Annotated in this window: 80 protein-coding genes, 3 pseudogenes and 1 riboswitch (2 of these 84 running past the window's edge); of the genes and pseudogenes, 58 read left to right on the forward strand and 25 right to left on the reverse strand. The window is 71.3% G+C overall.

What is annotated here, in order from left to right:
• The 3 genes from ABD817_RS19905 to ABD817_RS19915 form a co-directional block, all read left to right on the forward strand.
• A protein-coding gene (locus tag ABD817_RS19905; RefSeq protein ID WP_344919516.1) for a glutamate--cysteine ligase crosses the window boundary here: on the forward strand, window positions 1-2373 show its 3' portion. Its footprint begins 165 nt before the window's first position; the window shows 2373 of its 2538 coding nt (coding positions 166-2538); its start codon lies beyond the left edge, outside the window; its stop codon occupies window positions 2371-2373.
• Window positions 2374-2449: 76 nt separating this feature from the next.
• Window positions 2450-4237 carry an N-acetylglutaminylglutamine amidotransferase gene (locus ABD817_RS19910; RefSeq protein WP_344919517.1) on the forward strand — a complete coding sequence of 596 codons (1788 nt, stop codon included), beginning with the start codon at window positions 2450-2452 and terminating at the stop codon, window positions 4235-4237.
• Entirely contained in the window at window positions 4237-6216 is a 1980-nt protein-coding gene (locus tag ABD817_RS19915; protein ID WP_344919519.1) for a S9 family peptidase, read from the forward strand. Before ABD817_RS19910 ends, ABD817_RS19915 begins: the two co-directional genes overlap by 1 nt.
• A gap of 28 nt (window positions 6217-6244) precedes the next feature.
• Here ABD817_RS19915 and ABD817_RS19920 read toward each other — a convergent pair whose 3' ends face one another.
• The gene (locus ABD817_RS19920) at window positions 6245-7030 is read right to left on the reverse strand and encodes an NAD-dependent epimerase/dehydratase family protein (protein WP_344919520.1); all 786 of its coding nucleotides are present in this window, start codon (window positions 7028-7030) and stop codon (window positions 6245-6247) included.
• Window position 7031: 1 nt separating this feature from the next.
• On the reverse strand, window positions 7032-7808 hold the full coding sequence (locus ABD817_RS19925; RefSeq protein WP_344919521.1) for an IclR family transcriptional regulator: 777 nt from the start codon (window positions 7806-7808) through the stop codon (window positions 7032-7034).
• 120 nt (window positions 7809-7928) lie between these two features.
• On the opposite strand from ABD817_RS19925, the gene ABD817_RS19930 reads away from it, so the two are divergent.
• From ABD817_RS19930 to ABD817_RS19975, 11 genes and pseudogenes are all read left to right on the forward strand, one after another.
• A complete protein-coding gene (locus ABD817_RS19930) occupies window positions 7929-9227 on the forward strand; it encodes an ABC transporter substrate-binding protein (protein WP_344919522.1) in 1299 nt (432 codons plus the stop codon).
• Complete coding sequence (locus ABD817_RS19935) at window positions 9227-10159, forward strand: carbohydrate ABC transporter permease (protein ID WP_344919523.1); 933 nt, start codon at window positions 9227-9229, stop codon at window positions 10157-10159. The genes ABD817_RS19930 and ABD817_RS19935 overlap by 1 nt, the downstream gene beginning before the upstream one ends.
• Window positions 10159-11019 carry a carbohydrate ABC transporter permease gene (locus ABD817_RS19940; protein WP_344919524.1) on the forward strand — a complete coding sequence of 287 codons (861 nt, stop codon included), beginning with the start codon at window positions 10159-10161 and terminating at the stop codon, window positions 11017-11019. Before ABD817_RS19935 ends, ABD817_RS19940 begins: the two co-directional genes overlap by 1 nt.
• A 5-nt stretch (window positions 11020-11024) precedes the next feature.
• Window positions 11025-11921, forward strand: a complete 897-nt coding sequence (locus tag ABD817_RS19945) for a 5-dehydro-4-deoxyglucarate dehydratase (RefSeq protein ID WP_344919525.1) — start codon at window positions 11025-11027, stop codon at window positions 11919-11921.
• Window positions 11922-11923: 2 nt separating this feature from the next.
• On the forward strand, window positions 11924-13183 hold the full coding sequence (locus ABD817_RS19950) for a glucarate dehydratase family protein (protein ID WP_344919820.1): 1260 nt from the start codon (window positions 11924-11926) through the stop codon (window positions 13181-13183).
• Window positions 13180-14328, forward strand: coding sequence for an alpha-amylase family protein (locus ABD817_RS19955; RefSeq protein WP_344919526.1), 1149 nt, complete (start codon window positions 13180-13182; stop codon window positions 14326-14328). Before ABD817_RS19950 ends, ABD817_RS19955 begins: the two co-directional genes overlap by 4 nt.
• A gap of 2559 nt (window positions 14329-16887) precedes the next feature.
• Window positions 16888-17580: pseudogene (locus ABD817_RS39620) on the forward strand (discoidin domain-containing protein); the annotation flags it as partial.
• 63 nt (window positions 17581-17643) lie between these two features.
• Window positions 17644-18861, forward strand: coding sequence for a cellulase family glycosylhydrolase (locus ABD817_RS39625; RefSeq protein ID WP_425583394.1), 1218 nt, complete (start codon window positions 17644-17646; stop codon window positions 18859-18861).
• A 164-nt stretch (window positions 18862-19025) separates the two neighbouring features.
• The gene (locus ABD817_RS19965; protein WP_425583391.1) at window positions 19026-20771 is read left to right on the forward strand and encodes a discoidin domain-containing protein; all 1746 of its coding nucleotides are present in this window, start codon (window positions 19026-19028) and stop codon (window positions 20769-20771) included.
• A gap of 288 nt (window positions 20772-21059) precedes the next feature.
• Window positions 21060-21863 carry an SAM-dependent methyltransferase gene (locus ABD817_RS19970; RefSeq protein ID WP_344919528.1) on the forward strand — a complete coding sequence of 268 codons (804 nt, stop codon included), beginning with the start codon at window positions 21060-21062 and terminating at the stop codon, window positions 21861-21863.
• Window positions 21864-22515: 652 nt separating this feature from the next.
• The gene (locus ABD817_RS19975) at window positions 22516-23439 is read left to right on the forward strand and encodes a hypothetical protein (RefSeq protein ID WP_344919529.1); all 924 of its coding nucleotides are present in this window, start codon (window positions 22516-22518) and stop codon (window positions 23437-23439) included.
• 88 nt (window positions 23440-23527) lie between these two features.
• Here the strand turns inward: ABD817_RS19975 and ABD817_RS19980 are convergent, their stop codons facing one another.
• A complete protein-coding gene (locus ABD817_RS19980; protein ID WP_344919530.1) occupies window positions 23528-25132 on the reverse strand; it encodes a phospholipase D family protein in 1605 nt (534 codons plus the stop codon).
• A gap of 430 nt (window positions 25133-25562) precedes the next feature.
• On the opposite strand from ABD817_RS19980, the gene ABD817_RS19985 reads away from it, so the two are divergent.
• The 5 genes from ABD817_RS19985 to ABD817_RS20005 all read left to right on the forward strand — a co-directional run bounded on the left by ABD817_RS19985 (window position 25563) and on the right by ABD817_RS20005 (window position 37933).
• Entirely contained in the window at window positions 25563-28421 is a 2859-nt protein-coding gene (locus tag ABD817_RS19985) for a carbohydrate-binding protein (protein ID WP_344919531.1), read from the forward strand.
• A gap of 66 nt (window positions 28422-28487) precedes the next feature.
• On the forward strand, window positions 28488-29651 hold the full coding sequence (locus tag ABD817_RS19990) for a ThuA domain-containing protein (RefSeq protein ID WP_344919532.1): 1164 nt from the start codon (window positions 28488-28490) through the stop codon (window positions 29649-29651).
• 199 nt (window positions 29652-29850) lie between these two features.
• A riboswitch (S-adenosyl-L-homocysteine riboswitch) is annotated at window positions 29851-29926 on the forward strand.
• A gap of 14 nt (window positions 29927-29940) precedes the next feature.
• The gene (gene metH / locus ABD817_RS19995) at window positions 29941-33639 is read left to right on the forward strand and encodes a methionine synthase (RefSeq protein ID WP_344919533.1); all 3699 of its coding nucleotides are present in this window, start codon (window positions 29941-29943) and stop codon (window positions 33637-33639) included.
• Window positions 33640-34111: 472 nt separating this feature from the next.
• Window positions 34112-36415, forward strand: coding sequence for a polysaccharide lyase 8 family protein (locus ABD817_RS20000; RefSeq protein WP_344919534.1), 2304 nt, complete (start codon window positions 34112-34114; stop codon window positions 36413-36415).
• A gap of 396 nt (window positions 36416-36811) precedes the next feature.
• Window positions 36812-37933, forward strand: a complete 1122-nt coding sequence (locus ABD817_RS20005; RefSeq protein ID WP_344919535.1) for a lytic polysaccharide monooxygenase auxiliary activity family 9 protein — start codon at window positions 36812-36814, stop codon at window positions 37931-37933.
• A 168-nt stretch (window positions 37934-38101) separates the two neighbouring features.
• On the opposite strand, the gene ABD817_RS20010 is transcribed toward ABD817_RS20005, so the two are convergent.
• Window positions 38102-39634 (reverse strand): alpha/beta fold hydrolase, encoded by a 1533-nt coding sequence (locus ABD817_RS20010; protein ID WP_344919536.1) that lies wholly within the window; start codon window positions 39632-39634, stop codon window positions 38102-38104.
• Window positions 39635-39905: 271 nt separating this feature from the next.
• On the opposite strand from ABD817_RS20010, the gene ABD817_RS20015 reads away from it, so the two are divergent.
• Together ABD817_RS20015 and ABD817_RS20020 are read left to right on the forward strand one after the other, a co-directional pair.
• Window positions 39906-41171, forward strand: a complete 1266-nt coding sequence (locus tag ABD817_RS20015) for a sensor histidine kinase (RefSeq protein ID WP_344919537.1) — start codon at window positions 39906-39908, stop codon at window positions 41169-41171.
• Between the two features lie 11 nt (window positions 41172-41182).
• A complete protein-coding gene (locus tag ABD817_RS20020) occupies window positions 41183-41827 on the forward strand; it encodes a response regulator transcription factor (protein ID WP_344919538.1) in 645 nt (214 codons plus the stop codon).
• 15 nt (window positions 41828-41842) lie between these two features.
• Here ABD817_RS20020 and ABD817_RS20025 read toward each other — a convergent pair whose 3' ends face one another.
• The 3 genes from ABD817_RS20025 to ABD817_RS20035 all read right to left on the reverse strand — a co-directional run bounded on the left by ABD817_RS20025 (window position 41843) and on the right by ABD817_RS20035 (window position 44024).
• Window positions 41843-42415, reverse strand: a complete 573-nt coding sequence (locus ABD817_RS20025; protein ID WP_344919539.1) for a peroxiredoxin — start codon at window positions 42413-42415, stop codon at window positions 41843-41845.
• A gap of 122 nt (window positions 42416-42537) precedes the next feature.
• Complete coding sequence (locus tag ABD817_RS20030; protein WP_344919540.1) at window positions 42538-43188, reverse strand: 4'-phosphopantetheinyl transferase family protein; 651 nt, start codon at window positions 43186-43188, stop codon at window positions 42538-42540.
• Window positions 43185-44024, reverse strand: a complete 840-nt coding sequence (locus ABD817_RS20035; protein WP_344919541.1) for a metallophosphoesterase family protein — start codon at window positions 44022-44024, stop codon at window positions 43185-43187. The genes ABD817_RS20030 and ABD817_RS20035 overlap by 4 nt, the downstream gene beginning before the upstream one ends.
• Window positions 44025-44388: 364 nt before the next feature.
• On the opposite strand from ABD817_RS20035, the gene ABD817_RS20040 reads away from it, so the two are divergent.
• From ABD817_RS20040 to plsX, 6 genes are all read left to right on the forward strand, one after another.
• Complete coding sequence (locus tag ABD817_RS20040; protein ID WP_344919542.1) at window positions 44389-45480, forward strand: M4 family metallopeptidase; 1092 nt, start codon at window positions 44389-44391, stop codon at window positions 45478-45480.
• Window positions 45481-45583: 103 nt separating this feature from the next.
• Window positions 45584-45904: a protealysin inhibitor emfourin gene (locus ABD817_RS20045; RefSeq protein ID WP_344919544.1), complete on the forward strand. Its 321-nt coding sequence runs from the start codon at window positions 45584-45586 to the stop codon at window positions 45902-45904.
• Window positions 45905-46191: 287 nt separating this feature from the next.
• Entirely contained in the window at window positions 46192-47916 is a 1725-nt protein-coding gene (locus ABD817_RS20050; RefSeq protein ID WP_344919545.1) for a S8 family serine peptidase, read from the forward strand.
• Window positions 47917-48456: 540 nt separating this feature from the next.
• Window positions 48457-49917: a phytoene desaturase family protein gene (crtI, locus tag ABD817_RS20055; protein ID WP_344919546.1), complete on the forward strand. Its 1461-nt coding sequence runs from the start codon at window positions 48457-48459 to the stop codon at window positions 49915-49917.
• On the forward strand, window positions 49914-50813 hold the full coding sequence (locus ABD817_RS20060; RefSeq protein WP_344919547.1) for a phytoene/squalene synthase family protein: 900 nt from the start codon (window positions 49914-49916) through the stop codon (window positions 50811-50813). Before crtI ends, ABD817_RS20060 begins: the two co-directional genes overlap by 4 nt.
• A gap of 166 nt (window positions 50814-50979) precedes the next feature.
• Window positions 50980-51951: a phosphate acyltransferase PlsX gene (plsX, locus tag ABD817_RS20065; RefSeq protein ID WP_344919548.1), complete on the forward strand. Its 972-nt coding sequence runs from the start codon at window positions 50980-50982 to the stop codon at window positions 51949-51951.
• 305 nt (window positions 51952-52256) lie between these two features.
• Here plsX and ABD817_RS20070 read toward each other — a convergent pair whose 3' ends face one another.
• The gene (locus ABD817_RS20070) at window positions 52257-52901 is read right to left on the reverse strand and encodes a spheroidene monooxygenase (protein WP_344919549.1); all 645 of its coding nucleotides are present in this window, start codon (window positions 52899-52901) and stop codon (window positions 52257-52259) included.
• Window positions 52902-52941: 40 nt separating this feature from the next.
• Here ABD817_RS20070 and ABD817_RS20075 point away from each other — a divergent pair, with 40 nt between their 5' ends.
• Window positions 52942-53538, forward strand: a complete 597-nt coding sequence (locus tag ABD817_RS20075; protein WP_344919550.1) for a glycerol-3-phosphate acyltransferase — start codon at window positions 52942-52944, stop codon at window positions 53536-53538.
• Here the strand turns inward: ABD817_RS20075 and ABD817_RS20080 are convergent.
• From ABD817_RS20080 to ABD817_RS20095, 4 genes are all read right to left on the reverse strand, one after another.
• Window positions 53489-54679: a glycosyltransferase family 2 protein gene (locus ABD817_RS20080; RefSeq protein ID WP_344919551.1), complete on the reverse strand. Its 1191-nt coding sequence runs from the start codon at window positions 54677-54679 to the stop codon at window positions 53489-53491. The two genes, ABD817_RS20075 and ABD817_RS20080, sit on opposite strands and share 50 nt — an antisense overlap.
• Entirely contained in the window at window positions 54676-56145 is a 1470-nt protein-coding gene (locus ABD817_RS20085; protein WP_344919552.1) for a phytoene desaturase family protein, read from the reverse strand. Before ABD817_RS20085 ends, ABD817_RS20080 begins: the two co-directional genes overlap by 4 nt.
• A gap of 88 nt (window positions 56146-56233) precedes the next feature.
• A complete protein-coding gene (locus ABD817_RS20090; protein ID WP_344919553.1) occupies window positions 56234-56989 on the reverse strand; it encodes a carotenoid biosynthesis protein in 756 nt (251 codons plus the stop codon).
• A gap of 252 nt (window positions 56990-57241) precedes the next feature.
• Complete coding sequence (locus tag ABD817_RS20095) at window positions 57242-58693, reverse strand: hypothetical protein (RefSeq protein ID WP_344919554.1); 1452 nt, start codon at window positions 58691-58693, stop codon at window positions 57242-57244.
• A 542-nt stretch (window positions 58694-59235) separates the two neighbouring features.
• On the opposite strand from ABD817_RS20095, the gene ABD817_RS20100 reads away from it, so the two are divergent.
• The 4 genes from ABD817_RS20100 (at window position 59236) to ABD817_RS20115 (ending at window position 64066) form a co-directional block, all read left to right on the forward strand.
• On the forward strand, window positions 59236-59979 hold the full coding sequence (locus ABD817_RS20100) for a sulfite exporter TauE/SafE family protein (protein WP_344919555.1): 744 nt from the start codon (window positions 59236-59238) through the stop codon (window positions 59977-59979).
• Between the two features lie 217 nt (window positions 59980-60196).
• The gene (locus tag ABD817_RS20105; protein ID WP_344919556.1) at window positions 60197-60544 is read left to right on the forward strand and encodes a bifunctional 3-phenylpropionate/cinnamic acid dioxygenase ferredoxin subunit; all 348 of its coding nucleotides are present in this window, start codon (window positions 60197-60199) and stop codon (window positions 60542-60544) included.
• Between the two features lie 33 nt (window positions 60545-60577).
• On the forward strand, window positions 60578-61708 hold the full coding sequence (locus tag ABD817_RS20110; protein ID WP_344919557.1) for an aromatic ring-hydroxylating oxygenase subunit alpha: 1131 nt from the start codon (window positions 60578-60580) through the stop codon (window positions 61706-61708).
• 51 nt (window positions 61709-61759) lie between these two features.
• Entirely contained in the window at window positions 61760-64066 is a 2307-nt protein-coding gene (locus ABD817_RS20115) for an FdhF/YdeP family oxidoreductase (protein ID WP_344919558.1), read from the forward strand.
• Here the strand turns inward: ABD817_RS20115 and ABD817_RS20120 are convergent.
• On the reverse strand, window positions 63949-64266 hold the full coding sequence (locus ABD817_RS20120) for a DUF397 domain-containing protein (RefSeq protein WP_344919822.1): 318 nt from the start codon (window positions 64264-64266) through the stop codon (window positions 63949-63951). The genes ABD817_RS20115 and ABD817_RS20120 overlap by 118 nt on opposite strands.
• A 17-nt stretch (window positions 64267-64283) precedes the next feature.
• Between ABD817_RS20120 and ABD817_RS20125 the strand changes: the two genes are divergently transcribed.
• The 4 genes from ABD817_RS20125 to ABD817_RS20140 all read left to right on the forward strand — a co-directional run bounded on the left by ABD817_RS20125 (window position 64284) and on the right by ABD817_RS20140 (window position 66695).
• Window positions 64284-65249, forward strand: coding sequence for a helix-turn-helix domain-containing protein (locus ABD817_RS20125; protein ID WP_344919559.1), 966 nt, complete (start codon window positions 64284-64286; stop codon window positions 65247-65249).
• Window positions 65250-65253: 4 nt separating this feature from the next.
• Window positions 65254-65688, forward strand: coding sequence for an SgcJ/EcaC family oxidoreductase (locus tag ABD817_RS20130; protein ID WP_344919560.1), 435 nt, complete (start codon window positions 65254-65256; stop codon window positions 65686-65688).
• Between the two features lie 137 nt (window positions 65689-65825).
• Window positions 65826-66017: a hypothetical protein gene (locus tag ABD817_RS20135; protein ID WP_344919561.1), complete on the forward strand. Its 192-nt coding sequence runs from the start codon at window positions 65826-65828 to the stop codon at window positions 66015-66017.
• Window positions 66018-66131: 114 nt separating this feature from the next.
• Window positions 66132-66695 carry a nuclear transport factor 2 family protein gene (locus ABD817_RS20140; RefSeq protein WP_344919562.1) on the forward strand — a complete coding sequence of 188 codons (564 nt, stop codon included), beginning with the start codon at window positions 66132-66134 and terminating at the stop codon, window positions 66693-66695.
• A gap of 437 nt (window positions 66696-67132) precedes the next feature.
• On the opposite strand, the gene ABD817_RS20145 is transcribed toward ABD817_RS20140, so the two are convergent.
• Window positions 67133-67732 (reverse strand): TetR/AcrR family transcriptional regulator, encoded by a 600-nt coding sequence (locus tag ABD817_RS20145; RefSeq protein WP_344919563.1) that lies wholly within the window; start codon window positions 67730-67732, stop codon window positions 67133-67135.
• Window positions 67733-67818: 86 nt separating this feature from the next.
• Between ABD817_RS20145 and ABD817_RS20150 the strand changes: the two genes are divergently transcribed.
• Window positions 67819-68832 carry a saccharopine dehydrogenase family protein gene (locus ABD817_RS20150; RefSeq protein ID WP_344919564.1) on the forward strand — a complete coding sequence of 338 codons (1014 nt, stop codon included), beginning with the start codon at window positions 67819-67821 and terminating at the stop codon, window positions 68830-68832.
• A gap of 238 nt (window positions 68833-69070) precedes the next feature.
• Here the strand turns inward: ABD817_RS20150 and ABD817_RS20155 are convergent, their stop codons facing one another.
• On the reverse strand, window positions 69071-69928 hold the full coding sequence (locus ABD817_RS20155; protein ID WP_344919565.1) for a hypothetical protein: 858 nt from the start codon (window positions 69926-69928) through the stop codon (window positions 69071-69073).
• Between the two features lie 831 nt (window positions 69929-70759).
• Window positions 70760-71560 (reverse strand): IclR family transcriptional regulator, encoded by an 801-nt coding sequence (locus tag ABD817_RS20160; protein WP_344919566.1) that lies wholly within the window; start codon window positions 71558-71560, stop codon window positions 70760-70762.
• Window positions 71561-71691: 131 nt separating this feature from the next.
• On the opposite strand from ABD817_RS20160, the gene betA reads away from it, so the two are divergent.
• The 11 genes and pseudogenes from betA to ABD817_RS39630 all read left to right on the forward strand — a co-directional run.
• Complete coding sequence (gene betA / locus ABD817_RS20165) at window positions 71692-73332, forward strand: choline dehydrogenase (protein WP_344919567.1); 1641 nt, start codon at window positions 71692-71694, stop codon at window positions 73330-73332.
• 162 nt (window positions 73333-73494) lie between these two features.
• Window positions 73495-74223, forward strand: coding sequence for a VOC family protein (locus ABD817_RS20170; RefSeq protein WP_344919568.1), 729 nt, complete (start codon window positions 73495-73497; stop codon window positions 74221-74223).
• A 214-nt stretch (window positions 74224-74437) separates the two neighbouring features.
• Complete coding sequence (locus ABD817_RS20175; RefSeq protein WP_344919569.1) at window positions 74438-74635, forward strand: hypothetical protein; 198 nt, start codon at window positions 74438-74440, stop codon at window positions 74633-74635.
• Between the two features lie 45 nt (window positions 74636-74680).
• The gene (locus tag ABD817_RS20180; RefSeq protein ID WP_344919570.1) at window positions 74681-75925 is read left to right on the forward strand and encodes a quaternary amine ABC transporter ATP-binding protein; all 1245 of its coding nucleotides are present in this window, start codon (window positions 74681-74683) and stop codon (window positions 75923-75925) included.
• Window positions 75922-77928: an ABC transporter permease subunit gene (locus ABD817_RS20185; RefSeq protein WP_344919571.1), complete on the forward strand. Its 2007-nt coding sequence runs from the start codon at window positions 75922-75924 to the stop codon at window positions 77926-77928. The genes ABD817_RS20180 and ABD817_RS20185 overlap by 4 nt, the downstream gene beginning before the upstream one ends.
• A gap of 58 nt (window positions 77929-77986) precedes the next feature.
• The gene (locus ABD817_RS20190) at window positions 77987-78979 is read left to right on the forward strand and encodes an ABC transporter substrate-binding protein (protein ID WP_344919572.1); all 993 of its coding nucleotides are present in this window, start codon (window positions 77987-77989) and stop codon (window positions 78977-78979) included.
• A 126-nt stretch (window positions 78980-79105) separates the two neighbouring features.
• The gene (locus ABD817_RS20195; protein ID WP_344919573.1) at window positions 79106-81532 is read left to right on the forward strand and encodes a GcvT family protein; all 2427 of its coding nucleotides are present in this window, start codon (window positions 79106-79108) and stop codon (window positions 81530-81532) included.
• A gap of 87 nt (window positions 81533-81619) precedes the next feature.
• Complete coding sequence (locus tag ABD817_RS20200) at window positions 81620-82840, forward strand: sarcosine oxidase subunit beta family protein (RefSeq protein ID WP_344919574.1); 1221 nt, start codon at window positions 81620-81622, stop codon at window positions 82838-82840.
• 13 nt (window positions 82841-82853) lie between these two features.
• The gene (locus ABD817_RS20205; RefSeq protein WP_344919575.1) at window positions 82854-83132 is read left to right on the forward strand and encodes a sarcosine oxidase subunit delta; all 279 of its coding nucleotides are present in this window, start codon (window positions 82854-82856) and stop codon (window positions 83130-83132) included.
• Window positions 83129-86260: pseudogene (locus ABD817_RS20210) on the forward strand (2Fe-2S iron-sulfur cluster-binding protein); the annotation flags it as partial. The gene ABD817_RS20205 and the pseudogene ABD817_RS20210, both read left to right, overlap by 4 nt.
• A gap of 345 nt (window positions 86261-86605) precedes the next feature.
• Window positions 86606-86974: pseudogene (locus ABD817_RS39630) on the forward strand (sarcosine oxidase subunit gamma); the annotation flags it as partial.
• A gap of 69 nt (window positions 86975-87043) precedes the next feature.
• Here the strand turns inward: ABD817_RS39630 and ABD817_RS20215 are convergent.
• From ABD817_RS20215 to ABD817_RS20225, 3 genes are all read right to left on the reverse strand, one after another.
• On the reverse strand, window positions 87044-87808 hold the full coding sequence (locus tag ABD817_RS20215; protein ID WP_344919577.1) for a trypsin-like serine protease: 765 nt from the start codon (window positions 87806-87808) through the stop codon (window positions 87044-87046).
• Between the two features lie 393 nt (window positions 87809-88201).
• Complete coding sequence (locus ABD817_RS20220; protein ID WP_344919578.1) at window positions 88202-94432, reverse strand: RHS repeat-associated core domain-containing protein; 6231 nt, start codon at window positions 94430-94432, stop codon at window positions 88202-88204.
• 27 nt (window positions 94433-94459) lie between these two features.
• The gene (locus ABD817_RS20225; protein ID WP_344919579.1) at window positions 94460-97720 is read right to left on the reverse strand and encodes a LamG-like jellyroll fold domain-containing protein; all 3261 of its coding nucleotides are present in this window, start codon (window positions 97718-97720) and stop codon (window positions 94460-94462) included.
• Window positions 97721-98451: 731 nt separating this feature from the next.
• Here ABD817_RS20225 and ABD817_RS20230 point away from each other — a divergent pair.
• The 4 genes from ABD817_RS20230 (at window position 98452) to ABD817_RS20245 (ending at window position 102060) form a co-directional block, all read left to right on the forward strand.
• A complete protein-coding gene (locus ABD817_RS20230) occupies window positions 98452-99465 on the forward strand; it encodes a sensor histidine kinase (protein WP_344919580.1) in 1014 nt (337 codons plus the stop codon).
• Window positions 99462-100601, forward strand: coding sequence for a sensor histidine kinase (locus tag ABD817_RS20235; protein WP_344919581.1), 1140 nt, complete (start codon window positions 99462-99464; stop codon window positions 100599-100601). The genes ABD817_RS20230 and ABD817_RS20235 overlap by 4 nt, the downstream gene beginning before the upstream one ends.
• Window positions 100598-101203, forward strand: a complete 606-nt coding sequence (locus tag ABD817_RS20240; protein ID WP_344919583.1) for a response regulator transcription factor — start codon at window positions 100598-100600, stop codon at window positions 101201-101203. Before ABD817_RS20235 ends, ABD817_RS20240 begins: the two co-directional genes overlap by 4 nt.
• A 260-nt stretch (window positions 101204-101463) precedes the next feature.
• Window positions 101464-102060, forward strand: coding sequence for a hypothetical protein (locus ABD817_RS20245; RefSeq protein WP_344919584.1), 597 nt, complete (start codon window positions 101464-101466; stop codon window positions 102058-102060).
• Window positions 102061-102390: 330 nt separating this feature from the next.
• Here ABD817_RS20245 and ABD817_RS20250 read toward each other — a convergent pair whose 3' ends face one another.
• The 3 genes from ABD817_RS20250 to ABD817_RS20260 are packed head-to-tail and all read right to left on the reverse strand — an operon-like array spanning window position 102391 to window position 104298.
• Window positions 102391-102774: a TIGR03618 family F420-dependent PPOX class oxidoreductase gene (locus ABD817_RS20250; RefSeq protein ID WP_344919585.1), complete on the reverse strand. Its 384-nt coding sequence runs from the start codon at window positions 102772-102774 to the stop codon at window positions 102391-102393.
• Between the two features lie 13 nt (window positions 102775-102787).
• A complete protein-coding gene (locus ABD817_RS20255) occupies window positions 102788-103708 on the reverse strand; it encodes an NAD-dependent epimerase/dehydratase family protein (protein WP_344919586.1) in 921 nt (306 codons plus the stop codon).
• Window positions 103705-104298, reverse strand: a complete 594-nt coding sequence (locus tag ABD817_RS20260) for a dihydrofolate reductase family protein (RefSeq protein WP_344919587.1) — start codon at window positions 104296-104298, stop codon at window positions 103705-103707. Before ABD817_RS20260 ends, ABD817_RS20255 begins: the two co-directional genes overlap by 4 nt.
• A gap of 317 nt (window positions 104299-104615) precedes the next feature.
• Here ABD817_RS20260 and ABD817_RS20265 point away from each other — a divergent pair, with 317 nt between their 5' ends.
• The 5 genes from ABD817_RS20265 (at window position 104616) to ABD817_RS20285 (ending at window position 111294) form a co-directional block, all read left to right on the forward strand.
• Window positions 104616-104954 carry a hypothetical protein gene (locus ABD817_RS20265; RefSeq protein ID WP_344919588.1) on the forward strand — a complete coding sequence of 113 codons (339 nt, stop codon included), beginning with the start codon at window positions 104616-104618 and terminating at the stop codon, window positions 104952-104954.
• A gap of 25 nt (window positions 104955-104979) precedes the next feature.
• On the forward strand, window positions 104980-105345 hold the full coding sequence (locus ABD817_RS20270) for a sulfatase-like hydrolase/transferase (RefSeq protein ID WP_344919589.1): 366 nt from the start codon (window positions 104980-104982) through the stop codon (window positions 105343-105345).
• Window positions 105346-105717: 372 nt separating this feature from the next.
• Window positions 105718-106437 carry a hypothetical protein gene (locus ABD817_RS20275; RefSeq protein ID WP_344919590.1) on the forward strand — a complete coding sequence of 240 codons (720 nt, stop codon included), beginning with the start codon at window positions 105718-105720 and terminating at the stop codon, window positions 106435-106437.
• A gap of 577 nt (window positions 106438-107014) precedes the next feature.
• Window positions 107015-109105, forward strand: a complete 2091-nt coding sequence (gene ligA, locus ABD817_RS20280) for an NAD-dependent DNA ligase LigA (RefSeq protein WP_344919591.1) — start codon at window positions 107015-107017, stop codon at window positions 109103-109105.
• A 101-nt stretch (window positions 109106-109206) separates the two neighbouring features.
• Entirely contained in the window at window positions 109207-111294 is a 2088-nt protein-coding gene (locus ABD817_RS20285; RefSeq protein WP_344919592.1) for a DUF4132 domain-containing protein, read from the forward strand.
• 76 nt (window positions 111295-111370) lie between these two features.
• On the opposite strand, the gene ABD817_RS20290 is transcribed toward ABD817_RS20285, so the two are convergent.
• Entirely contained in the window at window positions 111371-112546 is a 1176-nt protein-coding gene (locus ABD817_RS20290; protein ID WP_344919593.1) for a F420-dependent hydroxymycolic acid dehydrogenase, read from the reverse strand.
• A 317-nt stretch (window positions 112547-112863) separates the two neighbouring features.
• Window positions 112864-113022: a hypothetical protein gene (locus tag ABD817_RS20295; RefSeq protein ID WP_344919594.1), complete on the reverse strand. Its 159-nt coding sequence runs from the start codon at window positions 113020-113022 to the stop codon at window positions 112864-112866.
• Window positions 113023-113264: 242 nt separating this feature from the next.
• Here ABD817_RS20295 and ABD817_RS20300 point away from each other — a divergent pair, with 242 nt between their 5' ends.
• Complete coding sequence (locus ABD817_RS20300; RefSeq protein WP_344919595.1) at window positions 113265-114113, forward strand: LLM class flavin-dependent oxidoreductase; 849 nt, start codon at window positions 113265-113267, stop codon at window positions 114111-114113.
• Window positions 114114-114253: 140 nt separating this feature from the next.
• Here ABD817_RS20300 and ABD817_RS20305 read toward each other — a convergent pair whose 3' ends face one another.
• Window positions 114254-115343: the 3' portion of a ThuA domain-containing protein gene (locus tag ABD817_RS20305; RefSeq protein WP_344919596.1), read on the reverse strand. Its footprint extends 674 nt past the window's final position; 1090 of the gene's 1764 nt are visible here — the last part of the coding sequence; its start codon lies off the right edge, out of view; its stop codon occupies window positions 114254-114256.

The following is a 115343-nucleotide window of genomic DNA, read 5'->3' on the forward strand; positions in this document are numbered from 1 at the left end:
AGGCCCTTCATGCACCTGGAGGACCTCGGGCACGACCTGACCGCGCTGCGCCGCACGGTGATCCAGGCGGCGGACGGCCTCGGCCTGGGAATCGTGGCGGCGGGCAGCGTGCCGCTGGTGGATCTGGAGGCGCTGAAGATCTCCCCCGATCCCCGCTACGAGCAGATGCTCGCCGACTACCAGCTGCTCACCCGCGAGCAGCTGATCTGCGGGACGCAGTTCCACGCCGACGTCGAGGACCGCGACCTGGCCGTGGCCGTCGCCCACCGCCTCGCCCCCTGGATCCCCCCGCTGCTCGCCCTCAGCTCCAGCTCGCCGTACTGGCTGGGCTCCGACACCGGGTACGCCAGCTACCGCCCGCTGCTGTGGCAGCGCTGGCCCACCGCCGGTCCCGTGCCCAGGTTCGAGTCGGCCGCCGAGTACGACCAGGTGGTGCGGGACCTCGTCGCCTCCGGGGTGATCACCGACCCCGGCATGATCTACTTCGACATCCGGCCCTCGGCGCACCTGCCCACCATCGAGCTGCGGGTCTGCGACGCCTGCCCCCGGGTGGGCGACATCGTGCTGATCGCCGGGCTGTTCAGGGCGCTGGTGGCCAGGGAGCTGGAGGCGGCGCAGAACGGTCCCGAGCGCACGGTCCGGCTGGAGATGGTCCGCGCCGCGTCGTGGCGGGCCTCGCGCTCCGGGCTGGAGGGCGATCTCGTCGACCCGCTCGACGGCACCCCGGCACCGGCCGCCGAGGTGATCCGGCGGATGGTGAACGGCCTGCGCCCGCAGCTGGAGCAGTACGGCGACTGGGATCTCGTCGCCTCCCTGGCCCGGGAGTCGCTGGCCAGGGGGAGCTCCGCGGCCCGCCAGCGCGAGGCCTACGCCCGTAGCGGCCGGCTGGCCGACGTGGTCGACCTCGTCATCGCCGAGACGCGGTCCGAGGAGTGGGAGACCGCCTTCGGCGGGCCGATGCCGAGGATGCACACCAATCTCCTCGACGGCTACCGGGCCCCCGGTGACGAGGCGATCATCGAGGGCACGGTGCGCGAGTCCTACCAGCCGGTGCTGCGGGTCCTCGACCGCCTGGGCGTCGAGGGACTGCGCGACCGGGAGGAGAGGCGCGACGCCTACCAGCGCAGCAACGGCATGACCTTCCAGGTCGAGGGGGGCGACGAGAGCCGGATCTACCCGTTCGACCTGGTCCCCCGGCTGGTCCAGGCCGGGGAGTGGGCCGGGATCCAGCGGGCCCTGCCGCAGCGGGTGCGCGCGCTGGAGGCGTTCCTGCACGACGTCTACGACGGGCGCGAGATCATCCGGGACGGCACCATCCCCGCGTGGGTGGTCGACGAGTCCCCCGGCTACCGCAAGCCGGGCCGCAGGGTGCCGCAGGGCACCGTGCGCTGCGCCGTGGCCGGGCTGGACCTGGTCCGCGACAACGTCGGCCGCTGGGCGGTCCTCGAGGACAACCTGCGGGTGCCCTCGGGCCTCGGGTACTCCGTGACCAACCGGCGGCTGATCAACGAGCTGATGCCGGAACTCGCCCCCGGCGAGGGGATCGCCGACCCGGGGGAGGGCCTGCGGATACTGCGGGAGGCGCTGCTCGCGGCGGGCTCCGGCGACCCGTCGGCCCTCGCCGTGGTCTCGGCGGGCCCCGAGGACTCCGCCTACTACGAGCACAGGATGCTCGCCGAGGAGCTGGGGGTGCCCCTGGCCGTACCGGCCGACCTGTCGTTCAAGAACGGCTACCTGGAGATCGAGGGGCGCAGGATCGAGGTGCTCTACCGCAGGATCGACGAGAGCGTGCTGCTCGACGGCCACCTCGGGCTGGAGATCATGGACGCCGTCGAGCGTTCCGCGCTCGTCCTGGCCAACGCGCCGGGCAACGGCGTCGCCGACGACAAGTGCCTGTACCGGTACGTGCCGCGCCTCATCGAGTACTACCTGGGTGAGCGGCCCCTCATCGACAACGTCACCACCTACCTGTGCCGCGACGCCGAGGACCGCGAGCAGGTGCTCGACCGGCTGGCCGAGCTGGTCGTCAAGCCGGTGGACGGATTCGGCGGGCAGGGCGTGGTCGTCGGCCCCGACGCCTCCGCCGAGGAGCTCGACCAGGTCAGGAAGACGATCCTCGCCGCGCCCGAGGGCTGGGTCGCCCAGGAGACGATCCGGCTCTCGACGCACCCGACCTTCGACGGGCAGCGGCTGAGCCCGCGCGTGGTCGACCTGCGGGCCTTCGTCTGCTTCGGCGAGACGGCGACGGTGCCGCCGACGGCGCTGACCCGCGTCGCCCCGGAGGGCAGCATGATCGTCAACTCCTCCCAGGGGGGTGGTTCCAAGGACACCTGGCTGCAGACGGGGAGTGCCGAGGCGCGGTCCGAGCGGTGAGCTCCGGCGCGAGCCCGGCAGGTGAGACGTGTGCGATGGATGACCGGAGCGGTGAGCCGGTCACCGGGGGGTTTGTATGTGTGGTCTGAGCGGTGAGCTCCGGTTCGACGGCCGCCCGGCGGACGTCGCCGCCGTGGCCCGGATGAACGACGTGATGCGCGACAGGGGGCCCGACGGGGCGGGCCTGTGGTCGCTGGGGCCGGTCGCCCTCGGCCACCGGCGCCTGAGGATCATCGATCTGTCGGACCGGGGCGCCCAGCCGATGGTGGACAGCGACCTGGGCCTGACGGGCGTCTTCAACGGCTGCCTGTACAACTACCGGGAGCTGCGCCGGGAGCTGGAGGGCCTGGGCTACCGCTTCTTCTCCACCTCCGACACCGAGGTGCTGGTGAAGTCCTTCCACCGCTGGGGGACCGGCTGCGTCGACCGCTTCAAGGGCATGTTCGCCTTCGCGGTCGCCGAGCGCGACAGCGGCAGGCTCATCCTCGGCCGCGACCGGCTGGGGATCAAGCCGCTGTACCTCTCCCGGGACGCCGGGCGGCTGCGCTTCGCCTCGTCGCTGCCCGCGCTGCTCGCCGGGGGAGGGGTGGACACCGGCATCGACCGGGTGGCCCTGCACCACTACATGACCTTCCACTCGGTGGTGCCCGCCGAGCGCACCATCCTCGCCGGGGTGCGCAAGCTCCCCCCGGCCACCGTACGCACCGTCGAGCCCGACGGCACCGTCACCGACCACCGCTACTGGGAGCCGCTCCACACCCGGTCGGCCCTGCCCGAGTACGCCGGGCTGACCCCGGACGAGTGGTGCGAGGCCGTGCTCGACCGGCTGCGGACGGCCGTGCGCAGGCGTATGGTCGCGGACGTGCCCGTGGGCGTGCTGCTCTCCGGGGGCCTGGACTCCAGCCTGATCGTCGCGCTGCTGGCCGAGGAGGGGCAGGCGGGCCTGTCGACCTTCAGTATCGGGTTCCCCTCGGCCGGAGGGGAGCGGGGGGACGAGTTCGCCTACTCCGACCTGGTCGCCAGGGAGTTCGGCACCGACCACCACCGCATCCCCGTCGACGACACCCGCATGCTGCCCGCCCTGGAGAACGCGGTGTCGGCCATGAGCGAGCCGATGGTCAGCCACGACTGCGTCGCCTTCCACCTGCTGTCGGAGGAGGTGTCCGGGCACGTCAAGGTCGTCCAGTCCGGCCAGGGCGCCGACGAGGTGTTCGCCGGCTACAGCTGGTACCCACCGCTCGCGGGCGTGTCGCGCGAGGAGGCCGCGGCCACGTACGAGAGGGAGTTCTTCGACCGCTCGCACGGGACGCTGGCCGCGATCCTGTCACCCGAGTACATGCTGGACGAGGACGTCAGCGGCGAGTTCGTCCGGCGCCACCTCGCGCGGCCCGGCGCCGACACCGCGCTCGACGCGGCGCTGCGCCTGGACACGAACGTCATGCTCGTCGACGACCCGGTCAAGCGCGTGGACAACATGACCATGGCCTTCGGGCTGGAGGCGAGGACACCGTTCCTCGACCACGAACTGGTCGAGCTGGCGGCGGCCTGCCCGCCCGAGCTCAAGCTCGCCTCCGGCGGCAAGGGCGTCCTGAAGGACGCCGCCCGCAAGCTGCTGCCCGCCGCGATCGTCGACCGGCCCAAGGGATACTTTCCGGTCCCCGCCATCAGGCACATCCACGGCCCGTTCCTGGAGCTCGTCAGGGACGCGCTCACCGGCCGGGCCGCGAGGTCGCGCGGCCTGTTCGACCAGCCGTACGTCGACAAGCTGCTCGCGGCACCGGACGAACACCGCACTACCCTGGGGGCCAACGCGTTGTGGCAACTCGGACTCCTGGAGCTGTGGTTGCAGGCACAAGGAGTTTGATGACCGAAATTCTCGGCGCCCGTTCCCGCCCCTCGACGGGCACGGGCCTGACCGCCTGGAGCTGCCGGGCGCCCGCGCTGGCACCCGACCTGAGCGCCGTCGCCTACGTCGGCGACCGGGACGGCTCGCCACGCGTCTGGATCCAGCCCCTCGGCAGGGACCTGGAGACGTGGCTGCCGGGGGAGAGCTCGCAGGAGCCGCCGGAGGAGGATCCGGAGGCCCGGCCGGTCGACACGGGATCCGAGCCCGTCGCCGACGTGAGCTGGTCCCCCGACGCCCGGCGGCTCGCCGTCCTCGTCGTGCCGGGAGGCGGGGAGCACACGCAGGTCTGGACGGTCAGGCCCGACGGCGGCGACCTGCGCCCGCTGTCCGCGCCCGAGGGAGGGTCGGCGTCGTTCGTGCGCTGGACCGGTCAGGGGGAGGTCCTCCTCGTCGCGGAGGTCTCCTCGTCGGGCCGTACGGACGCGGTGCTGATCGACGCGGCCTCCGGCAGCCGGGAGGTCATCGCGGGCGGGGCGCTCATGCACCCGGCCGCGGTCAGCCGCGACCACCGGCGGATGCTGCTGCGGCGCGGCCCGCGCGGCGTGCGCCGGATGTACGTGGCCGACCTTCCCGCCCTTCCCGGCGATCCTCCCGCCCCTCCCGCGGGGGTCCGCGTCGACCTCCCTCCCGGTGATCTCGCCGACGTCCCGCCCGGCCTGCCCACGAACCTTCCCGACGAGGCGGCGGGTGACCTGCCGGGTCATGGGGAGCGGCCGCTGCTGGCCGGGCTGACCGGCACCACCGACTACGGCATCCTCTCTCCCGACGGGACGACCGCCTACCTGCTGTCCGACGTCGGCCGCGACCGGGCCGCTCTCGTCGCGGTGGGCGAGGACGGGGCGGGGACCGTGCTGGCCGAGCGCGCCGACGCCGAACTGGACCAGTTCGCGCTGAGCGCCGACGGCCGCCTCGCCGTCCTGGTGTGGAACGACTCCGGCCGCTCGGAGCTGGAGGTGATCGACCCGGCCACCGGCGAGACGCGCCCGCTCCCGCCCCTGCCCGCCGAGGTGGTGTCCTCGATCAGGGTGTCCCTGGACGGCAGCCTCGCCGTCCTGGCGGCCGAGGGGCCCGGCCACCCCTCCCACGTGCTGCTCTGCGACCTGGCGACCGGCGGCTACCGGCGGATCGCCGGATCGGGACGGATCCCCGACGCGGCCGGCGCGGAGCTGGTGCGCTTCCAGGCGGGCGACGGCATGGATCTGACCGGCTGGCTCTACCGGGTCCCGGACGCCCGGGGCCCGGCACCCTTCGTCGTCTACCTGCACGGCGGCCCGGAGAGCCAGGAGAGGCCCACCTTCAACCCGCTGTTCCAGAACCTGCTGGCCGCCGGGATCGGGGTGCTCGCGCCGAACATCCGCGGCTCGTCGGGGTTCGGGCGGGCCTTCCGCAACGCCGACAACCACGCCCTGCGCTTCGACGCGATCAACGACGTCGCCGACTGCGCCCTGGAGCTGACGCGGGCGGGCCTCGCCGACCCGGCCAGGATCGCCTGCATGGGACGCTCGTACGGCGGCTACCTGACGCTGGCCGCCCTCGTCACCCACCCGCGCCTCTTCCGCGCCGGGGTCGACGTCTGCGGCATGGCCGACTTCGAGACCTTCTACGAGCGGACCGAGCCGTGGATCGCCGCGGCGGCCGTCAGCGAGTACGGCCACCCCGTCGCCGACCGCGACCTGCTGCGGGCCCTGTCGCCCCTGCACTCCTTCGACCGGCTGGCCGCCCCGCTGCTCGTCGTGCACGGTGCCCGCGACACCAACGTCCCCCTGTACGAGGCCGAGCAGGTGCTCCAGGCGGCGCGGGCCCGCGAGGTGCCCTGTGAGCTCCTGCTGTTCGAGGACGAGGGACACGAGATCCGGCAGATCGCCAACCGGGTGACCTTCGTCAAGAACGTCGTCGAATGGCTCAGCTGGCACCTGGCGGTCCCCGACCCGGCGTGACGTCTCTTCTCGCGGATCACGGCGGGTGTCACCAGGAGACGCCGAGGTCCCGGACGCAGAACGCGCCTCCCACCAGGTGCTGGACCGGGTCGGTGAGGTCGGGCTCGCCGAACTCGGCCAGCAGGCGCGGGGCGTGGAGCTCGGCGTCGTCGCGCGGGGCGTAGCCGAGGGCGCGGGCCGCGTCGAGCGACCACCAGCGGCGGGTGTTCGCCGAGACGCCCCACACGAGGTGGAAGCCCCGGGCGGTGAGGGACGCCTCGACCAGCCGGGCGCAGTCGTCGTGTGACAGCCAGGTCGACAGCGCCCGGACGTCGCGGGGCCGCTCGGAGCACGAGCCCAGCCGGATCGCCACGACGTTCATCGCGAACCGGTCGTGGTAGAGACGGCCGAGCGCCTCCATCGCGGCCTTGCTGAAGCCGTAGTAGGTGTCCGGCCTGGGGGAGAGGTCGTCGGGGGCGTCCGGGCGGGGGTGGAACCCGGCCGCGTGGTGGCTGCCGACGAGCACGACCTGCCGGACGTTCTCCCGGCGGGCCGCCTCCAGGAGCACCTGCGTGCCGTGGACGTTGACGCGCAGGATGTCCGCCCACGGATGCTCGCGGCTCAGGCCGCCCAGGTGGACGACCGCCTCGACGCCGTTCATCGCCTCGGCCATCGCGCTCTCGTCGGTCAGGTCGGCGAGGATCGTCTCCTCGCCGGACCGACCGGCCGCGACCGGGAGGACGTCGGCGAGCCGCAGCACCCGGCCGGGCCGGGCGAGCCGTGGCCGGAGCGCGGTCGCCACCGCGCCGGCCGCGCCGGTGAGGAGGATCCGCACGTCAGAGCGCCTCCTGCCGGAAGAGCTGGACGATCTGGCGGGCCGCCTCGCTGAGCACCGTCACGATCTGCGCGTGGTGTGCCTCGTCGAGCCGTACCAGCGGGACGGACGCGCTGATCGCGTCGGTCACCGGCGAGGCGTAGGGGAGCGGCACCGCGACGCAGCCCAGGCCGGGGGTGTTCTGCTCCCTCTCGTCCGCGTAGCCGCGCGACCGGGCGCTCTCCAGCTCCCGCAGCAGGTCCGGGCGGCTGGTCACGGTGTGCTTGGTCAGCGGCGCGAGGACGTCGGGGATGTGCCGCTCGCCGTCGTCGCGCATGGACAGGACCGCGCGGCCCAGCGCGGTCGCCCAGGCGGGCTGACGGCGGCCCACGCGGGAGGTGAACCGCAGGTGGTGCAGGGATTCGCGGCTGGCGAGGTACACCACGTCGGACCCGTCGAGGCGGGCCAGGTGGACGGTCTCGTTGATGTCGGCGCGGACCTGTTCGAGCACCACCGCCGCCGCCCGGACGACGGGATCGCGGTCGAGGTAGGAGGTGCCGACCAGCAGCGCCCGTACCCCGATGGAGTACGTCATGCCGTGCCGGTCGGTCTCGACCCAGCCTCTGCCGATCAGGGTCCGCAGCAGCATGTAGAGGCTCGACTTCGGATAGCTGAGATCCCGCTGGAGCTCGGTGAGCGTGACCGGCCGGTCCGCTCGGGCCAGTGCTTCGAGCAGCTCGATCGTCCGATCGGCTGATTTGACGGGACGTTTCTCGGCCGGATGCTCACCTGTTGACAACCCACACCCCTCACCGGTTCGGCTTCATACACCTATTGACAGCGTTGTGAGTGATTTTTACAGTTGCGGCACGTTGTTCACAACCTAAACCATGGTTTACATATGTGAATGGAGTGGTAGATGCCCGCCCCCCGACGCATCGTCGCCGGGCTCACCCTGCTCCTGTTCGCCACCACGGCGTGCGGATCAGAGTCGAAGTCCGAGGCCGCCAGCCTGGAGTTGTGGACCAGATCCACGCCGGCCTCCGCGGAGGTCTACAAGAAGGTCATCGCGGCCTACACCGCGAAGACCGGGGTGAAGGTCACCTACGTCCCGATCTACGAGAACTTCGAGAACAAGATCCAGGAAGCCGCCGCCGCCAGGGACCTGCCCGACGTCGTCATCAACGACGTCAGCCTGCTCGGCACCGGCCTCTCCCAGGGCCTGATCACCCCGGTCGACCGGGCCGCCGTCGCGGGCGCCGCCGACACCCTGGACCGGGCCTGGAACCAGGCCAGGGCCGCCGACGGCAAGTACTACGGCATCCCGTTCTCCACCCAGGCCGTGGCCACGTTCATCCGCAAGGACTGGCGGGAGAAACTCGGCAGGGACGTCCCCACGACCTGGGCCGAGCTCGACGCCCTCGCCAGGGCGTTCCAGAACGACGACCCCGACGGCAACGGCAAGGACGACACCTACGGCATGCTCGTCCCCGCCTCCACCGAACGCGGCTACACCGCCTGGTGGGCCTCCTCCTACCTGTGGCAGGGCGGCGGCGACTTCCTCACCGAGTCCGGCGGCAAATTCACCCCCGCCATCGACCAGCCCAAGTCGGTCGAGGCGGTGAAGTGGATGCGGAACCTGTTCTGCGAGGACAAGGTCGTGGTCCCCGGCGCCCTCACCCTCATCACCGACGACGCCCACCCCTTCTTCGAGACCGGCAAGGCGGGCATCTACCTCACCGGCCCCTGGATGATGGGCCGCTTCGACAAGAGCCTCGGCAAGGACAGGTACGAGGTCATCCCCTCCCCGGCCGGTCCCGCCGGGCAGGGCGTCCTGGGCGAGGGCGAGAACATCTACCTCATGGCGGGCTCGAAGCTGGGGCAGCAGCAGAAGCAGCTCGCCGAATTCCTCATCAGCCCCGAGGGCCAGCGGATCGGCATGAACACCGACCAGCCGAACCCGGTGGTCCGCCTCCCGGTCAACACGACCGTCGACGTCGTCGCCGAGCGCAAGGACGAGCGATGGGCGACGATCAAGGAGATCTACCGGGACAACGGGCGGCTGTTCCCGCAGGTGCCGAACTGGACGCCACTGCGCCAACAGGCGTCGGAGACCCTCAACTCGATCTTCGCCAACTGCGGCGCCGACGTCCAGGCCGAACTCACCCGGCTGGCGGGCTCGTTCAGGACCGAGCTGGCCAAGCAGAAGGCCGGCTGATGACGCTGACCACGTCCCGCCCCCGGGCCGCCTCCCGCGGCCCGGGGGCCTCCCCGCGCCGCCGCCGCGGACCCGGTCCCCAGCTCCTGCCCTGGCTGTTCCTCGCCCCCGCGCTGATCATCTTCCTGTACTTCAAGTACATCCCGATGACCAAGGGGGTCTGGCTCAGCTTCTTCAAGGTCCAGCCGTTCCTCGGCGACGAGTGGGTCGGCCTGGACAACTACCGCCAGGTCTTCACCGACGAGAGCTTCCGCACGGCGATCGGCCACACCCTCTACCTGGCCGTGGTGCAGACGGGCGGCGCGATGCTCATCGGGTTCTGCCTGGCCCTGCTGCTGGAAGGCAGGGCGCGCACGCTGTGGTTCGTCCGCTCGGCCGCGTTCCTGCCCGTCGTCTCGGCGATCGCCGTGGTCGGCGAGGTCTGGCGGCTGCTCTACTTCCCCGCCGAGGACGGCATGCTCAACAACGTGTTCGGCTGGTTCGGGATCGGCCCGCAGGGCTTCCTGGACGACCCCGGCTCCGCCCTGTGGTGGGTGAGCGTCGTCGGCGTCTGGAAGCACGCCCCCTACGACATGATGATCATCCTGGCGGGTCTCGCCGGGATCGACCGGCAACTCTACGAGCAGGCCGCCCTCGACGGCGCGGGCCTCCGCCAGCGCATCCGCTTCGTCACCCTGCCCGCGCTGCGGCCGGTCGTCACCATCCTCGTCACCCTCGCGTGCATCCGCGGCCTGCGGATCTTCACCGAGGTGTTCGTGCTGACCGCGGGCGGCCCCGCCGGCTCCACCGACGTCATCATGACCCGCATCTACACCCTCGGCTTCCAGTCCGGCGACATCGGCTTCGCTTCGGCGGCCTCGGTCCTGCTGTTCCTCGGGATTCTCACCCTGACCGTCTGCGTCACCCTCTACCGCAGGCGAAAGGAGATCTGATGTTCGAGACCACGCTCGGCTGGGGCTGGGGGAGGAGGCACCCCGTCGCCACCGGCCTGCGCGTCCTGCTCTACGCGATCGTCCTCGTCGTCTTCTGCGGACCGCTCGTCTCGGTGTTCGCCGGCGCGTTCGACAACGCCGCCGACCCCAGCACGATGTCCCTCTACCCCCACGACCCGACCCTGGAGAACTTCGAGGTCGCCGCCGAGCAGGGGCTGTGGCGGTACTTTTTCAACTCCGTCGTGATCGCGGGCGGCGCGCTGCTGCTGCAGGTGAGCGTCAGCGTGTTCGCCGCCTACGCCCTGGCGCGCAGGAGATTCCGCGGGCAGGCGCTCGTGCTGCTGGCGATCCTGTCGACCATGATGCTCCCCGAGGAGGTCATCGCGATCCCGCTCTCCCTGGTCATCGGCGACCTGCCCGTCCTCGGCCTCGACCTGCGCGGCACCCTGCTCGGCGTGATCCTCCCCCTGGGCGGCTGGGGTTTCTCCATCTTCGTGCTCAGCGAGTTCATGAAGGAGATCCCGCGCCAGCTGGAGGAGGCCGCCCGCTGCGACGGCGCGAGCGAACTGCGGATCTTCGGGCAGATCATCCTGCCGCTGTGCAGGCCGGCCATCGGCGTCGTGGTCATCTTCGGCTTCAACATGATCTGGGACCAGTATCTCCTGCCCCTGATCGTCGCCCGCACCCCCGACGACTACACCCTGACGGTGGCGCTCGCCTCCCTGCGCTCGGACCCGCTCGTCGGGCCCGGCGCGCTGCTCGCCGGAGCCCTCCTCGCCCTGCTGCCCAGTCTGATCGTCTATCTGGCGTTCCAGCGCACGTTCCTCTCGGGACTGGTCGCCGGCGCCGTGAAGGGTTGAGAACCTTGGACCTCGATGGTGTCCTCTTCTTCCCCGTCACCCCGTTCGGCCCCGACGGCGAACCGAACCTTCCGGTACTCGCCGAACACGTGGGGAACGGGGTCGCGGCGGGAGCCGGCGCGGTGTTCGCCGCGTGCGGCACCGGGGAGTTCAACGCCCTGGACCCCGCCGAGTACGGCCGGATCGTCCGGGAGAGCGTGAACGCGACCGGCGGACGGGTCCCCGTGGTGGCCGGGACCGGCGGCGCGCCGCCCCTCGCCCGCGAGTTCGCCGCCCAGGCCGCCGCGCGGGGCGCCGACGGGCTGCTGCTGCTCCCTCCCTACCTGGTCGACGCGCCACCGGCCGGGCTCGTCGCCTACGTCCGGCAGGTGGCGGCCTCCACCGACCTGCCGATCATCGTCTACCAGCGGGGCAACGCCCGGTTCACCCCCGCCGCCGTCGCCGAACTCGCCACCGTCCCCAACGTCGTCGGCTTCAAGGACGGCCTGGGCGACCTCGACCTGCTCCAGCGCATCATCCTGGCGGTCGACCGGCCCGGCTTCACCTTCTTCAACGGCCTGCCCACGGCCGAGATGACCGTCCTGTCCTACCGCGCCCTCGGCGTCGACCTCTACTCCAGCGCCGTGTTCAGCTTCGCCCCCGAGATCGCGCTCGCCTTCCACAAGGCCGTCACCGCCCGCGACGACACGCTCGTCGAAGACCTGCTCCGGGAGTTCTACGGGCCGCTCGTCGAGCTGCGCGACCTCGTCCCGGGCTACGCCGTCTCGCTGGTCAAGGCCGGGGCGCGGCTGCGGGGCCTGGACGCCGGTTCGGTCAGGCCGCCCCTGGTCGACGCCGCGCCCGAGCACGTCGCCCTCCTCGAGAAACTGATCGGCACCGGCCTGCGGATCGTGGGGGCGTGACCATGCTGATCAGCGACATCCGCGTCACGCCCGTCGCGTTCCGGGACCCGCCGCTGCTGAACGCCGCGGGGGTGCACCAGCCCTGGGCGCTGCGCACGATCGTCGAGGTGCGCACCGACGACGGCCTCAGCGGGCTCGGCGAGACCTACGGTGACCTCGCCCACCTCACGAAGGTCCGCGCCGCCGCCCGGCGGCTCGCCGGGATCGACGTCCACCACCACCACGCCCTCTACGCCGCGGTCGCCCAGACCATCGGCGGCGACGTCGTGACCGACAGGCACGGCCTGACCGGGGTCGCGACCAGGGAGAAGACCCTTGACCGGGTGTTCTCCCCGTTCGAGGTCGCCTGCCTGGACATCCGGGGCAAGGCCCTCGGCCGTCCCGTCTGCGACCTGCTCGGCGGACCCGTCCGCGACAGGGTGCCCTACAGCGCCTACCTGTTCTACAAGTGGGCCGCGCACCCCGGCGAGCCCGCCGACGAGTTCGGGGCGGCGCTCGACGCCGACGGCCTGATCGCGCAGGCGCGGATGTTCGTCGAGGAGTACGGCTTCCGGTCGATCAAGCTCAAGGGCGGTGTCTTCCCGCCCGACGTGGAGGTGGACGCCGTCCTCGCGCTGAGGGAGGCGTTCCCGGACGCCGCGCTGAGGATCGACCCGAACGGGGCGTGGTCGGTGCCCACCTCGATCGACGTCGGCCGCAAGCTGGCCGGGACGATCGACTACCTGGAGGACCCGACCCTCGGGCTCGCCGCGATGGCCGAGGTGGCGGCGCGGGTCCCGATGCCGCTCGCCACGAACATGTGCGTCGTCACCTTCGAGCATCTTCCGGCCGCGATCCGGGACGGGGCCGTCGGCGTGCTGCTGTCCGACCACCACTACTGGGGCGGGCTCGTCCGCAGCACCCAGCTGGCCCGGCTCTGCGCCACCTTCGGCCTGCGGCTGTCCATGCACTCCAACTCCCACCTCGGGATCAGCCTCGCCGCGATGACCCACCTCGCCGCGGCCGTGCCGAACCTCGCCCACGCCTGCGACACCCACACGCCCTGGCAGGCCCGGCAGGACGTCGTCAAGCCGGGCGCGCTGCGGTTCGCCGACGGCGCGGTCCCGGTGCCGTCCGGGCCGGGACTGGGGGTGGAACTCGACCGCGACGCCCTGGAGGCGATGCATGAGCAGTACCTCGCCTGCGGGGTCACCGAACGAGACGACACCTCCTACATGCGGACGTTCCAGCCGGACTTCTCCCCGGTACGGCCCCGCTGGTGACCGTGAAAGTGATCTACGCCTACCCCTGGGACGTCGTCGGGGACCCCTCCGCCCCCGAACGCCTCGCCCGGCTCGGCGCGGACACGGTGGCGCTGGCCGCCTCGTACCACTCGGTGCGCGCGGCCACCCCGTTCCACCCCGCCCACCGGCTCGTCGAGGCCCGGCCCGCCCTCTACGTCCCCGTCCGGGCGGGTTCCTGGGGCAGGCTCGTCCCCGCGGCCCCCACCTGGACGGCCCCCGACGCGTTCGTCCAGGCCGCGGACGCGCTGCGCGCGGCGGGATTCGCCGTCCACGCCTGGACCGTCCTTACCCACAACTCCCACCTCGGGACCGCCCATCCGTCTCTGACCGTCCGGAACGCCTTCGGCGACCGCTATCCCTACGCGCTGTGCCCGTCCCATCCCGACGTCGTCGACTACTGCCGGACCCTGGTCCGGGAGATCGCCGAACTCGGCGCCCCCGACGGGTTCGTCCTCGAAGCCTGCGGCCCGCTCGGCGTCCGCCACGCCGGTACGCACGAGAAGACCGACGGCGCCGACTGGACCCCGGCCCAGCTCGACCTGCTGTCCCTGTGCTTCTGCGCGGTCTGCGTCCGGCGCTACCCGGCGGGAACCCGCGAGCGGGTCCGGGCCGGGGTCGACACGGCCGCCCCGTCGGTCGAGGCCGCCCTCGGCGAGCCGGCCCCCGTCGTCCGGGAACTGCGCGCCGACCTTAGCCGGGAACTGCAGCACACGCTGCGGCGGGAGGCGGCCGGCCTGCCGGTCACCCTGCACGCCAACCCCCACCCCTGGGCCGCCGGTGCCTTCAGCCAGGTCTCCGCGGCCCCGGGCGCCGACGTCCTCGTCGCCAACTGCTGGGACGACCCCGCCTCCGGAACCGCCCGCCTCCGGCGGCTTCGCGCCCTGGCCGCCCCCGGCACCCGGGTGGGCGCGTCCGTCCTGGCCCTTCCACCCGCCACCCTGACTCCACAGGCCCTGGCCGCCTACCGCGCGGCCGGGGCCGATGAGATCCACGTCTACCACGCGGGCCTGGCCTCCCGATCCCGTCTGGCCACGATCGCCGACACCCTGCGCTCCCTCGGATCCGGGACCGGCCATGCCGCGTGTCCGAATATCGCGAACGACATGGACACCGGCGCGCCGTGACGTCCACGGCCTCCGGAACGGACCGTGTCACACACGGTGAGCCGGAAACGACGCCCACGGCGACACGAGAGGAGCCGACCATGTGATACCGGAATGACAGGCGCCGGTAGCCGAACGGCCGGGAGACGGTCCGGCCGTCCGGCCATCGGCCGGATTCGACACCCCCGTGGGCGACGCGCACCCCGACGCGCCCGCCGGGCGGACTCGACACCTTCGCGGGCCCGCGCACCCTGACGTGCCCGCCGTACGGGCGTGGCACCCTCGCGGGTGACGCGCGCCTTCGACACGCCCGCCGTACGGCCATCGCCGCAGCTCGGAGCGGGTCGGGTGCCCTGTGGGCGTGAGCCTGCCCGGAACTCTCGCGACCCCTCGGAGACGATCCGATTCCCTCGCCCGCCGTCCGCCGGCGGCCCGACGAAGCACGCCACGCGGAACACGGACCCACGAAAAGATTGCCTCTTGTGTAACGGCGAGCGGCCATTTACGCTCCGCCATAGTTAGGAAACCTTCCTAACGATTGGATGCCCGGGGAACGCCCCGCCCTTCGCGGGGCCTTCGCCCGCACCCCCCATCCCCCCTCCGCCAGGAGCGCCAATGTTACGTAAGGTGCACCCGCTACCCCCCACTCAAGATCGCCCCAGACGCCGCCGCTCGCTGGTGGCGATCGCCGCGACGGTGCTCACGATCGCCGTACCGTCGATCGTCGGCGCGGCCCCCCAGGCCGCGACCGCCGCGACCGCCGCAGCCCCCGCGACCGCGACCGCCCCCGTGGGCGCCGCCGCGATTCCCGACCTGACCGCCGCCAACCGCCGCGCGCCCGTCCCGGGGCTGCCGGACTGGAGCAAGGCGGGCTATCGCGGCGGCGCGGCCCTGCCGGGGACCGCCCAGGCCAGCCCCGACGCCGCCTGCCACATCACCGCCGCCGAACTCGCCGCCCAGTTCGGCGTACGGGCCGACGGCTCCGACGCCACCGGCGGCCTCCAGGCCGCGATCGACCAGATCCGGACCGCCTGCAGCCCGGCGGCGAGTTACACCCGGCTGTCGTCCATCACCCTGCCCGAGGGCCGGATCACCGTCACCAGGCAGCTCGGCCTGGACGCCGACTACCTGGTGCTGAAGGGCGCGGGCATGGGCAGGACTGTCCTCGTCTTCCGCCCGGACGCCAACACCCGCTACGACACGCTCACCCCCGACGGGAGCGACTGGGACGAGGACGGCGCGATACACGGCTCGGGCAAGGGCGGCTGGACCTGGCCCGGCCGAGGCCTGCTCCGCGTGCAGACGCGGGAGGTGGCGAGCAGGTACGCCAGCGAGTACGCCTCCGCGCCCGCCAACCGCAAGGACATCTTCGAGGGCAGCGTCAACCAGCACTGGGCCTCCGGAGTCCCGCTGCGGGAGTCCTCGGCCATCGGAACCAACGTGATCAGGCTGGCCACCGGCGCCGACATGAGCCGGTTCAAGGTCGGCGGCCACCTGTGGGTGGGCGCCGCCAACAGCGTCAAGTTCTACCAGCAGCAGACGGTCACCAACACCGCGCAGTACACGAACCTGCACATGCGGCAGCAGATCTTCCAGATCACCGCGGTCGACAGCGGCGGCGGGAACGTCACGATCGACAAACCTCTGGAGTACGACCTCCCCCTCGACTCCACCTCCGACGGCTCCGCGGCCATCGACGGGACGGTCTACCCCAGCCGGGTCACCCCGCTCAAGGTCGTCCAGGGGGTCGGCATCGAGGACCTGACCATCACCCAGGACATGACCAACATGCCCAAGCTCGGCGGCGGCACCTACAACCTGAACCGGGCCGACGCCGTGCACGACTACGGGAACATGGCCCCCGAGTACGCCATGCACGGCATCGTGCTCAAGTGGGCGGCCAACACCTGGATTCGCCGGGTCGGCACGGAGATGACCGGCTCGCACGCCGTGGTCACCGAGAGCGCGAAGAACATCCAGGTCCAGGAGTCGTCCTTCGACGGCTCGTGGAACAAGGGCAAGGGCGGCAACGGCTACTTCCGAGGCTCACGCGTCTGGGACTCGCTGTACGCCTACAACACCAGCAGGAACCTGCGCCACTTCACGTTCCAGTGGTCGGCCTCGAACAACGTCGTCGTCGGCAACGACTTCGACTCCGACCTCAACGTCCACGGCGGCTGGGAGCGGCGCAACCTGTTCGAGAACAACAAGGTGGCCGTGCCGTTCCAGCACGCCTCGAAGAACTGCCGCACCAACTGCGGCGACGAGGGCGGCGGCACGCCGGACGACTCCTCCTGGTGGCCGATCTGGTGGGCGGCCGGCCCGAAGGCGGCCAAGTGGTCGGGGTCGAGCGGCCCGCAGAACGTCTTCTACAACAACGACCTGACCAAGCAGACCACGCAGGGCGGGGCGTACCAGCCGTACTACGCCGACCGGCAGCGCGTCTACCAGTTCGGCAGCTCCGCGTCGGACCCGTCGAGATTCCAGCACCTCGCGATCAACGGCGCGACCATCCCCGACTGGGCGGGCCGGGAGACGGCGAACTACACCGCGCCTCCCAACGCCGGGGTGAACGCCACGATGACGGACGCCTCCGGCTCGCTCTTCCTCAGGTCGAGCGGCGGCCCCGCCGACACCGTCGCTCCCAGCGTGCCCGGTGGTCTGCGCTCGACGGGGACAACCGCGAACAGTGTGTCGCTGGCGTGGAACGCCTCCACCGACAACGTCGGCGTGAGTGGGTACGAGGTCTACCGGGGCGCGACCCTGGTGGCGACGGTGACCGGCACAAGCCACACCGACACCGGCCTGACCGCGTCCACCTCCTACAGCTACACCGTTCGTGCCCGTGACGCGGCGGGCAACCGCTCGGCGGCCAGCGCCGCCGTCACCGCCCAGACCGGAAGCGGCGGGGGCAACGAGGACCAGCTCATCTCCCGGGGCAAGCCCGCCACGGCGTCCTCCATCGAGGGACCCGGGTTCGAGGCGGGCCTGGCGGTGGACGGGAACACCGCGACCCGGTGGGCGTCGGCCGAGGGCAGTGACCCGCAGTGGATCCGGATCGACCTGGGGGGTTCGTACACGATCTCCCGGGTGCGGCTGGACTGGGAGGCGGCCTACGGCTCGGCGTACCGGATCGAGGTCTCTCCCAACGGCACCGACTGGACGAGCGTCTACTCCACGAGTTCGGGGGACGGCGCGATCGACGACCTGACGGTGTCGGGGAGCGCCCGGTACGTGCGCCTGTACGGCACCGCGCGGGGCACCGCCTGGGGCTACTCGCTGCATGAGTTCGACGTCTACGGCCGTCCCAACGGCGGCAATCCCGGCGACGACACCGTGGCGCCCTCCGTCCCGGGTAACCTGCGCTCGACGGGAACGACCGCGAACAGTGTGTCGCTGGCCTGGAACGCCTCCACCGACAACGTCGGCGTGAGTGGGTACGAGGTCTACCGGGGTGGCACGCTGGTGGCGACGGTGCCCGGGACGAGTCACACCGACACCGGTCTGACCGCGTCGACCTCCTACAGCTACACCGTTCGTGCCCGTGACGCGGCGGGCAACCGCTCGGCGGCCAGCGCCGCCGTCACCGCCCAGACCGGAAGCGGCGGCGGCGGTGGCACCCCGGCCGCGGCCAACGGCCAGCTCCGGGTGTGCGGCAACCGGCTGTGCAACGAGGCCGGCAAGCAGATCCAGCTGCGCGGCATGAGCACCCACGGCATCCAGTGGTACGACCAGTGCCTCAACAACGCCTCGCTCGACGCCCTGGCGACCGACTGGAAGGCCGACATCCTCCGGATCTCCATGTACATCCAGGAGGGCGGCTACGAGACCAACCCCCGGGCGTTCACCGACCGGGTGCACCAGCTGATCGAGATGGCCACCGCGCGCGGCATGTACGCCCTGGTGGACTGGCACATGCTCACCCCCGGTGACCCGAACTACAACCTCAGCCGGGCCAGGACGTTCTTCACCGAGATCGCCCAGCGCCACAACGGCAAGAAGAACGTGCTCTACGAGATCGCGAACGAGCCGAACGGCTCGTCCGTCACCTGGTCGGTCATCCGCAACTACGCCAACCAGCTCGTCCCGGTGATCCGCCAGCACGACCCCGACGCCCCGGTCCTGGTCGGCACCCCCGACTGGTCCTCGCTCGGCGTCTCCGGTCCCGGCGACCAGACCGACACCATCCGCGCCAACCCGGTCAGCGGGACGAACATCATGTACACCTTCCACTTCTACGCGGCCTCGCACGGCACCCCGTACCTGAACGCGCTGTCCCGGGCGGCCGACCTCCTGCCGATCTTCGTGACCGAGTTCGGCACCCAGACCGCCTCCGGCGACGGCGGCAACAACTTCAGCAGGTCCCAGCAGTATCTCGACCTGATGGCACAGAAGAAGATCAGCTGGACGAACTGGAACTACTCCGACGACTCCCGTACCGGCGCGGTCTTCACCCCGGGCACCTGCCCGAACGGCCCGTACGCGGGGACGAGCAGGTTGAAGGAGGCCGGCGTCTGGATCCGCGACCGGATCCGCACCGCCGACGACTTCTGATCCGGAAAGTCCCACGGAACGCGCGAGGGCGCGCCCCCCGGCGGACGCGCCCTCGCGCCAACCACCCGGACATCAGCAGGAAATCCCGACCGCGGTACGCGGTACGACCCGCGCGCTCACAGCGCGCCGGAGGAATCGGAGCATTCGTGAAACGAAGCGCACGTGTGAGGACCCTCGCACTCATGATCGCGCTGGCGGCGTCACTGCCGACGGCCGCGATCGCGTCCAGCTCGTCCCGGACGTCGGCCGACGCGCTGGTGTCCCAGGGCAGGCCCGCGACGGCCTCCTCCATCGAGGCCGCGGGCCTGGAGGCGGGCCTCGCGGTGGACGGCAACACCGCGACCCGGTGGGCGTCGGCCGAGGGCGTCGACCCGCAGTGGATCCGGATCGACCTGGGGAGCTCGCATACGATCTCCCGGGTGCGGCTGGACTGGGAGGCGGCCTACGGCTCGGCGTACCGGATCGAGGTCTCTCCCAACGGCACCGACTGGACCGGCGTCTACTCCACGAGTTCGGGGGACGGCGCGATCGACGACCTGACGGTGTCGGGAACCGGCCGTTACGTGCGCCTGTACGGCACCGCGCGGGGCACCGTCTGGGGATACTCACTGCACGAGTTCGAGGTCTACGGCTCCCCGGCCGGGGGCGGAGGCGACACCGTCGCCCCCAGTGTGCCCGGTGGTCTGCGTTCGACGGGGACGACGTCGAGCAGTGTGTCGCTGGCGTGGAACGCCTCCACCGACAATGTCGGCGTGAGTGGGTACGAGGTCTACCGGGGTGGCACGCTGGTGGCGACGGTGACCGGCACGAGTCACACCGACACCGGTCTGACCGCGTCCACCTCCTACAGCTACACCGTCCGTGCCCGTGACGCGGCGGGCAACCGCTCGGCGGCGAGTGCCGCCGTCACCGCCCAGACCGGAAGCGGCGGCGGAGGCTCGACGGTGGACGTCGCCACCTCCGCGCAGCTGGCCGCCGCGCTGGCCGGCGCCCAGCCGGGCCAGACGATCCGCCTGGCGGCCGGCGAGTATCGCGGCGCCTTCGTCACCCAGCGCGCCGGTACGGCATCCGCGCCGATCACGCTGACCGGGCCGGCCGGCGCAGTCCTGGTCAACGACGGCCCGTCGGGAACGGCCCCCTCCTGCCCCGCTCCCGGCAACGGGTGGGACTCCGGCTACGGCCTGTGGCTGTACGGCGCGCCCTACTGGAAGCTGACCGGCTTCACCGTCAAGGACTCCAAGAAGGGAATCGTCCTGGACAACTCCCACCACGTGACCATCGACCAGGTCTACGTCCACCACACCGAGGACGAGGCCGTGCACTTCCGCAGGTCCTCCTACGACGGCGTCATCCAGAACTCCCGCATCGACAACACCGGCCTGGTGCAGGCCGGATACGGTGAGGGCGTCTACATCGGCTCGGCGAACTCCAACTGGTCCTGCCACGGCAACTCCGGCGGGGTCGACCGCAGCGACCGGGTGAGGGTGCTCAACAACGTCATCGGCCCCAACGTCGCCGCCGAGCACATCGACATCAAGGAGGGCACCTTCGACGGCGTCATCCGGGGCAACACCTTCAACGGCAGGGGGATCTCGGGGCAGAACTCGGCCGACTCCTGGATCGACGCGAAGGGCATCGGCTATCTGATCGAGGGCAACACCGGCACCTTCTCCTCGCCCGGCACCTTCGTCAACGGCTATGAGACCCACAACCCGTCGACCTCCCCGTCGTTCGCCAACGGCTGCGGCAACGTGTGGCGGGCGAACCGCTCCGACCTGGGCGGCGTGGGCGCCTACGCCATCAGGATCACCTCCACCTCCAAGTGCGGCGGCAATGCCAACGTCGTGTACTCCTCCAACACCGTCACCAACGCCCGTTCCGGGCTGACCAACATCCCGGTCACCCCCTGATCCACCCGGACCGCTCACGCGGGCCGAAGGCCGCCTCCGATCGTCGGAGGCGGCCTCTCCCGATCCCGGCGTCGGCAACGGTGTCGGTTCCAGGCTCGACGCTCCATGGAGATGAGGACCATCGAGCCGCCGGCAAGGATCCGTGGGGTCACGTTCGGGAGAGGACGCCGATGACGGATTCGGGATGTCCGGATGCCGGGCCTCAGTCATAGTCGAAAAGTGGCCTACATCGGCCTTTAACGACATATGATCATCCCGATCGCCCCGAGATCGCGAGGAAGGACCCCTGTGACCGACAAGCGGGATGAGCGGAACAGCGGCATCGACACGACACGGCCAAGCATCGCCAGGGCCTACGACGTCGTCCTCAACGGCAAGGACAACTTCGAGGTCGACCGCGCCTTCGTCGCCGAGATCGTGAAGGTCGTCCCCGAGATCTACGACGTGGCGACCTACAACCGGGAGATCCTCGGCCGGGGGGTGCGGTTCCTGGCGGAGCAGGGCGTCACCCAGTTCATCGACCTCGGCTCGGGACTGCCGACGGTGGAGAACACCCACCAGGTCGCCCAGGGCGCGAACCCGGAGTCACGGGTCGTCTACGTCGACAACGACCCGATGGTGCTGGCCCACGGGCGGGCACTGCTCGCCGCGAACGACCGTACGGCCGTCGTTCCCTCCGACCTGCGCGACCCGGCGGCGATCCTCGCCGACCCGGCCGTCAAGCGGCTCATCGACCTCGACCGGCCGGTGGGCGTGATGCTGGTCGGTGTCCTGCACCACCTGCACGACGACGACGACCCCCGGGGGATCGTCGAGGCCTACATGGCGGCGGTCCCCTCGGGCAGCTACCTCTTCATCACCCACTTCTGCGCCTCCACCCAGGAGTCGCGCGACGCCGAGGAGAAGTACCTCGCGCTGCTCGGCACCGGCCGGTTCCGGACGCCGGAGGAGATCACCGCGTTCTTCGACGGCTTCGAGCTGCTCGAACCGGGCCTCGTCCCGCTGCCCCTGTGGCGGCCCGAAGGACCCGTCCCGAGCAAGCTGACCGTGGGCCAGCAGCTCATGTACGGCGGGATCGCCTACAAGCACTGACATCCGGACGGGAAGGCCCGCCCGGCGGGAAGGTTGTCCCGGCGTCGTGACCGGCAGGTCGCCGCGCACCGGAAATCGTCGCGAGCGGGGAGTGCCATCGCGGCCCGGCGGGGATCGAAGATCTCGCTAAGGGCCGTCTTTCACCGCATTTCTTTGTCTTTGCGGACTGGTGCTGATAACAGATCGGTAAGACCGTACTGTCATCGGCCGCATACAGTGTGTGATTTTGCCATGGTGGGGAGGCAGACACGACGCGGGAGGCGAGATGCACGGTGAGCACGATCGGACTCACGGCCACGGCCTCAGGGCGAGACCGCGGGGACGCATGCCGTACAGCGACCCGCCGCCCCGGCAGCCTCCGTCGCCCACCGAGCCGCCCGCCGAGCCACCGCCCACCGAGCCGCCGCACGCCACCGGACTTCCGGGCCCTCCGGGACGTTCGGAGCTCGCCGAAGCCCCGCGTCCCGTAGGGCCTCCGGAGTCCCGGACGCCCGCCGGGCCGACGCTCCCCGCGGAGTGGCCGGGCCCGCGCGAGGGGGCGAGGGCGCCGCGCGGGCCCGCGCGGCACCGGAAGGACGAGGAGACCGACGACGCCGTCATGTGTTCATCGCTCCGCCGCTCTCGGACATACCTCGACAGCAGGCCGTTCTCCATGCCCCCGCCTCCCAGCCCGTGGCGGCGGCCGTGGTCGCGGCTCTCGCGCGACCAGCTCCTGAGGCCCGCGCTGATCGCCGGGTTCCTCGCCGCCGCGGGAGTCGGCGTCTGGTCGTCCGGCTGGTCCCCGTGGGACGGGACGCCCACCGCCGGCACGTCGCCCGCGCCTCCGGAGGAACGCCTCCTCGCCGGGCGCGACACAGTGATCACCCCCTCGCGGGGCCCGGTGGCGGCCGGGGTGGACGCGAAGGCTCCGGCGGAGAAGCGGAGGGCTCCCGAGGGCCGGAAGGGATCGGGAGCGGAGGGGGCCGGAGGGGCCGGGAGGATCCCGGGCCGTCACCCGGCGCGAGTGCTTCCGGCGGAACGCGCCCTCTCCGCCGCCGGAAACACCCGGGACGAGTGGGTCGAGCGGGTGGAACGCGCCAAGCCTGTCAAGAAACCTGTCAAGCCGGTCGATCGGGCCGGTCGGCACCGCGAGGGCGACGGTTCCGCACGGGCCGCCGGACCGGGAGGGACGGAAGCCGCCACACCGGAGACCGGCACCGGGCGGGGGAGCGCAGCCGCCGGACAGGAGAGCGGGCGGGGAGGCGGGAGCGCCCGGCAGGAGAGCGGGCGGAGGAACGGAGGCGCCCGGCGGGGGGCGGGAGACAGCGGGGACGCCGGGAGCGCCGGGACGGCGGGACGGTCGCGCTCCGGGGCGCAGGAGGGCAGGTCGCAGCCCCGGACGGGCAGGACGGGCGCACCGGCCACCAGGTCGCCGTCCCCCTCGGCCTCCCGGAGCAGGCCACCGGCCACCGGGGGAGGCGGGAGCTCCGGCATCAGCGCCGCCTACGCCTGCCGTCACCTTTCCTCGGGAGACTGGCGCCACGCCTACTGCGTGCGGGTCTGGAACGACTACAAGGACAGGAACGGCCTGCCCTAGCCCCGTACCCCGCCCCGAGAGGCGGGGGACGCGTTGGGCGCGCCTGGCGGCCGTGCCGAGTGGCCGGGAGCGGCCCGTGGGCCGCGTGTCAGTAGTTCCCGGCGCGGCGCATGGCGCGGGGGCGGCCGTCGGGGTCGCAGAGGAGCCGGTAGAACGGGGTGGCCCAGGCGGCGGTCCACGGGGACATCCGCGGCACCTCGTACGTGCGGAGCCGTCCGGGCGGGCGGGGACCCCGGCGGCCCCCGGCGTACCAGCGTTCGAGCTCCGCCGCCGAGGAGGCGAAGGCGTCGAAGAAGGAGGCGGGGTCGAGCAGGTCCGCGTCGGAGCCCCCGTGCCGGTCGAGGTGCTCGCGGGCGAGGGTGAGCCGCAGGTCCCTGGGCAGGCGGCGGGCGCCGTCGCCGAGCCCCGCGGGGTCGAGGGGTTCGCGGCCGTCGGGGGTCTCGTCGAGCACCGCGCAGGTCAGCTCGGAGTCGTAGGTCCAGGAGCGCCGGTTGAAGTTGTCGGAGCCGATGGTCGACCACACGTCGTCGATGACGCAGACCTTGGCGTGGACGTACACCGGGGTGCCCTCCCGGTTCTCGACCCCGTAGACCGCGACCCGGTCGCCGCCCGCGCGCTTCAGCACGTCCAGCGCCTGGTTGCGGCCCAGGATCTGCGGGACACCGCTGATCAGGCCGTCCTGGTCGGGGTGGAGCGGCAGGACACTGATCATCCTCAGTTCCGGGTTGGCCTTCAGCGCCTCGGCGAAGGACTCGGCGACCTGGGGTGACCACAGGTACTGGTCCTCGATGTAGATCAGGCTGCGGGCGCGGCGCAGGGCCTTGAGGTAGCCGCGGGCGACGCTGCGCTCCCCGTCCGGCGCGAAGGAGTAGCGGGTCCTGCGGTGGGCGTAGGTCCGCAGGAGCTGTACGGCGTGCGGGCCGCAGGCGGGCGGGTCGGGCGGCTGCGGGGGCAGTGGGTCCGGCCGGGTGTCCTCGCGGCGGACCAGGTCGGCGACGCGGTGCACGGGGTTGCGGGTCAGCGGCTGGGGGTCCTCCCAGCGCTCCCTGAAGACGGTCTCGACGTCGCCGACGGCCGGTCCCTGGATGGCGGCCTGCACGTCGTGCCAGGGCGGCCGGTCGCCGTACACCTTGGCCATGGGCGCGGCCTGCGCGTCGCCCTCGTGGGAGGAGTCGTCGCGGCGGCTCCAGCACAGGTCGATGCCGCCGACGAACGCGATGTCGCGCCGGGGGTCGTCGCGGTGGCGCAGCACCACGAGCTTCTGGTGGTGCGAGCCGCCGGGAGGGACGCGCATGTCGCGCAGGCACTCGCCGCCCGCCGCCTCGATGACATCCCCCAGGTGGCGGTTCTCCTCCGCGCTGAAGAAGAGCTTGTCCCAGTGCGAACGCCACAGGAGGCCCTTGACCACGACGCCGCGCCGGGCGGCCTCGGCGAACACGTCGGCGACCTCCGTGCCGGGGCCGTCCAGCCGCTCCCCGGGGTCGCCGCGCCAGTCGGTGAACATCAGCAGGTCCCCCGAGCGCAGCTCGCGGACGCGGGCGAGCAGCTCGGTGAAGTAGGGCGCGCCGTGCGGTATGGGCCGCACGGCGTTGCCGTGCGACCAGGCGGTCCCGCCGTCGCGCCGGGTGTCGATCCGGGACGCCGGGTTGCCGCGCTCCTCGCGGTCGAGAAACCAGTTGTCTTCGAACACCATGCCCGATCTACCCGATTTTTGCATGTTTTCACCCTGAGGGCAGGACGATCACCGATCCGGCTCCCGGGCTCCGCTCCCGTCCCCCGGACCCCGAACGCGGGAGGGCGGCACTCCCGGCGCTCCCGCATCAGGGGACTGACCTGGGAAGCTCTGACAGGGGGTTTACACGAAGTTGCTTGCGTGTTAAAAATCTGTAACTCGCACATCGAGTCGCGAAAAAACCAGACTGTTAGTTCTCGCAGCACTGCTGGTTCTCACAGTTCTGTTCCCGGAGACGGCACCCTCCGGGACGCGCGCATCACCGCACCATCGCACCACCGCACGAACGAACCCGTATACACCGGCAGCGCGTGACAGCGTTGCCGGCGGCATAAGCGCGGCGGCGCGCGCCTTGCCTGACTGACCCCCCCAAGTCAGGAAAGGACCCTCAATGTCCCCACGCCCTCGGCCGTGGGCCAGGCTGCTGACCGCAGCCCTGCTCATCACCACCGGCGCCGCGGCCACCGGCCCGACGGCCTCCGCGGCCACCGGGTCGGCCACCGGCGCGGTGGCCCGCGCGATGGTCGACATCCCGGCCTCCGACTACCAGCAGGTCTCCCTCGCCTCCGGCCCGAGCGAGCTCGGCGAGGCAATGTCGCTGACGGTGCTGCCCGACAGGTCGATCCTGCACACGGCGCGCGACGGCACAATCCGCCGTACGACCGCCGCCGGAGCCACCGCGACCGCCGGAAAGCTCGACGTCTACACGCATGACGAGGAGGGGCTGCAGGGCATCGCGATCGACCCTGCCTTCGCCACCAACCGCTTCGTGTACGTGTACTACTCGCCGAAGCTGAACACCCCCGGCGGTGACGCGCCCACCAGCGGCAGCGCGGCGACCTTCGAGCAGTGGAAGGGACACCTGAACCTGTCCCGGTTCACCCTCAAGGCCGACAACACCCTGGACATGGCCAGTGAGAAGGTCGTGCTTCAGGTGCAGAACGACCGTGGCCAGTGCTGCCACGTGGGTGGTGACATCGACTTCGACGCGGCCGGGAACCTGTACCTGACCACGGGCGATGACACCAACCCGTTCGAGTCGAACTCGTACACGCCCATCGACGAGCGCACCGACCGCAACCCGCAGTTCGACGCCCAGCGCTCCTCGGGCAACACCAACGACCTGCGCGGCAAGGTGCTCCGCATCAAGCCCCAGGCCGACGGGACCTACACGATCCCGGCCGGCAACATGTTCGCCCCGGGCACGGCCAGGACCCGTCCCGAGATCTACGCGATGGGCTTCCGCAACCCGTTCCGCATGAGCGTCGACAAGGCCACCGGCATCGTCTACCTGGGCGACTACGGCCCGGACGCCGGCGGCGCCAACGCCAGCCGAGGCCCCGGCGGCCAGGTGGAGTTCAACCGCATCACGGCCCCCGGCAACTACGGCTGGCCGTACTGCACCGGCACCAACACCACGGCCGAGACCTACAACGAGTACACCTTCCCGTCCGGACCGTCCCAGGCCAAGTACAACTGCGCCGGCGGCCCGACGAACAACTCGTTCCGCAACACGGGCCTGCCCACCCTGCCCGCGGCCAAGCCGAGCTGGATCCGCTACGGCGGCGAGGCCGGTTCCCCGCCGGAGTTCGGTGGCGGCTCCGAGTCGCCGATGGGCGGCCCGGTCTACCGCTACGACGCGGCCCTGAACTCGGCCATCAAGTTCCCCGCCTCGCTCAACGGCCGCTTCTTCGCCGCCGAGTACGGCCGCCGCTGGATCAAGGCCATCGAGGTCACCGGCAGCGGGGCGCCCGGCACCATCGACGCCTTCCCGTGGACCGGAACCCAGGTCATGGACCTGACCTTCGGCCCCGACGGTGCCCTGTACGTGCTCGACTACGGCACCAACTCCGGCAACCAGGCGCTGTTCCGCGTCGAGTACATCGGGGGCAGCAACCGCAACCCGATCGCCAAGGCCGCCGCGAACAAGACCTCCGGTCCCGCTCCGCTGGCCGTCAACTTCTCCTCGGCCGGAAGCTCCGACCCCGAGGGCAGCGCGCTGACCTACTCGTGGAACTTCGGCAACGGAGCCACCTCCACCGCGGCCAACCCCACCTACACCTACACGGCCAACGGCACCTACACCGTCACGCTGACCGTGAGGGACTCGGGCGGGCTGACCGGTACGGCCAACGTGACCATCACGGTCGGCAACACCGCGCCCACGGTGAACCTCGCCCAGCCCGTCAACGGGCAGCTGTTCTCCTTCGGTGACACGGTGCCCTTCCAGGTCACCGTGAGCGACCCCGAGGACGGGACCATCGACTGCACCAAGGTCAAGGTCACCTACCTCCTCGGCCACGACAGCCACTCGCACGAGATCACCAGCAAGAACGGCTGTTCGGGAAGCATCGCGGTCCCGACCGACGGTGAGCACGACACCGCCGCCAACATCTACGGTGTCTTCATCGCCAGCTACACCGACAAGGGCGGCCTGACCAGCCAGAGCACGCGCACCCTGCAGCCTCGCCACCGCCAGGCCGAGCACTTCGGTGCCCAGTCGGGCATCCAGGTCGCCGAGCACGGCACCGCCGAGGGCGCCAAGACCGCCGGGTTCGTCGACAACGGCGACTGGATCTCCTTCACGCCGTACGCGGTCGGCAACGCGACCTCCATCACCGCCCGCGTCTCCTCCGGCGGTGTCGGCGGAACGCTCGAGGTGAGGGCCGGGTCGGCCACCGGCACGCTGCTCGGTACGGTCACCGTGCCGGTCACCGGCGGCTGGGACGTCTTCCGGGAGGTCTCGGCCAACCTGAGCAACGCGCCCTCGGGCACCACCACGCTGTTCCTCGTCTTCAAGGGAGTGACGGGTCAGGGCAACCTCTTCGACCTCGACGCCTTCACCCTGAACACCGGCGGGGGCGGCACCAGCACGACGGTCGAGGGGGAGGCCTACACCTCCAACTTCGGCGTGCAGCCGGCCGGCCACACCGGGGCGAGCGGCGGCACCACCATGGGGTACATCGACAACGGCGACTGGGCCGGCTACTCCACGCTGACCGCGCAGGGGGCGAAGACCTTCAGCGCCCGCGTCTCCTCGGGCGGTCCCGGCGGCACCATCCAGATCCGCGCCGGTTCGCAGACCGGGACGGTGCTCGGCTCGGTGGCCGTACCGAACACCGGTAGCTGGGACACCTTCCAGAACGTCACCACCAACCTCACCGGGACGGGCTCAGGGTCGATCTTCCTGACCTTCACCGGCGGCTCCGGCGCCCTGCTGGACGTCGACACCCTCACCATCACCAAGTAGTGACGGATCCCCGGCGCGGTGGCCTCCCACCGCGCCGGGGATCTTTACGCATACGAAAGGACAGCGATGCGTAGTCTCATCGCACGCGGGCTGGCGACGGTCGCGACGGCCACCCTGGCGGCCGCGACCGTGCTCGTCCCGGCGGCCCAGGCCGCCGCGGCCCCGTACGAGGTGCTGGTCTTCTCCAAGACGGCCGGGTTCCGCCACGACTCCATCCCGACCGGCATCCAGGCCATCCGGGACCTGGGCGCGGCCAACGGCTTCACCGTCACCGCGACCGAGGACGCCAACGCCTTCAGCGCGGCCAACCTGGCCACGTACGAGGCCGTGATCTTCCTCAGCACCACCGGCGACGTTCTCAACGCCACCCAGCAGACCGCCTTCCAGAACTACGTCAACGGCGGCGGCGGCTACCTCGGCGTCCACGCGGCGGCCGACACCGAGTACGACTGGGCCTACTACGGCCAGCTCGTCGGCGCCTGGTTCAGCGGCCACCCCGCGATCCAGCAGGCCACCGTCAAGACCGAGGACAACACGCACCCGGCCACCTCGCACCTCGGCGCCACCTGGAGCCGCAGCGACGAGTGGTACAACTACCGCACCAACCCCCGCTCCACCGCGCGCGTCCTGCAGTCCCTCGACGAGAGCACCTACAGCGGCGGCACCATGAACGGTGACCACCCCATCACCTGGTGCCACCCGCAGGGTTCCGGCCGCTCCTTCTACACGGGCCTGGGCCACACCATCCAGTCCTACGCCGAACCGGCCTTCCGCAGCCTGCTCCTCGGCGGCATCAGGTACGCGGCGGGACAGGTCGCGGCCGACTGCAGCCCGAGGACCGGCGGCGGTTCCACCACGGTCGAGGGGGAGGCCTACACCTCCAACTTCGGCGTGCAGCCGGCCGGCCACGGCACGGCCAGCGGCGGCAGGACGGTGGGCTACATCGACAACGGCGACTGGGCCGGGTACGCGTCGGTGAACGCCTCCGGGGCGAAGACCTTCAGCGCCCGCGTCTCCTCGGCGGGTGCCGGTGGCACCATCCGGGTCCGCGCCGGTTCGCAGACCGGGACGGTGCTCGGCACGGTGACCGTGCCGAACACCGGTAGCTGGGACACCTTCAGGACCGTCTCCACCAACCTCACCGCGACAGGGTCGGGCCCGATATTCCTGACCTTCAGCGGCGGCTCGGGCTCGCTGTTCGACGTGGACACCTTCACCATCACCAGATAGTGATCACCAGGTAGTGCCCGGCGGGACGCCGGAGGCCGCGCTCCTCACGGGGCGCGGCCTTTGGCGTCTCCCACCCGGGGGAGTGATCTCGATGAGGGCGCGCGGCGTGGCGACCCACCGCCGTACCGAGAACGTGAGACTTTTCTAGACTTATGACCGATGTTTGGCGTCTTGTTACCACGCTCGGTATCCTTGATCCAAGGCCGAGAGGCGCTGCGACGGACCCCGGTCCGCCACGCTCGGCCTGGATCTTCCACCAAGGGCGCCTCCCACGACGGGAGGTGGACCGATGAACGGATCCCTGGGGCACGACGACGAGCAGGCCCGGCACGCGCCCGGCGGCGCGCGTCCCGCGGACGGCACGCCGGGAGCCGACGACCGCTCGCGGGCCCTGCGAGAGCTGCTGGGACAGCGGATCCTGGTGCTCGACGGAGCCTGGGGCACGATGCTGCAGGGCGCCTCGCTCACCCCGGCCGACTACCGCGGCGACCGCTTCCTCGACCACCCGCGCGACGTGACCGGCGACCCGGACCTGCTGAACCTGACGCGTCCCGACGTCATCCTGGACATCCACCGGCAGTACCTCGCGGCCGGCGCGGACATCACCACCACCAACACCTTCACCGCCACGAGCATCGGCCAGGCCGACTACGGGCTGGAGTCGCTGGTGCGGGAGATGAACGTGCGGGCCGCGCAGCTGGCCCGCCAGGCCGCCGACGAGGCGGGCGGGCGGTTCGTGGCCGGTTCGATCGGCCCGCTGAACGTCACGCTGTCGCTGTCGCCGCGCGTCGAGGACCCCGCCTACCGGGCGGTGTCGTTCGACGAGGTCCGCGCCGCGTACGCCGAGCAGATCAGCGCGCTGGCCGAGGGCGGGGTCGACCTGCTGCTGATCGAGACGATCTTCGACACGCTCAACGCGAAGGCCGCGATCGCCGCCGCCCGCGAGGTCGCCCCGCACCTGCCCCTGTGGATCTCGGTGACGATCGTCGACCTGAGCGGGCGCACGCTGTCGGGGCAGACCGTCGAGGCGTTCTGGAGCGCGATCCGGCACGCCGAGCCGCTCGTGGTCGGCGTGAACTGCTCGCTGGGCGCCGAGGAGATGCGCCCGCACGTCGCCGAGCTGGCGCGGCTCGCCGGTACCTACACCGCCTGCCACCCCAACGCGGGCCTGCCCAACGCGTTCGGTGGCTACGACCAGACCGCGGAGGAGACGGCGGCGCTGCTCGACGAGTTCGCCAGGGCGGGCATGGTCAACGTCGTCGGCGGCTGCTGCGGGACCTCGCCGGCGCACATCGAGCGGATCGCGGCCGCGGTGTCCGGCCTCCCGCCCCGCCAGGTCGCGGAACCGGCGGCCCGTACCCGTTTCAGCGGCCTGGAGCCCTTCGAGATCGGCCCGGACACCGGCTTCGTCATGATCGGCGAGCGCACCAACGTCACCGGCTCGGCGCGCTTCCGGCGCCTGATCGAGGGCGGCGACCACCAGGCGGCCGTCGACGTCGCGCTGGAGCAGGTACGCGGCGGGGCCAACCTGCTCGACGTCAACATGGACGCCGACCTGCTCGACAGCGAGCGGGCCATGACCACCTTCCTGAACCTGATCGCGACCGAGCCGGAGGTCGCCCGCATCCCGGTCATGATCGACAGCTCGCGGTGGAGCGTGCTGGAGGCCGGGCTCAAGTGCGTGCAGGGCAAGGGCGTCGTCAACTCGATCAGCCTCAAGGAGGGCGAGGAGGCGTTCCTGGAGCAGGCGCGGATCATCCGCGACTACGGCGCCGGTGTGGTGGTGATGGCCTTCGACGAGCAGGGGCAGGCCGACACCGTCGAGCGCAAGGTGTCGATCTGCGCCCGCGCCTACGACCTGCTGACCCAGCGGGCCGGGTTCGCCGCCGAGGACATCGTGTTCGACCCCAACGTGCTCGCGGTCGCCACCGGCATCAGCGAGCACAACGGCTACGCGAAGGCGTTCATCGAGGCGCTGCCGCTGATCAAGCAGCGCTGCCCGGGAGCGCTGACCAGCGGCGGCATCTCCAACCTGTCGTTCTCCTTCCGCGGCAACGACGTCGTGCGCGAGGCGATGCACTCGGCGTTCCTGCTGCACGCGGTGCGCGCCGGGCTGGACATGGGCATCGTCAACGCGGGACAGCTCGCGGTCTACCAGGACATCCCCGCCGACCTGCTCGAACTCGTCGAAGACGTGATCTTCGACCGGCGCGACGACGCCACCGACCGGCTCGTCGCCTTCGCCGAGACCGTGAGCGGCTCCGGCACGCGCCGCGTCGTGGACCTGGCCTGGCGCGACGCCCCGGTCGAGGAGCGCCTGTCGTACGCCCTCGTGCACGGCATCGTCGACTTCATCGAGGACGACACCGAGGAGGCCCGGCAGCAGCGGGCACGCCCCCTGGAGGTGATCGAGGGGCCGCTCATGGACGGGATGAAGGTCGTGGGCGACCTGTTCGGGTCGGGGAAGATGTTCCTGCCGCAGGTCGTCAAGAGCGCGCGGGTGATGAAGCGCTCGGTCGCCTACCTGGAGCCCTACATGGAGGCGGAGAAGGAGCAGGCGCGGCTGGAGGGACGCCTCGACACCGGCCGGGGCCAGGGGAAGGTGGTGCTCGCCACCGTCAAGGGCGACGTACACGACATCGGCAAGAACATCGTGGGCGTCGTCCTCGGCTGCAACAACTACGAGGTCGTCGACCTCGGGGTGATGGTCCCCGCCTCGGTCATCCTGGACACCGCGGTCGCCGAGGGCGCCGACGTCATCGGGCTCTCCGGGCTGATCACCCCGTCGCTGGACGAGATGGTCACCGTCGCCGCGGAGATGCAGCGCCGGGGGCTGAAACTGCCCCTGCTGGTCGGCGGCGCCACGACCTCGCGTCAGCACACCGCGGTCCGCATCGCCCCCGCCTACGACAACCCCACGGTCCACGTGCTCGACGCCTCCCGCGTCGTCGGCGTCGTCTCCGACCTGCTGGACGACGACCGCTCCCAGGTGCTGGAGGAGAGCAACCGCGCCGACCAGGAGCGCCTGCGCGAACAGTACGCGAGCAAGCAGCGCACCCCGCTGCTCGCCGTCGCCCAGGCCCGCGCGAACCCCGAGAAGGTCTCCTTCGAGGACCTGCCGGTCCCCGGCTTCACCGGCGTCCGCGTCGTGGAGCCGGACCTGGAGACCCTCCGGGCGATGATCGACTGGCAGTTCCTCTTCCTGGCCTGGGAGCTGAAGGGCAAGTACCCGGCCATCCTGGACCAGCCGGTGGCCCGCGAGCTCTTCGACGACGCCAACGCGATGCTCGACCAGATCATCGCCGAGGGGAGTTTCCAGGCCAAGGGCGCCTACGCGTACTGGCCCGCTCACTCCGAGGGCGACGACATCGTGATCGACAGTCCCGGCGCGGGGCTCAGGCTGCCGATGCTGCGCCAGCAGACGGCCAAGCCCGAGGGACGGCCCAACCGGTCCCTCGCCGACTACGTGGCTCCGGCCGGAGACCACCTGGGCGGGTTCGCCGTGGCCGTGCACGGCGCCGAGGACCTCGCGGCACGCTACGAGGCCCAGAACGACGACTACCGGTCGATCATGGTGAAGGCCCTCGCCGACCGCCTGGCCGAGGCGTTCGCCGAGTACATCCACCTGGAGGCGCGGCGGGGCTGGTACGAGCCCGACGCCGACCCCCTCATCGAGGACCTGCACGCCGAACGCTTCCGCGGCATCCGCCCCGCGCTCGGCTACCCCGCGAGCCCCGACCACAGCGAGAAGCAGGAGCTGTTCGACCTGCTGGACGCCGACCGGCTCGGCATGGGCCTGACCGAGTCCTTCGCGATGACCCCGGCCGCCAGCGTGAGCGGGCTGCTCTTCGCCCACGAGTCGTCGCGGTACTTCACCGTGGGACGCCTCGGCAGGGACCAGGTCGAGGACTACGCGCGGCGCCGGGGCCTCGACCTCGCGGAAGTCGAGCGCTGGCTGCGCCCCAACCTCGCCTACGACCCCGAGTGATCTGAACCGTCGGCCGGTGCCGTGGGGCGTTCACGGCCCCGGCCGACGGGATTCACCTCCAAAGCCACTTGAGCCGTACAAGGGCGGCCGAGTTCCGCGACCACGAACTCGCCGTCTGACGACCACGCCGGGTCCGACATCGAGAGAGTGGGAAGTACCGCTCGCCTCGGTGTGGACCCGGGCTCCCGCGTCATCAGCCGGTGATCGACGATCACGTTGACGTACATGTGCGCGCGCTGTTCGTCGGTGTTCCCGAAGGTTCGGTGTTCCCGGAGATTTCGGTGTTCCCGGAGGTGAGGAACGCCCCCGGCAGGCCCGGCACACCGGGTCCTTCATGGCCATCCACATCAGGTCGGTGCGCGGCGTGTTCCCGGCGACGTTCGTACGCCCCACCGTCACCGGAAGTGAACAGCCCCCTCACATGTCGCCCTATGATCTTTTTTGATATTGCCCCATTGCCGGAAGAGTCTTCATGCCCCACCCCCTCAGCCGGCGGTCCGCCCTGCTGGGCGCCGCGACAGTGGCCGGTCTCGCCCTGTGGGACAGGCCGGCCGAGGCGGTCGGCGCCGCCACGTTCGACGTCGCGCGTGAGCGGTGGGTGAGCCTGCTGGCCGGTGGGCCGGACGACTCCGTTCATACCGACAGGGCTTATACCGACAGGGCGCGGGCGCTCGAGGGTTCGGCCAACGCGGTGCTGCGTAAGCTGAAGCCCGCCGCCGGTCGCCCGAGCCTGTGGCCCGACCTGCCGCTGTCGGACCACCGGACGGGTAACTTCAACCGCTCCTACAACCGCATGCGCACACTGGCGCTGGCCTGGGCCACGCCGGGCACCGTCATGCATCGGGACCGCCAGGTCGCCGAGACCGCTGTCAGGGCGCTGGACTTCCTCTACGAGCACGCCTACCACGAAGGGCTCGACCGGCGGGGCAGCAACTGGTTCTGGTGGGAGATCGGCGTCCCCCGCGCGCTGACCGACACCTGCGCCCTGCTGTACGACGGCCTGCCCTCAGGCCGCCTCGAGCGCTGGTTGCGTCCCCTGCGTCGCTGGTGCCCTGACCCGGAGCGCCGTGTCAGTCACCCCGGCGTCGTCGAGACCGGCGCCAACCGCGCGGGCAAGGCCATGGCGGTGGCGATGCGCGGAGTGCTCACCCACGACGCGCGCCTCGTCAGGCGGGCCAGGGACGCGGTCTCCGACCTGCTGCGGCCGACAAGGGGACCGGGCGACGGCTTCTACCGTGACGGATCGTTCATCCAGCACGACGTGTACCCCTACACCGGCAGCTACGGGGTGGACTACCTGGAGAGCGTGGCCAAGCTGATCGCCATGCTCGCCGGGTCACCGTGGGAGATCACCGGCATCGGCAACGTCTACGACCTCGTGGATCGCTCGTTCGTGCCGTTCGTCTTCGACGGGCTGATGATGGACTGCGTACGCGGCCGGCAGATCTCGGTGCAGGGCCACCGTGACCACCACTCGGGACACAAGGCGGTCGAGGCCGTCCTCACCCTGCTGGAAACGGCGCCCGAGCGCCATGCCCGGCGTTGGCGACCGCTGGTCAAAGGCTGGCTCACCCGCAACCAGGCCACCCCCTACGGCGCGTTCGCACCGCCGGCGAGCATCGCGAGGGCCACGGCCCTGCTGGCCGACCCGTCGGTGCCGGTCGGCCCGCGCACGACGGGCACGTACGTCTTCGCCGACATGGACCGGGTCGTGCACCGCCGCCCCACCTGGGCGTACGCGATCGCGATGAGCTCGGAGCGCATCGGCGCGGCCGAGGCCATCAACCGGGAGAACCTGCACGGCTGGTACACCGGCGACGGCATGACGTACCTCTACACCGGCGACCTCACCCACTGGAACGACGACCTGTGGCCCACGATCGACCCGTACCGGCTGCCGGGCACGACGGTCGACACCCGCAGGCGCGCCGATCTTCCGCACGACCACCGGCGCCTGCCCCCCACCCCGTGGGCGGGCGGCGTGGCACTCGACGGCGAGTACGGCGTGGCGGCCATGAGGCTGATCGCCGGTGGCTCCTCGCTGCGGGCCAGGAAGGCGTGGTTCCTGCTCGACGACGCGGTGATCGCCCTCGGCACCGGCATCACCGCCTCCGACGGCCGCCGTGTCGAGACCGTCGTGGAGAACCGCAACACCCACGACCGGCACCCACCGCTGACCCGGGGCGACGGCTGGATCCACCTGTCCGGTGTGGCCGGCTACGCGCTGCTCGACGGCGCCGACGCGAAGGTGATCCGTAAGGAGCGCACCGGCCGCTGGCGCGACATCGACAAGGGCGCCACCACCGGTGGCGACACATCCCCTGTCACCAGGCACTACACGACGATCCTCATCGACCACGGCGTCGATCCCCGCAAGGCGCGCTACGCCTACGCCGTACTGCCTGACGCCTCCATAACGCAGATGGAGGCTTATGAGGGGCGGATCGAGATCCTCGCCAACTCCGCGGCGGTGCAGGCCATCTCGCGCGACGGTGTGATCGCCGCCGTCTTCTGGCGTGCGGGGACCGTCGAGACCGCGGATGGGCCGCTTACCGTCGACGGCTCCTGCACGCTGCTGGTCCGCCGCGCCGGCGAGCGGGTACGGCTCGCGGTGTCCGACCCGTCCAGGACCGTCGACGAGGTGAGGATCACGTTGCCCTGGCCGGTGAAATCGATCAAGGAGGGCGACCGCAGCGTGCACAGGGTCAGGACCGCGCTCAAGGTGGAAGTGGGTGGCAGCCGCGGGCACGCCCACACCGCGGAGGTACGCGTCTGACTCCGGGAACCGCTCGTCGAGACCCGCGATCCGGTGTTTCCGGCGACCGGTACCCCTCGAACGTGAGGCTCCACGCCTCACCGCCTTCGACGACCGCACGTCTCCGGTCAGGCCTGACCCGAGCGATGTGACGCACCCGGGAGGACAGCCGTGCGGCGGGTCGCCCCTCGGTTCCGTCGGAGGCCGCCCTCGGGAAAAACCGTTCGGAAATGAACCTTTCATCCGTTTTGTGGCGTATGGCCAGCTCCGGGCCGGTCGCCCTTCGAGAGCCGTGGACCGTTGTTGCCGCCGCATGCGGATTGGGCGACGGTGGGGACCCCCTGGCGTGCGGACTCCGTCCTCACCCGGCGCGCCAGGACCCGTCCCCCCGGCACTCGAAAAGGAGACCTGTACCCGATGAGGTCACGTACGCTCCGACTCCCGCGCGACCGGTCCCACACGTCCGGTGTCGCGTCCCTCCACCGGATCCCGGTCTGGCGGATGGTCGTCGCGGCGCTGGTCGCGGTCGCGACCGCGTTCGCGCTCACCACCGTGACGGCGGCCCCCGCCGCCGCGCACGGCTCGATCAGCGACCCGCCCTCGCGCAACTACGGCTGCTGGCAGCGCTGGGGGAGCGACTTCCAGAACCCGGCAATGGCCCAGCAGGACCCCATGTGCTGGCAGGCCTGGCAGAACAACACCAACGCGATGTGGAACTGGAACGGGCTGTTCCGCGAGGGCGTCGGCGGCAACCACCAGGCCGCGATCCCCGACGGGCAGCTGTGCAGCGGCGGCCTGACCGAGGGGGGCCGCTACGCCTCCATGGACGTGCCGGGCGCGTGGAAGACCGTGGACCGTCCCGCCAGGTTCACGATGAACCTGCTGGACCAGGCCTCGCACGGCGCCGACTACATCCGCGTCTACGCCACCAAACAGGGCTTCAACCCCAAGACCCAGAAGCCGAGGTGGAGCGACCTGGAACTGGTCGGCCAGACCGGCAGGGTGCCCACCGGCACCACCACGCCCATCGAGGTGAACGCGCCCGGCCGTACCGGCCACCACATCGTCTACACCGTCTGGCAGGCGAGCCACCTCGACCAGTCCTACTACTTCTGCAGCGACGTCAACTTCACCGGCGGCACGAACCCCAACCCCACCCCGACCCCCACTCCGACGCCGACCCCCACCCCGACCCCCACGCCCACCCCGACCCCCACGCCCACCCCGACCCCGACCCCGGTCCCGGGCGGCTGCTCGGCCACCTACCGCGTCACCTCCCAGTGGTCCGGCGGCTTCCAGGCCGACGTGAGCGTGACCGCGGGCTCCAGGGCGATCACCGGCTGGACGGTGAACTGGACCTTCGCGGGCGGTGAGCGGGTCAGCTCGGCGTGGAACGCGACCGTGACCGCCAGCGGGTCCGCGGTCAGCGCCCGCAACGTCGCCCACAACGGCTCACTGGGCGCCGGCGCCGCGGCCACCTTCGGATTCATCGGCTCCGGCACCAGCGGCACCCCCACCCTCACCTGCACGGCGACCTGATCCCCTCCCGAGGGGGACGCGCGATCCGGCCCGCCACCTTCCGGTGACGGGCCGGCTCCCGGCACCGAGCCGGCCCGCGCCCCCTGGCGGGCCGGCCGGTTTCTCACGACCGTTTTCCGGAACCGCTCCCGGGAGGGAACGCGTGAGACGGCCGGGGATGGGGAGGCGTCACTCCCCGGGGCGGCAGACGGTGCCGGGGGCGGGGAGCGTCAGGTCGACGAGATAGCGGGTGGCGTGCCCGATCACGCACCGGCTGGCGGGCCCGTTGCCGCCCGGCATGTACAGGACGTGCCCGGGACCGTCGTACCGGACGGTGACCGAACCGGGCACGATCCCGGCCAGGCTCGCGGTCATGGTGTAGTCGCTCCAGGACCCGGCTCCCAGGAACGGCGGCAGGCCGCGGACCGGCAGCGGGCGGGACGGGTTGGCGACCGGCCGGGGCCAGCCGGAGCAGGCCAGCATGTCGAACGGCGCGGCGCCCAGGTGAGGGGAGGCCTCCCTCATCCGGCGGGAGACGTCACGGAACTGGGCGTAGCCGGTGAAGCCACGGTCGTCGGGGCAGGTCATCGCCCGCAGGGCCGGGATCGTCCAGACCCGCATGTTGCCGATGACGAACTCCCCGAAACCGGAGCCGTCCCCGTTCCTGGCCTTGTCCACCGCCGTGGCGAAGGCCACCCACGCGGCGTTGTCCGGGCCCGGGTTCGCCGGGAAGCCCAGCGCCTTCAGGTGCCATCCGGTCAGTTTCCCCTCGCCGAACTCGGGGGACGAGATCGGGATCGGGGAGCGGTCCAGCTTCGCGACGAGGGCCCGCCAGACCGCGCCCGCGTCCTCCCCGTGCAGCGCGCAGGCGCTGTCGGCCGCGCACCAGGAGATGAACCGCCCGAACATCCCCTCGCCGCCGGGGGCCATGGCCAGGACCAGGTCGCTCCACCCGTTGACCTGGTCGGCCGCTCCGTCGAGGTACATCGCCCGGACGCGCTCGGGGAACAGGCGCGCGTACGCCGCGGCGGGCACCCCTCCGTAGGAGTTGGCCATGAAGCTCAGCCGCCGCTCGCCCAGGGCCACGCGGACCGCCTCCATGTCCCGTGCCACCGACAGGGAGTCGAGGTTGTCGAACAGGCCGCTGGAGTCCGCGTCCCGGCACTCGCGCGCCGCCGCCTCCAGGCTCGCCGCCTGGGCCCGGTACTCCTCGCGGTCGCGGGGTTCGAGGAGCTGCGGCCCCATCTCCGAGCAGACCGCCGGCAGTCTCTCCCTGAGGCCGGTGTTGCGCGGGTTGTAGCCGACGAGGTCGAAGCGGCGGCGCAGCTCGGTGAGACCGGGCGCCGACCGCTTCAGGTCCTCCACACCCTCGGCCCCCGGTCCTCCCGGGACCTGCAGCACACTCCCGATCCGGTTCGCCGGGTCGGTGGCCGGGAGCCGCGCCAGATCCAGGGTGATCTTCCGCCCGCGCGGCTTCCTCCAGTCCACCGGCACCGTGACGGTCGTGCACCGGATCCCCTCCGGCAGGTTCTCACCCGCGCACGCCTTCCACCTCAGCCGCGAGGCCGGTTCCGGTGACGCCGGTTCCGGAGCTCGCGCCGACGCCGTGACGGGCGAGGACGCCGGTGCCGGTCCCGCCGCGTAGGAGGGCGTTCCCACCGGGACGAGCAGCGCCGACGCCGCCACCAGCCCGGTGAACAACGATCCGATCTTCCCGTACATCCGTGACTCCTCTGTCTGGTCTGTCTGGACGGCGGTCGGGGCGCCGTACGGTCGTCTCCCACCGGTTCCCGACCACCGGCGCTCCTCCAGCGTCGCGAACCCGCCCGCCGGAGACCACGGGGACGTCCGCCGGGAAACTTCGGGATATCCCCCACAGGCCCGCCGGATGTCGGGTGGCAGCGCGATGCGGCACGCTGGGGGAATGAGCCGCCCTCCCTCCGGTCCTCCACCCCCGGCCGGGTCGCCCCTGCCTTCACCGATGCCGGAAGCGATGCCAGAACCGGGACCGGAAGCGATTCCGGAACCGATTTCGGGACCGGGACCGGGGCGGGTCTGGCGCGAGCTGGGCTACGCGCTGGCCGGGCCGCCGCTCGCCGCCGCCGGTCTGCTCCTCCTCCTCGCCATGGTGCTGGCCGCGTTGTGGTCGACGGCGATCGTCGGCCTGCCGGTGCTGGCCCTCACGGTCCGGGGAGCCCGGCACCTGGGGGCGGTCAACCTCGGCCTGGCCCGCCTGCTGCTGGACGTCCGGACGCCCGCCCCCGCCCCCATCAGGCGGGGCTCCGGGCCGATCGGCTGGTTCGTGTCGGCGCTCGGCGACGGGGTGGGGTGGCGGGCGGCGGCGTACCTGCTGGTCAAGCCACTGACCGCGTTGCTCGCCCTCGGCGCCGCCGCCGGGTGCTGGGGCGGGGGCGTTCTCCTGCTCTCCTACCCCGCCCGGTGGTCGCCGGTGCCCACCGGCGCGTGGGGCCCGCACGCCGACACCTGGCCGGGCGCCTTGCTGCTGGGCGCGGCGGGTCTGGTGCCGCTCGCGCTCGCCCCCCTGGCGCTGCGGGCCGCGCTGCTCCCCGAACGGTTCCTCGCGCGCACCCTGCTCGGCCCGACCAGGCTCTCGGCCAGGGTCGGCCACCTGGAGGCGACGCGGGCCCGGATGGCCGAGGACGCGACGGCGACCCTGCGCCGGATCGAACGCGACCTGCACGACGGGCCGCAGGCCCGCCTCGTGGCGCTGGCGCTGAGCCTGGGGATGGCGAAGGACGAGCTCGCCGCCTCTCCCGGGGAGGACCGGCTCCAGCAGGTACGCGACCTGGTGGACGCCGCCCACCGCGACACCAAGGAGATCATCGCCGATCTGCGCCTGCTGATCCACGGCATCTACCCGCCCGTCCTGGACCAGGGGCTGGAGACCGCGCTCGCCACCCTCGCCACGCGCTTCGCGCTGCCCGTGGACCTCCGCGTCGACCTGCCCCGCCGCCCCTCCGCCGCGGTGGAGGCGATCGTCTACTTCTGCACCGCCGAACTGCTCGCCAACGTGGTCAAGCACAGCGGCGCGCGGCGGGCGATCGTCGAGGTGGCGGGACACGGCGGCCTGCTGCGGCTGCACGTCGGCGACGACGGGACGGGCGGCGCCTCGGTGGGCCCGGGGACGGGACTGCCGGGGCTGGCGGCCCGGGTGGGCGTCGTGGACGGGCGGCTGGAGATCGACAGCCCTCCCGGAGGACCTACGGTGGTCACCGTGGAGATGCCGCTCCCCACCTGAACGGAGGTCGCATGCGCGTCGTCGTCGCCGAGGACTCCGCGGTGCTCAGAGCCGGGCTGACCCTGCTGCTCACCACGCGGGGGCACGAGGTCGCCGCAGCCGTGGGCGACGGGACCGCGCTGCGCGCCGCGGTGGACGAGCACCGGCCGGACGTCGCCGTGGTGGACGTACGCATGCCGCCGACCCACACCGACGAGGGCCTGCGCGCCGCGATCGACATCCGGCGCGACCATCCCGGCGTCGGCGTGCTGGTCTTCTCCCAGTACGTGGAGACGCGCTCGGCGACCCTGCTCCTCGCCGAGGACTCGCGTGGGGTGGGATACCTGCTGAAGGAGCGGGTCGCCGACGTCGGAGACTTCCTGGCCGCGCTCTCCCGGATCGCCGCGGGCGAGACCGTGCTGGACCCGGAGGTCGTCACCCGGATGATGGCGACCGGCAGGCGCGCCGACGCTCTCGACACTCTCACCCCCCGGGAGCGCGAGGTGCTCGTCATGATGGCCGACGGACGGTCGAACGGCGCGATCGCCGAGGCCCTGTTCCTGTCGTACGGGTCGGTGGAGAAGCACGTCACGCACATCTTCACAAAGCTGGGGCTGCCGCCGTCGCAGAGCGACCACCGCCGGGTGCTCGCCGTGCTGCGCTACCTGGAGTCCTGACGTCCCGTCGCGGGCTCACCGGTGGTCGCGCAGCCAGGCCAGCACCTGCGCGGCGTGCCCGTCGGGCGGGAAGACCGGGTAGAAGCAGTGCTCGACCACCCCGCCCCGGATCACCAGGGTGAGGCGCCGCAGCAGCGTCGTGCCCGCCACCCGCGTCGTGGGCAGGCCGAGAGCGCCGGTGAGCTCCAGCGACGCGTCGCTGAGCAGCGGGAACGGCAGACGCAGCCGCTCGGCGGCCTCCCGCTGGTAGGCGGTGTCCTGGGTGGAGAGGCCGGCGACGGTGGCGCCCGCCGCGCGCAGCTCCCCGGCGTGGTCGCGGAAGGCGCACGACTCGGGCGTGCATCCGCGCGCACCGGGGATGAGGTCCCAGTCGGGGACGAGCGGATCCTCCCCGGGACGGCCGGTGCGCGGGTACGCGTACAGCACCAGCCGCTCGGCGCCGCCGGGAACCAGGTCCACCCGGAAGGCGTCCCCGCCCGTCGAGGGGAGGGAGAGCGCCGGCATCCGGGCGCCCGGCAGGTGGTCGCAGGCGCCGTCGTCCGAGGGTACCGGCAGGCCGGTGGGCAGGATCATCGGATCGTGGGGCATGCTCCCAGCCTAGGACGCGCCCGTACGCCGAGCGGCACGGCGACCACGGCATGTTCCCAGCTAGGACGCGCCCGTGCCGGGAGGCCGGGCCCCGGACGGGGTCCCGGCCTCCCGGCACGGGGTCAGGGCGTGGGTTTCCCGGGTACGGCGATGGAGGTCACCACCAGGCCGTCGGACACCAGCCAGCGGCCGGTGAAACCGGTCAGCTCCCGGCCCTCCACCAGGGGACCCGGGACGAGGAGGCGGGCGGTGAACGTACCGGAGGGGGAGAAGACGAGGTGGGCCTCCTCGAAGCCGAGCCAGCGCCTGGCCAGCGGGAACCACGCCTTGTAGACGCTCTCCTTGGCGCTGAACAGCAGCCGGTCCCAGTGCACGTCGCCGTCGAGCCGCGCGATCGCGGCCCGTTCCTCGGGCAGGGAGACCGAGGGCAGGATGCCGTCGGGGAGCGGCCCGTGGGGCTCCGCGTCGATACCGATGGTCAGCGCCTCCAGGGAGACGGCCGCCGCGCGGTATCCGGCGCAGTGGGTGATGGCGCCCACCACCCCGTCCGGCCACCCGGGGGCACCGCGCTCGCCGGGCAGGATCGGTGCCGGGGGAACCCCGAGAGCGGCCATGGCCTGGCGGGCGCAGTGGCGCGCGGTGCCGAACTCGCGCCGCCGCTTGTCCACCGCTCGGGCGACGGCCGCCTCCTCCTCGGGGAACAGCGCGACGTCCGGCGGGTCCTCGAAGCAGTCAGAGCTCGCCACCCACGGCGGCAGGATCTTCTCGATCATGCGACGGGCTGCGGGCTGGGCAGGATGCGCCGCAGCTGACCGGGCGCGGTGGGTCGGGGACGCCATTCGCGGGGGTAGCCCAAGGAGACCTCCTCGAAGCGGACACCGTCGTGCCAGGTGGTCCGGGGGATGTGCAGGTGGCCGTAGACGACCGTGGCGGCGTCGAAGCGCAGGTGCCAGTCGGCGGTGCGCTCGGTGCCGCACCAGATCGCGAACTCCGGGTGGTACAGGATCAGGGTGGGCTCGCGCACCAGCGGGTAGTGGTTGACCAGCACCGTCGGGATCCCGGCCGGCCTGGCCTCCAGACGCCGTTCGGTCTCGGCGATCCTGGCGTCGCACCAGGCGTCCCTGGTGGGGTACGGATCGGGGTGCAGCAGCATCTCGTCGGTGCAGACCACCCCCTTGTCGTACGCGCGGGCGAGCGCCTCCTCCTTCGTGGCCACGCCGGGCATGCGGAAGGTGTAGTCGTACAGCACGAACAGCGGGGCGACGGTGACCGGGCCGCCGGGGCCGGTCCAGGTGGGGTAGGGGTCCTCGGGCGTCGCCACCCCCAGGTTCCGGCACACCTCGACCAGGTGCCGGTAGCGCTCCTCGCCGCGCAGCTGGACGGGGTCGCTGGGATGGGTCCACAGCTCGTGGTTGCCGGGCGCCCACACCACCTTCTCGAACCGTCCGGCGAGCAGCCCCAGGGCCCACTCGACGTCGGAGACCTTCTCGGAGACGTCCCCGGCGACCAGCAGCCAGTCGGAGGCGGAGGTGGGCCGCAGCTCCTCGACGATGCTCCGGTTCTCCTCGTAGCCGATGTGCAGGTCGCTGATGGCCAGCAGTGACGTCATGCGCGGCCCGTCCTTCGCGAACCGATGCTCCCCGGCACGCGGTCCATCACCGGCGAACCCGTCACCGGCGAACCCGTCACCGGTGAGCCGGTGGCGGGAGCGGGCCGCCCGCCGCGCACCGGCACCGTGAGCGCCCCCGCCGTCTCCTCGTTCGTTTCCACGTTTCCAAGCAACGCCGCCTCCGTCTCGCCCGCTTCCCCGGGCGCGGTCACGAACCCGTGATCGCCGAGCAAAAGAACCCTCTCACGACCGCTCCCGGAGGCACACCCCACCCCGCCGCGAAGGCATTGGGTGAGGCATTGAGTAAGGAATTGAGTATGGCGATCCCCATGCGCCCGCCGCAGTCTGCGACGATTCTTGACGCATGACGACATATGACAGCATGCCCCCGTGCTGCATCGCACCTCCCGACCTGCTCGAGGCGGTCGCCGCGCAGGGAACCCCCGAGGAGCGGGAGGCCGCGCTCAGGACCCTGGCCACCTCGGAGACCGCCCGCGCGCAGCGCGCGTCGTTCGCCGGCGCGCTGCGCCAGCTCAACCTCACCATCGCCGACGTGGAGCCCGCCCCCGGCATGGTGCGCACGGTTTACGACGTCGAGAACGGCGGGGACTTCGACCTCCCGGGGCGCAGGAGGCGCGGGGAGGGCGACCAGCCGTCCGGTGACGCGGCGGTCGACGAGGCCTACGACGGGGCGGGCGTCACCTACGACTTCTACCGGCGGGTCTTCGAGCGGGACAGCATCGACGGGCGGGGGCTGGAGATCGTCTCCTCGGTCCACTACGGGACCGACTACGACAACGCCGCCTGGATCGGCTTCCAGATGATCTACGGCGACGGCAGCGGGCAGGTCTTCACCAAGGGTTCCCTCACCAAGGCCGTCGACATCGTGGCGCACGAGCTGACCCACGGCATCACGCAGTTCACCGCGCATCTGGTCTACAGCAAGCAGCCCGGCGCCCTCAACGAGTCGTTCTCCGACGTCTTCGGGTCGCTCGCCAAGCAGTACAGCCGGGGGCAGACCGCGGAGCAGGCCGACTGGCTCATCGGCGAGGGCATCCTGGGCAGCGCCCTGCGGGGGACGGCCCTGCGGTCGATGAAGGCGCCGGGTACCGCCTGGTCGACTCCCACCGGGGGCCGCGACCGCCAGCCGGGACACATGCGCGACTACGTGGACCTGCCCGACGACGGCAACCCCTCCAACGACCACGGGGGCGTCCACATCAACTCGGGCATCCCCAACCGCGCCTTCTACCTCGCCGCCACCGCCATCGGCGGCAACGCCTGGGAGCGCGCCGGGCGCGTCTGGTACGTCACGCTCACCGAGCGGCTCCGGCCGCGCTCCGACTTCCGGCAGGCCGCGGAGGCGACCGTGGAGGTGGCCGGGGAGCTGTTCGGCGCGGACGGGGACGAGCAGAGGAAGGTACGCGCCGCATGGCAGCAGGTCGGGGTCCTCTAGGGAGAGGCCGGTCGCGGCGCTGCACCGGTCAGGGTCCTTTAGGGCGGGATCGGTCGCGGCGCGGCACCGGCCGGGGCGCGCGGGCCGGTCTAGGATCGTTCCCGTGAAGGTCTCGATCGTCCGGGGCGGTGGCGTCGCCGGTCTCGTCACGGTCACCACGGTCGACTCCGCGTCGCTGACGCCGGACGACGACGCCGAGCTGCGCGCGCGGGTGGAGCGGGCCGGGCTGTCCGGCGCACCGGAGCGGCCGGAGCCTCCGGAGGGGCGGCCCGACCGCTTCGACTACGAGCTGACCGTCGAGGACGGCGGCCGCGTGCTCACGACCCGCGCACGCGAGGGCGACCTCCCCGGCCCGCTCCGCGCGCTCATCTCGTACGTGACCTCGCTGCCGGGACGGCAGGAGCGGGTCGGCCCGCCCGGCTGACCCCCGTCCCGGCCGCTCCGTTCCGACCTCTCCGGGCTCGTTCCGGACGCTTCAAAACAGGCTTGACCACACGAAACTCCACGCTGTCACCGGTTTTGGCGCGAGTATTCCCGCGTAACGGTTCACTGATGGCATGATTCGCCAATGTGTGCAGGTCGCAGAAGCGGCGGGATTCCCCGGCGCCTGTTGGCTTTATTACACCTTGGCGGCAAATGTGTGCACGCCTGGATTGTTGGCGCGTATGAAACCACATTTGCGGGGAGCTCTTCGGATATACGGAGGTATATGTGAAACGCGTCATCATCACCGCGGCTGTCGTCACCCTCGTGACAGCCGCGCTGGTGCCCCCGGCGCAGGCCCGGCCGGTGATCGCCGAACCGGGTGCGGAAACCGAGTACGTCGTCCTCTACACGGAGGGCGCGCGCCTCGCGGACGCCCAGCGGGCCATCAAGGCGGCGGGCGGAAGCATCCTCAAGGAGAACACCGCGGTCGGCGTCGCCACCGTCAAGACGACGAACACCCGCTTCGCCGAGGCGGTGCGCGACGCCGCCTCGATCGACGACATCGCCCACAACCGGTCCATCGGCAGCGTGCCCACCGCAAGGAGTGGAGCCGCCGGCCGCGCGACCGTACAGGCGAGAGCCGTGGAGAAGGCCGGTGACGGCGCTCCCGCCGCCTCCACCTTCGGCGGGCCCGCGCCCGCCGCGGAGCCGCTGTCGGAGCTCCAGTGGGACATGAAGCAGATCCACGCGACCGTCGACGGCTCCTACCGCCACCAGCAGGGCGACCCCGGCGTGCTGGTCGGTGTCATCGACACCGGCGTCGACGGCTCCCACCCCGACATCGCGCCCAACTTCGACCGGCGGCTGAGCCGTAACTTCACCGTCGACATCCCCACCGACGCCAACGGCAACGAGGTCGACGGCCCGTGTGAGGCGGAGCCGGACCGCTCCTGCAACGACCCGGCGGACGTCGACGAGAACGAGCACGGCACGCACGTGGCGTCGTCGATCGCCTCGCCCATCAACGGGCTCGGCACGGCGGGCGTGGCGCCCAAGGTCTCGATCGTGAACCTGCGGGCCGGCCAGGACGCCGGATACTTCTTCCTGCAGCCCAGCATCGACGCGCTGACCTACGCCGGTGACGTCGGCATCGACGTGGTCAACATGAGCTACTACATCGACCCGTGGCTGTTCAACTGCGTCGACAACCCGGCCGACTCCCCGGCCGACCGGCAGGAGCAGGCCACGATCATCAAGGCCATGCAGCGGGCGCTCGACTACGCGTACGGCAAGGGCGTGACCCTGGTGTCCGCGGCCGGCAACGGCGCCACCGACTACACCAAGACGATCGTCGACGCCTCCAGCCCCGACTTCGCCAGCGTCCCCGGCGAGGCGCCCTACACGCGGACGATCCCCCCGAGCTGCGTCTCCATGCCGAGCGAGGGCAAGCACGTGATCTCGGTCTCCTCGACCGGCATCAGCAAGCGCAAGGCGTACTACTCCGACTACGGCAACGGCTACGTCGACGTCTCGTCCCCGGGTGGCGACGTCTACGACACCCCCGGCAACACCCGCGACGTCACCAGGGCGACGCTGGCGGCCTATCCCAAGTCCCTGGCCGAGGCGCGCGGCCAGCTCAACCCCGACGGCACGCCCAAGGTCACCAACGTGGTCCGCAGCTGCAAGGGCGACGTCTGCGCCTACTACGAGTATCTCCAGGGCACCTCGATGGCCTCCCCGCGCGCCGCCGGTGTCGCCGCGCTGATCGTGAGCAAGTACGGCCAGCGCGACCGGGTGCACGGCGGCAAGAAGCTCCACCCCGCCATTGTGGAGACGGTCCTCAAGGGCACCGCGACCAGGACGGCCTGCCCCACCCCGCCCGCCTACACCTACACCAGGCACCTGCCGGACGGCACCACGGCGACCTCGACGCACACGTGTGAGGGAAGCGTGCTGCGCAACGGCTTCTACGGTTACGGGATCGTCGACGCCCTCCGGGCGGTCCGCTGACCTGAACCGGGGGCCCGGCGTCCGCATCGCGGCGGACGCCGGGCCCTGGCGGTCCCACGCGGCACCGCCGAACACCGCCGACGAGCCGTCCGCGCCGTCCGCCCCGCTTCCCCTCCATGTCGTGCCCCTGTTCCCGCCGGGCCGCCATCCGGACCGGCCGAATCGGCCGGACGAGCCTGCATCCGCGCGGAAGGCGGGCGCCGTTTTTACGCCTTCTTGCGCGACGGGTTGATTTACCGGCGGCCCGGTCCGGGGATGGACCGTCAGACGCCATCGGTCGCCTCGGTCGCCTCGGGCGCCATCGGCCGGGTCGTACGCCTGCCGTCGGACAAACGCATCCGGACGCGGTCTCGCTTGCGAAGTCCTCTGTGGACGCGAAGGAGTGATGCCCGTGGCCGCCGTCACGCGTGAGATCGATCGGCCCCATGAACGGATGGACCCCCATCCGGGACGGAGGACGACCCCGCCCGCCCGCATCCGGGGCGGCGCGCCGCCGGAGGGCGCGAGGGGGCCGGGGGACCCGGCGACGAGGAGGAGCGCGTGAGCCCGGTCGTGGTGATCGGCGCCGGTCTCGGCGGCCTGGCCGCCGCGGTCCGGCTGGCCGCCGCCGGGCGGGACGTCACGGTCGTGGAGGCGAACGACGTGCCGGGCGGCTGCTGCGGCACGGCCACCCTCGGCGCGTACCGCTTCGACACCGGCCCCTCGGTGCTGACCATGCCGGAGGTCCTCGCCGACGTCTTCGCCGCCGCCGGGGAGGACATGGAGAGCATGCTCCCGCTGCGGCGCCTGGACCCGTACTACCGGCTGCGCTACCACGACGGCTCCCACCTGGACGTGGTGGCCGGGCAGGACGCCATGGTCGAGCGGGTGCGCGAGCTGAGCGGCGCCGCGGAGGCCGCGAGGTACCGGCGTTTCCGCGCCAGGCTCGGCGAGCTGTTCGACGCCGAGTGGCCCGCGTTCATCGACCGCGACATGACGAGGCTGCGCGACCTCGCCCGGCCCCGCGTCCTGGCCCGCCTGGCGGCCCTGGGCGGCTTCCGCAGCCTGGACTCCCTCGTCAAGAGCCACCTCACCGACCACCGGCTGGTCAAGGCGCACACCTTCCAGGCCCTGTACGTGGGCCTGCCGCCCCGGCAGGCGCTCGGGATCTACGCGGTCATCGCCCACATGGACACCGTGGGCGGCGTGTTCTTCCCGCGCGAGGGCGGGATGCACGCCATCCCGCTCGCCCTGGCCGCGCTGGCCGAGAAGGCGGGCGCGCGCCTCCGGTACGGGGTGCGCGCCGTCCGGGTCGAGGCCGGGTCCTCCGGCGTCTCCGGGGTGAGGCTCGACACCGGGGAGCGCCTGGCGGCGGGGAACGTCGTGGTCGCCTGCGACCTGTCGCGCGCCCACACCGGGCTGCTCCCGAAGGGCGCGGGCGACTGGCGGCTCCGCCGCCCCCGCTACTCGCCCTCCTGCCTGGTCCTGCACTTCGGCCTCGACCGCCGCCTGGCCGGGCAGGCGCACCACACGCTGCACTTCGGCAGGGAGTGGGACGCCACCTTCGCCGCGCTGCGGGCCGGGCGGCCACAGCCCGACCCGAACCTGCTGGTCACCTACCCCGAGTCCGATACCGGCGCCGCCCCGCCCGGCCACGCCACCCTCACCGTGCTGGAACCGACCGCCAATCTGCGCGGCGGCGCCGACTGGGACCGGCTCACCCCGCGGCTGGAGGACCGGCTGCTCGGCAGGCTCGCCGACCTCGGCTACGGCGACCTGTCCTCCGCGCCGAGGCTCACCCTCGACCCGCCCGCCTGGGCACGGCTCGGCCACTCGGCGGGCACCCCCTTCGCCCTGGACCACCGCTTCACCCAGACGGCGTGGTTCCGGCCCGCGGGCGCGGCCAGGCGCGTCCCGGGGCTGCACTTCGCCGGGATGTACACCGCGCCGGGGGTGGGGGTGCCACCGGTGCTGATCTCCGGCCGGCTCGCCGCGGAACGCGTACTGGAGACCTCCCGATGACCCTGACCGCCAGCTACGAACTCTGCCGCAGGCTCAACGCCCGTCACGGCCGCTCCTACTACCTGGCGACCCTGCTGCTGCCCGCCTGGAAGCGTCCGCACGTGCACGCCCTGTACGGCTTCGCACGCTACGCCGACGAGATCGTGGACTCCTTCACGATGACCGGCGACAGGGAACGGGCGCTCGACGGCCTGACCACCCGGCTGACCACCACCCTGGGCGGCGGGACCACCGGCGACCCGGTGCTCCCGGCGTTCGCGCAGACCGTGCGCTCCTTCGGCATCGACCACGGCGACATCGAGGCGTTCCTGCGCTCGATGCGGACCGATCTGACCGTCACCCGCTACGCGACCTACGACGACCTGCTCGTCTACATGGAGGGTTCGGCCGCGGTGATCGGCACCATGATGCTGCCCGTCCTCGAACCGCTGCCCGGCATGGAGGACAAGGCCCGCGAACCGGCTCGCCAGCTGGGACTGGCCTTCCAGCTGACCAACTTCCTGCGCGACGTCGCCGAGGACCTGGAACGCGGCCGGGTCTACCTTCCGCTGGAGGACCTGGACGAGTTCGGGGTGAAGGTGGCCGACCTGGAGCGCGGCGCCGCCACCCCGGCACTGCGCGAGCTGCTGGCCTTCCAGACCCGGCGGGCCAGGGAGCACTACGCGCGGGCCGAGGAGGGGTTCGACATGCTGACCCCCTCCTCCCGGCCGTGTATCCGCGCGGCCTTCCAGCTGTACGGAGGCATCCTCGACCGGATCGAGGCCGCCCGCTACGACGTCCTCGGCGCGAGAGCCGTCGTGCCCCGGCGGCGGCGACTGGCGATCTTCGCGCGGCACCTGTTCGCGGCGTCCGCGGCCGACCGCGCAGAGCGCCGCCTGATCGCCGAGTTTCCTTGAACCGGCCGGGCGGACGTGCCGGGAGGCCGTCCGGAGTGGGGTCGCCCGGCGCGAGGCCGCCGCGGGCGAGGTCGCGGGCGGCGTCGTCCGGTGCGGGACCGCTAGATGCGGGGTCGTCCGGTGGGAGACCCTTCAACGCTGTCGTAGCCGCCGTCGGGAGGGTGTGATGTCGGAACCTGTGGTCGTCGACGCGATGGGCGGAGACCACGGACCGGTCGAGACGGTGGCCGGGGCGGTGGCGGCCCGGCGCGAGCTGGGGATCCCCGTGGTGCTGGTGGGCAGGGCGGGGGACATCCGTGCCGAGCTCGACCGCCACGGCGCCGTCGCCGAGATCGGCGTGGTGCACGCCGAGGACGTCGTCCCGATGACCGAGCGGGGCGCGGGAGCGTTCTCCTCCGCCACGACCAGTCTGACGGTCGGCTGCGACCTCGTACGGCGGGGATCGGCGTCGGCCTTCGTGTCGGCCGGGTCCACGGGCGCGGTCGTCTCATGCGCCATCCGCGGCATCGGCCGCGCCACGGGTGTCCTGCGGCCCGCCCTGGCCATCGCGCTGCCCTCGGTCACCGGCGGCGCCACCGTGCTGATCGACGCGGGGGCGACCTCCGACCCCACACCGGAGATGATCGCCCAGTTCGCGCTGCTCGGCGTCTCCTACGCGCAGCTCGTGCTCGGTGTCGCCGATCCGTCGGTGGGCCTGCTGTCGATCGGCTCGGAACCGGGCAAGGGCAACCGGCTGACCCGCAGGGCCGGGGAACTGCTTCCCGGGCTGCCGCTCCGCTTCCACGGCAACGTGGAGGGCCACGACGTGCTCGCGGGCACCGTCGACGTGATCGTCACCGACGGCTTCACCGGCAACGTGGTGCTCAAGAACGTCGAGGGTTCCGTACGGGCCGCGCTGACACTGGTGGCGCGTTCGGGGGTCGCCGGGCCCGAGGAACTGCGGGAGGTGGCCCGCCGCTACGACCCCGAGACCCACGGCGGGGCGGCGCTGCTCGGATTGAGCGGCACCGTCGTCGTCGCGCACGGCTCCTCGCGGGCGGCGACGATCGCGCGCGCCTGCGCGGTGGCGCACGACCTCGCCGAGGGCGGGGTCGTCACCCGCTTCGGGGACCATCTCACCGCGGAACCCGTCCGTTGAGCGGGCGGCGCCGGTATCTCACCGGGGAACGCGTCCGTCGAGCCGGTCGCCGGGCGGCCTCATGCCGTGTCGCGAAACCCGCCCGTTGAGCGGGAGCGGAACCCCGGCCGAAGGGCTCGCCGCTTGTCGCGGAACACGTCGGCCGGGTGGGTGCGGGACTCCGGCCGGGAGGCTCGCGGCTTGTCGCGGAGCGCGTCGGCCGGGTGGGTGCGGAATCCCGGCCGGGAGGCTCGCGGCTTGTCGCGGAGCGCGTCGGCTGGGTGGGTGCGGCACCCCGGCCGGGGTGCCGGGCGGATCGGGGCGGGTCAGGCCAGGGGGTCGGCGCCGTCCCAGGTGCCCTCGCTGGCGTAGGGGGAGAACCGGGCGAACAGCTCCTCGGAGTACCAGTTCTCCGCGCGCGTCCTGCCGATCACCCGCCGGTGCGCCCGCCCCCGGTGGGCGAAGGCCCGCATCGCGGCGGCGTCGCGCCACAGCGAGAACGTGCCCTGCCGGGCCAGCGGCCACTCGCCGACGCCGACCGAGGCCAGGCAACCGTCCTGCTCCGCCAGCAGGCGGTCCACCCCGGGGACCGAGCGGTAGAACGCCACCAGCCGGGAGGGCCGGATCGACGCGCGGGTCAGCACGGCGACGGGACCACCGGGATCGATCCCGGGCGTGTCCGAGGGGAGAGGACCGAACGGGTCCACCCCGTCCCACCTGCCACGCGAGGCGACGGGGACGAGCCGCACCTGCCAGGACTCCCGCGCCTCGCTCCGCCAGCGCTCCACCACCGGGGAGTCGCCCAGGAAGCGGTCCAGGGCCCGCTCGTCGCGCCACACCGCGAGCAGGGCCCAGCGGCGCAGGTCCGCGCCCATGCTCGTCGACGCCCCTCGGCCGGAGCCGAGCAGCCGCCAGAACACCAGCCCCGGCGTGCTCCTCAGCACCGGCCGGTCGAATGCCATGTACCGCATGGCTCCCAGATCCGCATATCTCGTGAGATGGAAGGAAACGATGGTTCCTCTGCTCGTCTCGGTCATCGGCGGCTACCTTCTCGGATCCGTACCGGTCGCCGTGCCGGTCGCCCGCGCGTACGGGTTCGACCCCCGCGAGGTCGGCGACCGCAACCCCGGCTTCTGGAACGTCAGGCAGCGGCTCGGCTGGCGGGCCGCCGTGCCGGTCTTCGCGGGTGACATGCTCAAGGGCACGTTCGCGGGGCTGCTCGGCCTGTGGGCCGGAGGCGCGCACCTCACCTGGCCCGCCGGGGTGAGCGGCGGCGGCGCGGTGCCGGTGTACCTGGCGGTGGCCGCCGCCATGGCCGGGCACGCCTGGCCGGTCTTCGCCGGGTTCAGGGGCGGCCGGTCGGTCCTCACCTTCGCGGGCGGCTTCGCCGTCATCTGCCCGCCGGGTTTCCTGCTCGGGGTGGCCACCCTGGTCGCGGTCGCCGTGGTGACGCGGTCCTTCGCGATCGGCGCGCGCGTCGGCGTCTTCGGCATCCCGCTGTTCCAGCTGCTCTTCGCGCCGGTCGTGTACGTGGCCGGGACCGGCCTGCTCATGTGCCTCATCGGGCTGCGCTTCGGTCAGGCGGCGCGAAGCGCCCGCCCGTCGTGACCAGGCCCGGCCCCGGGTCCGTCCTGCCGGGGCGCGTGTCCGTCGTGACCTGGCCGAGGCGGGAGGCCATCGTGGCCGCCGGGTAGACGCGGCCCCGCCAGTCGCGCACCGGGCGCAACGTGGCCTGCGTCAGCCGCAGGGCCGCCAGCGGGTCCAGCAGCGGGGAGAGCAGCACGCCCGGACCCGGCCGCGTGTAGCTGCCGCGCAGCGCACCGGCCAGCAGCAGCCGTACGGCCAGCAGGCCCAGGTCGAGCCGGGTGGGACGGCCGGTCGCCAGCCGCAGCACGGGCAGTGCGGTGGTCAGCCAGATCACGGCCAGGTCGGCGGCCTGCCGGGCGGGCCCGGTGACGTCGCGCAGCGACAGCGACCGCCCCCACTCCCGCCACACCCCGGCGGTCGAATCGTGCATGTCGACCTCCAGCAGGCCCCCGGCGTCCAGGAACCCCACGGTCCAGCCGTCCGCCGCCAGGATCCTGGCCAGCGCCACGTCGTCGGCCAGGTGCCCGCGTACCCGCGCGAACCCCCGGGCGTCCAGCATCGCCGTGCGGCGGAAGGCCATGCACTGGCCGTTGGCCATCGCACGGTGCGGGGCCGGGGGAGCGGACGGCCCGATCGGGCCGAAGCGGTAGACCAGCGTCGCCAGGAACGAGGCGTGCAGCGCCTGCTCGGCCGCCCCCCCGCACACGAACCGGGGGCCCGCGCTCACCAGGTCGTACTCTCCCAGGGCCGCCGCGAGCGCGCCGGACAGCCCCGGCGCGGGCCGGGCGTCCGCGTCCAGGGTCACCACGATGTCACCCCCCGCGGCCTCGATCCCCTGAGTCAGCGCCCACTGCTTGCCCACCCAGCCCTCGGGCAGCGGTGCCCCCGTGACGACCTTCGCGCCGAGTCCGGACGCCAGCCGCGCCGTGCCGTCGCGCGACTCGTCGTCGACGACGATGACCTCCGAGACGTCGGGGTCGGCGAGCACCGCCGACAGGCACGGGCCGATGCGGGCCTCCTCGTTGCGGGCGGGGATCACCACCGAGATACGCGGTGGCGCCGCCTTGACGGGGGCCAGCGCGGGCAGGCGGCTCCGTCCCCGGGCCAGCCGCACCGCCACGGCCAGCGCCGCGGCGGCCTGCAACGCGGTCAGAAGTCTCATCGCCGCGCCTCCTCGGCGGTGGGCCGTCTCGGGGAGGCCCAGGGGAAGTCCTCCCGTACGAGCGAGGCGACGATGCGGGCGCCCATCGCGACCAGCGGCAGCCCGCCGCCGGGATGCGCCGAACCGCCCACCAGGTACAGGCCACGCCGGGGACCCCGGTTGCCGGGGCGGCGGAAGGGCGCGAGCCTGCCCGAATAGGCGCCGCCGTAGATCGAGCCGCCCCACGCGCCGTACCGGTCGCGCAGGTCGGCGGGGGTGAACAGGTCCACGAAGCGCAGCCGCCCCGACAGGTCGTACCCCCTGGAGGCCAGCCGGTCGAGCACCAGGTCCCGGTACGCCTCGGGCGACATCGGCCACCGGCCGGGGTCGCGGGCCGGGACGTTGACGAGCATGACCCAGTTCTCCGTGCCCGGCGGGGCCTGCGACGGGTCGTCCACGGCCGAGCAGCCGATGTAGACGGTCGGGTCCTCCGGTGGCCTGCGCCGCCGGAAGATGTCGCCGAACTCCCGCTCGTAGTCGCCGGAGAAGACGATCGAGTGGTGCGCCAGCCCCTCGGTCCTGCCCTCCACCCCGGCCAGCAGCAGGAACGCCGAGGAGGAGGTACCGAGTCCGGCGATGCGCCGCAGCCGCCGCCGGTCGGGCAGCAGCCGTCCGTACAGCGCCGCGGCGTCGGTGTTGGCGACCACGACGTCGGCGTGCTCACGCTCCCCGGAGGCGAGCCGCACCCCCCTGACCCGCTCGCCGTCGGCGAGCACCCGGGTCACCTCCGCGCCCAGGACGACCTCCACCCCGGCCCGTTCCAGCATCATGGCCAGGGCGTCGGCGATGCGGGGCAGCCCTCCCGGGACGTACCAGCCGCCCTCGCCGTGCTCGATCGCCGGGACGCACCCCAGCGCGGCCGGGGCGTGGTACGGGCTGGAGCCCGCGTAGGTCGCGTAACGGCCGACGTACTGGTGCAGGCGCGGGTCGGTGAAGAAGCGGCGGGCCAGGCCGTCGAGGGTCCGGGCCGGTGCCACCGCCAGCAGGTCCGACAGGCGGGCCTCGGTGGGCGGCCGGGTGAGCGGCCCGGTGAAGAAGGTGCGGCGCGACGCGTCGAGGCAGCCCCGCGCCCAGTCGTGGAAGGCCAGCCAGGCGCGGCCCTCGCCGGGAGCGAGCCGGTCGACCTCGGCGGCCATCCGGGCCGGGTCGCGGTACGCCGCCAGCGTCGAGCCGTCGGCGAAGCGGTAGCGGCACAGCTCGTCGAGCTCCACGAGGTCGAGCTCCAGCCCGAGATCGGTGAAGACGCCGGGCAGGGTGAGCAGGGAGGGGCCGATGGAGAAGGTGAAGCCGTCCCTGGTGTGCTCGGCGAGCTTGCCGCCCAGCCGGGGGAGCCGCTCGTACAGGCGCACCCGATGCCCCTGCCGGGCCAGCAGCAGGGCGGAGACCATGCCCCCGACGCCGCCGCCTATCACGGTTACCTCAGGCATCCGCGTCCCCCTCCGGTAGGTGAAGCCGTCTCTGTCACGCCCGTCCCGTCCTGTTCCGTCCTGTCTCGAGCGGCGGCGGCCGTTGCCGTCACGCCCGTCCCTCCTCGGCCGATGGCGGTCTCCGGCGTCCTCGTCTCCAGGCGAGCAGGGTGAACAGCCCCATCGAGAGTCCTCCGGCCGTGGCCACCAGCGGGTCCGGCGGGACGAAGACGGCGGCGAAGCCGATGGTCTCCATCACCGCCATCACCGTGTAGATCGACACCAGCCCGGTGCTCCACGCCGTGGGCTCGGTCAGCACACCCTCCAGCAGGGCCATGACCAGCAGGGAGACGAGGAGCCAGCCCGCGAAGTTGCTGAGGGGAACGTCCCGGTAGGGGCCGGGGTCGTGCCAGACCCACAGGCCCAGCCGGATCATCTGCGGGTCCAGGAACAGGTCCCAGGCGGTGAGGGCCAGCGCCCCCGTGACGATCCGCGCCGCCCGGCTCCCCGGTGCGACGGCGGCGGCCACCGCGTGGGCCGCCAGCCCCATGCCGCCCCACGCCAGTGCCACGATCACCGGTACCCCGCCGGGCGCGGGCTGGAGGACGCCGGTGTAGTGGTAGTCGCCGAACGGCACACCCGTCCTGATCCCGACCCACTCGGCGGCGTACCCGGCCGCGACCACGGCAGTGAACGCCGCGACGGCCCTGGCGGGGGAGTGGGTCGCGGAGGCGAAGGCCAGCGCGCTCGCCGCCAGCAGCAGGACGACCACGCTGGTCAGCACGATCGGCCGGGGCTGCAGTCCTGAGGCGACCTGCGCGACGACCATCGCGGCCAGCAGTGCCGCGCCGAGCACGCTCGCCACGCGTGCTCGCGGTCTCCCGGGCGAAGGCCGTTCCCGCACCGCGCCGTGCCCGGATCGTCCGCTGCTCACCTGATGGCTGTGCCCCATGGACGGTCATTCGATCGGCCGGGCGCGGTCAGATTCACTTTGACGTCACGATCTTCGGCGAGTCCGGGCCGGAGCCGGTACGGACGGTGTTCCCGGACCCCGCACCGGTGGGCGGCCGGTCGTGCCCTCAGGAGAAGGGCACGACCGGGGCCGCGTCCGGCGTTGTCAGCGAAGCAGCCTCCTGGCCTCGTACAGATCCTGGAGGGCGGTCTGGATGTCCTCGCTCTGCCGGATGTAACTGTCCGTGAGCCACTCGATGGTGTGCTCGACCGTCTCACGTATCTGGTTCAGGGCGATCTCGTACTGCGCGACCTGGCCCATCGCCGTGCCCCCGGCCTTGCGGGCCTCGTTCTCCAGCATGATCTCCTCCATCGCGGTCAGCTTGCGCCCACCCGGCGCCTGGATGGGAGTGGGAGACTCCGACTGCGCCTTCTCGATGAGCTGCTGCATCCTCTGGATGTCCTCGAGGAGCGTTCTGGAGCGTTCCCGCACCCCTCTGGTCGACGTGGGATGCTGATCCATCGGCGCCTCCCTGTCGTGCACCAGCGCCCCGAGCGCCTTGGTGACGGCGACGAGGTCGCTCGCTCCGAAGGTCCCTCTCCAGTTGGACTGCGTCATGGTCTCCTGCTCCCGTTCCTGGAGGAGTGAGACGACCCGATACCTCGTGAGATTCCTCTCCCGCTTGAGCGTGCGCTGCCAGCCCTTGGCGAGGGTGCCGCGTAGCGGGTGGATGTCGATCGCGAGGGTGGGCGCGCCGACGTATCGGAGCAGGTCGGTGACACCGCTGCGCATCCCGACGGCGCCGACGACCTTGTGCGTCTCCACGAGTACGCGCAGGAGCCGTGCCTCGGCCCGGCGCCCGAGCCCGTTCACGCTTCCCCACTTCCAGTACTCGAAGAGGGTGGCGCCCCCGGCCGTGCCGAACGGGTTGTACTCCCCCATCGGGACCGGCTGGGCCCCCAGTTCGGAGGCGATGCGCATGAGACCGGAGAACCCCTCCACACCCGTGTCGAGCGCTGGAGCGTTCCCGATTCCGGAGTGTCCCGACTGGCGGAAGTTGACGATCACGTACGGCTGGCCCCGCACGAAGCCGTGCGCCGCGAGGTCGGCCAGGATCGCCGCGTCCTGGCTCTGCGGGCTGTCTCCGACGAAGACCTCCGGTGCGACCCGCTCGGCGATCTCCTTCGCCCTGCCCGCCTCCGCGAAGAGCGAGACGATCGTCGTCGCGCCACCCTCCTTGATCCAGTACGCCCTCGGCTCGATCTGGTGGTTCATGAGCTGCTGCATGACGGGGATGGTGGTCCGCGCGAAGACCTCGTCGGCCGGTGGCGGCTGGTCCGTCCAGAAGACGTTGCGGGCGTCGTTGACGTAGCGGGCGATCTCCGCGGCCTTGAACACGGAGTTCTTGTCGACCCCCCAGATCACCACGAGGGACGACCCCATGATGTCGTGGGCGAGCGCGACGTCGTACATGTCACCCGTGTGGGTGGCCCCGATGGTGAAAATAGCTCCATGATACGGGATATTCGGATATTCGGTGATCTTTTTCGCGTAGCGGCCGAGTATTCCCATCGCCTCGTCCGCCGTTTTCGGGCGCGCCAATAATTCGACCTTCATGGGGTTCCTCCCACTGTGCGCTGGATCAGGGGCGGTTGCCCATGACCGATGCAGGCGCAGGAACACGAGGCGGCGGTGCTCTCGCCTGGAGGCGGACCCCTGGTCTGCCGGGGAATCCGGGCGGACGGCCTCGGGGTGAGTGTGGCGAGGACGTGAATCCTCGCGAGGCGTCGCCCGGATCAAAGATGTCGACCAGGAGTCACCGGCCTACCATAGCTCCGCTTTATCTACATTGCGATATTTACAGCGTTATTTCACGAAATGTGAAGATGATTTTCACGGGTGACGGTCATAGGAATTGGGTCGCACACTAATACCGGCATACTGTTCCGAGCTTTGACGGCAACGATTCCACCGGCGGACTCGACGGCTGTCCCCATGGCAGTCCTGACAGCGGCTCCGACGACGGATCTGATAGCGACCGTGATGGCGGATCTGATGGCGGACCGAACCGACGCGGTGCCCTCCCGGCCGTCTGGCGAGGCGCCACCGATCCGGGGCGGTGCCGCGCGGCGCGGGGGCGTGTGATTGGCTGTGCCTCCGTGGACGTCGCTGAGGTGCTGGGACTGCTCGGGGCCGGGACACTGGCCGGGGTGGTCGGCACGGTGGTGAGCCTCGCGTCGATCGTCTCCTATCCCGCGCTGCTCGCGTTCGGCCTGTCACCGCTGACCGCGAACGTCACGAACACGGTGGCGCTGACGTTCCACGGGCTGGGGGCGGCGTTCGGGTCGCGGCCCGAACTCGCCGGGCAGGGCGGCAGGGTCCTGCGGTTCGGCGCGATGACCCTGACCGGCGGAGCGGTGGGGTCGGCGCTGCTGCTGATGACCCCTTCCGGCACGTTCGAGGCGATCGCGCCGTGGCTGATCGTGGCCGCCTCGCTGCTGCTGGTCCGCGCGCCCAGGACGGAGAGAGGGCTCGGCGACGAGAACGGGTGGGCGGCGCGCACCGCGCTGTTCGGCGTCGCGGTCTACCTCGGCTACTTCGGGGCCGCGGGCGGGATCCTCATGTTCGCGGCGCTCTCGGCCGTCCTCGACCAGACACCGGCCAGGGTCAACGCGATCAAGTCCGTGGTGTCCTCGCTGGCGAACGCGGTGGCCTCGGTCGGCTTCGCGCTCTTCGGCCCGGTGCAGTGGTCGGCGGTGGCGCCGCTCGCGCTGGGATTCTTCCTGGGCGGCCTGCTCGGACCGCCGATCGCCCGCCGCCTGCCCGGCCGCGCGCTCCGGCTCGGCACCGCCGCCTGCGGGCTGCTCGTCGCGACGAAACTGGGCCTCGACGCATACGCGTGAGCCGCCCGCGGAGACCGCCGGAGTGAAGGCCACACCGACGGATGTGACCGGTGGCCTGCCGGGAACGTCGGCGGCATCCGGCGGCATTCGACGGCGGGAACTCTGCGTGACCATGGGAAAGACCCTCGTAGCCGACCCTTGACATCGGGATTTCCTGAGGTCACGCTGTTGCGTATAGCGCTGCTTGTTTCGCTCTACGAAACTGGGGTTTGTTGCGATGATCCCTGCCTGTCCCCTCGCGGCTCTCCCGCCGGGCGAGGCCCACCGGCTCGACGTCGATCCGCCCATCGCCGTCTTCCACACCGAGGACGGCGAGATCTACGCCGTGGACGACACCTGCACCCACCAGGACGCCTCCCTCTCCGACGGGTGGCTGGAGGGCTGCGAGATCGAGTGTCCGCTGCACGCGTCGAGTTTCGACCTGCGGACGGGACGGCCGAGCTCTCCTCCCGCCAAGAAGCCGCTGCGCACCCACCGGGTGGTGGTCGAGGACGGCACCGTCTACATCGTCCCCTCCGAGGAACCCCCGAACCTGCCGCCCGGCGTCCGCGCGAGCACCGCTTAGCACCGTGTGGAACCGCGTGAAGAGGAGCCGATCGTGACCGCGAGAAGCCTGCCCCCCAGCGTGATCGCCACCCTGCCCGGCGGCTACTACACCGACGAGAACATCTTCGCCCTGGAACAGGCCCACGTCTTCGAGTCGATGTGGTTCTGCGTCGCCCGCGCGTCCGACCTCGGCAAGCCCGGGGCCTTCAGGACCGTCCAGGTGGGTCGCGAGAGCGTCCTCGTCAGCCGGGCCAGGGACGGCTCGATCCGCGCCTTCCTCAACGTGTGCCGCCACCGGGGCGCCCGGATACGCACCGAGGAGTCCGGCGAGGTCAAGCGGTCCTTCCAGTGCCCGTACCACGCGTGGACCTACGACCTCGAGGGAAAGCTGATCGCCGCGCCGAACCTCACCAAGATGCCCGACATCGACCGGGTGGAGTACGGGCTGGTCAACGTGCACGTGCGCGAGTGGATCGGGTACGTGTGGGTGTGCCTGGCCGACGAGCCGCCGTCGTTCGAGGCGGACGTGATCGCCGAGGCGACGCACAGGCTGGGCGACGAGAGGTCCATCGAGAACTACGACATCGCCAACCTCCGGGTGGGCCGCAGGATCGTCTACGACGTGAAGGCGAACTGGAAGCTCATCGTCGAGAACTTCATGGAGTGCTACCACTGCGCCACCATCCACCCCGAGCTCACCGAGGTGCTGCCGGAGTTCGCCGACGGGTACGCGGCGCAGTCCTTCGTCGGGCACGGCGCGGAGTTCGGCGAGGAGATCCAGGGGTTCACCGTCGACGGCTCCGAGGGGATGGACCGCATCCCGGGGGTCGGCGAGGACCAGGACCGCCGCTACTACGCGATCACCATCAAGCCGCAGGTCTTCGTCAACCTCGTGCCCGACCACGTGATCCTGCACCGGATGTTCCCGCTGGCGGCCGACCGGACGATCGTGGAGTGCGACTGGCTTTTCCTCGGCGACGTCGTGGACTCGGGCAGGGACCTCGGCCCGTCCGTCGAGCTCTTCCACCGCGTCAACACGCAGGACTTCGAGGCCTGCGAGCGGTGCCAGCCCGCGATGAACTCCCGGGCGTACGCTCAAGGTGGGGTCCTGGTGCCCAGCGAACACCACATCGGGGCCTTCCACGACTGGGTGCTCGACAGGCTGGGGACCGGTCCCGGCTGAGGCCCTGTAGTGTGCGTTTTCGAAGGCGGCCGGTCGGAAGGAGGCGCGAGGATGGCCAGGAAGGCTCCGCGCGACGACGTCAACGAGGACGGCCTCAAGGTCGGCCCGCCCAAGGAGTGGGCCGCGGGCATCCCGGGAGTGACCCGGTCGTTGCTGGCCGCGAACGCCCAGATGGGCGTCGGCCGCACCCTGCGCACCCTGGCCGTGATCAACCAGAAGGAGGGCTTCGACTGCCCCGGCTGTGCCTGGCCCGAGGGCGGGCACCGCAGCCCGGCCGAGTTCTGCGAGAACGGCGCCAAGGCGGTGGCCGAGGAGGCCACCGTCCGCAGGGTCACCCGCGACTTCTTCGCCCGGCACACCGTGGACGACCTGGCCCGGCACACCGACTACTGGCTCGGCCAGCAGGGACGCCTCACCGAGCCGATGCACCGGCCCGAGGGCTCCGACCACTACACGCCGGTGACATGGGACGACGCGTTCGCCATCATCGCCCGTGAGCTGCGCGCCCTCGACAGCCCCGACGAGGCGCTGTTCTACACCTCCGGCCGCACCTCGAACGAGGCCGCGTTCGCGTACCAGCTGCTGGTACGCAGGTTCGGCACCAACAACCTGCCCGACTGCTCCAACATGTGCCACGAGTCCAGCGGCTCGGCGCTCAACGAGACCCTCGGCATCGGCAAGGGCACCGTCTCGCTGGAGGACCTGCAGCGGGCCGACCTCATCTTCGTCGTCGGCCAGAACCCCGGCACCAACCACCCGCGCATGCTGTCGGCGCTGGAGCGGGCCAAGCGCGGCGGCGCCAGGATCATCGCGGTCAACCCGCTGCCCGAGGCCGGGCTGCTCCGCTTCAAGAACCCACAGCGGGCCTCCGGGCTGGTGGGGAAGGGCACCACGCTCGCCGACCGGTTCCTGCAGATTCGCCTCAACGGCGACCTCGCGCTCTTCCAGGCCATGTCGCTGCTTCTGCTCGAGGCCGAGGACGCCGCCCCCGGCACCGTGGTCGACCGCGACTTCGTCGAGACCCACACCCACGGCTTCGACAAGTGGGCCGAGGACCTGCGCTCCCTGGACTGGGCGGAGGTCGAGGAGGCGACCGGGCTGGACCGCCCGGCCGTCGAGGACGCCGTACGGGAGGTGCTCGGCGCGAAGTCGGTCATCGTGTGCTGGGCGATGGGGCTCACCCAGCACAAGAACTCCGTCGCCACCATCAGGGAGGTCGTCAACTTCCTGCTGCTGCGCGGCAACGTGGGCCGCCCGGGGGCGGGGGTGTGCCCGGTCCGCGGCCACTCCAACGTCCAGGGCGACCGCACCATGGGCATCTACGAGAGGCCGCCGGCCTGGTTCCTCGACGCGTTGCGCGCCGAGTTCGGGTTCGAGCCGCCCCGCGACCACGGCTTCGACACCGTGGAGGCGATCCGCGCGCTGCGGTCGGAGCGGGCGAAGGTCTTCGTCGCGATGGGCGGCAACTTCGTGGCCGCGACCCCCGACACGGCGGTGACCGAGGAGGCGATGCGCCGGGCCCGGCTCACGGTGCAGGTGTCGACCAAGCTCAACCGCTCCCACGCGGTATGCGGCCGGGAGGCGCTCATCCTCCCCACGCTGGGACGTACCGAACGCGACGTCGCGCGCGGTGGCCGCGCGGGCCGCTTCGTCACGGTCGAGGACTCCATGGGCCTGGTCCACGCCTCGCGGGGCAACCTGCCCCCCGCCTCCGGCGACCTGCTCTCCGAGGTGGACATCGTCTGCCGCCTGGCGACGGAGCTGTTCGGCGCCGACCCGCACGTGCCCTGGGAACTGTTCGCGGCCGACTACGACGTGATCCGCGACCGCATCTCCCGGGTGATCCCCGGATTCGAGGACTTCAACGTGCGGGTCCGCCTCCCGGACGGCTTCGCGCTGCCCAACGCGCCCCGCGACGAGCGCCGCTTCCCGACCGTGACGGGAAAGGCCAACTTCACCGTCAACCACCTGGAGGTGCTGCGGGTCCCGCCGGGGCGGCTGCTGCTGCAGACGGTCCGCAGCCACGACCAGTACAACACCACGATCTACGGCATGGACGACCGCTACCGGGGCGTGCGCGACGGCCGCCGGGTGGTCTTCGTGCACGCCGACGACCTGGCCGAGCGGGGCCTGGCCGACGGCGACACAGTGGACCTGGTCAGCGAGTGGCCCGACGGCGAGCGCCGGGCGGAGTCCTTCCGCGTCATCGCCTACCCGACGGCGCGCGGCTGCTGCGCCGCCTACTTCCCCGAGACCAACGTGCTCGTGCCGCTCGACTCGGTCGCGGAGACCTCCAACACCCCCACCTCCAAGAGCGTCGTGGTCAGACTCGTCAAACGCGCCGCGGACGGCGGCTGAGGCGCGACCTCAGCCGCCCCGACCCCGCCGGTCTTCGCTGAGGAGTCTGGGGCCTTGGGACTCTTGGAGTCGCGTACGGCGATGTCTTTGAGCTTCGCGGCCTCGACGCGGTTTCCACCGTTGGCTCCGGAGAAACTCGACCTGACCCGTGCGGCGGGAGACAGCCCAAGACGCGCTCCGCTGTCCGGCCGATCCTCGATCGGCCTACTGTGGGACGGTGTTCACCAACATCGACACCTTCCAGCAGACCCTTGAGGCCAGCGGGCTGGCGCCCGTGCTCAGCGGGCGACACGACGGCGGGGAGTTCCAGGCCGGTGTCGTGGCCGGCGCTCTCGGGCCTATCAAGCTGATCGAGCTGGTCACGCCCGAGGGCGAGTGTTTCCGGGATGCCCGCTGCGCCCGCGCCGATGACGAGGAGCTGTGGCAGATCGACCTGATGTCGCGGGGGTGGGCACGTGTCGAGCAGGGCCGAGGCACCGCTGATCTCTCACCGGCCGACCTGGTCCTCATCGATCCGGCGCGGCCGGTCCGGTTCGCCAGCACCGCCTCCACGCATGTGACCGTGCTGGTGCCCCGGCGCGAGCTGCGGCTCCGCCCCGGTGACGCCGCCCGCCTGGCCGGCGTACGCATCAGAGGCGACCACGGCCCGGCGGCCCTGGTGTCCTCGCTGGCGCGGGACATGGCCCGGTCGCTGACCGGGTTCCGCGCCGACGAGGCGGACCGGTCGGCGGCCGCGGTGATCGAGCTGATCTCGGTGGCGCTGGAGGCCCAGCTGGGCGACGTGCGCCCGGTCCCCGACCAGGTGTTGCGCGACCGCGTTCTCGGCTACATCGAGGCGCGGCTGTCCGACCGGGATCTCGTCCCGGCCGGGATCGCCGCGGCGCACCACATCTCCGTACGCCGGCTCCACAAGCTCTTCGAAGACCAGCCGCTGACGGTGGCGGCCCTGATCCGCCGGCGTCGGCTGGAGCGGTGCCGCGCCGACCTGGCGCGGAGTGACCGGACGGTCGCGGCTGTCGCCGCGCGCTGGGGATTCGCCGATCCGGCGCATTTCAGCAGGCTTTTCAAGGCGACGTACGGCTACAACGCGGCTGCGCTGATGTCCAGTAACCGTGCACGGACAGTCAAGGCGCTCGCCGCCCGGCCCGGCGAGGATGGAGCCGCACACATCACGGAAAGGTGATCGCATGAAAGAGTCAGTCGAGGCGATGAGCGCCATTCCGGGCCGGATGCACGAGGCATGGAACCGCGAGGACGCCGCCGGTTTCTTCGCCGACTTCGCCGAGGACGCCCTGTTCGTGGAGCTTGAGGGAACCATCCACCGGAGCCGCGCGGAGATGATCGCGGCGCACGAGGCGCTCCTCGGCACGGTGATGAAGGGTTCGCGGCTCGTCCAGGGTGAAGTACCGTTCGCCCGGATCATCAGCCCGGGTGTCGGCGTGGTCCACGGCCGCGTCGGCATCCTCATGCCGGGGGAGGAGGAGCCGCCGCCGGCGCGCTTCTCCATGCAGCTTTTCGTCATGGTGTGGCGGGACGATCGCTGGGTGGTCGTAGCCCTGGAGAACGCGCGCGTGCTCTCCCTGGAGGGCATGGCCGCCCTGGAGACCCTGGCCGCCGGATAACGGGAATCCGCTGTGCGCGGGATGTGACCACGAATGTTCGAGGTGTTGGGGTCAGGGAGGTTCCAACACCTCAAACCGGCGGAGGAACCCGCCACCGCGTCCTGCGCGCCCGTATTTCCCCGTCGGGGCCCCGCGCGGTGTCATGGGCGTCTTGGACGCGCTGCACCCCGATCCGCGGTCGCGTCGCCGTCACCGCGTCGCTCGTCCGATACGACCGGGCGGCCGCGACCGCCGGGCAGGCCGGCCACCTGATCGTCGCCTCCGGTCTCGGCGACCTTGCCCGAGACGGCGGCCTGGAACCGCCGTGCCCGAAGGTCCTGACGGCCTGACGGAGGGGATCACCCACTCCGGCGCCGACCGTCCCGAACAGGACCCCTGAGCTTTCCCACACCGTCGTCACCTGACGACCACGCACATCGACCAATGCTTTTTCCTGGAGAGAAATGAAGATCATCCGTCGTTCCGTCGCCATCGTCGTCGCCGCCGCCGTGGCCGGCGTCGCCGGGATAACCGGCGCGGCCGCCGACAGTTCCCAGCGGTCAGGTCCGGCCCAGTCGCCCGCCCGCTCGTCCTCCGCGTCGGCCGAGAAGGCAGACCGGCACTGGCGGCACGGGAAGCCGGCGATCGCCGGCGCCTGGGAGAAGGCGTGGAACAGCAAGGATCCGAAGCGCCTGGCCGCCCTGTTCACCGGCGACGGCCGCTACAGCGACCACGCCCTCGGCCAGACCTTCAAGGGCCGTGACGGGGTCGCCCAGTGGGCGACCGTCACCAAGCAGTTCGTCGGGAACGCCAAGGTCAAGGTCAACAGCGCGTTCGCCGACGACGGCCAGGTGGCGATCAGCTGGACGTTCAGCGGGCACCTGGCCGGGGCGCCGAAGCCGTTCTCCGTGCCCGCCGCCACCATCCTCAGGATGCGCGGGAACAAGATCGTGACGAACGACGACTACTACAACCGGGCCGACGTGCTGAGCCAGTCCGGTCTCCCGGCCGACACCGTCTTCAACTGACGGCCTCCGGCTCTCTGGCGCGCCGCCTCACCCGGGTGGGAATCCTCACCCGGGTGAGGCGGCGTTTCGGGCCGCGCCATCGGGTTTCTGTGCCGCCGTCGCCGGAATTCTCCCCGTCGTCGTGCCGGCCTGTGTCGACGCGTGCCGCGCTGTGTCGCGTACACGCGAGCGACTGTGCGTCCTTGACCATCGCTTACGCGTTACCCGTCCCCTGTCCCGGACGGCTGGGTAGGGGGCGGGTGTCCATGGCGAGGCCCCAGCCCCTTCTCGATGCGATCGTCTCACCTGTGGGTTACGTCGGCATCAGGGCATGACACACAACAGCCCCTCCGATGAAACCCAGTCCTGCGATGGCGTATCCCCATTCGTCCCCGGCCCGTATGGCGGACAGGTTGGCGCGGCATGGACGACCGCTACCGGGGTGTGCGCGACCGTCCTCAGCCGTCGGTCGCCGATCGGCCGGTCCCGGTGCCGCCGACGATCAGCTCGGTGAGCGCGGTGACCGCGTCGTCGGCGGTGGCCCGCCCCCGGTTCAGCTCCACGGAGATCGCCTCGGCCGCGCCCAGCGCGCCGACGCAGCGCAGCCGAAGGGCTTCCGGCGTGAGGACGGAGTGCGGCAGCAGCGCCGTGGCCATCAGGTCCGCGTAGTTGTTGAGCATCTCGCGCTCGACCGCCTCCATCTCCGGATTGCCCTTCAGCGCGGCGGAGACGGCGTTCCACTCCGGCATGTCGGTGGCGCACACGAAGTACGCGGTGCTCAGGACGCGGGCTATCTCGCCGGGGGTGGGGGCGGCCTCCCGCAACGCCTGTGCCGAGGCGGCCCGGTGTCGTTCGTCGAGTCGCTGGTAGAGCGCGAGCAGCAGGCCGGGCCGGGTGCCGAAGTGGTCGTAGACGACCGGCCTGCTCACCCCGGCGGCCTCGGCGAGGGTGAGCAGGGTGAGGCCGTCGGCGCCCTGGGCGCGCACGATCGTCAGGGCGGTGTCGAGCAGCTGCTCCCGCCTGGCCCGCTTGGACAGGCGGGTCGTCGCCGTGGTCATTGCCCTCCCTTGCGTTGTCGCCCAGCCTAGGCTACAAAGTGTAGGTTACAAAATGTAGGTTAGTGGGGACGCGAGAGGAGAACACCATGGAACACTCGAAATCGGTACTGATCATGGGTGGTTCGGGGCAGGCGGGCGCGGAGGCCGCCGCGATCCTGCGGCGGTGGTACCCGACGCTGCCGCTGACGATCGCGGGCCGCGATCTCGACCGCGCGCGGCGTGTCGCCGACAAGCTCGGCGCCGCGACGGCGGTGACCATCGATCTGCGACGCGGCGACCTCGGCCTCCCGGCCGGCCATGAGTACTCGGCGGTCGTGGCGATGCTGTGGGACAGTCACCTGAACGGACTGCGTTACGCGCAGGACCGCGGGCTGCCGTACCTCAGCATCTCCAGCGGTCTGACGGACATCGGCCCCGAGGTCGTCGTGGGCGGCCAGCGGGCCGGCGCCGCGCCGATCCTGCTGGCGAGCCACTGGTACGCCGGGACCATCGTCCTCGCGGCACTGGACCTCGCCAAGGAGTTCGGCCGGGTCGACACCGTCGAGGTCGGCACCGTACTGGACGAGCTGGACATCGGCGGGCCCGCGGCGGCGGCGGACATGGAACGCCTGACGGCCGCCACCTCGGCGGTGCTGGTTCGCCGCGACGGCGTCTTCAGCTGGGTCGGTGACTCCGACGCTCAGGTGGAGGTCTCCAGCGTCGACGGCACCGTCCTGCCCGGCCAGCTCATCCCCACCCTCGACGTTCCGAGCCTGGCCATCGCGACGGGCGCGCCGAACGTCCGCTGCGCGCTCGCGATCGGTGAGTCCGCGGGCAGGCGTCGTGGCGGGCCCGCTTCCACCGAGGTCGAAATCGACCTCGAAGGAGAAGATCACACGGGCGCACCGCTCAGCAGGAGCCGACGCCTCCTCCACCCGGCGGGGCAGAGCCCCCTGACCGGGCTCGGCGTCGCCCTCGGTGTCGAACGACTGCTCGGCCTGCGCGGCGAAGCCGTGGCGCCGGGCATCCACACCCCCGAGGCGTTGATCGACCCCGCCTACGCGGTCGAGCGGATGACGGAGATCGGTGCCACGTTCACCGACGCCCCGGGCGATCGCTGAACCACCCCCGCGCGCCCCGACGTGTCGGGGGCCGGGGCGCGCGGGCCGCCGGATCCGATCCCGTCCCTTGCCGGCGGGCCAAGGAACGACGACGGGGTTTCCCCGTGCGGGCGTCCTCGGTCGATGCCGGACCCACCGGTCTTCACGCCGTTGACGGAGGCGTCCCGGTCGCGGCAGGGCAACGGCGGAGCCCCTCCACCGAGACGGGGGAGGGGCTCCGGTCGGGGACCTCAGAGGATCAGCCCGGGGGGAAGTTGCCGTTCTTGGCGACCGGCAGGGCCAGCTGGCTGGCGCCGCTGAGGACGGCCTGCTCGGGCGGGAGCCCGGCGAGGACGGGGTTGATGTGGCGCAGGGTCAGCGAGACCGAGGGCAGGGCCGGGGTGGCGAGATCGAACTTCTCCAGGTCGATCCACCGGACGATTTTGAGCACCTCGTCCGGGATGTTGTCACCGGCCTTCTGCACCGGGACGCACAGCTGGCGGGCGTTGAGGACCTGCGCGCCGTGCGTGGGGATGATCGGGGTCAGGACGGGGTTGAGCTGGCGCAGGGACAGCTGCTGGTTCAGCGGGGTGTTGGGGGTGATGCCGTAGCACTTGAGGTCGATGTGGCGGACGAGCGACAGCACCTCCGGCGGTGGGACCGCGTTGTTCTTGATGACCGGTACGCACAGCTGCTGCGGGGTGTTCAGGGAGACCTGGGTGCGCGGCAGGCTCTGGAACAGCGGGTTGAGGTGGCTGAGCACGAGACCCGTGGTCACCGTGGCGCCGGAGATCTTGTAGCAGGCCAGGTCGATGAACCTGATGAAGTCGAGCGCGGGTGACGGCGGTACCTGGTTGTTCTTGGCGACCGGGACGCACAGCTGCTCACGCTGGCCCAGGACGACGGTCTCGATCGGCAGGTTGCTGAGCACGGGGTTGAGGTGCCGCAGGGTGAGCGTGGTGGCGGGCGGCTGGTACGGGCTGGTCTTGAAGCATTCGAGGTCGAGGAAGGCGGTCAGATCCTTCGGTGTCGGCAGCGCGACGGCGCTGGCGGGCGGCACGCAGAGGAATACCACGGCGAGCATCGCGACGGCGGCGGAGACGAGGCGCCGGAGCATCGCTTTTCTACGCCCGTGAATTCCGGTTACGGATCGGTCCATTAAGGCTCCAAAATCTGGGGGGTGGGCCTTCTCAACGCTGAGTGTGTGCCGCCTCGGCCGGACTTTCAATATAAATGTCACTTTTTGTTATACGTAAAATTCGGGCCGACGGTCCGGGGATTTATCATCGGGCATAAAAGCGTTGTTGGATCGCCGCTAATCAGAGGGCGGTGGTTTTGTCGCGGCTCTGTCGGCCTGATGGCGCGGATCTCGGGAAAGGCGTGCCGGGATGGGGTGACCTGGGGGCGAGATCCCGGTAATGCGGGCAGTGGGCTGGGATCCGAAGCCCTGAGCGGAGAGCCTCGCCGCCGCCTCACCCCACCGCGATCCCATCGTGATCCCGTCGTCGAATAGCCGACGTCGAGGGGCGGGGGCCATGGGCCATCCTTTTCGGCATGAAATACTTCCCGATGGAAGTTCGCGGGCGGAAGCCGGTTCGAACAATCCGAACGTCGCCGGTTCCTCCTCGAACGGAATCGGGATTTACGTCAGGTTGGAACTGTGGGACGGCGCGCCGGAGCCTCCCCATCCGTGGGGCCGGATATGGCGGTGGACCCGCGTATCGATTCCGGCCTCATATCCATCGCCCCTTCCCCGGGGGGGCGAATCGTTCGACCGGGGAAAGGCCCGGGAAAGAAGGTGACCTTCCTGGTCCTGCCGCCTTTGGGAGGCGGAGAACAGGGGAGAACACGGAGGGGCGGGGCTCTCCCGTCGACGCGTACGAAGCCGACCGCGTACGAAGCCGACGGGGAAGTGAGTCCGGTCGGTGGTGTGGCCGTCGGGTGGTGGTCAGGCCCGTTCGGTGTGGCCCAGGCGGTGGCTGATGTCCAGGGCTCCGGCGATCACGACCGGGGCCAGCTCGTGCAGCCGTTCCTCGCTGAAGCGGTAGGCCGGGCCGGAGGCGCTGACCGCGGCGACGATCTCGCCGTCGTGGGAGCGGATGGGGGCGGCGACGGCGTTCAGCCCGATCTCGTACTCCTCGACGGTGACGGCGTAGCCCCGCTCGCGGGCCTGGAGAAGCTGCTTGTCCAGCTCGTCGGCCGAGGTGATCGTGTTCGGGGTGTACGGCTTCAGCCCGCCCGCGGCGACCAACTGGACCCGGTGCGCCTCGTCCAGGTGGGCCAGCAGGATCTTGCCGCTGGAGGTGGCGTGCAGCGGGGTGAGCTCCCCGACCCAGTTGTGGGTGGTGACCGCCGCCGGGCCCCGTACCTGGTCCAGGTTGACCGCGTAGTGGGAGCGCAGGACGGCGACGTTGACCGTCTCGCCGATCTCCTCGGCGAGGCGGCGGCAGACGGGGCGGCTCTGCTGAGTGAGGTCGAGCCGGGAGGCCACCCCGCCCGCGAGGCGGATGATCCCGAAGCTGAGGCGGTACTTCCCCCGCTCCTCGGCCTGCTCGACCAGGCCGCGCGACTCCAGCGCGCCCAGCAGCCGGAACGCCGTCGACTTGTGCACCGATATCTCCTGGGCTATCTCGCTCACCCCGGCCTCGCGGCGCTCGGAGAGGATCTCCAGGATGGTGATGGCCCGGTCGACGGACTGGACTCCGCCACTGCTGTCGGCGGTACGGCCGCCGAGGGGATCGTTGCCCATAGCGGGACTGTAGGCGCTGGAAGCAACGAATGTCATTTCGATCAGCAATCGTCGTTGCGAATGGTGCAGTGTATTGCGCTATTCGCTACAATTTCCGGCATTACCTCCTGCTGGAACGAGGCGAGGCAGACATGTACGACTTCGTCATCGTCGGGGGCGGTTCGGCGGGAAGCGCCCTCGCGAACCGGCTGTCCGCCGATCCCGCCAACCGGGTGCTGGTGCTGGAGGCGGGCCGCCCGGACTACCCGTGGGACGTCTTCATCCACATGCCCGCCGCGCTGACCTTCCCCATCGGGAGCCGTTTCTACGACTGGAAGTACGAGTCCGAGCCCGAGCCGCACATGAACGGCCGCCGGATCTACCACGCCAGAGGCAAGGTGCTGGGCGGCTCCAGCAGCATCAATGGGATGATCTTCCAGCGCGGCAACCCGATGGACTACGAGCGCTGGGGCGCCGACGAGGGCATGGGGACATGGGACTTCGCGCACTGCCTGCCGTACTTCAAGCGCATGGAGAACTGCCTGGCCGCCGACCCCGCCGATTCCTGGCGGGGGAGGGGCGGACCCCTGGTGCTGGAACGCGGGCCGGTGCGCAACCCGCTGTTCGGCGCCTTCTTCGAGGCGGTGCAGCAGGCCGGGTACCCGCTGACCGACGACGTCAACGGCTACCGCCAGGAGGGCTTCGCCCGCTTCGACCGCAACATCAGCAGGGGGCGCCGCCTGTCGGCCGCCCGCGCCTACCTGCACCCGGTCATGAACCGCCCCAACCTGGAGGTCAGAACGCGGGCGCACGTCACCAGGATCCTCTTCGAGGGCAGGCGCGCCGTCGGCGTCGAGTACGACGGCCGGACGGTCCGCGCGGGCGAGGTGATCCTGTGCGGCGGCGCGATCAACTCCCCGCAGCTGCTCCAGCTCTCCGGGGTGGGCAACGCCACGGAGCTGGGCGCCCTCGGCGTCGACGTCGTCCACGACCTGCCGGGCGTCGGCGAGAACCTCCAGGACCACCTGGAGGTCTACATCCAGTACGGCTGCAAGCTGCCGGTGTCGATGCAGCCCGCGATGAAGTGGCGCAACCGGCCGCTGATCGGCGCGCGGTGGCTGTTCCTGCGCAGCGGACCCGGCGCGACCAACCACTTCGAGGCGGGTGGCTTCACCCGGAGCAACGACGACGTCGACTACCCCAACCTGATGTTCCACTTCCTGCCCGTCGCGGTCCGCTACGACGGCTCCGCGCCCGCGGGCGGGCACGGCTACCAGGTGCACATCGGGCCGATGTACTCCGACTCGCGCGGCTCTGTGAAGATCAGGAGCACCGACCCCGGGGTCCACCCTGCGCTGCACTTCAACTACCTGTCCACCGACCAGGATCGGCGCGAGTGGGTGGAGGCCGTCCGGGTCGCCCGCGACATCCTGAACCAGCCCGCCATGGACGCGTTCAACGCGGGGGAGCTGTCGCCGGGCCCGGGGGTCGAGACCGACGAGGAGATCCTCGACTGGGTGGCCAGGGATGGCGAGACCGCGCTGCACCCCTCGTGCACCGCGCGGATGGGCGTCGATCCCATGTCCGTGGTGGACCCGCTGTCCATGCGGGTCCACGGCCTCGACGGGCTGCGCGTGGTGGACGCCTCGGTGATGCCGTACGTGACCAACGGCAACATCTACGCGCCGGTCATGATGGTGGCGGAGAAGGCGGCCGACCTGATCCTGGGCAACACCCCGCTCGCCGCCGAGCACGCCGACTTCTACCGGCACCGCGACGGCTCCCCCCGCTGACCGCGCCCCGCGCGTTCTCCACGGCCACGGCCCGCCCGCGTTCGTCCCGCGTTCGTCCCCGTGAAGGCGGGACGAACCGACCGCCTTCCGGATGGAACGATCCATATGCGAGCCCCACCGAAGGGTGCGAGCCTCGTCGGACGACCCGGGAGGTGGGATGACGTGAGTGAGGCTACGGTTCGGCCGAACGAGACGACGGTGCCGTTGATGCCGTGCGCGTCGGTGGAGAGGACCCTGGAGTTCTACGAGGCGCTGGGTTTCGAGGCCACCTACAAACAGACAAGGCCCTATGTCTACCTGGCGTTGCAGTGGAGCGGGTTCCAGCTGCACTTCGGCCCGGCGCCCAAGGGGCTGGACCCGGCCCGGGAGGAGTCCGGAGGCTGCCTGGTCATGGTCGACGCCGTGGCGCCGTACCACGCGGCGTTCGTCGCGGCGATGCGCCGGATCCACGGGAAGGTGCTGAGCTCCGGCCTGCCGAGGATCACCCGCTACCGGCCGGGCGCGTCCCGGTTCACGCTGATCGATCCGTCCGGGAACTCGATCATATTCATCCAGCGCGACGAGCCGGTCGAGCTGGAGTACGGCGGTTCGAAGAAGCTGACGGGCCTTGCCAAGGTGCTCGACAACGCCCGGATCCTGCGCGAGTTCAAAAACGACGACCTACAGGCTTTCCGCGCCCTCAAGTCCGGGGTGCGCAGGCACGGCGCGGACGCCCCGGTGGCCGAACTGGGCATCGCCCTGTGCCACCTCGTCGACCTGGCCACGATCCTCGGCGAGCCCACCGAACCGTGGGCCGCCGATCTGCGCGCTCTGGAGCTCACCGCCGACGACAGGCGGCGCGTCGAGTCCGAACTCGGGCACCTTCCCGGGCTGCGGGAGTGGCTTCCCTGAGACACGGGGCCCGAAGCCGCCGCGACGTCCCGACCCTCACCATCCTGTTCGCCGACGGTGACCGGGGGCGAGGTCTCCTCACGATCGGGCCGGCACGGTAATGAGGGCGGCAGGGCCTTGACTGCGTGAAAGAACGGGTCGATTCTGTTCCTCGTTAAGCATTTCGATGCGTCATACGCAACGAATCATGCGATAACCGGAAGGACGGCCGTTCGTGTCAGATCTCTACCTCGGTGGCACCCGGAGGGATCCCGTCGCGGGCGGTCACCGGGAGATCCGCTCACCGGCCGACGGCGGGCTCGTGGCGACCGTGTCGGGGACCGGCCGCGAGCCGGGCCCGGCGGGATACCGGAAGACCAGGCACGTGTGGCAGAACGTCCGCCCCCGCCCGCGGCGGTGGTTCCGCAGCTGACGGACCAACCCCCGTCACCAGACGATCCGTGAGGTGGTCACCACCATGACGTCACCGACCCAGCAGGTACGGCCGGGAGCCGCCGCGCGGAGCGAGGACCGGGCCGTCCTCGACGTGCGAGGTCTCTGGAAGGTCTTCGGCCCGCGTCCGGACCGGGTCGTCGGGACCCCGCTCGCGGAACTCCCGCGAAGTGAGCTGAGGGCGAGGACGGGCTGCGTGACCGCCGTACGCGACGTCTCCTTCACCGTGCGGCCCCGGGAGGTCTTCGTCGTCATGGGCCTGTCCGGCTCCGGCAAGTCCACCCTCGTACGCTGCCTGACGCGGCTCGTCGAGCCGACGGCCGGAGAGGTGCTGTTCGACGGCGAGGACATCCGCAAGGCGGGCGACAGGCGACTGCGCGAGCTGCGCCGCCACCGCTTCGCCATGGTCTTCCAGAACTTCGGGCTGCTGCCGCACCGGCGGGTCCTGGACAACGTGGCCTACGGGCTGGAGATCCGCGGCACGGGGAAGGCGGCCCGCTACGAGCGGGCCAGGGAGATGGTCGAGCTCGTCGGTCTGTCGGGCTTCGAGGACTCCTACCCCGACCAGCTGTCGGGCGGCATGCAGCAGCGCGTCGGGCTGGCCAGGGCCCTCGCGGTGGACCCGGACGTGCTCTTCTTCGACGAGCCGTTCTCCGCGCTCGACCCGCTGATCAGGCGGGACATGCAGAACGAGGTCATCCGCCTGCACCGCGAGGTCGGCAAGACGATGATCTTCATCACGCACGACCTGGCCGAGGCGCTCAAACTCGGCGACCGCATCCTCGTCATGCGCGACGGTGAGCTCGTCCAGATGGGCACGCCGGACGAGGTCGTCGGGGCGCCCGTGGACGACTACGTGCGCGAGTTCGTCAGGGACGTGCCCCGCGCGAACGTGCTCACCACCCGCTGGATCATGCGCCCGCCCCGGCCGGACGAACCGCTGGACGGTCCGGAAACCGGGCCGGACGTCGTCGTCCGCGACGTCGTGCACACGGTCCTGCGCGCGACGCGCCCGGTCAAGGTCGTCGAGGGCGGCGAGTTGCTGGGGGTCGTCACCGCCGAGGAGATCCTCGGGGTGCTCGCCGAGCCGGTGGCCGGGGAACCCACCGGCAAGCCCGCCGACTTCGCCGGGCCGTCCTCGGACAGGACCTCCGCCGGAGCCGGGGTCGGGGTCGGGGCCGTTAAGCCCATAGACCCCGCCGACCCGTCCTCGGGCAGGACCTCCGCCGGGTCCTCCGGCAAGCCCGTCGGATCCGGGGAGCAGGGGTGACGGCCACCCAGGCCACCCAGGCCACCCGGGCCGGTGGCCTGCGGCGCCTGCCCGCCCGGCCCCGCCGCTACCTGCTGGCCGCCGTCGTCGCGGCCTGGGTGCTGATCTGGGTGTTCGTCCAGGGACGCGACACCTTCCCGCTCGGTGGCGCGGAACTGACCCCGCTGCACGTACGGATCAACGAGGCCGGCGAGGTCATCGACAACAGCAGGAACGACAACCCGTTCTTCCTGTACTTCGTCAACTACATCCGCCTCTTCCTCGACGAGTCCGTCACGTTCGTCCAGGCGCTGATCAGTCAGCCGTCCTTCGGGCGCCCGCTGCCGGTCGTCGGCTGGCTGGGGGTGGTCGCCGTCGCCACGGCGATCGCTCTGCTGTGGGGCAACCTGCGGGTCGCCCTGCTGACCGCGGCCGGCTTCGCCTCCTTCGGCCTGCTGGGCCTGTGGGAGGAGAGCATGGACACCCTCGCCCTCACCCTGGCCGCCGTCGTGCTCTCGCTGCTGATCGGTATCCCGCTCGGCGTCTGGGCCGGGGTGAGCGACCGGTTCAACCGCCTGGTCACCCCGCTGCTCGACTTCATGCAGACGATGCCGACGTTCGTCTACCTCGCGCCGCTCACGCTGTTCTTCCTCATCGGCCCCGCGAGCGCCACCGTGGCGACCGTCGTCTACGCCGTCCCGCCCGCGATCCGCATCACCGCGCACGGCATCCGCGAGGTGCGGCCCGCCACCCTGGAGGCAGGCGTCTCCCTCGGCTCGACCGCCTGGCAGTCGCTGAGGAAGGTACGGCTCCCGCTGGCCAAGCGGACCATCGTCGTCGGCGTCAACCAGACCATCATGGCCGCGCTGTGCATGGTCACCATCGCCGCGCTGATCGACGCCCCCGGCCTGGGCAAGACCGTCGTCAAGGCGCTGGAGACCCTCGACGTCGGCGGCGCCTTCACCGCGGGCCTGGCCATCGTCGTGATGGCCATCGTGCTCGACCGGGTCACCTCCGCCGCGGGGCGTCGCGTCGAGATCCGGCACCGGGCCGGACGCTCGCGCGGACCCGGCCGCCGCCGCGCGGAGATCGGCGCGGTCCTCGCGGTCACCGGCGTGCTGGTCTACCTCTCCCACGTCTACGTGTGGGCCGCGGAGTTCCCGAGCGAGGCGAACCTGGGACGGTACGTCCGCCAAGGGGTCGACGCGGCCACCCTGTGGGCGCAGGACAACCTCGCCGTCTACACCGGCGCGTTCAGGAACGCCGTCTCCTACGGCCTGCTCAACCCGTTCGAGGCGCTGCTCACCGGCTCGCCGTGGTGGCTGGTCGGCGCCGTGCTGATCGCGTTCGCCGCGATCCTGGCGAACGTCAGGGTCGTGCTCGTCACCGCGGTCTGCGTCGCCCTGCTCGTCGGGCTCGGCCTGTGGCAGGACAGCATGGTGACGCTGGCCTCGACGCTCGTGGCCACCGTCCTGGTGATGGTCCTCGGGGTGGTGGTCGGTGTCTGGATGGGGCGCAGCGACCGCGTTGACCAGCTGGTGCGGCCCGTCCTCGACGCCGGGCAGACCATGCCGCCGTTCGTCTACCTGGTGCCGATCCTCGGCCTGTTCGGCGCCACCCGGATCACCGCGATCATCGCCGCGGTCGTCTACGCCGCGCCGGTGGCGGTCAAGCTCACCGCGGACGGCATCCGGGGCGTGGCGCCGAGTGCGGTGGAGGCCGCCACGGCCGCGGGTTCCAGCACCTGGCAGCTCATCACCAAGGTGCAGCTGCCGATGGCGCGCGGCGCGCTCACCCTCGCCGCGAGCCAGGGGCTCGTCTACGTGCTCGCCATGGTCGTCGTCGGCGGCCTGGTCGGCGCGGGCGCGCTCGGCTACGACGTGGTGGCGGGCTTCTCCCAGCTGCAACTGCGGGGTAAGGGACTCGCCGCGGGCGTGGCGATCGTCGTACTCGGGATCATGCTGGAGCGCATCACCAGGGCGGCGGCGCGACGGGCCGACGCCGAGGCGCACGGCGCCCACTAGGAGACGGGACGAGCGGGGAACCGAACACGGCACACGAAACCCAATACAGGAGGACCTGGTGACAGTTTCGAGGATCGGGCGACCGAGGGCGATGGCGCTCCTGGTCGCGACCGGCCTCCTCGTCTCCGCGTGCGGCGGGGCGAAGGTCGGCGAGAGCGGCGGAGCGGCCCCGGCCGCCTCGGGCGCGGACGGCAAAGCGGCCTGCGGCACGGTCAACATCGCCATCAACCCGTGGGTCGGGTACGAGGCGACCGCGGCGGTCATCGCCCACGTGGCAGAGAAGGACCTCGGCTGCACGGTCACGAAGAAGGACCTCAAGGAGGAGGTCGCCTGGCAGGGCTTCGCCACCGGCGAGGTCGACGCGATCGTGGAGAACTGGGCCCACGACGACCTGAAGAAGAAGTACATCGAGGACCAGAAGGTCGCCGTCTTGGCGGGCTCGACGGGCAACAAGGGCGTCATCGGCTGGTACGTGCCGCCGTGGATGGCCGAGAAGTACCCCGACATCACCGACTGGAAGAACCTCAACAAGTACGCCGACCTGTTCAAGACCTCCGAGTCCGGGGGCAAGGGGCAGCTGCTCGACGGCGACCCCTCCTTCGTGACCAACGACGCGGCCCTGGTGAAGAACCTGAAGCTGGACTACAAGGTCGTCTACGCGGGTAGCGAGGCGGCGCTCATCACCGGGTTCAGGCAGGCGGAGAAGCAGAAGACCCCGATGCTCGGCTACTTCTACGAGCCGCAGTGGTTCCTGTCGGAGGTGAAGCTCGTCAAGGTCAAGCTGCCCGAGTACACCGAGGGCTGCGACGCCGACCCCGAGAAGGTGGCCTGCGACTACCCGCTCTACGACCTCGACAAGATCGTGAGCAAGAGGTTCGCCGACTCCGGCAGCCCGGCGTACGACCTCGTCAAGAACTTCACCTGGACGAACGAGGACCAGAACCTCGTGGCCAAGTACATCTCCGAGGACAAGATGACGGCCGAGGAGGCCGCGGAGAAGTGGGTCGGCGACAACCCCGACACGGTGAAGGCCTGGCTCCCCACCTCCTGAGCCCCACCCCGGCTCTCCTGCCCTCGTGGACGACCACCGGACCGTCCTTGACAGTGCTTCCCACAGGAGGACAATCTGTTGCGGGAAGCGCACTTCGTTTCGGACTACGCAACGACGGAGGTGGGTATGGCGGGCCGGCGCGTCGTCATCATCGGAGCCGGGGTCGTCGGGGCGGCTCTCGCCGACGAGCTCTCCGCCAAAGGGTGGGATGACATCACCGTCGTCGACCAGGGCACCGTGCCCGCCACCGGCGGGTCGTCCTCCCACGCGCCGGGCCTGGTCTTCCAGACCAACCCGTCCAAGACCATGGCCGAACTGGCCCGCTACACCGTCGAGAAGCTCGTCGGCCTCGACTGCTTCCTCCAGGTGGGCGGCCTGGAGGTGGCCACCACGCCCGAGCGGCTCGCCGAGCTGCACCGCCGCCACGGCTGGGCCGTCGCCTGGGGGATCGAGGCGCGCCTGCTCACCCCCGGGGAGTGCGTGGAGCGCCACTCCCTGCTGGGGCGAGACAGGGTCCTCGGGGGGCTGTTCGTCCCCACCGACGGCCTGGCGAACGCCGTGCGCGCCGTCGAGGTCCAGCTGGCGCGCGCCCGGGAACGGGGCGTCCGCGTCCTCGACCGGCACGAGGTGCTGGACATCCGCGTCGAGGACGACCGGGTCGCGGCCGTGGTCACCGACCGGGGCGAGATCCCCGCCGACCTCGTGGTCTGCTGCGCCGGAATCTGGGGCCCCAAGGTCGCGGGCATGGTCGGCATGGCACTGCCGCTCACCCCCCTCGCCCACCAGCTCGCCTGGACCGGTCCCGTCCCCGCGCTCGCCGGGCAGGCCGAGGAGGCCGTCCGGCCGATCCTGCGCCACCAGGACGCCGACCTGTACTACCGCGAGCGGTTCGACCGGCTCGGCATCGGCTACTACGGCCACCGCCCGATGCCGATCACCGCCGAGGAGATCCTCCCGATCGCCGACGCCGAGGTCATGCCGTCGGTGCTGCCGTTCACCGGCGACGACTTCGCCCCCGCCTGGGCCGAGACGAGGTCGCTGCTGCCCGCCACCGGGGAGGCCGGGCTCGAAGAGGGGATCAACGGCCTGTTCTCCTTCACCACCGACAACATGCCGCTGCTCGGGCCGTCACGCGACGTGCGGGGCTTCTGGGTGGCCGAGGCCGTGTGGGTCACCCACTCGGCCGGGGTGGGCCGCGCCATGGCCGAGTGGCTGGCCGACGGCCGCTGCTCGTCCTTCGACCTGCACGAATGCGACGTCAACCGGTTCGAGGCCCATCAGCTCGCCCCCGAGTACGTCCGCACCCGCGACTGCCAGAACTTCGTCGAGGTCTACGACATCATCCACCCGCTCCAACCGGCGGAGAACCTGCGCCCGCTGCGCACCAGCCCCTTCCACACCCGCCAGCGCGAGCTGGACGCGTACTTCCTGGAGGCCACCGGCTGGGAGCGTCCCCAGTGGTACGGCGCCAACGCGCCCCTGCTCGACGGCCGCGACATCCCCCGCCCCAACGACTGGGCCGCCCGCCACTGGTCGCCGATCGTCGGCGCCGAGGCTCAGACCTCGCGCGAGACCGTGGCCCTCTACGACATGAGCGCGCTCAAGCGGATCGAGGTCGCGGGCCGAGGGGCCGCCACCTTCCTCCAGCGGATGTCCACCGGCGACGTCGACAAGTCCGTCGGCTCGGTCACGTACTGCCTGCTGCTCGACCACGACGGCGGCATCCGTAGCGACATCACCGTGGCCCGGCTGGGCCGCGACCTGTTCCAGGTCGGCGCCAACGGCAACCTCGACCTCGACTGGCTCCACCGCCACCTGCCCGCCGACGGGTCGGTCACCGTCACCGACCTCACGCCCGGAACCTGCTGCGTCGGCGTCTGGGGACCCCTCGCCCGCGAGGTCGTGGCCCCCCTCGCCGGTCCCGCCTTCGGCCCCGGCGGTTTCCGCTACTTCCGGGGCACGCGCGCGTACGTCGGCACCGTGCCCGTCACCGCGCTGCGGCTCTCCTACGTCGGGGAGCTGGGCTGGGAGCTCTACACGACGGCCGACATGGGCGCGAAGCTGTGGGACACCCTCTGGGAGGCGGGACAGGAGCACGGGATCATCGCGGGGGGACGCGGCGCCTTCAACAGCCTGCGCCTGGAGAAGGGGTACCGCTCCTTCGGCACCGACATGACCTACGAGCACGACCCGTACGAGGCGGGTCTCGGCTTCGCCGTGCGCAAGGCCGACCGGGGTGACTTCATCGGCCGCGCGGCCCTGACCGAGCGCGGCGCGGCCACCCGGCGCAGGCTGACCTGCCTCACCGTCGACGACCCCGCCGCCGTCGTCATGGGCAAGGAACCGGTGTACGACGGCGCGTCCCCCGTCGGATACGTCACCAGCGCCGCCTACGGCTACACGATAGGCAAGGGCATCGCCTACGCCTGGCTGCCCGCCGGGCTGTCCGTGCCGGGGCGGGAGCTGCACATCGGCTACTTCGACCGGCGGGTGGTGGCCGTCGTCGCCGAGGAGCCGCTGTACGACCCGGCGATGGAGCGCCTGCGTGGCTAGCGGGCCGCCGGGACCCACCACGCCGGGGTCCGTCATGACGAGGCGTACCACGCCGGAGCCCGTCGGCGGGACCGAGAAAGGACGACGATGAGCACCGAGGCGCCGCCCGAGCACCCCGACCGGCTGTGGAGCAGCCCCGAGCCGAGGACCTCCTACGACGTGGTGATCGTCGGCGGCGGAGGCCACGGCCTCGCCACTGCCTACTACCTGGCCAAAAACCACGGAATCACCAACGTGGCCGTGCTGGAGAAGGGCTGGCTGGCGGGCGGCAACATGGCCCGCAACACCACCATCATCCGCTCCAACTACCTCCTGGACGAGAGCGCGGGCATCTACGAGCACTCGCTCAAGCTGTGGGAGGGGCTGGAGGAGGACCTCGGCTACCCGCTCCTGTTCAGCCAGCGCGGCGTGCTCAACCTCGCGCACAGCCTTCAGGACGTCAGGGAGGGCGTCCGCCGGGTCAACGCCAACCGCCTCAACGGCGTCGACGCCGAATGGCTCGGCCCCGAGGAGGTGAAGGAGGTCTGCCCGATCGTCGACGTCTCGCCCGACGCGCGCTACCCGGTCCTCGGCGCCACCTACCAGCCGCGCGCGGGAATCGCCAAGCACGACTACGTGGCCTGGGGATTCGCCCGCGCCGCCGCCGCGATGGGCGTCGACCTGATCGAGCACTGCGAGGTCACCGGCGTCGACGTCGTGGACGGGCGCGTGGAGGCCGTACGCACCACCAGGGGCCGCATCGCCGCGGGCAGGGTCGCGATGTGCGCGGCCGGGCACTCCTCGGTCGTCGGCCGGATGGCGGGGGTGGAGCTGCCGGTGCAGAGCCACCCGCTGCAGGCCCTCGTCTCGGAGCTGCTGGAGCCCGTCCACCCCACGGTGGTCATGTCCAACGCGGTGCACGTCTACGTCAGCCAGGCCCACAAGGGCGAGCTGGTCATGGGGGCGGGCATCGACGCGTACAACTCCTACCGGCAGCGCGGCGCGTTCCACATCATCGAGCGGCAGATGGCGGCGGCGCTGGAGCTGTTCCCCGTCTTCGCGCGGGCCCACGTGCTGCGTACCTGGGGCGGGGTGGTCGACGTCACCCCCGACGCCTCACCCGTCGTCGGGCTCACCCCCGTCGACCGCCTCTACGTCAACTGCGGATGGGGGACCGGCGGCTTCAAGGCCACCCCGGGCGTCGGGTGGTGCTACGCGCACACGATCGCCCACGGCGAGCCGCATCCCCTCAACGCCGCCTTCACGCTCGAACGATTCACCACCGGGGCGCTCGTGGACGAGCACGGCGCCGCCGCGGTGGCCCACTGAAGGAGCCCGACCGATGCTGCTGATCCCCTGTCCGTGGTGCGGGCCACGGGACGAGGCCGAGTTCCACTACGGCGGGCAGGCCCACGTCGCCTACCCCGGTGACCCCGCCGCGCTCTCCGACGAGGAGTGGGCCCGGTACCTGTTCTTCCGCGACAACCCGAAGGGGCCGTTCGCCGAACGCTGGCACCACGCGGCCGGATGCCGCCGCTGGTTCAACGCGGTCCGCGACACCGTCACCAACGAGTTCCACGCCGTCTACCGCGTGGGCGAGCCGAGGCCGGTGGGCCGGTGAGCGAGCAGCCGTTCCGCCGGGCGGGCCATCGCGGGGAGGTGCTGCCGTTCCGGTTCGACGGCCGCGACTACGAGGGGTACCGGGGCGACACGCTCGCCTCCGCGCTGCTCGCCAACGGCGTCCGCACGGTCGCGACGAGCGTCGCGCTGGGCCGTCCCCGCGGGATCTTCGCCGCCTGGACCGAGGAGCCCAATGCCGTCGTCCAGGTCGAGCACCCCTTCCCCGAGCCGATGCTCCAGGCCACCGTCGTCGAGCTGTACGCCGGACTGGTGGCCACCCGCCTGCCGGGCAGGGGCAGGCTCGCCGCCGAGCCCGACCCGGCGCGCTACGACGGCGTGTACGCGCACTGCGACGTCCTGGTGGTCGGCGCGGGCCCGGCGGGCCTGGCGGCGGCGACCGCGGCGGCCGGGTCGGGCGCCCGGGTGATCCTCGCCGACGACCGTCCCTCGCCCGGCGGCAGCCTGCCCGACACCGGCGAGACCGTCGACGGTGTGCCGGGCACGACGTGGGCCGCCACCGCGCTGGCCGCGCTGGAGATCCACCCGGAGGCGCGGGTACTCACCCGTACCAGCGTCTTCGGCTACTACGACGACAACTACCTGGTCGCCGTGGAACGCAGGGGAGAGAACGCCTCCTCCCGCGAACGCGTCTGGCGCATCCGGGCCCGCCGCGTCGTGCTCGCCACGGGCGCGCACGAACGCTCGATCGCCTTCGCGGGCAACGATCTGCCGGGTGTCATGCTCGCCGGTTCGGCACGCGCGTACGTGAACCGGTACGGGGTCCTGCCCGGCCGCCGCGCGGTGGTGTTCACCACCGGGGACAGCGCCTACGCGGCGGCCCGCGACCTGGCCGCCGCGGGCGTCGAGATCGCCGCCGTCGTGGACACACGCGCCGCCGTCGTCCCGGACCGGGGCGGTCCGGACGGCTTGGGCGGCCTGGGTGGTGCCGAGGTGCTCACCGGTCACTTCGTCACCCGTGTGAACGGCGAGCACGGCGTCACCTCCGTGACCGTCTCGGAAAGACCCGCCGAGAACGGCGCACTCTCCGGACCGGCCGTTTCCGAGGTGGCCGCTTCCGGGATGGACGTTTCCGGGACGAAAACATCTGAGACGGTCGTTTCCGGGACGGCTGCTTCTGAGACGGTCGTTCCCAGGGCGACCGCTTCCGGCGGGCGCGTGATCGAGGCCGACCTGCTGCTCGTCTCGGGCGGCTGGAACCCCGCCGTCCACCTGTTCGGCCAGGCCGGGGGGACGCTCCGCTACGACGAGACGCTCGGCTCCTTCGTCCCCGGGAGCAGCCGCCAGGCCGTCGAGGTCGCCGGGGCCGCCAGGGGGCTCCTCACCTTGGCCGCCTGCCTGGAGGACGGTGCCGCCGCCGGGGCGCGGGCCGCCGAGGCAGCCGGTTTCCGAGCGCCCCCGACCACCCCTCACGCTTCCGCCCGGGAAACAGGGGAAACATCCCACAACACGGAGATCCCGCAGGCCAGAGGGGCATCCCGCGACGCGGAGATCCCCAGGGTGGGGGAGGCGTCCCAGGACGCGGAGGCTCCGAGGGCGGGGGAGGCACCTCAGGACACGGAGGTCCCGCGAGCCGGGGGAGCGCGGGACACGGAGACCCCGAGGACGGGAGAGGCGTCCGGGGCCGCCCCCGCCGAGCACGTGTGGCTCGTCCCCGCCGACGACTACCGGACCCACTTCGTCGACCTGCAGCGCGACGTCACCGTCGCCGACGTCATGCGCGCCACCGGGGCCGGGCTCCGTTCGGTCGAGCACGTCAAGCGCTACACCACCGCGGGCACCGCGCACGACCAGGGCAAGACCTCCGGGGTGCTCACCAGCGGTGTCGTCGCCCACGCCCTCGGCGTGGACGTCTCGGAACTCGGCACCACCACCTTCCGCGCCCCCTACGTGCCGGTCTCCTTCGCGACCCTCGCCGGACGCGACAGGGGAGCGCTGCACGACCCCGTCCGGGTCACCGCGCCGCACGAGTGGCACGTGGCGTACGGGGCGCCGTTCGAGAACGTCGGCCAGTGGAGGCGGCCCTGGTACTACCCCCGGGAGGGCGAGGACATGGAGGCCGCCGTCCTGCGCGAGTGCCGGGCCGTGCGGGAGGCCGCCGGGATCATGGACGCCTCCACGCTCGGCAAGATCGACATCCAGGGGCCGGACGCCGCGGAACTGCTCGACCGGCTCTACACCAACGTGATGAGCACCCTCAGGGTCGGCTCGATCCGCTACGGCGTGATGTGCCGCCCCGACGGGATGGTCTTCGACGACGGTACGGTGATCCGCCTGGCCGAGGACCGCTTCCTGGTGACCACCACCACCGGCAACGCCGCCGCCGTCCTCGACTGGATGGAGGAGTGGCTGCAGACCGAGTGGCCCTCGCTGCGGGTCTACTGCACCTCCGTCACCGAGCGGTGGGCGACGGTCGCGCTCGCCGGGCCGCGCTCCCGCGAGGTGCTGGCCGGACTCGCCCCCGGCCTGGCCGTGGACAACGCGAGTTTCCCGTTCATGACGTGGCGCGACACCCGGGTGGCGGGCCTCGACGCGCGGGTGTGCCGGATCAGCTTCTCCGGCGAGCTGGCGTACGAGATCAACGTCAGCGCCTGGGACGGGCTCGCCCTGTGGGAGGCCCTCCAGGCCACCGGCGCGGTCACCCCGTACGGAACCGAGACCATGCACGTGCTGCGGGCCGAGAAGGGCTACCCCATCGTGGGGCAGGACACCGACGGCACGGTCACCCCCGCCGACCTCGGCATGGAGTGGGTGGTGTCCAGGAAGAAGGCCGACTTCGTCGGGAAGCGCTCCTTCGCCCGCGCCGACACCGCCAGACCCGACCGCAGGCACCTGGTCGGGCTGCTGCCGCTCGACCCGGACGTCCTGCTGCCCGAGGGCTCCCAGCTGGTGGCCGTCGACCGGCTGCCCGAGCCGCCGGTCCCCATGCTCGGCCACGTCACCTCCAGCTACCGTAGCGCCGCGCTCGGCAGGACCTTCGCCCTCGCCCTCGTCAGCGGCGGGCGCGAACGCGTCGGCGAGCGGCTGTACGTCCCCGTCGGACGGGAACTGCTGCCCGTCACCGTCACCCACCACGTCCTCTACGACCCCGAGGGAGCGCGTCGCGACGGCGAGCCACCGGCCGGGCCGCGACCGAGCCCACCGCACGGAGCGGGACGGTCCGTGACGAAGCCCCCGGCAGCGGAACCATCGGGAACGGAGCCCCCGGTAGTGGAGTCCTCGGGAGGAAAGCCGTCCGGGCGGCTGAGCCCGCTCGCCCGGCTGCGGCCGGTGGCGAGCCCGGACCTCCGCATCGCGGAGCTGCCGTTCCTCACCCAGGTCAACGTGCGGGTGGAGCCCGGGAGCGGCACCGCCGCCGACATCGCCCGCGCCCTCGGCGTCCCGCTCCCCGCCGAACCCGATACCTTCGCGAGCACCGGCGGCGACGTGCCACCGTCCGGTACGGCCGTGAGCGACACCCGGGTGCTGTGGCTCGGCCCCGACGAGTGGCTGGTCGTCGGTCCTCCGGGTGACACCGGCCTGGAGAACCGCCTGCGAGCCGCCGCGGGGACCGGTCACGCCGCCGTCACCGACGTCTCCGCCCAGCGGACCGTGCTGCTCGTGACCGGACGCAAGGCCCGCGACCTGCTCTCCCACGGCTGCGCCCTCGACCTGCACCCCCGCGCGTTCGGCCCCGGTCGCTGCGCCCAGACCATGCTCGCCCGCGCCCAGGTCGTTCTCACGCGCGGCGAGGAAGACGAGTTCCACGTCCTCGTCCGCTCGTCCTTCGCGGATTACCTCGCGGCCTGGCTCCTCGACGCGGCGGGGGAGTATCTGGGCGGTTGACGCGCTCTCCGGACGAACGGCGAGGGGCCGATCCCCCCGGTGTCGGCGTCCGCCGGGGCGATCACCCGGTCAGGGAAGCGTGACGAACCTCTTGAGGAAACTCCGGGCCTGAGGGGTGTCCAGGCGATAGTCGTAGTTGGTCTTCTTGCACGCGTCGTCGTCGCCACTGATCGTCGTGGCCACGAGCAGGTCCGAGGTGGGGCCGCCCAGGAAGTTCGGGCCGCCCGAGTCGCCGAAGCAGGTGCTGCCGTCGTCCTTGGCGGGATCCAGCGACAGTTTGAGCCATCTGCGGGTGAGGTCCTCGAAGGAGATGGACGTATGGTGACGGGTGTCGTTATAGGTCAGCCGCGTCTTGCGCTTCCCCTTGGCGGTTGCCACGGCGCCGTACCCGACCGGGGTGAAGCGCATCATCTCCAGGGTCTTGTCGGCTTCGAGGCGGTCGAGCAGGCCCTCGGCGGGCAGTCTGGCGGGCTTGATGTCCGGGATCGCCGTGTCGAAGACGACAACGGCCATGTCATGAAGATCGCCCTCGTCCTCGTAGCGCGAGTCGGGGATGTAGCGGCCGGTGTAGACCTTGTCCCCGGACTGGTAGCGGCTGGAGAACGAGACCCGGGCGGTCTTCTGCCCCGGTTCCGAGCAGTGGGCGGCGGTGAGGAAGACGGTCGGCGAGATGAGCGTGCCGGTGCAGTAGGACCATGTGCCGTCACCGTTCGGCTTGTCGCCGAGGACGGCTCCCACCTGTGGGTGAACGGTCAGGTCGGGCGAGCCGTTCGTGATGGCCCGCGCGGGGGAGACGGGGGACACGGCGGCCGCGGTGAACGCAATGGAAATCATGACAAAAGGGATGAAACGCACGCGGGAACTGTAGCCGTACGAGAGGTGGATTTGATACAGGGCACAGAAAGATCTACTCGCTGCTTGCCGAGCCACCGCCCGGCGGTCCGCGGTCCGCGGCCGGTGCCGCGCCCGATCCGGCTGTCGACGATCACGGCACCCGGCCTGGAATCAGGCTCCCGTCCGCAGGGCCCCGACGGTCGAACGATCAACCGGGTAGCGGCTTGCCGTGACGCCATGGGGACCGTAACGCCACGGAGACCGTGACGCGGGACCGGCGCGCGACACGGGGCCGACGACCGACGTGCTCCGCCGAGACGTGATCGGCGCGGGACCACGAGGGCCCCGCGCCGGTCGGCGTTCGGTGTCGGTGTTCAGTGAAAGAAAGGGCTGTCAGCCCATTCCACCGAACCAGATGTCGAACAGATCGATGAAGTTGTCCGCGATCTTCTGGCCTCGGGCGCCGAGTTCGGCGGCGGCGCCGCCCCTCCGGTTCGTCTCGATCTCGTACTTCTCCGGCTTGAAGATCTGCCTCTCACCCTGGCCGGAGCCGTTCCGCGGCAGGTTCGACGGTGGTCTCCCCTGCGGATACATCCGGCCGTTGCCGTAGACGGTGTAGGACTGGGTCGGTTGGGCGGAGCCGTCGTTCCGGTAGACCTGGCTCGGCCGTGGCCGCGCCGGTTGCCGGTTCGCCTTGGGCGGTGACTGCCGTTGCGCCGACCTGTGGCTGGTCGGCCGCCTCGCCGGGCGCGAGCGCGCCTCCTGGATTCCCCGGGGGAGCCTGCCGGCCTGGCGGTTGCGCCGCTGAGCCGCCATCGCCATCCGCCGCCGGGCCGCCGCCTCGCGAGCCGCCCTCCTCGCCTCTCTCCGGGCCGCGGCCGCGGCCCTTCGTTTCGCCGCGGCCTCCTTCGCCTTCCTGGCGGCCTCGGCCGCCTTCTTCCTGGCCGCCGCCAGCCGCTTCCGCTTCGCCTCGGCGGCGGCCCGTTTCCTGGCCTCCGCCAACGCCTTCTTCCTTGCCTCCTCCAGAGCCTTCTTCCTGGCCTCCGCCAACGCCTTCTTCCTGGCCTCCTCCCGGATGCGTGCGAGGATCTTCCGCCTGAGGGCGCGCTCGGCCGCCTTCTTGGCGAGGTAGCGGGCCCCGAGCCGGACGCCGATGGCGACCGGGATCCAGACCCACTGCCCGTCGGGGTCGCTCATGGTGACGGGGCTGTTGTTGGCGTAGGCGTAGGCGTTGAGCTGCTGCGGATCCACATCGTCGATGATCGGGTCCACCGACAGGAAGCGGCCGTTCCTGGGGTCGTACTCGCGGGCGCCGAGGTGGACGAGCCCGGTCGTCGAATCCTGCGTGCCTCCGACGAATCCGCGTTCCCCGGGCCACCACGGAGGTGGCGCGCCCCGGTTCTCGCCGAACGGGGTCATCCTCCGGACGGCCAGGTCGCCGTTGCCCGCGTTCACCGCGGCCTGCGCGGTGCCCTGGTGGTCGTTGGCCAGGAGGTAGACCTTGTTGTCCGGCGTGCGCACCGCGATGGGCTGGTCGTTGATGGTGTAGTAGCGGGTCTGCTCGACGGCGTCCTTGGCGAAGTCGAAGCGCAACTCCATGTCGTCGACGTAGAGCGTGGCGTCGGTCGGGGTCTTGCGGATCAGCCGGTCGCCGTCCGCGTCGTACACGAACGACGTGGTCTTGCCCGCCTCCGTCACCGACGCCAGGTTGCCCTCGGCGTCCCAGACCAGGGCCTGGTCCACGGCGCCGACCTTGCGCCTGGTGGTGTTGCCCGCGGCGTCGTACTCGAAGAGGTCCGTGCCGACGGACTGCAGCGCGTGCGGCTGCCTGCCGCCCGCCCGCGGGTAGGTGGAGGTGCGGACCGTCTCGCCCATGCCGCCCCAGGCGTGCTTGGTCTCCTTGGTCCGGTTGCCGATGGAGTCGTAGGCGTAGCTGGTCGCGTACGGCGCCACGCCGCCGATCTTGCCGGACGTGGGCGTGCCGCTCGCGCAGTCGTCGGTGCCCGTCCAGGCCGAGGTCAGGCGGCGCATCTGGTCATAGGCGAAGCACTGGGTGTCCTGGCCGCTCGCCCCCCTGTCAGCGATCTTGGTGACGTTGCCGGCCGCGTCGTAGGTGTAGTTGAGGTCCAGGTCGGTCGCGGTGGTGCCCTCCCTGTCCAGCCGCATGCCGGTCAGCCTGCGGGTGGACTCGTCGTGGGTGTAGGTGAGCCAGGTCTTCCTGCCTCCGGTGCCCAGCTCGTACTGCAGGGTCTCGCCCAGCTTGGAGTAGCGGGTCGCGCTCACGTACGGCGACAGGCCGGTGACCTTGATCGGCTGGCTCAGCTCGTCGTAGGTGTAGACGACCGACTCCTCCTCCAGCCCGCCCGCGGCCGGGAAGCTGACGGACTGGACACGGTCGTCGAGCGTGTAGCGGGTGTTGAGCACGTACGAGCCCGCCAGCCTGCCCTCCCGCTCGGGGATGGTGACGGTCTCGCGCAGCGGGCGGTAGTCGGCGTCGATCGCGTTGAACTCCGCCTTGTACGCCTGCCCGTCGACGTACCGGATGCTGGCGTTCAGGTGGCCCTTGGCCAGCGCGTCGTACTTCCACTCGGCGAGCAGCGGACCGGTCGCGGAGCCCTCGCGCTGCTCCTTCTTGCGGCCCAGCTCGTCGTAGACGTACCACAGCGTCCTGCCGCGGGCGTCGGTGGTGCTGACCAGCTCGTCGGCGTCGTTGTAGGTCATCGTCGTGACGCCCTTGTCGGGGTCCTCGGTCTTGACCTCCCGGCCGCGCACGTCGTAGTGGTGGCGCCACACGTTGCCCGCCGGGTCGGTCACCGTGGACAGCCGTCCGGCGTGGTCGTAGGTGTACTTGGTCGCCTCGTACTCGCCGGTCGGGGTCGCGCCCCTGTACTGGCGCAGTTCGAGCAGGCGGTCCTCGGCGTCACCGATGCGGGTGGTCGCCGTGCCGCCCGGGGGCGGCGTCAGGTGAACCCTGTCGCCCTCCTCCTGGGAGGAGACCCGGTACTTCTCCACGCCCTTCGTCTTGAGGATCTGGACGTTGACGTCGCCCGTCCCGTCGAAGACGGACACGACCTGCGTGGGCACGTCGGCGTCGGCCACCGCCAGCAGGGTGGTGGAGGGCGCCCCGGTGGCGAAGTAGCCGGTGTTGGCCTTGGACTGCTCGCCCAGCGAGTTGTAGAAGGTGTCGGTGATCGTGCGGCCGTCACGCAGCGCGGGGTCCTGCGTCTGGTCGTTCCTGGGCGCGGGTTCCTGGGTCTGGCGCTCGCGCGTCAGGCCGTCGTACAGCTCGTGGCTGGTGGTGTAGCCGCCGTCGGCGCGCAGCGTCTTCGTGGTGACGACGCTGGGACCGTCGGCGCGCATGACGTACGAGTACTCGGTGCTGGGCGACTGCTCGCCCGCCTTGCTGCGGTCGGGCTGCCAGACCTTGGTCAGGCGGCCGAGCGCGTCGTACTCGATGTCGACGCGGCGGTTGTTCACGTCGATCTCGGCGACGGGCTCGCCCCAGGCCGGTTCGAGGATCGTGCGGTTGACGTGACCGAGCGGGTTGGTCTCGACCACCTCGTTGGGAAGGGCGCCCGTGGCCGGGCTGTAGGTGGTCACGGACCTGGTGCCGACCGCGTCGGTCTCGCTGGTCTCGCGGCCGTACACGTCGTAGGTGTGGATGCTGTCGGTGATCGTCGCGCCGTCCCCGGAGACGAGCTGCTGGACCAGGGTGACATCACCCTTACTCGGCGCCTGGCCGTACGCCTTGCCGTCGTACTGGACCTTCTCGTCGGAGATCAGCGCGGACGTGGTGGTGCCGCAGCTCGCCGCGACCTTCTGGACGCGGCTGGGGTAGTCGAGCATCCAGCTCGCGTCGTTGCGGGCGTAGGTGTAGCTGGTGCACCTGTCGTCTCCGGCCGAGGCCAGGTCGCCCTTCTCCTCCACCTGGGTGAGCAGGCCCCTGGTGTCGTACGAGCGCTCCTCGCCGGTACGCCGCCACGTGCCGCCGGGCATCGCGGTACGGGTGACCATGGACTTGGCCTCGACCACGTACGCGGTCTTGGTGACGCCGCCCTGGGTGGACTCCGCGGTCTTCACCGACCACGGCTGCTCGACGGCCGCCTTCAGGATGGGCCCGCCGTCGCCGTCGTACAGGATCTCCTCGCGCTCGAAACCGGCGTACTGGTCGAGGTCGTCCACCTTGACGCCCTCGGAGTCCTCGACCTGCGCGCTGCGCTTGGAGCCGTCGGCCTGCCTGTCGCCGTGCATGCCGCGGAAGTACCGGAACTCGGTCAGTGTGCGCCTGGTGTCCTGCCCGTCGCCCTCACGCACCCGTACCCGGCCGAATCCGCGGAAGTCCGACCACGTGCGGTGCTCGGGCTTGACGAGGATGTTGTCGGCGTAGTGCCAGGCGGCGCCGTCCAGGTACTCGTAGCTGGTGACCGCGCTGGGCGAGGCCGCGACGCGGTCCACCTCGACCGTCTGCGACACCACGTACTTGTGGAACCAGTCGGTCACCTCGGTCTCGTTCTGCGGCGCCCAGCGCTGTGGGAAGCACCGCTTGGTGTTCTTGTCGGCCGCGGGCAGCTCGCCCGGCTTGCACTCGGCGGGGGCGTAGTTGATCCGTAGTTCGCCGCCGGTCCCGTTGTCGACCGACTGGACGCGCCACTTGACCAGCGGGGCACGGCCCTCGTTCGCGTCCACCCTGTTGGGGAGCTGGATGCCGGCGAACGTGGTCTTGGGCAGCGTGATCGTGCCGCCCACGTGACCGGTCTGCTGGACCGAGGCCAGCCACAGCGACGGGCTGAGGCCGTCACCCGTGGCGGGGAACTGGTGGGTCAGCGCCCAGGAGTCCACCGCGTAGTACTGGCCGGAACGGTTGAGGACCTGGGTGGTGACCTTGGTCAGCCGCTTGCGGGTGAAGAACGTCGGCGCCAGGCGGTCGGTGCACTTCACACCGGAGTCGCAGATCTGGTCGAACGGGACGTCCGGCCAGTGACCGGCGGTCTCCTTCTTGAGCTGGTCGGGGGCGCAGGTGACGGTGCCGCTGGGCAGGCAGCGCTCGGCCACCTCGAACAGCACGCGGGACGCCGGGGACTTGGTGAACAGCTCGTTCTGCAGGTAGCCGTAGTCGATACGGGTGAGGTAGGAGCCGCGGACGTACTGGGTGCCCAGCTCGGGCTTGGAGTTGCGGCCGTAGTGATTGGTCTCGCGCTCGTACCAGTACGTGGTCGCGTTCCCGTGGGTGTCCACGGCGTGGTCGAGGTTCCACCGGTAGGCCTGCTGACACCAGGCGTTGGCCGGGGTGCTGGAGTAGCAGGGCTCGCCGCTGTTGTTGCCGAACACCGGCACGGTCTGGACCGACTTGGTCTCCGGCTTGCCGGTCACCCAGCCGGGCAGGCGGTTGAGGCCGAAGGTGTACTGGGTGCCGTCGGCGCTGGTGACACGCCAGTACTCGCCGTTGTTGTCGCCGTTGGTGGCTCCGGTGAGATATTCGACACGGGTGCCGTCGTCGCGCTTGGGCCGCCACTGCTTGGTCGTGGCGTCCTTGACCAGCTCGACGGCGGAGCCGCCGAGGGCCAGCGTGGCGTTGTCCTGGTCCCAGCACAGGTCGCCGGTCTTCTTGCCGTCGATCATGCAGGACTTGTGGCGGCGCTCGATGTAGCCGCCGGGGCTCAGCTCGAAGCCGTCACCGGCCCATGACGCCTGGTTGTTGGTGGAGGCGGTGCGGCCGTCCAGGCTCTGCGAGGAGTAGGCCAGTGAGATCTCCGGCTCGTCGCCCCCCAGCGCGGGCGGCGTGCGCATGTCGTGCCCCCAGGTGAAGTCGCCGGTCTGGGGGCCGACGCTCCAGTCGGCCGAAGGGGACAGCGAGGTGGCCGAGTGGTCGCCGGACTGGCCGGAGGGTGCGGCCGTGAGCGCGTACACGGCGCCGGTCTCGACCTCGGCGGTGAGGGTACCCGCCTTGGCGTCGTTCTCGCTCTTCACCGTCTGCGGCTGCGGGCAGTTCGTCGCGGCGGTGTCGAGCTCGCATTCGTCCAGCTTGACCATTCGAAGCCGGGCACCGTAGTCGCCCCCGTAGGCGTAACGGAAACCCGAGTAATCGATCCGCAGGCGGGTCTTCTTCGCCGCCTTGGCCGTCGTGACGCCCTGGCCGGGGGAGACGCGCATCGTCAGGCCGAGCCGGTCGGTGTCGAGCAGTTCCACGCTCACCGGCTCGGCGGCGGCTCTGGCCTCCCCTTGGCTTGGGGCCAGCCTCACCGGGAAGTCGGCCGCCAGGGTGGTGGCGCCGCCGCCCAGCTCGGCCTTGCGGGGTTTGGGCCAGGTGACGTCCGGTGGTGTCTTCCATGCCTGCTTCCGCACGGGATCGGCCATCGGCGGCAGGACCGGGACCGCTGTGCCCTTGACCGGCGTCTCCTGCTGCACGGTCGGGGCCGGGCGGGCGGCGGCCGAGGCGGGCGTGGCGTGCACCAGCGGCACGACCACGAGGACGGAGAACACGGTCGCGAGCCTGCGTGGCCAGGAGGACTCGCGCTTGGAGCCCTGGAAGAGGTTCCAGGAGGGGTCGGGAAGATCGGGTTTTTCTGGTGGTGGAACACGATTCCAGCGGGATTCGGGCAGCTCTAACTCATCCGGTAGATCCATGGACCTCTCCCAGTTGGGGGGCGGGAGTTACTGGGCGGCTAGCTGAGCGATGTGCTCGGTGCTCAACACACCGTCATAAGCGCGGACGTCGTCCACCGTCCCCGGCCAGAAGCCGGTGAAGACGCCCGCGGTCTTGGTCCGGCCCAGCTGTAGCGGGCCGGTGGCGCTCCACGCGCTCAGGTGGTTGGTAACGGTGGTGGTGGACAGGCGGCCGTTGACGTAGACGCGCAGCTGACCGGCCAGCGGGTCGTACACGCCGGCGATGTGGGTCCACTCCAGCGGGACGGGGATGTCGTCGGAGCGGGTGCGGACGAGGGCGGCGGTGTCGGTGTCGGCGGCGGCCATGCCGAGGGCCCACCGTCCCTTCTCCCTGTCGAAGCCGAGCTGGAATCCGGCGGCCCTGCCGCCCGGCTGGGCCACGGCCGCCGTGTCACGGGTGGGCAGGTAGTCGAGCTGGGTCCAGGCGGCCACGGTGAACCCGGTCCTGGTGTTGACCACGGGCGCGGTCGTCTGGGCGTGACCGCTGACGCCGTCGAGCGCGAGCGCGCCCTCCAGCCAGCCCGGCGTCCACGAGGCGGCTCCGGACAGTGTCGCGGCCGTCGCCCGGCCCGAGGCGTCGGCCGCCGACAGGCCGGACTCCTCGTCCAGTTCCCAGTGCCCGACCAGCGTGGCGGCGCTGTTGACCAGGTCGGCGATCTCGTCGGCGAACAGGGCGCGGCCGTAGACCCGCACCTCGTCGACGTCCCCGGACCAGTGCTCGGCAGCCGCCCCGTTGACCTTCCCTCGGCCGATCGTCAGGGGGCCCGTGGCGTTCCACGGTGGCGTGACGGCGACCGTGGACTCCAGTTTGCCGTTCACGTAGAGCGAGATCCGGCCCGCCGCCGAGTCGTAGACGCCGGTCAGGTGGGTCCACTCGTTCAGCCTCGGCGCGGCCGAGGACAGGGCGCGCACCGCCGGGGCGCCGTCCGCGTCCGAGCCCGTCACGGTCAGCGCCCAGCGGTCATTGGCCTTGACGTACTGCAGCGAGAACGCGCCCGTCCTGCCGCCCTCCTGGGTGACGGCGGTGGCGGAGGCGGCCGTGCCGGTCAGGCGGGCCCAGGCGCTGACGGTGAAGTTGCGGCCGGTGTCGACGACGGGGCCGGAGGTCTGGGCGTAGGCGCCGGCCAGCTTGAGCGCCGTGCCGGTCCTGCCGGAGGTCCAGGTCGCCCCGTACAGCGTCGCGGGGTGGGCCGCCGCGGTGTCGGCCGCCACGGTGCCCTGGCCCTCGTCCAGCGTCCAGTGGCCGCTGGGGCCCTTGCCCGCGTTGACGTTGAAGACGTAGGTGCGGATCGGGCCGAGCTGGCCCGCGCGGTCCTTGCTGCGTACCGACAGCACGTTGGGGCCGTCGTGGCGCGGCGTCAGCGCGATCGTGGCGCTGCCGTCCTGGCCGGGCGCGACCTCCGTCGCGGGCGCGGAGTCGAGGCCCCAGACGTAGGCGGCGACGTCGGGGACGCCGTTCGGGGCGAACGTGAACGTGCCGGGGAGGCCGACCCCGTCGCTCCAGGCGTTCTCCGCGTACTGCGGCGAGGAGATCTCCGGTTCCCTGCCGGGGGCCGTGGCGTCCACGGTGGCCTCGCACCAGGGGCTCCACGCGCTGTTGGCCCTGCCGTCCTCGGCGCGGGCCCGCCAGCGGATCAGCGCGCCGTCGGAGTACAGGTTCGGCGGGATCGTCGCGGAGAAGGCGGTGCCCGTCGAGCCCGTCGCGGTGAGGTACTCGCCCGTCTTGGTCCCGGCGGCGTCGTACCACTCGAACCGGCCCCGGACCGAGTTGTCGACGTCCTTCAGCTTGGCCCACAGCTTCGGTGTGGCGGTGCTGATGACCGGCCGGCCGTCGCCGGAGACGCAGGGGCCGCCCGGGTCCGACCAGGCGTCGGCGGCCACCGGGTTCGAGGGCAGCGAGTTGTACTCGATGACCAGGGTCGGGTTGTTCTTGAACTTCTTCCAGGCGTACACGTCGGTCTCGCTGGTGGCGCGCAGGCCGACGGTGATGTTGGGCCACTTCTTGGCGGCGGCGTCCACGACCTGCGAGGTGACGTCGAACTCGACGCCGCCGGGCAGGCACGACGGGCCCCAGCCCTTGGCCACGTTCACCGTGGACAGCAGCCTGACCCACGTGGGCTGCTTGTTCCAGGTGGTGCTCTTGCTGATGGCGTTGGTCGCCCAGGCCTCGACCTTGCGGGCGCTGCACGAGTACGACCACGTCTCGTACGTGCGCAGCGTCCCCTTGATGATCTGCTTGCCGTGGATGGTCGAGCCGGTGTTCATCTGGAAGAACGAGCGGTTCTTCTGCGAGTCGACGTGGCCCGTCCTGGCGACGTCGCTGGAGTTGAGGTAGTTGGAGTTGGGCCAGTTGCTCCAGACCGCCGTCCAGGCGTTGCGCGCGGCGGAGAAGTACGGGTCCAGGTAGACGGGGAACCGGGTCTTCGGGTCCGTCATCATCTTCACGTCGGGCTTGAGCCGCAGCTGCCCGCCCGCCAGCTCCACGCCCATCGTGGCCTCGCGGGCCTCGGGGGAGCGGCCCTCCTTGAGCGCCTGCGGGCTCGTGATCCCCTCGGAGTCCCACATCTTCGGGGTGGGCGCGGTGAAGATCGTGCCCTCGTTCCTGTCGACGGCCTCGATGTTGCCCGCCCTGTCCGACTTCACCGACAGGCCGGAGACGGACAGCGGGAACGTCAGCTCCGTCATGCTCGCCGCGGCGGCTCGCGACTTGACCACCAGGACGTGGGAGAAGCCGTCCACGTCCGCGGTGACCTGGAGGTCCACGCCCGGCATGACCTCGGCGTAGGTGGCGGTGTCGCCCTTCAGCGTGGGCTTGGGCAGCGTGCCCCCCCAGCCGAGATTCAGGGACTTGGCGCCGCGCGACAGCGTGGCCAGCGGGATGTCGCCGCCACCGGAGAACGTCAGCCCGACCGCCGTCGCGGCCGGGCTGACCGTGCCGTCGGGGTTGAGGCGGAGGGTGGTGTCGACGGGGACCCAGCCACCGGACCGGCGTACGCGCACCGGGCGCACGTTCTGCTCCAGGGTGAGGGTGCCGTCCGGCTTGGCGAAGACCTGGCGGGTCTCCGTGCGCATCGACTCGATCTCGACCGGCTGCCCGGTGCGGAGGGCCGCCGCGACCGCGGACCTCTCGGTCGCCGGTTGCTCGTGGACGGTCCTCGGTGGCTCCGGCACATCGTCCGCTCGGGCGGACGTCGCCGGGGAGAGCCCTATGACCAACGTCGTCGTGAGCAGCCCACGCAGTACCCGCATACGTCCTCGCCCAAGGTAAGCAGGGGTTACGCGCGGGACGAAGCACCCGCCCGGCGTCTCCATGATCTTCGAGTGGTGATCGAATTTTCACTCGGCCCCAACCATTCGTCCAGACTTTTGGTCATTCTTCCTAAAAATTCCTTCAGGGATCCGGGCGGTGTGAAGATATCCGCCAGATGCGTCAGCTCTCCGTCACGCCCTGCTCATGCCCACGTTCGACCGGGGAGACTGAGTCGCGGATCAGTAAACGGCCGGTGAACGCGACGGTATCGGACGCGAACATGAGCACGAAAACCATCCCGGACAATCTGGCCCGCGAATTTTCGACCAAGGGTTGAGACAGGGGGCGATAGTTGGCCTGCCTGAGGCTGGCCGTTGATCTCAATGCGGGATCAGCGGCTGAAAGTTCGTCGGTCCGACGACTTGGCGCGTGGTGTGGTTGCTCGGTGACGGTCAGCGATGTTTCGGTGGTGCGGTCAGATCAGTGCGGGTTGAAGGTGCTGCTCTCCCTGAGCGGTGATTCGCTGACGTCCTTCGGACGGTGGGAATCCATCCCGCGGGCGGTGACATTTGCATCTGTTCGTCAGCTGACCGCGGTGACAGTGTCGACGCATGCAAGCAACGGCGCCGCCCAGATGCCCATGACCCTGCCATACGGCCTGGTGAGGCCCCTGTCGCGCGGCGCTCGGCCGGGCCGCCTACCCTTGTCAGCCTGGGCACGGGGACCGGGGGTGGGGACGGTGGTGGAGTTCTGGCGGTCCGGCCGCGTCGTCCGGCTGGCGCCGGTCGCCGCGGTCGTCTGCAGTGCCGTGCTGCCGGTGCTGCAGGTGACCCTGGCGTTCGGCTACGTGGGCAACGACACCCGTACCGGGTTGTGGAGCATGGCCGCGACCGCCGCGTATCTCCCGTTGCACCTGCGCCACGTCTGGTACGCCGCGCGCTCGGTCCACCCGCCAGCGGGCCGCTGGACGTTCGTGGCGATGGCCGTCATCGTCCTCGGCGTCACGCCGCTGGCCGGAAACATGTGGCCGCGGGCGTACGCGGGCCTGGTGGTGTCGGCCCTGCTGGTGCTGCCCGCGCCGTGGTCGTACCTGGGCTTCGTGACGCTGGTCGCCGTGGCCGCGCCCGCGGGCCTCCTGCTAGGGCTGCCGTGGCAGTCGGCGCCGTGGCTGGCGTTCTCGGTGTTGTGCGGTGGCGGGGCGCTGCTGCTGCTTGTCTGGCTCGCCGCGGCGCTGACCCGGCTGCAGGCGGCCAGGGAGGCGCTGGCGCAGCAGGCGGTCGCGCAGGAGCGGCGCCGCATCGACGACGACCTGCGCCTGACGGTCGGCAGCGCGCTGGAAGCGATCGTGACCCGCGGCGAGCGGGCAACGGCGAAGCTGGCACGAGGAGCCTCCGCGGAGCTGGCCGGCGAGCTGGGCGGCCTCGCGGAAGACGCCAGGCGCACGCTGGCCGAGGCCAGGCGGCGGGTGCGCGGCTACCGGCAGCCGTCGCTGCGCGCCGAGCTGGAGACGGCCGCCGTCCTGCTCTCCGCGGCCGGCGTCGAGACCCGTCTGCGTCTTCCGAGGCTGGGCGTTCCCGAGACGATCCCGCAGCGGTCCCGGGACGCCCTGCGCGCCACCGTCACGCGCTTGTTGCGGGCCGACGCGGTGGACGCGTGCACGATCACCGCGATGGTCGTGGACGGCCGGGTACTGCTGGAGGTCCGTGCCGACGACGCGACCGAGACGATCGAGGTGCCGGCGTGACCCCGCAGATCCCGCCTTCCTGGATGCTGCGGCATCCGCACCGGCCGTTCATCGCGCTGCACATCCCGCTGGCCGCCCAGGTGCCGGTCTACACCGCCGTGGGAATGGAGGGCCCGGCCGGCGACCCGGTCGCCGCGACACTGGGTGCCGCCTTGTGTCTCGCCTTTCAGCTTCGCCACAGCCTGGCTGCGTCCCGGGGCGAACGCCCGGCGGGCTGGCCCTGGAGCCTGGCGGCCCTCCTGCTGATCGCCAACGTGCCCCTGTGGTGGGCCGGCTCGCAATGGGAGGGCCTGATGATCTTCGGCTTGGCCTCGATCGTCATGCTGCTGCGCGGCCCGGTGATGCCGGTGGCGGCCGCCGCGCAGATCGCGCACGCTCCCTTGATGGAGGTGTCGAACATGCTGGGGAGCGGGACCACAACGGTCCCGCATGCCCTCCTCCTGGGCGTGTATCCCCTGCTCGGCATCACACTGTTCGGTGGGGCACTGGTCGCCGGGGCTCGGCTGGTCCTGCTGCTGAACGAGCTGGACGCCGCCCGGGCCGAGCTGGCCGCCGCCGCCGTCGGCGAGGAACGCGTCCGGCTCTCCCGTGACCTGCACGACCTGCTCGGGCAGAGCCTGTCGGCGATCTCGCTCAAGGGCGACCTGGCCCTTCGGCTGCTGGTGAAGGACACCGACGCGGCCCGGGCCGAGGTCGAGAGCCTGACCGGCGTGGCCCGCGACGCGCTCCGGGACCTACGCGCGATCACCCGCGACGAGTTGGCCGTGTCGCTGCGTACCGAGATCGACGGGGCGGCGGCCCTGCTCGGCGCCGCTGGAGTCGAGACCCGGCTCGACGTGACCCCCCTACCGGCGCTGTCCGCGCCCTCCCATGACGCGCTGGCGTGGGCGATCCGCGAGGGCACCACCAACCTGTTGCGCCACAGCGAGGCCGGCACCTGCGCCATCACCGTCTCCCGCGACGGCGGGAAAGTACGGTTGGAGATCGTCAACGACGGTGCCCGCGGCGTGACGGGCCCGAGATCGGGGCTCGCCGGGGTGGCCGAGCGGGCCCGCGCGGCGTCCGGCTCGTCGTCCGCCGCCGTCCACGACGGCCGTTTCCGCCTGTCGGTCGAGGTTCCCGAGGAGGGCGCGTGATCCGCGTGCTGATCGCCGAGGACATGCACATGATTCGTTCGGCCCTCGTCGCGCTGCTGTCGCTGGAGGACGGTATGGAGGTCGTCGCCGAGGTCGAACGCGGTGACGAGGTGCTGCCCGCAGCCCTGTCGGTACGGCCCGACGTGGCGGTGCTCGACATCGACCTGCCCGGGCTGGACGGCCTGTCGGCCGCCGAGCAGCTGTCGCAGGCGCTGCCCGAGTGCCGCACGCTCGTCCTCACCGGGCTCAGCCAGCCGGGCAACCTTCTGCGCGCCTTGAAAGTCCACGTACGGGGTTTCATCGTCAAGGACGCCCCGGCCCAGACCCTCACCGACGGGATCCGCCGCGTCGCCCGCGGCGAACGGGTCATCGACCCCGAACTCGTGGCAGCCGCCCTGGAAACCGGCAGCAGCCCGCTGACCGCCAGGGAGACCGAGGTGCTGCGGGTCGCGGCGACCGGCGTCCGCACCGAGCAGATCGCCACCCAGCTGTCGCTGTCGCAGGCCACCGTGCGCAACTACCTCTCGAACGCGATCAGCAAGGTCGGCGGCCGCAACCGCATCGACGCCATCCGCATCTCTCGCGACGCCGGCTGGCTCTGACCCGCCCTCGGCCAGGACAGCGGGCGGACATTCCAGGGGTCTTCCGGCGCGCCCGTACGCCGAGCTCACCAAGACCTGGGTCGACGCCGGACTCGCTGCTGCTCAAGATCCTTAAGGCAGAACCAGACGTAATCCCAATTGGCTAGCGGTCCGGGCAGCCTCACCCGGCGGAAGGCGACCTGTTACCGGAAAGTGAGCTTCCCTCGGCGGTGTGGACACCCTGAAACTGGATCTTGAGTCCAGAGGAAGGAGTGTCCCCGTTGGGGCGTCCATCGAAGCACACCGAAGAGTTCCGGCGTGATGCGGTCGAGCCGGTGCAGTCGTCGGGTCGGCCGGTCAACGAGGTCGCGCGTGAGCCTGACCGCGCCTGGGAACCTTCGAACCAACGCGGCGCGCCCGATGACACCGCGCTGTGGCGGCTGTTGCTTGAGAGCGAGATCTGCCGCCGAACCTTCGATGCCTTTCCGGCGCCCGCCAGCCTGAGTGCGAAGTGTCAAGGCCGTCTTGACGTGGCGGGCGCCGGCGGGACCCAAGCGGTGCTGGAGCGGCTGGGCGCCTACCGCGATCCGTTCACCGGCCGGTTCCTCGTGCCCAGCGAGCGGACTTTCCGTCGGGTCCTGGCCGACCTGGACGCCGACGCGCTGGATTCGGCGATCAGCGATTATGTCACCGGGGTGGTCGCTCAGGTGGCGCCGGTCCCGTCGATTCCCGACACTCCCGGACCTATCGAGCGTGAGCAGCGGCACGACACACCCAGCCTGCCCCGGGCGGGCTGCTGCCCGGCGCCGCTCTGGATGGCAAAGCCTGCCGCGGGGCCCGGACCACCGAGGGCGGGCGGGTCTTCCTGCTCGAGGTGATCAGCCACGAGCACGGGGTGGTCCTGGGCCAAGGCCAGGTCGCCGACAAGCGCGGGGAGGGGCCCGCCGCCCGTGCCCTGCCGGCCCGGCTGGAGGTGGCCGGGATGGTCTTGACCCTGGACGCGCTGCACACCACCAAGGCCACCGCCCGCCTGATCACCCATGGACCTAAGCGCACCAGTGGCGAGTCCGCTTCCGAACGGAAGGGTGGGGCGCCGACTCATGACAGCGCATCGGTGTTTCCCCCCAGGCTGATCCGCTCCGGTAACTGTGGCCATGTCTGGTTCACAGTCGCCGGCCCGGACGCCGCTTTACGTGCGAACATGACGATTAACGGACGCCGACGGTCTGCCGGTCGGGTTCGATGAGGGCGACGGCGCGGTCGAGCTCGCGTGAGTAGGGCTGTCCGGTGTACTTGATCGCGATCCTGTCGATGATCTGCCAGGCCGGCTCGCCGTCGAGCCACTCGACAACCCGGCCACGGATGGCGACCGGGTTGAAAGGATTCTCGACCGGCGCGATCGAGAGGGCGACGCGGGGATCGCGGCGCAGGTTGCGGGCTTTGAGCGATTGCGGGCCTGTGAAGATCGCGATGCGATCGCCCTCGGTGCCCACGAAGACGGGGATGGCGTGAGGGGAGCCGTCGGCGAGCACGGTGGCGAGGTGGGCGAGCGAGGCGCCGTCGAGGACATCTCGGACTTCGGGGTCGAGCATGATGTCGTCCTCCTTAGCGTTGGTTGTCGGCGCGCCATGCGACGTAGTGGGCTACAGCGCTGGTGATGTCGAACTCGGGCTGGAATCCGGTGTCGTCGGTGAGCCGGGTGATATCGAGGTAGGGGTCTAATCCGGGGCCGCCCCGGCGTCCCTCGATGAGTTCGATGCGAGCGCCGTCCATCGCTGCGGTCAGCGCACGGGCGATCTCCCGGTTGGTGACGGGGCGTCCGCTGGACACGTTGTAGATGTCGTGATGGAGGGTTTCGGCGGCTGCCAGCAGGGCGATCGCACGCCCGTTGTCGGGGGCGTAGGCGAGGTCGCCGCCGTCGTCGGCGTAGAGGGGCGGGGGTGTTTCTCCGCGGTGCAGGGCGCTGACATAGGGCGGGATGAAGTTGAAGGGCGATTCGGGGTCCATCAGCGGACCCCAGGTGCTTCCGATGCGGAGCAGGACGGGCTGCACGTCGCTGCCCCGAAGGCTGTGGAGGGTGAGCGGTTCGACGGCCTTCTTGAAGGCCGCGATCGCGTGCGGGACGTCGACGGATGGGAGCGAGAGTTCCTCGTCCCAGATGGTTTCGGGTCGGCCGGTGTAGGAGCTGATGCTGCTGGCGACGGCGAATCTGCGCACGTTCCAACTGCGAGCGGCTTCCAACGCGTTGAGCAGCCCGGCGGTGTCGCGGCGGAAGAAGTCGATCGGCACCGCCTCCGGGATGCTTCCCGCCAGGTGCACGATCCCGGTCATGTCGTGGCGGTCTCCGAGCGCGAGGAATGCCTCTCGGTCGGTGACGTCGAGGGACTCCACCGTGACCCGGCCGCCGAGGAACGACGGTGTGTCGGTGCGGTGATGGGTGGTCACGACGACATCGTGACCGAGGTCTACCAGGGCGCGGGCGGTGTAGGCGCCGATCATTCCGAGGCCGCCGGTGACGAGGATCATCGGGCCACCTCGTAGTGCAGGTGGGTCACTCCGGGGGCGGGCACTGCTTCGATCAGCCGCAGCGCGATGTGCTCGGGAAGCTCCTGGAAGAAGCTGCGGCCGGCGCCGAGCAGGACGGGCACCTGGTGCAGGATCACCTCGTCGACGAGGCCCGCTTCCAGCGCGGACGTCAGCACGCCGCCGCCCATGAGGCCGACGTCCTTGCCGTCGGCGGCCTCGCGTGCCGCCGCGATCGCGTCCTCGATGCCGGTGGTGACGAGCGTCTGCCTCTCGCCAATCTCGGGCGCGGGCCGGTTGCTGAGCAGGATCAGCCGGGCTGCCGGGTGCGGGCTACCGCCTCCGAAGTGGTCGGAGTCGTCGTAGGTGTTGCGGCCGGCCACGATCGCGCCCACGCGCCCGGCGAGGGCGTCGAAGACCCGAGCGCTGGGCCCGCTCAGCTTGAACCCGTCGAAGACCTGACTGGGGGTGTCGCCGTCGAAGTACCAGTCAAACAGCATCGTCCCGTCGCCGAGCCCGCGCCCGGCGCCCGGGTCCCGTCCGGTGATGTACCCGTCGGCCGACACCGCGTGGGCGCTGATGACCTTGCTCATCTTGGAGGCTCCTTACCGAATTGAACTTCGTACCCGTGACACCTAAGTCCCTTCAGGAAACTCAAACCGTCGTGCTCATCTGACGCACGATCGCGTTCCTTCCGGTTGCCGAGAAGTCTCGCGGCACCGCCGGGTGACCGACCAGATGCGAATGTGGACGGTCGGCGGTGATGAACGTCATCGCGAGCCCCGCGAGTCGTTTGCCTGGTCATCCGAGGCGCTGCACCGCCCCCGACCCCGCGAGGTATGCGGGCCGACGCCGCGATGTCCACGCCCGAGCCGCGCCGGGGTAACGTTCGCCGCTGATCGGCAACTGGGTGAGCTTCGACAACGGGTACGACCAGGGGATCGGCGAATGGCGGGGTCTGGTCACCGGCGAGCTGACCTACGCGCGGACCCTCGACGGCCGGCCCTGGCTGCTGTTTCCACGGCCGCGCCGACCCCTGGCAACCGGACGACTGGTCGCCGACCCGGCGGCGGCCGGCTGGGTCGCCGAGGCCGACGCCCGCCTGGCCGCGCCGCTGGACGAAGCCGGGGACGCGTTCCCGCCGGGCGAGGTACTGCTGGCCTGGCTGGACCCGGCCGACGACTGGAACGCCCAGGAGTCCGCCCTGCGGGGAGACCGTGCCCGGCTGCTGCCGACGCCGACGCGCTGAGCGTCAGACGAGGAGAGACCTGATCATGTCCCCCCGCCCGAACGTGCTGTTCGTGATGACCGGCCAGCAGCGGTTCGACACCATCGCGGCGCTCGGCAACCGCGGCATCGCGACGCCCAACCTCGATCGGCTGGCCGCCCGCGGGACCGTCTTCGACAACGCGTACTCCACCACTCCGGTCTGCGTGCCGGCCCGCCACACGCTGCACAGCGGGTACGAGCCGACCCAGACCCGGGTGTACGACAACGCCGTCCCCGACGGGGGGCACGCCGCGATCCGGGAGTCCTGCGGGCCGTACCTGGCCGGCGCGATGGGCCTGCGCGGCTACCCGAACCTGGGGGGTCGGCAAGTTTCACACCACTCAAGGCGATGGTCCGGGAGGGCCGCCTGAAGCTGATCTGGCTGGCCAACGGCGGGCGCCGCTGCTGTTCGACGTCGCGGCCGACTCGCACGAGATCGCGCCGCTGCAGGCGGAGCGGCCGCAGGACGCCGATCGGCTGGCCGCGACGCTGGCCGGGCACCTCCGCTCCGAAGGCGTGGCCGACGCCTTCGACGGCGGCGAGCTGCGGACGTCCCCCCACGAGGAATGGCCGCTGACCCGGATCCACCAGTTCGACCTGTCCTGTGGGGTGACGGGTTTCGGCATGTGTCTCCCCCGATCGGAGGACACTGTTAGACCACGACGCTGACCGAGCCCTCCGATTCCTTCCAGAATTGCCGAATGATCCATGATCGGCAGCCGGGGCCTGCTACCTTGCACGGCGTGTTGATGAGAATCGTGATGAGGAGCCTGGTCGCGCTGGTGGCGGTCACGGCGGCGACCGTTCCGGCGTCGGCGTCGGTGTCGGCGGGAGAGACCTACGGGGACTACTCCCGCTTCGGCGCGCGCAGCGCCGGGCAGTACTGGACGGGCGGCCAGGCGGCGGGGCAGTGGACGTGGAAGCCGCTGTCGTCCACCACCTCGGAGATCAGCTGGGGCGATCCCGCGAAGTGGCCGCCGACGTACGCGGAGAAGTTCGTCCGCACCGGCGGTTGGCTGATGCTGGACGGCTGGCGCGACAACGGCACCTACTACCGGGTGCGTGTCACCAAGGAGCAGATCGGCGACGCCTCCTGCGGCTCCCTGCGCACGCTCGCCACCTCCGGGCTCCAGCACTACGTGCAGTGGGACATCCCTTCACGGGCCTACTGCCTCAAGGCGTGGGGCACCATCACCGAGGAGTCCTCCGGCAAGGTCATCCGCTTCGGTCACACCCAGATCTGGTCACCGCCCGCCCCGTGCTCCAACCGGTACCTCACCGGCCAGACCTGCATCAAGCAGTGGGAGTCCTGGTGGGACAACAAGGACGACCGCGACGGTCCGATTACCCGCAAGCTCGATCGCGACCAGCTCATCGCCCGCGGCAAGGGGATGGCCTTCGACATCCACCAGTACTTCCCGAAGACATGGCAGGCCGAGGCTCGTTCGTATTGGACCTGGTGAGCAAGGCGGCCCGCGCCCGAATCACGCGGCCATCTCGACGAGATGCTTGAGCGTGCCCCCGGACGGCGGTTAAGGCCCGCCGGGATCCGGATACCGCCGACGGTTCGAAGGTGAGAGCGCGAGCCGTACAGGTAATTTATGTAAAGCCGGTAGGTGATATCGACGTTTCGGGTCCAGAGCGTGCGCCCGGCCGAGGTCGCGACCCGCAGGCACGTGATGGCCCAGGCCGCGGGGGCGGCCGGCTGGGACGGGGTCTTGCCCGCGATGACGTTACTGGCCGAGTGGCCAGTGGCGCTTCGACAAGACGCCCGAGAGCTACCTCGCCGGCCTCGAACTCCGCGCCGCGATGATCTGGCTCGAAGATCTATTGCAAGCAGCCAATTGATCACGACATCACACAGGCCCTAACACAGTTCACCTCACCCAACTCCAACAGCGCAACGGACATCAATTCGCGAACCGTCATCTCACGTCCTGCCGCTCTACATGGGACCAACTATCGCCCCCTGTCTCACAAGGGTTCGGGGACGCGTTCCGCGGGCCGAAAATTGTCGGTGCCCGGCGGGATGATGGGATCATGACCGACGCACCCCCCAGCACCCTTTTGGCCGATCAGACCGCCTACGCCGAGGCCGTCCAGCTCGCCCTGGACGCCGCTGCGGCCTACTACGGCGACGGCACGTCCACGCTGGACGACGACGCCTACGACCGGCTGGTCCGGGGCATCCAGGCCTATGAGGACGAGCATCCCGACGAGGTGCTGCCGACCTCGCCGACGGGCAAGGTGGCCGGTGGCGCGGTGGTCGGCGACGTGCCGCACACGGTGTCGATGCTGAGCCTGGACAACGTCTTCGGCGCCCAGCAGCTGGCCGACTGGGCCGCGTCGCTGGAGCGCAGGCTGGGCTGGCCGGTCACCGCGTGGAGCGTGGAGCCGAAACTCGACGGACTCGCGATCGCCGCGCGTTACCGGGGCGGGCGGCTGGTGCGGCTGGTCACCCGGGGTGACGGCACCAAGGGCGAGGACGTGAGCCACGCGATCGGCACCATCGTGGGACTGCCCGCCAGGCTGGCCGATCCGGTCACGGTGGAGCTGCGCGGTGAGGTGATGATGACGGCCGAGCAGTTCGAGGCGGCGTGCCTCAAGCGCCAGGCGCACGACGGCACCACGTTCGCCAACCCGCGCAGCGCCGCCGCCGGCACGCTGCGCGCCCAGGACCGGCCGTACGTGTGCGAGCTGACCTTCTTCGGCTACGGCGCGCTGCCGCAGCCCGACGACACCTCCGAGCGGGCCGTGTCGCTGCGCGAGCTGCCGCACAGCGAGATCATGACGTGGGTCGCCGCCCAGGGCGTGCTGACCCCCGCCGCCACCGACGTCGGCGGGATCGTCGCCACCACCCTGGAGGGGGTCCAGGAGCGGGTCGAGCAGATCGCCGCCAAACGAGCGGAGCTGGCCTTCGGCATCGACGGCATCGTGATCAAGTGCGACCTCGCCGCCGACCAGGCGCAGGCCGGGTTCAGCTCGCGCGCCCCCCGCTGGGCGATCGCCTACAAGCTCCCCGCCACCGAGAAGATCACCAAACTGCTCGACGTCGAGTGGAACGTCGGCCGCAGCGGCATCATCGCCCCACGCGCCGTGCTGGAGCCGGTCGAGCTCGACGGCAGCACCGTCACCTACGCCACCCTGCACAACGCCTCCGACATCGGACGCCGGGGCTTGATGCTGGGCGATTCCGTGGTCGTCTACAAGGCCGGCGACGTGATTCCCCGGGTCGAGGCCCCGGTCGTACACCTGCGCACCGGCGACGAGCGGCCGATCCCCATCCCGGAGGTCTGCCCGCTGTGCGGCGACGAGATCGACGCCTCCCAGGAGCGGTGGCGGTGCGTGCGCGGGCGCGCCTGCCGGGTGATCGCCTCCATCGGCTACGCCGCCGGCCGCGACCAGCTCGACATCGAGGGCCTGGCCGAGAACCGCGTCCAGCAGATGCTGGACGCCGGGCTGATCGCCGACTTCGCCGACCTGTTCTTCCTCACCCGCGAGCAGGTGCTGGGCCTGGAGCGGATGGGCGCCACCAGCACCGACAACCTGCTCGCCGCGATCGAGCGGGCCAAGGCCCAGCCGCTCAGCAGGGTCTTCTGCGCGCTGGGCGTGCGCGGCACCGGCCGGTCCATGAGCCGCCGCATCGCCCGCCACTTCGGCAGCATGGACGCCATCCGCGCGGCCGACGCGGAGGCGATCGAGGCGGTCGAGGGCATCGGCCCGAAGAAGGCACCGGCGGTGGTGGCCGAGCTGACCGAGCTCGCACCGCTCATCGACAAGCTGGTGGCGGCCGGGGTCACCATGACCGAGCCGGGCTGGACGCCACCCGCCGTCCCCGGCTCCGACGCGCCGACGGGCTCGGAGCCGGGCGGCGCGTCCGAGCTGCCGCTGGCCGGGATGTCCGTCGTGGTCACCGGCTCCATGAGCGGGACGCTGGAGACGCTGACCCGCAACCAGATGAACGAGCTGATCGAACGCGCCGGCGGCAAATCCTCCTCCAGCGTCTCGAAGAAGACCAGCCTGCTGGTGGCCGGAGAGAACGCGGGTTCCAAGCGCGCCAAGGCCGAGAGCCTGGGCGTACGGATCGTCGGCCCGGAGGAGTTCGCCGACCTCGTCGGCCCGTTCGTCTGAGGCCGTCGATCGTTCTGTCCAGGGCGGTCCTCCCGGCCGCCGGCGCCACCGTCACGACCCGTCCGTCATCCACCGATCCACCTCTGACAGGAACCACCGGCATGCCTCTCTCCCCTCTCGCCCAGCGTCTGCTCGCGCTGATCAACGGGACCGCGAACGACCCCACGTACTGGCCTGAGGTCTCCCAGCTGAGCACCGGGCTGGGCGCGTCGGTCCCGGTCGGCGACGACAGCCCGATGTCGGCACGGTATGTGGTCGACGAGCAGCGGCTGGCCGTGGCGGCCCGCGAGCTGGTCGGATTCCTGATGCCGGACGGAGAGCGACCGTACGAACCCTTCTCCGTGCTGGTGGCGGCGGGGCTGGCGGGCATGGGCGCCGAAGTGGGCGACCGGCTCACCCGGGAGCGCGGGCCGATCGCGGCCGCCGAGCTGGAGGTGCTGCTCGGCTGGGACGTGGAGCGGCGGGCGCTGCTCGCCGAGGCGATGCGGGAACGGTCCGACCATGCCGCCCCGCTGCCCGGCGTGATCGAATGGCTCAACGGCCAGCCCGGTTACCCGGACTTCGCCCGGACGGCTCTGGAGGCGGCCGAGGCCCGCGTCGCGGCGATCCACGCCGGAGAGATCCCCTACCGGGCGGAGAAGGCGTTCGAGGACGGGGAGAAGGCGATCCTCGGCAGGGCCGTACGGCTGGCGCTCCTCCGGGACGAGCCCTGGCTGCCCGAGGTGCTGGACAGGCTGCTGCGCGGGATCGCGGTGGCGCCGACCCAGGCCAAGACCCTGCTCTCGCAGGGACTGCTGTTCGAGATCGCCCGCGCGGTGCGGAGCTACCCGACGCCCGAGGCGATCTCGGCGTTGCGCGCCGTCCGCCAGGTCACCCGGCACGCCGGGGTGCCCAAGCAACTGGACCGCATGTTCAAGGACATCGAGGCCGCCCTGGCCAACCGGCTGGAGGTGGCGTTCCGGATACCCGACGGGCGGGTACGGCAGACCGTCGGCGAGCACACGGCGGTGATCTCCATCGACGGCAAGGTCGAGCTGTCGTGGTGGCACGGGGACAGGAAGCTCAAGACGGTCCCGGCGGCGGTCAGGCGGGAGCACCCCGCCGAGGTCAAGCGGCTGCGCGAGCTGGCCAAGCGGACCCAGCAGCAGCAGGCCACCCTGGCCAGGGCGCTGGAGGCCGGATGCGCCGGCGAGACGGCTCCGCCGTACCGGCAGCTGGAGGGGCACCCGGTCACCGACCGGGTGATCTGGGAGTTCGAGGTCGAGCCCGGCGTGTGGCGCGCCGAGCTGGGGCTCACCGTGCCGGACGTGCCGGTGCGACTGTGGCACCCGGCCCGCGCGTCCCTGGAGGAGGTACGCGCCTGGCGGGAGGTGGTGCAGGGCAAGGAGCTGCGCCAGCCGTTCAAGCAGGCCTTCCGCGAGGTCTACCTGCTCACCCCCGCCGAAGAGGAGACGCGCGACCACTCGCGCCGCTTCTCCAGCCACCTGCTCCGGTACGGCCAGGCCAAGGCACTGCTCACCGACCGCGGCTGGACCGGCATGACGCTGGGCCACTGGAACTGGGAGGGAGGGTCCGACGCGTGCACCGCCGCCAAGAAGCTGCCCGGCGGCCTGACCGTCACCTGGGACTTCCACCTGGACGAGCACTCCTACGAACGCGACGGTTACGGCACCACCGCCTCCGTCTGCGTCAGCGGCGACATCCGTTTCCTCGCCGGCACCTCGCCGGTCCCGCTGGCCGAGGTCCCTCCGCTCGTCCTGTCGGAGGCGCTGCGCGACGCCGACCTGGTCGTCGGCGTCACCTCCACCGGCCTGGACCCCGAGGGCCACGGGGACTACTGGCGCTCCTACAGCTTCGGCGACCTGGCCGAGAGCGCCCGGGTCCGGCGCGACGCCCTGTCCCGGCTGATCGGGCGCACGACCATCGCCGACCGGTGCACCATGACCGATCGCTTCCTGGTGGTCCGGGGCGACCTGCGCACCTACAAGATCCACCTGGGGTCGGCGAACATCCTGATGGAACCCAACGACGCCTACCTGTGCGTCGTCTCCGCCCGCGACCCCCACGCCGGGCTGTTCCTTCCGTTCGAGGAGGACGGCCGGTTGGCGCTCATCCTCAGCAAGGCCTTCCTGCTGGCGAACGACACCGCCATCACCGACACCTCCATCACCCACCAGCTCCGGGCCTGATCCCCGTGGGGACCCCGGCCCCGCTCCTCGTGGGCGCGGGCCGGTCCGTTCGGCGGGTTAGGGAGCGACTCGGCCGTCAGCGGTGCACGTGCGGCAGGACCTCCCGGCCGTAGAACTCGACCACGCGCCGCTGGTCCTCCTGGCCGGAGTGGATGAACGGGGTGGCGCCGAGGTCGACGATCCGCTGGGTGGCCTTGATGTGCACCTTCGGATCCGTGCTGACCGGCCAGCCGGCGTACACCTGCTGGAGCTTCCAGCGCTGCTCGGCCAGCCGCTGGATGGTCACCGGGTTCGGCTGGTAGAGCAGGTCGCCGAAGCCGTGCACGGTGAACCGCCACTTCTCCGCGGCCTGGTCCGCCTCGGCCCGGCCGCCCACCACGACCCACGTCTCGACGAGCTTCGGCATGGTGTCGGGGTTCTTGCCCGCGGCGCGGGCACCCTTGGCGAACGCGTCGCGCAGCCGGGGGTCGGCGATGTCCTTGGTCTGGGCGATCCAGCCGTCGCCGTAGCGTCCCGCCAGGTACGCGCTCTTCGGCCCGCTGGCCGCGATGTAGATCGGCACCTTGGAGGGGGGGACGTCGTACAGCTTGAACTCCCTGGTCTGGTAGAAGCGCCCCTTGAAGGTGGTGCGCTCGCCCGTCCAGAGTTTGCGGATCAGCTGGACGGCCTCGATGAGCCGGTCGTGGCGTTCGGGGTAGCGGCCGAACCGGCCGGTGGTGGCGAGCTCGTTGAGTGCCTCGCCGGTGCCGACGCCGAGGAAGACCTTGCCGGGGCTCAGGATGTCGAGGGAGGCGAAAGCCTGCGCCACCTGGGAGGGGTGGTGGCGGTAGATGGGGCAGGTGACGCCGGTGCCGTACGTCAGTTTCGGCGCGCGCTCGCCGATCAGGGCGAGCGTGAGCCAGGGGAACATGGAGTGGCCCTCGTTGTCCTGCCACGGATGGGAGTGGTCGCTCGTCCAGACCTGGCTGAACCCGGCCTGCTCGGCCAGTTCGGCGAAGCGCACCAGGTCCGGAGTGCGGAACTGCTCGTGGCTCAGGACGAAGCCCACCGGAACCGCCGACGGCCTGCTCCCACCCGGGCTCGGGCTCGGGCTCGGCGAGGGAGAGGGTGGGGGCGAGCCGGGCCGGATGATCGGCTGAGGCAGGCTCGCGCCGCCCAGCATCGCGGCTCCCAGCATGGAGAAGTGCCGCCTCGACAGGCCGCCGGGCCGGTCCGCCTCCCCTGGTCGCCGTTCGTGCTCGTGTGCGCTCATCGTCAACCCCCCGGATCGGCGCGAGTTCCTGCCTGCATACCCGGACAAAACCCCCAAAAACCCGACAAATGATGACATGGGGGAACCGTGTCCATGGATCTGTCGTCCGGGGGCCGGCCGTTGTCCCTGGCGGTCGCGATGCGCGGAAGGTCTCACCCGGCGCGGGTCCGGTCCGGCGGTCCGGCTCGGCTCGGTGAGTACGGCCTGGCGACCGGGCTCAACGGCTCGGTTGAGCGGCTCGGTTGAGCGGCTCGGTCCGGCGGCCGGGTCCGGCGGTTCGGCTCTGGCGGCCTCGTGTGGCGGCGCGGTTCAGCGGCTCAGCGGGCCGGTCCGGTGGCTCGGCTCGCCGCGATGTCGGCGACCCAGCGATAGATCCCCTGCGTCGAGCGGACCGCTCCGCCGTCACGCAGGCGGATCATCGCCGGATCACCGGCCGCGGCGGCGGGCTCGATGCCGCGCCGCATCGATCCTGCCACCGCAAGATCATATCTAAAAGATCTTCCCGATGAGCCAACCCGAGGGCGTCGCGGAGCACCCCCCTGCGGTCGCGTACCCCACCGGGGCCTTGTGTCCGGTAGTGGGTAGAATGGTGGCACTCCAAGGATCGAGCTCCCCGGAAAGACGTCGCAGTATCGGGAGCGCGCCGCGCCCGATGACCGCGCGCGGCGGTGGAGGGGCGGCAGTCTTTTTCCGCATGCCCTTCCGGAGGTTGAATCCCATGAACGTAGGTCTTGGCCTGCCCATCAGCGATCCGTTGTCGCTGCTCTCCTGGGCCAGGCGCGCGGACGCCGGCCCCTTCACCACCCTCGGCCTGCTCGACCGTCTCGTCTACGCGAACCCCGAGCCCCTGGTCACGCTGGCGGCCATCGCGGGCGCCACCTCGCGGATCCGCGTACAGACCGAGGTGCTGCTCGGTCCCCTTCGCCAGTCGGCGCTGCTCGCCAAGCAGACCGCGACCCTGGACCGCGTGTCCGGCGGCCGGTTCACCCTCGGCGTCGGGATCGGCACCCGCCAGGACGACTACCTCGCCGCGGGGGCCGACGTCCGCCGTCGCGGGCGCAGGCTCGACAGGCAGCTGACGACGCTGCGGCGCGTCTGGTCCGGTGAGCCCTACAGCGAGGAGGTCGGCCCGATCGGCCCGGCCCCCGTCCAGGACGGCGGACCGGAGATCCTGATCGGGGCCTTCGCGCCCGCCGCCCTGGAACGCGTCGCCCGATGGGGGGACGGGTATCTGTGCGCCGCGCCCGTCGCCCTGGCCGACCGGCTCATGCGCGACGTCGAGAGGTTCTGGACCGAGGCGGGACGGGATGGACGTCCTCGGATGGTCGCGCAGGTCAACGTGGCCCTCGGCCCCGAGAGCACCGTCCAGGACGCCAAGGAGACGATCACTTCCTACTACGGCTTCCTGGGAGACACCACCCGGGTCGTGGAGAACATGCTCACCACGCCGGAGCGGATCCGCGACGCGATCACCGCGTTCACGGACCTCGGCGCCGACGAGGTGATCCTCTACTGCTGGGCTCGTGACGCCGACCAGATCGACCGCCTCGCCGACGTGGCGGTCTGACGGCCGGGGAAAGACCCTCCCGGGATCCCCTGACGCCGTGCTCGTCGTCCGGCGGGCGCCGGGAACACCGCTCGCGGAGTCCCGGCGCCTCCAAGGACGGGGCTCGTGGCGCGCCGAGAGGGCGCGCCACGAGCCGTGGTTCACCTGGTGAGGGTGAGGGTGTCGACGTCGAACAGGGATCCGCCGCCCCCGGTGAAGCTGAGGAACAGCGGTCCCGAGGCCGATCCGGTCAGGGGAGTGGAGACGTTCTGGAAGTTCTCCCAGCCCCCGGTGTTCGGTACGGTGACCGAGCCCAGGAGGGTCCCGGTGGCCGATCCCGAGCGGACCTGGATGGTGCCGCCGGATCCGGCGGAGGAGATGCGGGCGCCGAAGGCGGTGGCGCCCGCCGTGCTGATCGACGAGTAGCCGACCCAGTCGCCGTTCTCGATGAACCCGGCGGTCCTGCCGCCGCTGGCCGGGGCGTGGTTGGCGATCTGCACGCCCGAGGTGGAGGTGTAGGACTCCGCCTCGGCCGTGGTCGTGACCGGGCCGGTGCCGCCCAGCTCCTTGACGCGGACGTTGCGGAAGGAGACGTCGTCACCCGTGCCGTGGTTCTGGATGCCGATGTGCCCCTCGCGGATGCTGCGGGCCGGGTCGGTGTTGGTGAAGTCGTTGATCTTGACACCGTTGAGGAAGACCTGCAGGCGCTCGCCCTGGACGAGGAGCTCGTAGGTGTTCCACGCGCCCGGCGGGTTCAGGGCCGCGTCGCGGGCGGCGATGTCGGCGGACTTGACCGCGTAGACGGACCCGGTGGTGCGGTCCGGGGCGTCGGTGGCGTCGATCTGGACCTCGTACCCCTTGGAGGTGTTCATGGGGTCGGAGGCCGACATGCCCACGAAGACGCCCGAGTTGTCGTCCCCGGCGACCCTCCAGTCCAGCTTCAGCGAGTAGGAGAAGTACTTCTTCGCCGAGTACCACAGCACGCCCATGCCCCCGGTGGAGGTGAGGGTGGCGTCGGTGTTGGTGAAGCTGCCGGGACCGCTCTGCGTCCAGCCGGTGGTCGAGCCGTTGTACAGGGTCGTGTAGCCGGTCTCCGGGCGGCAGTCGGCCTTGGCCATCCCGGCCGCGTACCGGATGCCGCCGAGCAGCAGCGACCGGAAGCCCGGCTCGGTGTAGGAGCTCGCCGTGTGCCCGAGCCCGGTGTAGAACGAGCGGCCCGACGTCATCGGACGGCACCAGGTGATCGGGTGG

This window comes from Streptosporangium oxazolinicum (assembly GCF_039537505.1).
Lineage (GTDB): Bacteria > Actinomycetota > Actinomycetes > Streptosporangiales > Streptosporangiaceae > Streptosporangium > Streptosporangium oxazolinicum.

Coding starts and splice junctions, on each gene's coding strand:
- ABD817_RS20070 (WP_344919549.1), bottom strand. CDS start 52,901: ATGCGGTACATGGCATTCGACCGGCCGGTGCTGAGGAGCACGCCGGGG.
- ABD817_RS20095 (WP_344919554.1), bottom strand. CDS start 58,693: ATGAAGGTCGAATTATTGGCGCGCCCGAAAACGGCGGACGAGGCGATG.
- ABD817_RS20285 (WP_344919592.1), top strand. CDS start 109,207: ATGCCTCTCTCCCCTCTCGCCCAGCGTCTGCTCGCGCTGATCAACGGG.
- ABD817_RS20255 (WP_344919586.1), bottom strand. CDS start 103,708: ATGATCCTCGTCACCGGCGGCCTCGGAATGATCGGCGCCTACACCGCC.
- ABD817_RS20155 (WP_344919565.1), bottom strand. CDS start 69,928: ATGCTCCGGCGCCTCGTCTCCGCCGCCGTCGCGATGCTCGCCGTGGTA.
- ABD817_RS20300 (WP_344919595.1), top strand. CDS start 113,265: ATGAACGTAGGTCTTGGCCTGCCCATCAGCGATCCGTTGTCGCTGCTC.
- ABD817_RS20145 (WP_344919563.1), bottom strand. CDS start 67,732: ATGACCACGGCGACGACCCGCCTGTCCAAGCGGGCCAGGCGGGAGCAG.
- ABD817_RS20215 (WP_344919577.1), bottom strand. CDS start 87,808: ATGATTTCCATTGCGTTCACCGCGGCCGCCGTGTCCCCCGTCTCCCCC.
- ABD817_RS20130 (WP_344919560.1), top strand. CDS start 65,254: ATGAAAGAGTCAGTCGAGGCGATGAGCGCCATTCCGGGCCGGATGCAC.
- ABD817_RS19980 (WP_344919530.1), bottom strand. CDS start 25,132: ATGGTGTTCGAAGACAACTGGTTTCTCGACCGCGAGGAGCGCGGCAAC.
- ABD817_RS20080 (WP_344919551.1), bottom strand. CDS start 54,679: ATGAGACTTCTGACCGCGTTGCAGGCCGCCGCGGCGCTGGCCGTGGCG.
- ABD817_RS20025 (WP_344919539.1), bottom strand. CDS start 42,415: ATGCCCCACGATCCGATGATCCTGCCCACCGGCCTGCCGGTACCCTCG.
- ABD817_RS20020 (WP_344919538.1), top strand. CDS start 41,183: ATGCGCGTCGTCGTCGCCGAGGACTCCGCGGTGCTCAGAGCCGGGCTG.
- ABD817_RS20250 (WP_344919585.1), bottom strand. CDS start 102,774: ATGCTCGACCCCGAAGTCCGAGATGTCCTCGACGGCGCCTCGCTCGCC.
- ABD817_RS20105 (WP_344919556.1), top strand. CDS start 60,197: ATGATCCCTGCCTGTCCCCTCGCGGCTCTCCCGCCGGGCGAGGCCCAC.
- ABD817_RS19915 (WP_344919519.1), top strand. CDS start 4,237: ATGACCGAAATTCTCGGCGCCCGTTCCCGCCCCTCGACGGGCACGGGC.
- ABD817_RS20015 (WP_344919537.1), top strand. CDS start 39,906: ATGCCAGAACCGGGACCGGAAGCGATTCCGGAACCGATTTCGGGACCG.
- ABD817_RS20205 (WP_344919575.1), top strand. CDS start 82,854: ATGCTGCTGATCCCCTGTCCGTGGTGCGGGCCACGGGACGAGGCCGAG.
- ligA (WP_344919591.1), top strand. CDS start 107,015: ATGACCGACGCACCCCCCAGCACCCTTTTGGCCGATCAGACCGCCTAC.
- ABD817_RS20000 (WP_344919534.1), top strand. CDS start 34,112: ATGCCCCACCCCCTCAGCCGGCGGTCCGCCCTGCTGGGCGCCGCGACA.
- ABD817_RS19950 (WP_344919820.1), top strand. CDS start 11,924: ATGCTGATCAGCGACATCCGCGTCACGCCCGTCGCGTTCCGGGACCCG.
- ABD817_RS20150 (WP_344919564.1), top strand. CDS start 67,819: ATGGAACACTCGAAATCGGTACTGATCATGGGTGGTTCGGGGCAGGCG.
- ABD817_RS20225 (WP_344919579.1), bottom strand. CDS start 97,720: ATGCGGGTACTGCGTGGGCTGCTCACGACGACGTTGGTCATAGGGCTC.
- ABD817_RS20220 (WP_344919578.1), bottom strand. CDS start 94,432: ATGGATCTACCGGATGAGTTAGAGCTGCCCGAATCCCGCTGGAATCGT.
- ABD817_RS20180 (WP_344919570.1), top strand. CDS start 74,681: ATGACGTCACCGACCCAGCAGGTACGGCCGGGAGCCGCCGCGCGGAGC.
- ABD817_RS20140 (WP_344919562.1), top strand. CDS start 66,132: ATGAAGATCATCCGTCGTTCCGTCGCCATCGTCGTCGCCGCCGCCGTG.
- metH (WP_344919533.1), top strand. CDS start 29,941: ATGAACGGATCCCTGGGGCACGACGACGAGCAGGCCCGGCACGCGCCC.
- ABD817_RS20035 (WP_344919541.1), bottom strand. CDS start 44,024: ATGACGTCACTGCTGGCCATCAGCGACCTGCACATCGGCTACGAGGAG.
- ABD817_RS20160 (WP_344919566.1), bottom strand. CDS start 71,560: ATGGGCAACGATCCCCTCGGCGGCCGTACCGCCGACAGCAGTGGCGGA.
- ABD817_RS20005 (WP_344919535.1), top strand. CDS start 36,812: ATGAGGTCACGTACGCTCCGACTCCCGCGCGACCGGTCCCACACGTCC.
- ABD817_RS20010 (WP_344919536.1), bottom strand. CDS start 39,634: ATGTACGGGAAGATCGGATCGTTGTTCACCGGGCTGGTGGCGGCGTCG.
- ABD817_RS19930 (WP_344919522.1), top strand. CDS start 7,929: ATGCCCGCCCCCCGACGCATCGTCGCCGGGCTCACCCTGCTCCTGTTC.
- ABD817_RS20115 (WP_344919558.1), top strand. CDS start 61,760: ATGGCCAGGAAGGCTCCGCGCGACGACGTCAACGAGGACGGCCTCAAG.
- betA (WP_344919567.1), top strand. CDS start 71,692: ATGTACGACTTCGTCATCGTCGGGGGCGGTTCGGCGGGAAGCGCCCTC.
- ABD817_RS20060 (WP_344919547.1), top strand. CDS start 49,914: ATGACCCTGACCGCCAGCTACGAACTCTGCCGCAGGCTCAACGCCCGT.
- ABD817_RS20030 (WP_344919540.1), bottom strand. CDS start 43,188: ATGATCGAGAAGATCCTGCCGCCGTGGGTGGCGAGCTCTGACTGCTTC.
- ABD817_RS20260 (WP_344919587.1), bottom strand. CDS start 104,298: ATGAGCAAGGTCATCAGCGCCCACGCGGTGTCGGCCGACGGGTACATC.
- ABD817_RS19975 (WP_344919529.1), top strand. CDS start 22,516: ATGCCCCCGCCTCCCAGCCCGTGGCGGCGGCCGTGGTCGCGGCTCTCG.
- ABD817_RS20040 (WP_344919542.1), top strand. CDS start 44,389: ATGACGACATATGACAGCATGCCCCCGTGCTGCATCGCACCTCCCGAC.
- ABD817_RS19940 (WP_344919524.1), top strand. CDS start 10,159: ATGTTCGAGACCACGCTCGGCTGGGGCTGGGGGAGGAGGCACCCCGTC.
- ABD817_RS20195 (WP_344919573.1), top strand. CDS start 79,106: ATGGCGGGCCGGCGCGTCGTCATCATCGGAGCCGGGGTCGTCGGGGCG.
- ABD817_RS20200 (WP_344919574.1), top strand. CDS start 81,620: ATGAGCACCGAGGCGCCGCCCGAGCACCCCGACCGGCTGTGGAGCAGC.
- plsX (WP_344919548.1), top strand. CDS start 50,980: ATGTCGGAACCTGTGGTCGTCGACGCGATGGGCGGAGACCACGGACCG.
- ABD817_RS20085 (WP_344919552.1), bottom strand. CDS start 56,145: ATGCCTGAGGTAACCGTGATAGGCGGCGGCGTCGGGGGCATGGTCTCC.
- ABD817_RS19990 (WP_344919532.1), top strand. CDS start 28,488: ATGCGTAGTCTCATCGCACGCGGGCTGGCGACGGTCGCGACGGCCACC.
- ABD817_RS19935 (WP_344919523.1), top strand. CDS start 9,227: ATGACGCTGACCACGTCCCGCCCCCGGGCCGCCTCCCGCGGCCCGGGG.
- ABD817_RS20270 (WP_344919589.1), top strand. CDS start 104,980: ATGTCCCCCCGCCCGAACGTGCTGTTCGTGATGACCGGCCAGCAGCGG.
- ABD817_RS19985 (WP_344919531.1), top strand. CDS start 25,563: ATGTCCCCACGCCCTCGGCCGTGGGCCAGGCTGCTGACCGCAGCCCTG.
- ABD817_RS20075 (WP_344919550.1), top strand. CDS start 52,942: ATGGTTCCTCTGCTCGTCTCGGTCATCGGCGGCTACCTTCTCGGATCC.
- ABD817_RS19910 (WP_344919517.1), top strand. CDS start 2,450: ATGTGTGGTCTGAGCGGTGAGCTCCGGTTCGACGGCCGCCCGGCGGAC.
- ABD817_RS20290 (WP_344919593.1), bottom strand. CDS start 112,546: ATGAGCGCACACGAGCACGAACGGCGACCAGGGGAGGCGGACCGGCCC.